General features: G+C 66.3%; 91 protein-coding genes and 1 tRNA gene. 44 read left to right on the top strand and 48 right to left on the bottom strand.

Annotated features, from left to right (window positions below):
- Positions 1–56 precede the first annotated feature (56 nt).
- From ACODTJ_RS22335 to ACODTJ_RS22320, 4 genes are all read right to left on the bottom strand, one after another.
- Positions 57–143 (bottom strand) — tRNA-Leu (locus ACODTJ_RS22335).
- Positions 144–381: 238 nt separating this feature from the next.
- On the bottom strand, positions 382–1,038 hold the full coding sequence (locus ACODTJ_RS22330) for a DUF1190 domain-containing protein (RefSeq protein WP_488850089.1): 657 nt from the start codon (positions 1,036–1,038) through the stop codon (positions 382–384).
- A 47-nt stretch (positions 1,039–1,085) separates the two neighbouring features.
- Positions 1,086–2,651, bottom strand: a complete 1,566-nt coding sequence (locus tag ACODTJ_RS22325; RefSeq protein ID WP_454656446.1) for an AMP-binding protein — start codon at positions 2,649–2,651, stop codon at positions 1,086–1,088.
- An 85-nt stretch (positions 2,652–2,736) separates the two neighbouring features.
- The gene (locus tag ACODTJ_RS22320) at positions 2,737–5,556 is read right to left on the bottom strand and encodes a phosphoenolpyruvate carboxylase (RefSeq protein WP_454656445.1); all 2,820 of its coding nucleotides are present in this window, start codon (positions 5,554–5,556) and stop codon (positions 2,737–2,739) included.
- Positions 5,557–5,741: 185 nt separating this feature from the next.
- On the opposite strand from ACODTJ_RS22320, the gene ACODTJ_RS22315 reads away from it, so the two are divergent.
- Positions 5,742–6,341 carry a DUF2239 family protein gene (locus ACODTJ_RS22315; RefSeq protein ID WP_454656444.1) on the top strand — a complete coding sequence of 200 codons (600 nt, stop codon included), beginning with the start codon at positions 5,742–5,744 and terminating at the stop codon, positions 6,339–6,341.
- Between the two features lie 142 nt (positions 6,342–6,483).
- Positions 6,484–7,377: a DMT family transporter gene (locus tag ACODTJ_RS22310; RefSeq protein WP_454656443.1), complete on the top strand. Its 894-nt coding sequence runs from the start codon at positions 6,484–6,486 to the stop codon at positions 7,375–7,377.
- 12 nt (positions 7,378–7,389) lie between these two features.
- Here ACODTJ_RS22310 and gpt read toward each other — a convergent pair whose 3' ends face one another.
- From gpt to ACODTJ_RS22285, 5 genes are all read right to left on the bottom strand, one after another.
- The gene (gene gpt / locus ACODTJ_RS22305) at positions 7,390–7,899 is read right to left on the bottom strand and encodes a xanthine phosphoribosyltransferase (RefSeq protein ID WP_454656442.1); all 510 of its coding nucleotides are present in this window, start codon (positions 7,897–7,899) and stop codon (positions 7,390–7,392) included.
- Between the two features lie 119 nt (positions 7,900–8,018).
- Positions 8,019–9,815, bottom strand: coding sequence for a methyl-accepting chemotaxis protein (locus ACODTJ_RS22300; RefSeq protein ID WP_454656441.1), 1,797 nt, complete (start codon positions 9,813–9,815; stop codon positions 8,019–8,021).
- A 329-nt stretch (positions 9,816–10,144) separates the two neighbouring features.
- Positions 10,145–10,906: a competence/damage-inducible protein A gene (locus ACODTJ_RS22295; RefSeq protein ID WP_454656440.1), complete on the bottom strand. Its 762-nt coding sequence runs from the start codon at positions 10,904–10,906 to the stop codon at positions 10,145–10,147.
- A gap of 94 nt (positions 10,907–11,000) precedes the next feature.
- Positions 11,001–11,852, bottom strand: coding sequence for an FkbM family methyltransferase (locus ACODTJ_RS22290; protein WP_454656439.1), 852 nt, complete (start codon positions 11,850–11,852; stop codon positions 11,001–11,003).
- 53 nt (positions 11,853–11,905) lie between these two features.
- The gene (locus ACODTJ_RS22285; RefSeq protein WP_454656438.1) at positions 11,906–13,069 is read right to left on the bottom strand and encodes an HD-GYP domain-containing protein; all 1,164 of its coding nucleotides are present in this window, start codon (positions 13,067–13,069) and stop codon (positions 11,906–11,908) included.
- A gap of 229 nt (positions 13,070–13,298) precedes the next feature.
- Here ACODTJ_RS22285 and map point away from each other — a divergent pair, with 229 nt between their 5' ends.
- The 8 genes from map (at position 13,299) to ACODTJ_RS22245 (ending at position 21,954) form a co-directional block, all read left to right on the top strand.
- Entirely contained in the window at positions 13,299–14,120 is an 822-nt protein-coding gene (gene map / locus ACODTJ_RS22280) for a type I methionyl aminopeptidase (RefSeq protein ID WP_454656437.1), read from the top strand.
- The gene (gene radC / locus ACODTJ_RS22275) at positions 14,117–14,860 is read left to right on the top strand and encodes a RadC family protein (RefSeq protein WP_454656436.1); all 744 of its coding nucleotides are present in this window, start codon (positions 14,117–14,119) and stop codon (positions 14,858–14,860) included. Before map ends, radC begins: the two co-directional genes overlap by 4 nt.
- On the top strand, positions 14,860–15,228 hold the full coding sequence (locus ACODTJ_RS22270) for a DUF488 domain-containing protein (RefSeq protein WP_454656435.1): 369 nt from the start codon (positions 14,860–14,862) through the stop codon (positions 15,226–15,228). The genes radC and ACODTJ_RS22270 overlap by 1 nt, the downstream gene beginning before the upstream one ends.
- A gap of 207 nt (positions 15,229–15,435) precedes the next feature.
- Positions 15,436–16,851: a circularly permuted type 2 ATP-grasp protein gene (locus ACODTJ_RS22265; protein ID WP_454656434.1), complete on the top strand. Its 1,416-nt coding sequence runs from the start codon at positions 15,436–15,438 to the stop codon at positions 16,849–16,851.
- A 70-nt stretch (positions 16,852–16,921) separates the two neighbouring features.
- On the top strand, positions 16,922–17,863 hold the full coding sequence (locus tag ACODTJ_RS22260; protein WP_454656433.1) for an alpha-E domain-containing protein: 942 nt from the start codon (positions 16,922–16,924) through the stop codon (positions 17,861–17,863).
- 54 nt (positions 17,864–17,917) lie between these two features.
- Positions 17,918–18,745, top strand: a complete 828-nt coding sequence (locus ACODTJ_RS22255) for a transglutaminase family protein (RefSeq protein ID WP_454656432.1) — start codon at positions 17,918–17,920, stop codon at positions 18,743–18,745.
- A gap of 147 nt (positions 18,746–18,892) precedes the next feature.
- Positions 18,893–19,642 (top strand): proteasome-type protease, encoded by a 750-nt coding sequence (locus tag ACODTJ_RS22250; protein WP_454656431.1) that lies wholly within the window; start codon positions 18,893–18,895, stop codon positions 19,640–19,642.
- A gap of 83 nt (positions 19,643–19,725) precedes the next feature.
- On the top strand, positions 19,726–21,954 hold the full coding sequence (locus ACODTJ_RS22245; protein WP_488850081.1) for a putative bifunctional diguanylate cyclase/phosphodiesterase: 2,229 nt from the start codon (positions 19,726–19,728) through the stop codon (positions 21,952–21,954).
- Positions 21,955–21,984: 30 nt separating this feature from the next.
- Here ACODTJ_RS22245 and ACODTJ_RS22240 read toward each other — a convergent pair whose 3' ends face one another.
- Positions 21,985–22,572, bottom strand: coding sequence for an exopolysaccharide biosynthesis protein (locus ACODTJ_RS22240; RefSeq protein ID WP_454656429.1), 588 nt, complete (start codon positions 22,570–22,572; stop codon positions 21,985–21,987).
- A 131-nt stretch (positions 22,573–22,703) separates the two neighbouring features.
- Positions 22,704–22,973, bottom strand: a complete 270-nt coding sequence (locus ACODTJ_RS22235) for an usg protein (RefSeq protein ID WP_454656428.1) — start codon at positions 22,971–22,973, stop codon at positions 22,704–22,706.
- A 159-nt stretch (positions 22,974–23,132) separates the two neighbouring features.
- On the opposite strand from ACODTJ_RS22235, the gene bcsS reads away from it, so the two are divergent.
- Positions 23,133–23,864, top strand: coding sequence for a cellulose biosynthesis protein BcsS (gene bcsS, locus ACODTJ_RS22230; RefSeq protein ID WP_454656427.1), 732 nt, complete (start codon positions 23,133–23,135; stop codon positions 23,862–23,864).
- Positions 23,865–24,103: 239 nt separating this feature from the next.
- Here the strand turns inward: bcsS and ACODTJ_RS22225 are convergent, their stop codons facing one another.
- From ACODTJ_RS22225 to ACODTJ_RS22180, 10 genes are all read right to left on the bottom strand, one after another.
- Entirely contained in the window at positions 24,104–25,705 is a 1,602-nt protein-coding gene (locus ACODTJ_RS22225; protein WP_488850078.1) for an NTP transferase domain-containing protein, read from the bottom strand.
- A 9-nt stretch (positions 25,706–25,714) separates the two neighbouring features.
- Positions 25,715–26,407, bottom strand: coding sequence for an XdhC family protein (locus tag ACODTJ_RS22220; protein ID WP_454656425.1), 693 nt, complete (start codon positions 26,405–26,407; stop codon positions 25,715–25,717).
- A 3-nt stretch (positions 26,408–26,410) separates the two neighbouring features.
- Positions 26,411–27,040, bottom strand: coding sequence for a LysE family translocator (locus ACODTJ_RS22215; protein WP_454656424.1), 630 nt, complete (start codon positions 27,038–27,040; stop codon positions 26,411–26,413).
- Between the two features lies 1 nt (position 27,041).
- Complete coding sequence (locus tag ACODTJ_RS22210) at positions 27,042–27,365, bottom strand: XdhC family protein (protein ID WP_454656423.1); 324 nt, start codon at positions 27,363–27,365, stop codon at positions 27,042–27,044.
- 143 nt (positions 27,366–27,508) lie between these two features.
- Positions 27,509–28,708 (bottom strand): vWA domain-containing protein, encoded by a 1,200-nt coding sequence (locus ACODTJ_RS22205; RefSeq protein ID WP_454656422.1) that lies wholly within the window; start codon positions 28,706–28,708, stop codon positions 27,509–27,511.
- Positions 28,705–29,085, bottom strand: a complete 381-nt coding sequence (locus ACODTJ_RS22200; protein WP_454656421.1) for a nuclear transport factor 2 family protein — start codon at positions 29,083–29,085, stop codon at positions 28,705–28,707. The genes ACODTJ_RS22205 and ACODTJ_RS22200 overlap by 4 nt, the downstream gene beginning before the upstream one ends.
- A gap of 33 nt (positions 29,086–29,118) precedes the next feature.
- Positions 29,119–30,033, bottom strand: a complete 915-nt coding sequence (locus ACODTJ_RS22195; protein ID WP_454656420.1) for an AAA family ATPase — start codon at positions 30,031–30,033, stop codon at positions 29,119–29,121.
- Positions 30,034–30,269: 236 nt separating this feature from the next.
- Complete coding sequence (locus ACODTJ_RS22190; protein ID WP_454656419.1) at positions 30,270–31,073, bottom strand: FAD binding domain-containing protein; 804 nt, start codon at positions 31,071–31,073, stop codon at positions 30,270–30,272.
- Between the two features lie 137 nt (positions 31,074–31,210).
- Positions 31,211–33,574 carry a xanthine dehydrogenase family protein molybdopterin-binding subunit gene (locus ACODTJ_RS22185; RefSeq protein WP_454656418.1) on the bottom strand — a complete coding sequence of 788 codons (2,364 nt, stop codon included), beginning with the start codon at positions 33,572–33,574 and terminating at the stop codon, positions 31,211–31,213.
- Positions 33,575–33,670: 96 nt separating this feature from the next.
- On the bottom strand, positions 33,671–34,171 hold the full coding sequence (locus ACODTJ_RS22180; RefSeq protein ID WP_454656417.1) for a (2Fe-2S)-binding protein: 501 nt from the start codon (positions 34,169–34,171) through the stop codon (positions 33,671–33,673).
- 287 nt (positions 34,172–34,458) lie between these two features.
- Here ACODTJ_RS22180 and ACODTJ_RS22175 point away from each other — a divergent pair, with 287 nt between their 5' ends.
- Complete coding sequence (locus tag ACODTJ_RS22175; protein ID WP_454656416.1) at positions 34,459–35,814, top strand: methyl-accepting chemotaxis protein; 1,356 nt, start codon at positions 34,459–34,461, stop codon at positions 35,812–35,814.
- A gap of 9 nt (positions 35,815–35,823) precedes the next feature.
- Here ACODTJ_RS22175 and ACODTJ_RS22170 read toward each other — a convergent pair whose 3' ends face one another.
- Complete coding sequence (locus tag ACODTJ_RS22170; protein WP_199085851.1) at positions 35,824–36,276, bottom strand: SRPBCC family protein; 453 nt, start codon at positions 36,274–36,276, stop codon at positions 35,824–35,826.
- A 148-nt stretch (positions 36,277–36,424) separates the two neighbouring features.
- Here ACODTJ_RS22170 and ACODTJ_RS22165 point away from each other — a divergent pair, with 148 nt between their 5' ends.
- On the top strand, positions 36,425–37,684 hold the full coding sequence (locus ACODTJ_RS22165; RefSeq protein ID WP_454656415.1) for an aconitase X: 1,260 nt from the start codon (positions 36,425–36,427) through the stop codon (positions 37,682–37,684).
- Positions 37,675–38,085: an aconitase X swivel domain-containing protein gene (locus ACODTJ_RS22160; protein WP_454656414.1), complete on the top strand. Its 411-nt coding sequence runs from the start codon at positions 37,675–37,677 to the stop codon at positions 38,083–38,085. The genes ACODTJ_RS22165 and ACODTJ_RS22160 overlap by 10 nt, the downstream gene beginning before the upstream one ends.
- 181 nt (positions 38,086–38,266) lie before the next feature.
- On the opposite strand, the gene ACODTJ_RS22155 is transcribed toward ACODTJ_RS22160, so the two are convergent.
- Entirely contained in the window at positions 38,267–38,782 is a 516-nt protein-coding gene (locus ACODTJ_RS22155) for a flavin reductase family protein (RefSeq protein WP_454656413.1), read from the bottom strand.
- A 274-nt stretch (positions 38,783–39,056) separates the two neighbouring features.
- On the opposite strand from ACODTJ_RS22155, the gene ACODTJ_RS22150 reads away from it, so the two are divergent.
- The 8 genes from ACODTJ_RS22150 (at position 39,057) to ACODTJ_RS22115 (ending at position 47,288) form a co-directional block, all read left to right on the top strand.
- Entirely contained in the window at positions 39,057–39,383 is a 327-nt protein-coding gene (locus ACODTJ_RS22150) for a cupin domain-containing protein (RefSeq protein ID WP_454656412.1), read from the top strand.
- Positions 39,384–39,792: 409 nt separating this feature from the next.
- Complete coding sequence (locus ACODTJ_RS22145) at positions 39,793–40,716, top strand: branched-chain amino acid ABC transporter permease (protein ID WP_454656411.1); 924 nt, start codon at positions 39,793–39,795, stop codon at positions 40,714–40,716.
- Between the two features lie 4 nt (positions 40,717–40,720).
- Positions 40,721–42,106 carry a high-affinity branched-chain amino acid ABC transporter permease LivM gene (livM, locus tag ACODTJ_RS22140; protein WP_454656410.1) on the top strand — a complete coding sequence of 462 codons (1,386 nt, stop codon included), beginning with the start codon at positions 40,721–40,723 and terminating at the stop codon, positions 42,104–42,106.
- Positions 42,106–42,972 carry an ABC transporter ATP-binding protein gene (locus ACODTJ_RS22135; RefSeq protein ID WP_454656409.1) on the top strand — a complete coding sequence of 289 codons (867 nt, stop codon included), beginning with the start codon at positions 42,106–42,108 and terminating at the stop codon, positions 42,970–42,972. Before livM ends, ACODTJ_RS22135 begins: the two co-directional genes overlap by 1 nt.
- Positions 42,969–43,700 (top strand): ABC transporter ATP-binding protein, encoded by a 732-nt coding sequence (locus ACODTJ_RS22130; RefSeq protein WP_454656408.1) that lies wholly within the window; start codon positions 42,969–42,971, stop codon positions 43,698–43,700. The genes ACODTJ_RS22135 and ACODTJ_RS22130 overlap by 4 nt, the downstream gene beginning before the upstream one ends.
- Positions 43,701–43,827: 127 nt before the next feature.
- On the top strand, positions 43,828–44,202 hold the full coding sequence (locus tag ACODTJ_RS22125; protein WP_454656407.1) for a DUF6867 family protein: 375 nt from the start codon (positions 43,828–43,830) through the stop codon (positions 44,200–44,202).
- Between the two features lie 130 nt (positions 44,203–44,332).
- Positions 44,333–45,448: a branched-chain amino acid ABC transporter substrate-binding protein gene (locus ACODTJ_RS22120; RefSeq protein ID WP_454656406.1), complete on the top strand. Its 1,116-nt coding sequence runs from the start codon at positions 44,333–44,335 to the stop codon at positions 45,446–45,448.
- Positions 45,449–45,770: 322 nt separating this feature from the next.
- The gene (locus ACODTJ_RS22115) at positions 45,771–47,288 is read left to right on the top strand and encodes a hypothetical protein (protein WP_454656405.1); all 1,518 of its coding nucleotides are present in this window, start codon (positions 45,771–45,773) and stop codon (positions 47,286–47,288) included.
- A 314-nt stretch (positions 47,289–47,602) separates the two neighbouring features.
- On the opposite strand, the gene ACODTJ_RS22110 is transcribed toward ACODTJ_RS22115, so the two are convergent.
- From ACODTJ_RS22110 to ACODTJ_RS22090, 5 genes are all read right to left on the bottom strand, one after another.
- A complete protein-coding gene (locus ACODTJ_RS22110; protein ID WP_454656404.1) occupies positions 47,603–48,181 on the bottom strand; it encodes an RBBP9/YdeN family alpha/beta hydrolase in 579 nt (192 codons plus the stop codon).
- Positions 48,182–48,366: 185 nt separating this feature from the next.
- Positions 48,367–49,674, bottom strand: a complete 1,308-nt coding sequence (gene purB / locus ACODTJ_RS22105) for an adenylosuccinate lyase (protein ID WP_454658975.1) — start codon at positions 49,672–49,674, stop codon at positions 48,367–48,369.
- A 141-nt stretch (positions 49,675–49,815) separates the two neighbouring features.
- A complete protein-coding gene (gene rpe, locus ACODTJ_RS22100; protein ID WP_488850067.1) occupies positions 49,816–50,499 on the bottom strand; it encodes a ribulose-phosphate 3-epimerase in 684 nt (227 codons plus the stop codon).
- Between the two features lie 36 nt (positions 50,500–50,535).
- Positions 50,536–51,219: a glutathione S-transferase family protein gene (locus tag ACODTJ_RS22095; RefSeq protein ID WP_454656402.1), complete on the bottom strand. Its 684-nt coding sequence runs from the start codon at positions 51,217–51,219 to the stop codon at positions 50,536–50,538.
- 43 nt (positions 51,220–51,262) lie between these two features.
- The gene (locus tag ACODTJ_RS22090; RefSeq protein ID WP_454656401.1) at positions 51,263–52,234 is read right to left on the bottom strand and encodes a hypothetical protein; all 972 of its coding nucleotides are present in this window, start codon (positions 52,232–52,234) and stop codon (positions 51,263–51,265) included.
- Between the two features lie 263 nt (positions 52,235–52,497).
- Here ACODTJ_RS22090 and ACODTJ_RS22085 point away from each other — a divergent pair, with 263 nt between their 5' ends.
- Positions 52,498–53,748, top strand: a complete 1,251-nt coding sequence (locus ACODTJ_RS22085; RefSeq protein ID WP_454656400.1) for an NAD(P)/FAD-dependent oxidoreductase — start codon at positions 52,498–52,500, stop codon at positions 53,746–53,748.
- A 277-nt stretch (positions 53,749–54,025) separates the two neighbouring features.
- Positions 54,026–55,165 carry a dipeptidase gene (locus ACODTJ_RS22080; RefSeq protein WP_454656399.1) on the top strand — a complete coding sequence of 380 codons (1,140 nt, stop codon included), beginning with the start codon at positions 54,026–54,028 and terminating at the stop codon, positions 55,163–55,165.
- 146 nt (positions 55,166–55,311) lie between these two features.
- On the opposite strand, the gene ACODTJ_RS22075 is transcribed toward ACODTJ_RS22080, so the two are convergent.
- Both ACODTJ_RS22075 and ACODTJ_RS22070 read right to left on the bottom strand, forming a co-directional pair.
- Entirely contained in the window at positions 55,312–55,812 is a 501-nt protein-coding gene (locus tag ACODTJ_RS22075; protein WP_454656398.1) for a Clp protease N-terminal domain-containing protein, read from the bottom strand.
- Between the two features lie 10 nt (positions 55,813–55,822).
- Positions 55,823–56,044 carry a hypothetical protein gene (locus ACODTJ_RS22070; protein WP_454656397.1) on the bottom strand — a complete coding sequence of 74 codons (222 nt, stop codon included), beginning with the start codon at positions 56,042–56,044 and terminating at the stop codon, positions 55,823–55,825.
- 188 nt (positions 56,045–56,232) lie between these two features.
- On the opposite strand from ACODTJ_RS22070, the gene ACODTJ_RS22065 reads away from it, so the two are divergent.
- Entirely contained in the window at positions 56,233–57,060 is an 828-nt protein-coding gene (locus ACODTJ_RS22065; protein ID WP_454656396.1) for an RNA methyltransferase, read from the top strand.
- 56 nt (positions 57,061–57,116) lie between these two features.
- Here the strand turns inward: ACODTJ_RS22065 and ACODTJ_RS22060 are convergent, their stop codons facing one another.
- Complete coding sequence (locus tag ACODTJ_RS22060; protein ID WP_454656395.1) at positions 57,117–59,387, bottom strand: TonB-dependent hemoglobin/transferrin/lactoferrin family receptor; 2,271 nt, start codon at positions 59,385–59,387, stop codon at positions 57,117–57,119.
- A gap of 389 nt (positions 59,388–59,776) precedes the next feature.
- Between ACODTJ_RS22060 and ACODTJ_RS22055 the strand changes: the two genes are divergently transcribed.
- Positions 59,777–61,054, top strand: coding sequence for a flavin monoamine oxidase family protein (locus ACODTJ_RS22055; RefSeq protein WP_454656394.1), 1,278 nt, complete (start codon positions 59,777–59,779; stop codon positions 61,052–61,054).
- Positions 61,055–61,058: 4 nt separating this feature from the next.
- Here the strand turns inward: ACODTJ_RS22055 and ACODTJ_RS22050 are convergent, their stop codons facing one another.
- Positions 61,059–61,997, bottom strand: a complete 939-nt coding sequence (locus ACODTJ_RS22050; protein WP_454656393.1) for a bifunctional helix-turn-helix transcriptional regulator/GNAT family N-acetyltransferase — start codon at positions 61,995–61,997, stop codon at positions 61,059–61,061.
- 135 nt (positions 61,998–62,132) lie between these two features.
- Here ACODTJ_RS22050 and murI point away from each other — a divergent pair, with 135 nt between their 5' ends.
- From murI to rpsD, 3 genes are all read left to right on the top strand, one after another.
- Positions 62,133–62,999, top strand: coding sequence for a glutamate racemase (gene murI / locus ACODTJ_RS22045; protein WP_454656392.1), 867 nt, complete (start codon positions 62,133–62,135; stop codon positions 62,997–62,999).
- A 64-nt stretch (positions 63,000–63,063) separates the two neighbouring features.
- Entirely contained in the window at positions 63,064–63,300 is a 237-nt protein-coding gene (locus ACODTJ_RS22040; RefSeq protein ID WP_454656391.1) for a hypothetical protein, read from the top strand.
- 205 nt (positions 63,301–63,505) lie between these two features.
- Complete coding sequence (gene rpsD / locus ACODTJ_RS22035; protein WP_454656390.1) at positions 63,506–64,123, top strand: 30S ribosomal protein S4; 618 nt, start codon at positions 63,506–63,508, stop codon at positions 64,121–64,123.
- A gap of 142 nt (positions 64,124–64,265) precedes the next feature.
- On the opposite strand, the gene ACODTJ_RS22030 is transcribed toward rpsD, so the two are convergent.
- The 3 genes from ACODTJ_RS22030 to ACODTJ_RS22020 form a co-directional block, all read right to left on the bottom strand.
- Positions 64,266–64,481 carry a DUF1059 domain-containing protein gene (locus ACODTJ_RS22030; RefSeq protein ID WP_488850061.1) on the bottom strand — a complete coding sequence of 72 codons (216 nt, stop codon included), beginning with the start codon at positions 64,479–64,481 and terminating at the stop codon, positions 64,266–64,268.
- Between the two features lie 272 nt (positions 64,482–64,753).
- Positions 64,754–65,191 carry an EamA family transporter gene (locus ACODTJ_RS22025; RefSeq protein WP_454656388.1) on the bottom strand — a complete coding sequence of 146 codons (438 nt, stop codon included), beginning with the start codon at positions 65,189–65,191 and terminating at the stop codon, positions 64,754–64,756.
- A 102-nt stretch (positions 65,192–65,293) separates the two neighbouring features.
- The gene (locus ACODTJ_RS22020; protein WP_454656387.1) at positions 65,294–65,446 is read right to left on the bottom strand and encodes a hypothetical protein; all 153 of its coding nucleotides are present in this window, start codon (positions 65,444–65,446) and stop codon (positions 65,294–65,296) included.
- A 201-nt stretch (positions 65,447–65,647) separates the two neighbouring features.
- On the opposite strand from ACODTJ_RS22020, the gene ACODTJ_RS22015 reads away from it, so the two are divergent.
- The gene (locus ACODTJ_RS22015; RefSeq protein WP_454656386.1) at positions 65,648–65,890 is read left to right on the top strand and encodes a hypothetical protein; all 243 of its coding nucleotides are present in this window, start codon (positions 65,648–65,650) and stop codon (positions 65,888–65,890) included.
- Between the two features lie 95 nt (positions 65,891–65,985).
- Here ACODTJ_RS22015 and ACODTJ_RS22010 read toward each other — a convergent pair whose 3' ends face one another.
- On the bottom strand, positions 65,986–66,606 hold the full coding sequence (locus tag ACODTJ_RS22010; RefSeq protein WP_454656385.1) for a Spy/CpxP family protein refolding chaperone: 621 nt from the start codon (positions 66,604–66,606) through the stop codon (positions 65,986–65,988).
- Positions 66,607–66,781: 175 nt separating this feature from the next.
- On the opposite strand from ACODTJ_RS22010, the gene ACODTJ_RS22005 reads away from it, so the two are divergent.
- The 6 genes from ACODTJ_RS22005 to ACODTJ_RS21980 all read left to right on the top strand — a co-directional run bounded on the left by ACODTJ_RS22005 (position 66,782) and on the right by ACODTJ_RS21980 (position 72,521).
- The gene (locus tag ACODTJ_RS22005; RefSeq protein WP_454656384.1) at positions 66,782–67,780 is read left to right on the top strand and encodes a P1 family peptidase; all 999 of its coding nucleotides are present in this window, start codon (positions 66,782–66,784) and stop codon (positions 67,778–67,780) included.
- Between the two features lie 118 nt (positions 67,781–67,898).
- The gene (locus ACODTJ_RS22000; RefSeq protein WP_454656383.1) at positions 67,899–68,213 is read left to right on the top strand and encodes a hypothetical protein; all 315 of its coding nucleotides are present in this window, start codon (positions 67,899–67,901) and stop codon (positions 68,211–68,213) included.
- Positions 68,210–69,670, top strand: a complete 1,461-nt coding sequence (locus tag ACODTJ_RS21995; protein ID WP_454656382.1) for a methyl-accepting chemotaxis protein — start codon at positions 68,210–68,212, stop codon at positions 69,668–69,670. Before ACODTJ_RS22000 ends, ACODTJ_RS21995 begins: the two co-directional genes overlap by 4 nt.
- A 43-nt stretch (positions 69,671–69,713) precedes the next feature.
- Complete coding sequence (locus ACODTJ_RS21990) at positions 69,714–70,502, top strand: ATP12 family chaperone protein (RefSeq protein ID WP_454656381.1); 789 nt, start codon at positions 69,714–69,716, stop codon at positions 70,500–70,502.
- Between the two features lie 5 nt (positions 70,503–70,507).
- On the top strand, positions 70,508–70,894 hold the full coding sequence (locus ACODTJ_RS21985; RefSeq protein WP_454656380.1) for a DUF1801 domain-containing protein: 387 nt from the start codon (positions 70,508–70,510) through the stop codon (positions 70,892–70,894).
- 97 nt (positions 70,895–70,991) lie between these two features.
- Complete coding sequence (locus ACODTJ_RS21980) at positions 70,992–72,521, top strand: acyl-CoA carboxylase subunit beta (protein WP_336814338.1); 1,530 nt, start codon at positions 70,992–70,994, stop codon at positions 72,519–72,521.
- Positions 72,522–72,530: 9 nt separating this feature from the next.
- Here ACODTJ_RS21980 and fabF read toward each other — a convergent pair whose 3' ends face one another.
- The 6 genes from fabF to ACODTJ_RS21950 all read right to left on the bottom strand — a co-directional run bounded on the left by fabF (position 72,531) and on the right by ACODTJ_RS21950 (position 78,074).
- Complete coding sequence (gene fabF, locus ACODTJ_RS21975; protein ID WP_454656379.1) at positions 72,531–73,796, bottom strand: beta-ketoacyl-ACP synthase II; 1,266 nt, start codon at positions 73,794–73,796, stop codon at positions 72,531–72,533.
- Between the two features lie 9 nt (positions 73,797–73,805).
- The gene (locus ACODTJ_RS21970; RefSeq protein WP_454656378.1) at positions 73,806–74,321 is read right to left on the bottom strand and encodes a winged helix-turn-helix transcriptional regulator; all 516 of its coding nucleotides are present in this window, start codon (positions 74,319–74,321) and stop codon (positions 73,806–73,808) included.
- Between the two features lie 72 nt (positions 74,322–74,393).
- Positions 74,394–75,536, bottom strand: a complete 1,143-nt coding sequence (locus tag ACODTJ_RS21965) for an ABC transporter permease (RefSeq protein ID WP_454656377.1) — start codon at positions 75,534–75,536, stop codon at positions 74,394–74,396.
- Positions 75,533–76,426, bottom strand: a complete 894-nt coding sequence (locus ACODTJ_RS21960; RefSeq protein ID WP_454658974.1) for an ABC transporter ATP-binding protein — start codon at positions 76,424–76,426, stop codon at positions 75,533–75,535. The genes ACODTJ_RS21965 and ACODTJ_RS21960 overlap by 4 nt, the downstream gene beginning before the upstream one ends.
- Before the next feature lie 29 nt (positions 76,427–76,455).
- Positions 76,456–77,415 (bottom strand): HlyD family secretion protein, encoded by a 960-nt coding sequence (locus tag ACODTJ_RS21955; protein ID WP_454656376.1) that lies wholly within the window; start codon positions 77,413–77,415, stop codon positions 76,456–76,458.
- The gene (locus ACODTJ_RS21950) at positions 77,412–78,074 is read right to left on the bottom strand and encodes a CerR family C-terminal domain-containing protein (RefSeq protein WP_454656375.1); all 663 of its coding nucleotides are present in this window, start codon (positions 78,072–78,074) and stop codon (positions 77,412–77,414) included. The genes ACODTJ_RS21955 and ACODTJ_RS21950 overlap by 4 nt, the downstream gene beginning before the upstream one ends.
- A gap of 388 nt (positions 78,075–78,462) precedes the next feature.
- Between ACODTJ_RS21950 and ACODTJ_RS21945 the strand changes: the two genes are divergently transcribed.
- The 4 genes from ACODTJ_RS21945 (at position 78,463) to ACODTJ_RS21930 (ending at position 81,959) form a co-directional block, all read left to right on the top strand.
- Positions 78,463–79,836, top strand: coding sequence for an MBOAT family O-acyltransferase (locus ACODTJ_RS21945; protein ID WP_488850054.1), 1,374 nt, complete (start codon positions 78,463–78,465; stop codon positions 79,834–79,836).
- Complete coding sequence (locus tag ACODTJ_RS21940; RefSeq protein ID WP_454656374.1) at positions 79,811–80,833, top strand: hypothetical protein; 1,023 nt, start codon at positions 79,811–79,813, stop codon at positions 80,831–80,833. Before ACODTJ_RS21945 ends, ACODTJ_RS21940 begins: the two co-directional genes overlap by 26 nt.
- Before the next feature lie 180 nt (positions 80,834–81,013).
- Complete coding sequence (dksA, locus tag ACODTJ_RS21935; RefSeq protein ID WP_454656373.1) at positions 81,014–81,436, top strand: RNA polymerase-binding protein DksA; 423 nt, start codon at positions 81,014–81,016, stop codon at positions 81,434–81,436.
- Positions 81,437–81,566: 130 nt separating this feature from the next.
- On the top strand, positions 81,567–81,959 hold the full coding sequence (locus ACODTJ_RS21930) for a GFA family protein (protein ID WP_454656372.1): 393 nt from the start codon (positions 81,567–81,569) through the stop codon (positions 81,957–81,959).
- A 46-nt stretch (positions 81,960–82,005) separates the two neighbouring features.
- On the opposite strand, the gene ACODTJ_RS21925 is transcribed toward ACODTJ_RS21930, so the two are convergent.
- From ACODTJ_RS21925 to flgF, 6 genes are all read right to left on the bottom strand, one after another.
- On the bottom strand, positions 82,006–83,238 hold the full coding sequence (locus ACODTJ_RS21925) for an HlyD family secretion protein (protein ID WP_454656371.1): 1,233 nt from the start codon (positions 83,236–83,238) through the stop codon (positions 82,006–82,008).
- A complete protein-coding gene (locus tag ACODTJ_RS21920; protein WP_454656370.1) occupies positions 83,231–83,686 on the bottom strand; it encodes a hypothetical protein in 456 nt (151 codons plus the stop codon). The genes ACODTJ_RS21925 and ACODTJ_RS21920 overlap by 8 nt, the downstream gene beginning before the upstream one ends.
- A 504-nt stretch (positions 83,687–84,190) precedes the next feature.
- A complete protein-coding gene (gene flgH, locus ACODTJ_RS21915; protein WP_454656369.1) occupies positions 84,191–84,943 on the bottom strand; it encodes a flagellar basal body L-ring protein FlgH in 753 nt (250 codons plus the stop codon).
- Between the two features lie 18 nt (positions 84,944–84,961).
- Entirely contained in the window at positions 84,962–86,008 is a 1,047-nt protein-coding gene (gene flgA / locus ACODTJ_RS21910) for a flagellar basal body P-ring formation chaperone FlgA (RefSeq protein ID WP_454656368.1), read from the bottom strand.
- Between the two features lie 11 nt (positions 86,009–86,019).
- Positions 86,020–86,811 (bottom strand): flagellar basal-body rod protein FlgG, encoded by a 792-nt coding sequence (gene flgG / locus ACODTJ_RS21905; protein WP_454656367.1) that lies wholly within the window; start codon positions 86,809–86,811, stop codon positions 86,020–86,022.
- 21 nt (positions 86,812–86,832) lie between these two features.
- Entirely contained in the window at positions 86,833–87,576 is a 744-nt protein-coding gene (flgF, locus tag ACODTJ_RS21900) for a flagellar basal-body rod protein FlgF (RefSeq protein WP_454656366.1), read from the bottom strand.
- Positions 87,577–87,861: 285 nt separating this feature from the next.
- Here flgF and fliL point away from each other — a divergent pair, with 285 nt between their 5' ends.
- Genes fliL through ACODTJ_RS21880 form a run of 4 tightly spaced genes read left to right on the top strand, consistent with a single transcriptional unit; the run spans position 87,862 to position 90,805 of the window.
- Positions 87,862–88,368: a flagellar basal body-associated protein FliL gene (fliL, locus tag ACODTJ_RS21895; protein WP_454656365.1), complete on the top strand. Its 507-nt coding sequence runs from the start codon at positions 87,862–87,864 to the stop codon at positions 88,366–88,368.
- A gap of 46 nt (positions 88,369–88,414) precedes the next feature.
- Positions 88,415–89,542: a flagellar motor switch protein FliM gene (gene fliM / locus ACODTJ_RS21890; protein WP_454656364.1), complete on the top strand. Its 1,128-nt coding sequence runs from the start codon at positions 88,415–88,417 to the stop codon at positions 89,540–89,542.
- Positions 89,543–89,552: 10 nt separating this feature from the next.
- Entirely contained in the window at positions 89,553–90,008 is a 456-nt protein-coding gene (locus ACODTJ_RS21885) for a DUF6468 domain-containing protein (RefSeq protein ID WP_454656363.1), read from the top strand.
- Positions 90,005–90,805 carry a MotE family protein gene (locus ACODTJ_RS21880; protein ID WP_454656362.1) on the top strand — a complete coding sequence of 267 codons (801 nt, stop codon included), beginning with the start codon at positions 90,005–90,007 and terminating at the stop codon, positions 90,803–90,805. The genes ACODTJ_RS21885 and ACODTJ_RS21880 overlap by 4 nt, the downstream gene beginning before the upstream one ends.
- Positions 90,806–90,838 lie beyond the last annotated feature (33 nt).

The following is a 90,838-nucleotide window of genomic DNA, read 5'->3' as shown; positions in this document are numbered from 1 at the left end:
ACGTAGAGCGCTGCCGCCCCTGGATTGCTTCGCTACGCTCGCAATGACGGCGGCGATGGTGCGGACGGCGGGACTCGAACCCGCAAGCCTTTGAAGGCGCAAGATTTTAAGTCTCGTGCGTCTACCAGTTTCGCCACGTCCGCAGGCGGCACAGCGATAGCGGGCGGGCGCAGCCGGCGCAAGCCTCGGCCGATCAAAACCGGCCGGTCACAGCACCCCGTTTCCGCTTCAAGCGCGCCGTCATTCCGGGCGTAGCGAAGCGGAGACCCGGAATCCATCACGGAGCCCATCGCCCTACGATGGCTTCCGGATCGGCGCCGCTCACGCGGCTTGTCCGGAATGACGCGTTGTTTCCGGAAGGAACCGGACGACGCGAAACGCTCAAGGCCGGCGGGCGGGCTTGTACCACTCAACCCCGTCGGGATCGACATAGAGGCCCGGCTTGACGTCCGAGCCGATGCTCTTCTCTTCCATCGGCACGCGCACCGTATCGTCGCGATCGCCGCGCTTGACATAGGGGGCCGAGCCCTGCCCGGCCTGGCCATGCGCGCCACGTCCGGCGCTGCTGGCTTGTCCGATGATGCCGCGCCGCCCGGCGACCTTGTCCTGCAATTCCGTCACTGGGCGCCCGGCGAAGGCGACCTTGGCCGTACCCTCCACCACCGGCAACGCCCGGCGCGCTGCGCCCTCGCCGGTCACCCGCACACCGATGAAGCGCGGCACATAGCTCGCCCCGCCCTTGCCGAAGGATTCCCAGCCGCCGGCCGAGATCATCTGCGCACCGCAGCGCTTGTGGCTGCGCTCGCAGGCCGCGCGCGAGCCATAGCGCGGTGCCGCCTGTTCGAACTCGGCGCGCGCGTTGCGATAGGCGAACTCGCATTGCTCGGCCGTCAGCCGGCCGGCCTCGATGCATTCGTCGCGGCGCACATAGAGCGCGGTCTGGGCCTGAGCCGCGAGATCGGACGGCCCCGTCAGCGACAGGGCGGGAGCAAGGGTGGCGACGCGCAGCAGCGCCAGGGCGGAACCTGGAATCATCATGCGGCGTAATAGAATTACAATTGTGGCCACAAGGCAGCGAGCCAGGCTCACAGCAGCGACCGCCGCGAGGCCGCAAGCTCCCGCGTCGAGCCATAGTCGATCTTGCCGTTGCCGAGCACGGGGATGGCCTGCGTCACCAGGATCGCGCGCGGCACCCACAGTTCCGGGAAGCCCTGCTGCTTCGCCGCCTCCTGCAACGCGGCACGATCGGCATCCGGCGTCTCGGTGACGAGCACGAGCTGCTCGCCCTTGCGCGCATCCGGCAGTGCGACGACGACATGGTTCTGGTCCGGCCAGACCTTGGCGACCATGGTCTCGACAGCCGCGAGCGAGACCATCTCGCCGCCGAGTTTGGCGAAGCGCTTGGCCCGGCCGCGGATCGCGACGAAGCCGTCCTCGATCACGACGATGTCGCCGGTATCATGCCAGCCGCCCTCCGGCGGGATGATCCGGCCAGGGGTCTCGGGATCGAGATAGCCGGCCATGACGTTCGGCCCGCGTACGGTGAGCCGCCCGCCTTCGTGTATCCCCTCGACCGGCTCCAGCTTCGCCTCGATGCCGGGCAGGAGCTTGCCGACCGTGCCCTCACGGATCGCGGCCGGCGTGTTGACGGCGAGCACCGGCGAGCACTCGGTGCAGCCATAGCCTTCGAGGATGGTGGTGCCATAGGGCTCCCACATCCGCTTGGTCTCGGCCTTCACGCGCTCGGCGCCGGCCACGACATAGCGCACGCTGCTGAGGTCGTCCTTTTCCGCCGCGCGGGCGTAACCTTGCAGGAAGGTGTCGGTGGCGAGCAGGAAGGTCGCCTTCATGTCGCCAATCAGCTTCGGCACCTGCTTGTAGTGCAGCGGGCTCGGATAGAGCACGACCTTCATGCCGTGCAGCAGCGGCACCATCAGCCCGGCCGTCAGCCCGAAGGAGTGGAAGGCCGGCAGCGGATTCATGAACACGTCCCGCTCGGAGATCGCCCCGGTTGCATGGGCGAAGACCTGCCTTGCGTTCGAGACGATATTGGCATGGCTCAGCGCCACGCCCTTCGGCTTGCCCTCGGTGCCCGAGGTGAACAGGATCACCGCCGTATCGTCCGGTTGCGCTTCGAACGAGCGGTGGACGAGCCCCGGCACGAGGCTCTGCAAGGCGCCGAGCGCCTTGTCGAAGCTGGTGATCTGCTTGCGGACATCTTCGAGATAGACGACACGCCGCCCCTCGCCCAAGGCCGCGATCTCGTCGTCGAGCTTGCCCTGGTCGACGAAGCGCCGCGAGGTGACGATGGTTTTGAGCTGCGCCAGCTCCGCCGCCGCACGCAGGTTGCGGACGCCGGCCGTGAAGTTCAGCAGCGCCGGCACCCGGCCATACGCGAAGAGCGAGAACAGCGTCACCGCCATGCCCTGCATGTTGGGCAGGAGCACGCCGACCTGCTCCTTAGGCGCCGTCAGCGCGGCGAGCTTGCGCCCCAGGACCAGCGCGCCGAGCACGAGCCGGCCATAGGTGATCGGCTGGCGCTCGGGGTCTTCCAGCGCGATGCGGCCCTTGCCGTGGCGGGCAATGGTCTGAAGCAGGGCGCGGAAGAGCGTGATCCGCGCGCCCGCGGCGTCGAAGCTGGTGGCGGCCATGTCCGGCGCGTCTCCCGTCGGCGTTTCCTCTGCCGGTCAAACTAGTGAGATCGGCGTGGGTTTCAACGCCGATCCCGACCGGCCATCAGCCGAACGCGCCGATCTCGTGTTGGATCGCCCCGGAAATCTCGCGGATCAGCGCGAATAGCCCCAGCATCGGCGCGAAGACGTCGCGGTGCAGCGCCTCATAGGTGCCGCCCTCGCGCGGCCCCGGCGGCTCGCCGAAATCGAGGCCGATGGTGGGATCGGGATCGCGCGGGAATATCTCCGCCAGCAGCGCGAGCGAAGCCGGCACGTCGAGGCACAGCAAGCGCTCGATCAGCGCATCGCGTGTCAGGCCCGCATGCGGCCGGAAATCCGGGATATGGGCGAAGGACAGCCAGATGCGATGCATCGCCGCTAGCCTCAGCGCATGCAGCGCCACAAGCCGCGCCGACATCTGCGGCACATCGTCGGCCGCGACCTTGAGCTTCAGCGCATCGGCCGAGAGCCGCCAGAACAGGCGTCGCAGCGCCGGCGCCAGCTCCAGCCGCGACAGCGCTTCCGCGACGACCAGCAACTCCTCACGCCGCCCTTCCTTCACCGTGCGGCGCGCCCGATCGAACCAGCTGCCGGGGTCGAGCGTGTCGAGATAGGCGCGCAGCACGTCGAGATCGCTATGCGCCATCGCATAGGCCGCGAGTCGATAGGCCCGGTCGAAGCGCTGCGAGCGCTCGCGCATGGTGCGAAAAAGGTCCGGCGCGCGCGAGGCAGCATGGCCGACGCCATGCATGCTGTTCGCCATCCAGCCGAGCTGCTGGAGGATGGCGTTATTGGGGATGGCGCGCAGTTCGCGGGGATGGCGGATGCGCGTCGGTCCCGCCCCTTCCGACTGGCGCGCGGCGGGACGCGAGCCGGTCTTATCGAGCAGCGAAGGGCCGAAGGTGCCGATGAGCGCGGCATAGCCGGGATCGTCGACGAGTTCATTCATCTCCTCGCGCACCGTCTGGAAGAACTCGCTGGCGAAATCCGGCTCATCATAGATCGGGTCCTCGACCACTTCCGGTGATGCGAAAACCGCCTCGGCGATCCGCCCAACCGTGGCACCGGCAAGCTGCGGCGTGCCGAATAGCAGATAGCCATCACTGCCCTGGAAGCTGGTCTCGCGCACCGTCCGGATGCCGGCGCGCGCAAAGGCCTGCCGCGCATAGGCCGGGTCGAGATAGGCCAGCCGGTCCGACAGGCTATCGGGATGGGCGCCGCGCCCGACCGACTCGCCATGGGTGTCGAAGATCACGAGTTCGACATCCGCAAGCTCGTAGCGTGCCAGCAGTTCAGCAATGCGGATGCGCAGGCGCTCGACCCAGAAGGTCGAGGCGACCTGCCCGATATAGCGCCCGGAATCCGAATAGCCGAACTGGATGCATAGCCGGCCATGGCGCTTGAGATAGTCACGGAAATGCGGGCTGCGCAGCGCCTCGTCGATGATGCGCGGCCCCTGCTCCAGCGCGTCAGAGGTCTCGAACAGCGGCGAGATCTCGACCCGATCGGCAATGCCGAAGCGGCTCGCAAGCCAGAGCGCGCAGAGCAGCGTATAGCCGGTCTCGGTTTCCGCGATCAGGAAGCGCACAGGCTTCGATCCGTCGACATGCTTCACGATCTGCGCGATCGTCATCATCATCCGCGCGGCCGATGCCCGCTCGGCCGCCAGCGCCCCGAAATCGACCGTGATCGCCTTGACCTTGTCGAGCGCCGTATTGGCGGCAGCGAGGAAGGCGCGCCGCTGCGCCGGCTGGCCCGGCTCCTCGTCCAGCGTGACCGTCGCGCGCAGGGCGTTGTGGAGCTGCGAGGCGTTGAGCCGGAAATGCGGCAACGCGATCGAGACGCCATGCGCGAGGCAACCGGCCCGGATCAGGGCGAGCGCGAGCCGCGTCTCTTCATCGCCGGCATCCGCCAAGGCTTGGTCGAGCGCCTCGACCAGACGGGAGGCTTCGGGCAGTGCCGTCTGGCGCTCCTGAACCAGCGACAGCGCGAAAGCCTGAAGAGCCTGCAGCGAGGGCTGCGTACCGATGGGCGGCGCCAGAGCAAGCTGTCTCTCCACCGCGGCCAGCGCCTCGCTCACCAGCTGGCGTACCGCTTCCGTGGTCGGGACCTGCGGCAGCTTTTCGAGGATGCGCGCGAACTGCCCGCTCTTCGATTCCAGCCGGTAGCGCAGCGTGTCCCACCAGCCGATATCGGTGCGCCCATCCGTGTCGCAGCCGACCCAGGAGGCGAGCGTGACCGGCTTCGGCGCAAGCTGCGTCCACTGCGCCGGCCAGCGCTCGCGCGCGACCGCGAAGAGGGCGGCGTTCAAACGGTCGATGGCATCGCGGGCATGGCGCACGGCATAGCGCGCCTGCTCGAACTCGTCCTGCAAGGTGATCCGCCCGTCCGGGCGAAAGCTGAGAGCGCCATCGGCGACCACCGCCTCCCCCGCCTTACCGCCGGAGGCAAGGTCAGCGAGCGCATGGCAAAGCTGCCGCGCCATGCCGAAGGTCGGATGGGCTGTGAACACGGCTGCGAAGCGCACCCGCTCCACCGCCTGCCGGAACATATCGAAGGACCCGGCTTCCCTGGCCGCCTCCTGAGCTAGACCAGCGAAAACAGCGGCTTCGTCGTTCTGGAGCCCGACATAGCGCGCGACTCTGCCGGCGCGCTGATGCAGGGCTTCCCGCCCGAGCCGGCGCACCAGCTCCGAGGCAGCGTCCATGCCCAGCTCGCCGCGATCCATCAACCGCGTCAGCCAGAGCGTGACGCTCAGCACCGGGTTGCCGAAGGGGTCGTCGCGGGAATCGCTGCGCGCCGCCTCGACGCGGGCGAGCAGCTCCTTCGCGAGGCCGGCGACATTGGGGAGCGAATGACCTTCCGCAGCGATCGTCCCGGCCATGGCCCCTCTCCCTTTTCAGATCGGCCGAACGAACACGCGGTCACGATCGATATTGCGCTGCATTGCAGCATCGGATTCTCGCAGCTGCAAGCGGGAAGCTTAAGCGGCTGTCGGATAAATTTTATCCGGGTCATATTGCGTCATTCAAATCATCCGGATAATAAGTACGCCAACAGAGAGTAAACATGCTCGACATCGCATTCAGGCCCAGCACCGCCTTTCACGACACCGCCCGCATCGCCAGCGGCTCGCTTGCGACCGTCGCGCTCGCTGTGAAGACTGCGCTCGCGACGGACCCCGAGGCCGCGATCCTCGTCTTCGACGATGGAACGGGAAAGGTCATCGATCTCGATCTGCGCGGCAGCGACACCGATATCGCCGCGCGCTACGCGCCTCCGGCAGGCGCGACCGAAGAAGCCACCGACGAAGCCCCGCGCGGACGCGGCCGGCCCAAGCTCGGCGTCGTTGCCCGCGAAGTGACCTTGCTGCCGCGTCACTGGGACTGGCTCGCCTTGCAGACCGGCGGCGCCTCGCAGGCTCTGCGGCGTCTCGTCGACGAAGCCCGCAAGGCGGATGGCGGCCGCAGCCGGGCCCGCGCGGCACAGGAACGCGCCTACGCCTTCATCGCGACGATGGCGGGCGATCGCGAGGGCTTCGAGGAAGCCTCGCGCGCCCTCTTCGCCGGAGACGATGCGCGCTTCGCCGCGCACAGCCGGACTTGGCCGCAGGATATCCGTGACTACGCGGAAAAGCTGCTGGCCGGCGACGATCCGGAGAACCGCTAAGGGCGGCCGGCGGAAGGCCTTCAGCCCGCCCTGGAAGCATTCCGGCAGCGCGGTCGCCGCGGGTTGCTGGCCGGGCGCGGCAAGGGCATAGCAGCGCCACGCCTCCCGCCGCCCGCATCGCCCCGCCGAAAGCCCTCCGTTCATGACCTCCCGCGCTCAATGGCTCGGCATTCTCTGCGGCCTGCTGACCGCGATCATCTGGGGTGTTCAGTCGGTCGTCTCGCGCCACGCGATGCTGATCGACCTGACCCCGGCCGACGTCACGATCCTGCGCTTCACCTCGGCTGCGGCCGTCCTGCTGCCCTGGGCACTCAGGCACATGCGCCCCTTCCCGGTCGGCTCGCTCGGCTGGCCGCGCGCCTGGGTGATGGCGCTGCTGATCGGCCCGCTCTACAGCCTGATCCTGGTCGGCGGCGCCTCCTTTGCGCCTGCACTGCATTCGTCGATCATCTCGCCCGGTCTGATCCCGGTCTTCACCGCGCTGCTGATCTTCCTCGTTACCGGCGAGCGCGCCGGGCGGATGCGACTGATCGGCCTCGGCATCATCGTGCTCGGCATCGGCATCTTCTCGCGCGATGCGCTCGCGATGACGCCGTCTCGGCCCGACGCCTGGATCGGCGACCTGCTCTTCGTGCTGATCGCCTTCCTCTGGGCGATCTTCGGCCTGCTCGCCCGGCGCTGGGGCGTGAGCTCGCTGGAGGTCACCGCCGCCTCGTGCCTGCTTTCGGTGCCACTGCTCGCGATCGTAGCACTGGCCTTGCCGATCCACATGTCACGGGCGCCCTTCGCGGAACTCCTGCTGCAGGCGCTCTACCAGGGCGTCCTGGTCGGCGTCGTCGCGCTCTATCTCTATGCGCGCTCGGTCGCGACACTGGGCGCGGCCAGGGCGACGCTGTTCCTGCCGCTGGTGCCGGTGGCGACGGCCGCCGCCAGCGCCTTGCTGCTGGCGGAAGTGCCCTCTCCGACCGAGATCGTCGGCATGGCGATCGTCGTCAGCGGGATGCTGATCGCCTTCCGCTCGCCATCGGTGGGCTGAAGCGCGGCCTGCTCAGCCCTTGTGCCCCTTGGCGATCGGCTCGACATAGGAGAGACCCAGGTCCCAGGGAAAATAGATCCAGGTGTCCTGGCTGACCTCGGTGATGAAGGTATCGACCGTCGGCACGCCGGCCGGCTTGGCATAGACGGTGGCGAAATGCGCGTTCGGCAGCATCTCGCGGACGACGCGCGCGGTCTTGCCGGTATCGGTGAGGTCATCGACCACCAGCACGCCCCTGCCCTTGCCGTCGCCGATCGCCTTGATGTTCGGGGCGATGTCCTTGAGCACCTGAAGCTCGGTCTGGTTCTTGTAGTCGTGATAGCTCGCGACGCAGACGGTCTCGATCATCCGCAAGCCAAGCTCGCGGCAGATGATCGCCGCCGGCACCAGGCCGCCGCGGGTGATGCAGACCATCGCCTCGAAAGGCCCCTTCTCGGCGAGGCGCCAGGCGAGCGCGCGGGCATCGCGATGGAACTGATCCCAGGAAACCGGGAAAGCCTTATTCGAAGACGGTTCGGCCATGGACAGCGCTCCAGACTTGCGCGACGCGACAGGCGCCGTTTCCGACCGAAAAGCCTATCGGCGCGCGCCTGACAAGAGGCACGCGCCGAACATCCCCAATTCAGCGCCGATAAACCGCGTCAGAACTCCGCCCAGCCATCCGCCGTGCCGCCGCCGGCCACCCGCCGGCCGCGCATCACCGGCGCCGCCCGTGGTGCTGCGGGAGCCGAATGGACAAGTTGCGGTGAAGGCCGGTGCCGGTCGCCGCCAAGCTGGAAGGCAGAGACCATCGTGCTCAGCGCCTCGGTTTCCTGCTGGAGATCGCGCGCGACCTTGGCGCTCTGCTCGGCGAGCAGCGAATTCTGCTGCGTGATCTCGTCCATATGGGCGACGGTGCGGGCCATCTCGTCGATGCCGTTGGCCTGCTCGGTCGTCGCCTGCGAGATCTCGCTGACGGTCGATGCGACCTTGGAAGCGGCGCCGACGATCTCGCCCAGCGTCGTCCCGGCATCCTTGACCAGGCCGACGCCAGCTTGAATCTGTTGCGTAGAATTCGCGATCAATGTCTTGACGCCATTGGCGGATTCACTGCATCGTGCAGCCAATGCTCGCACCTCTGTCGCGACCACCGCGAAGCCGCGCCCGGCATCACCGGCCCGCGCCGCCTCGACCGCGGCGTTCAGCGCCAGCAGATTGGTCTGGAAGGCGATCTCGTCGATCATCGAGATGATCTCGGAGATGCCGGACGAAGCCTGCTCAATCCGCCCCATCGCCGCGACCGCCTCGGTCACGATGGCGCCGCCGCGCGCGGCGACTTCGCTCGCCTCGTTGCCGAGCTGGACGGCCATCTTCGAATTGCCGGCGCTATGCTTGACTGATGCGGCGAGTTCCTCGGTCGTCGCCGCGGTCTGCTGCAGGCTCGCCGCATTGGCCTCGGTCCGCTCGGCGAGTTGCTGGCTGTCGGAGGTGATCTTGAGCGAGGCGCTGTCGATTCGCGCCGAGATGTCGCGCACCGAGCCGACGACCTCCGCCAGCGTGTCGAGAAGGTCGTTGACGCCGGTGCAGAGCGCGGCCACCTCCCCGTTCTTGCCGTCCAGCGACACGCGCCCGGTCAGGTCCTTGCCCTTGGCCTGGTCGATCACCGCGCTCGTCTCCTGCACGGCCGCTTCGAGCTGTTTGCCCTTGAAGGTGGCGGTGATGTCGGAGGCGAATTTGACGACCTTGTAGGGGCGCCCCTGCGCGTCGAGGATCGGATTGTAGCTCGCCTGGATCCAGATCTCCTTGCCGCCCTTGCCGATGCGCCGGTACTGGCCGGCATCGTACTCCCCATGGCCGAGACGCTCCCAGAAGGCGCGATAGCCTTGCGTCTCGCGCTCGGCCGGATCGACGAACATGCGGTGGTGCTGGCCGACGATCTCGGCCAGCGAATAGCCGAGGACGCTCAGGAAATTCTGGTTGGCCGTCAGGATCTTGCCGGTGAGGTCGAACTCGATCACGGCCTGCGCCTTGTCGATCGCGGCGCGCTGCCCTTCGAGATCGGCGAGGCGGTTCTTCTGCTCGGTGACGTCGAAGGCATATTTGATCACGCCTACCGGCTTGCCGCCCGCCCCCAGAATCGGGGTGTAGCTGGCCTGGATCCAGATCTCCTTGCCGCCCTTGCCGAGCCGCAGATACTGCCCCCGCGAGAATTCGCCCCGGCCGAGATCGGCCCAGAATTGCTTGTAGGCCGGGCTCGCCTTCTCCTCGGTCGTCACGAACAGGCTGTGATGCTGCCCCTTCACCTCCGCCAGCGCATAGCCCATCGCCGACAGGAAATTCTCGTTGGCGTCCAGTATCTTGCCGTCAAGGTCGAATTCGACGCGGGCCTGCGAGCGATTGATCGCATCCAGCTGCCCCGCAACGTGCCGATTCGAGAAAAGGCCGGAAAAGAGCGACATCTGATATCCCCCCTCGGCGCGGCCTACGGATCATGCATCCTTGAGGCCAGCGTCGTCATGAAAGGCCTTGTCGGATACCCGCGGCGCCCGGAGCGCGGCGGGAAAGGCCGAATGCTTTCCGGCCACGCCCGAATGTCTCCCAAAACTTGTTTATGATTAGTTTATGCCTACAATATACTCAATTGATAGCAGAAAATTACAACGAAAACGATATGCCATATTTATAAGACATACCAAAAAGGCACATGAAGATTAGATCGAGACTTTTAAAAACACAAACGCTCCGTAAAATTGTACAAAAACCGCAAAAGTTGTAGAATAAACTTTCTTCAGAGCCGTTTCTGCTTTTCCGCAGCAACCATGGCTTTCACAGCAGCCATTGCAGCGAGTAGTTTCCCCGCGTCGCGTGACCTGACGACGATATTGGTATCGGGACCGGTTTCCGACCAGAACGGATACGAGCCGATCGAAACCGCCGGGTGGGCATTGGCGATCTCTGCCAGCGGACCACCGATATCGCCCTCCCGCAGCCCGGTTTGCACCGTATCGGACAGCATTTTCGCTCCCGTCCGCAGCGTCGGGCCGATGACGTCGAGCATCGCCTGCATGATCGCGGGCACGCCCGCCATCACGTAAACGTTACCGATATTGAAGCCCGGTGCCTTGGAGATCGCGTTGGCGACCAGCTCGGCTCCCGCCGGGATTCGCGCCATGCGCATCCGGGCTTCGTTGAGCTCGTCCGGCGAGAAGCGCTCGGACAGCATCGCGACGGCGCGCGGATCGTGGTCGATCGTCACGCCGAAGGCGGCCGCGACCGCATCAGCCGTGATGTCGTCATGCGTCGGGCCGATCCCGCCGGTCGTGAAGACATAGGTATAGCGGGCGCGCAGCGCATTGAGCGCGGCGACGATCTCTTCGGAGACATCAGGCACGACCCGCACCTCTCGCAGATCGACACCGATATTGGTGAGATACTCGGCGATGTAGCCGATATTCTTGTCCTTGGTCCGCCCGGACAGGATCTCGTCGCCAATCACCAGGATCGCGGCCGTGACGATGGTGACGGAGGAACAGACTTCGGTGACGGACATGACGGCGCTCCTGGCTCTCCGCCAAGAGCTAGGCTTTCCCTGCGAAGCGCTCAAGCGCCGCGACGGGCGCGCCGGCCATGCCGCAGGCGCGCGCTCAGCCCGGCCTGCGCTCGAAGACCAAATTGAGTCGCGTCTGTGCGACGAGCTTGTAGCCGCTGCGCTCGAGCAGGCCCACAAGGTCGGTCTGCCAGCGCTGGCGCGAATCCTCGATGACGATGAAGCCCGGCCAGAGCGCCTGTGGGGCATCGCGCAGGAACGGCTCCAGAATCAGGTCCTCGGCCCCCTCGACATCGAGCTTCATCGCATCGATGCGCTCATAGCCCTCGCCTTCGACCAGCGCGAGCAGGGTCATGGCAGGGACCTTGACCGAGGTTCCGGCGCTCGAATTGAGGATGCGGACGCTGGATTCCCCGCGATTGGTCGGGTCGATGAACAATGTCAGCTCGCCGGGCTTGTCGGCGAGCGCGCAGGCCACCGCCTTGACGGTTCCGAACGGATTCTGCGCGATGTTGAAGGCGAGGCGCGCGAAGATCTCGGGCTGCGGCTCGACCGCGAGGATACGTGCGCCCCGTCCGGCCCGGGCCGCGACAAAGAGCGAATAGGCGCCGATATTCGCGCCGATATCGATGAAGGTGAAGCCGTCGCGCAGCCGTGAGACCAACAGCTCCCGCTCGACCGCATCGAAATATTGCGGTGTGAACAGCACGCGCTTCTCGCAGACATTGCCGCTCGGATAGAGGCGCATCTTCGCCCCCAGCGACTCGATGTCGACCGGCGCGCCGTCGAGCGAGCGCAGGCCGAGGCGCCGCAGCGCATAGGCGACCTTGCGCCCGAGGAAACTGTCCGAGGCGGCGCGCGTCCGGGCGATGATGCGGGCGAGATAGGCTTTCGGAGCGAAGGCGCCGAAAGGCCGCTCTTCCGCCGGGTTCTGTTCGATGATGGCCATTGCGCCAGCCTGATACACCTCGACGGGCTCGCGCGCCAGTCGTGGTTGCGACCTCACTGCCCGTCGGCGAAGCGGGCGTGGATCTCGCCGAAACGGGGAGCGATCTCCAGGAAGACATCGACGAGCCGGGGGTCGAACTGCCGGCCGCGCTCGCTCATCACCACGGCGACGGCCTCGTCATGCGTCATCGCTTCCTTGTAGACCCGCTTCGTGACGAGCGCGTCGTAGACATCGGCGATCGCCATCAGCCGCCCTGAGAGCGGGATGTTCTCGCCTGCGAGCCCTTGCGGATAGCCTGCCCCATCCCAGCGCTCGTGATGGGTATGGGCGATCTCCTTGGCGAGCCTCAGGAAGGAGCTGGAACCACCGAGATGGCGCTCGGCATCGGCGATGGCAATGCGCCCGAGCTCGGCATGGGTCTGCATCGTCGCCCGCTCATCGTCGTCGAGCCGGCCGGGCTTCAGCAGGATGCTGTCGGGGATGCCCACCTTGCCGATATCGTGCAGCGGCGCCGATTTGAACAGCAGATCGAGCGTGGCGTCGTCGAGCTCCCCGGCGAAGAGCCCGCGCTCGCGGGCGCCCTCGGCCAGTACCCGCAGATAGTGCTGGGTACGCCGGACATGGTTGGCCGTCTCGTTGTCGCGCGTCTCCGCCAGAGAAGCCATGGCCAGGATGATGGCCTGTTTCGCTCGCTCCGCCTCTTCCAGCGCCGCCGAAAGCGAGTTCACCAATGCGATGTTGGTCATCGCAACCGCCGCGCTGTTGGCGATCCGCCTCAACGCCCGGACCACCTCGGGCGATGGCCGATGGCGATGTGCCCAATAGGCACCGATCGCGGCAACGGGATCATCCTGACGAACCGGCACCATAACGAGGCTGCGCACGAAGGTCGGGCGATAGGCCTCTTGGGGAATCCGCTCGTCCTGGTCGATATCCTCGATGACGACGACCTCGCCATGCTGCATCGCCCAGCCGGAAATGCAGGTATCCATCGGGAAACGCTGGCCCTTCCAGAGCGGCGCAATGGCATCCTCATCGGCATAGTAGCAGCGGCCGTTGTCGCGCAGGATGAAGCTGATGCCATCCGCACCAATGAGCCCGCGCGCGTTGCGGCGCACGACCTCCATGACCTCGTCGATGCCGCGCGCCATCGCAAGATCGAGCGACAACTGGTCGAGCGCGCTGAGCGTTGGGTCGGAAACGTCGGCGGGAAGCAAAGAGACAGACGCTTTCATGTGTCCAAGGGGAAGCTGTCCGGGCAGACGAAAGGTTCGGGCGGCAAGTTGCCTCAAAAAAGCGACAAGTCCCCTAACGTCAGCACAACAATCGCCCGCGCATCACCGACCCTGCGGCAGCGCAGGCATCGCCCCTGCCCGGGACGCGGCAACCGGCTTGCGTGCGCCGCCAAACGCAATAGATAAGAGGGCGAGGAGTTTTCCGCGCGCAATGACATTCGAAGACACCATCGGCCGCTCGCGTTCGCGCGAGCCCGCCATCAAGATTCATGGCCCCGAGGCCTTCGCGGCCATGCACAAGGCCGGCCGGCTGACGGCCACGGGGCTCGACATGCTCGGCTCCTACGTCAAGCCCGGCGTTACGACGCAGCGCCTCGACGATCTCGCCTTCCAGTTCGCCATGGATAACGGCGCCTATCCGGCGACGCTGTTCTATCGCGGCTACACCAAGTCGATCTGCACCTCGATCAACCATGTCGTCTGTCACGGCATTCCCGACGACAAGCCGCTGCGCGAGGGCGATATCCTCAATATCGACTACACGCTGATCGTCGACGGCTGGCATGGCGATTCCAGCCGCATGTACGGCGTCGGCGAAATCTCGCGAAAGGCCGAGCGCCTGATCGAGATCACCTATGAGAGCCTCCAGCGCGGCATCAAGGCCGTGCGGGCCGGCGCCACCACCGGCGATATCGGCTTCGCCATCCAGCGCTATGCGGAAGGCGAGCGCTGCTCGGTCGTCCGCGATTTCTGCGGCCACGGCATCGGCCAGCTCTTCCACGATGCGCCGAACATCCTGCATTACGGCAGCCCCGGCGAGGGCGTGCTGCTCAAGCCCGGCATGGTCTTCACCATCGAGCCGATGATCAACCTCGGCAAGCCGGGCGTGAAGGTGCTCTCCGACGGCTGGACCGCGGTGACTCGCGACCGCTTGCTCTCGGCGCAGTTCGAGCACCAGATCGGCGTCACCGAGACGGGCTGCGAGATCTTCACGCTGTCGCCCGCCGGCCTCGGCAATCCGCTCGCGAAATGAGCGTCGGCATCGGCAAGGGAGCAGGTAAGGGACCGCGCAAAGCGCCCTCGCCCGCTGCCCCTGCCGATACGCCGCATTACCACGGCCACCGCGAACGCCTGCGCGCCCGCTTCCAGGAAGCCGGTGCCGAGACGCTACCGGACTACGAATTCCTGGAGCTGCTGCTTTTCCGCTCGATTCCACGGCGGGACGTCAAGCCGCTGGCCAAGGAGCTGATCCAGCGCTTCGGCTCCTTCGCCGAAGTGCTCGGCGCGCCGGTTGCGCGCCTGGCAGAGGTCGATGGCGTCAGCGAAACCGTCGCGCTCGACCTCAAGATCGTCGAGGCGGCGCTGAAGCGCATGGCCAAGGGCGCCGTCGGCAAGCGGCCCGTCCTCTCCTCCTGGTCCTCCGTGCTCGACTATTGCCGTATGGCGATGGCCTTCGCCGAACGCGAGCAGTTCCGCATCCTCTTCCTCGACAAGAAGAACATCCTCATCGTAGACGAGGTCCAGCAGACCGGCACGGTCGATCACACCCCGGTCTATCCGCGCGAGGTGATGCGGCGAGCGCTCGAACTCTCGGCCTCCGCGATCATCCTGGTGCACAACCACCCCTCCGGCGACCCGACGCCCTCGGGCGCCGACATGCGGATGACGCGCGAGCTGGTCGATATCGCCAAGCCCCTGGGGATCGCCATCCACGACCACATCATCGTCGGCCGCGACGGCCATGCCAGTTTCCGCAGCCTCGGACTGATCTGATGACGCAACTCACGGTGAAGCGCGTCTACGATCCACCTGCCCCCGGCGACGGCACCCGCATCCTCGTCGACCGGCTCTGGCCGCGCGGCGTCTCGAAGGACCGGATCGATCTCTGGCTCAGGGATCTCGCGCCCAGCGATGCGCTCCGCCACGAGTTCCATGGCAATCCCGACCGCTGGGACGAGTTCTGCGCCGCCTATGCGACCGAGCTCGGCAGCCCGCCGGCGCAGGCGGCGCTTGCGACGCTCGACGCCGAGCGCAGGAAGGGCCCGGTCGTCCTGCTCTACGCAGCGAAGGACGAGCATCGGAACAACGCGGAAGCCCTGCGCCTCTGGCTGGACGGCCGCGCGAATTCGGTCCAAGAATAGCCTAGGCATGGCCGCCCGGCGCGGCACGACGAAGGAACAGCCGCTTCATGCGGGCTGGCTCAGCTTTGCCAAGATCAACTCAAGTAAACTGTACCTGATCAATACTGCCCATGAAAAAGGCAGACCTGATCAATTGCGCGGCTATTCTCCCTCTTCCCGAACGCCAGCGAATGCGCATAGGCTGGCTTCAACGGGGAAGAGGGCTGCATGGTTGCATTCGATGAGATGACCGGTTCGGGAGCCGAGCTGAGGCCGGCCTATGAGGCTCTCGATCGCTGGCTGAAGGAAGCCCCGCCCGAGATGCTGGCGCTCAGGCGCAGCCAGGCGGAACTGTTCTTCCGCCGCATCGGCATCACCTTCGCGGTCTATGGCGACGAGGAATCGACCGAGCGCCTGATCCCCTTCGACATCATCCCGCGTGTGCTGACCAAGCCGGAATGGACGAAGCTGGAAGCCGGCCTGCGCCAGCGCGTCACCGCCCTCAACATGTTCCTGGCCGATGTCTACGGCCCCAAGGAATGCCTGAAGGCCGGCATCATTCCGCCCGATCTGGTCTATCGCAACGCCTGCTACCAGCTCGAAATGGTCGACTTCAAGGTCCCGCACGACATCTATTGCCACATCGCCGGCATCGATGTGGTGCGCGTCGACGCCGATACGTTCTACGTCTTGGAGGACAACGCCCGCACCCCGTCCGGCGTCTCCTACATGATGGAGAACCGCGAGGTGATGCTCAGGCTCTTCCCGGAGCTCTTCGCCACACATCGCGTCGCGCCGGTCGATAATTATCCCGACCAGTTGCTGGCGACCTTGCGCTCGGTCGCGCCGCGCAGCGCCTCCTCCGATCCGACGATCTGCCTGCTGACACCCGGCCAGTACAATTCAGCCTTCTACGAGCACTCCTTCCTCGCCGACAAGCTCGGCGTCGAGCTGGTCGAGGGCTCGGACCTGCTGGTCAAGGACGACGTCGTCTATATGCGCACGACCCAGGGGCCGAAGCGCGTCGACGTGATCTACCGGCGCATCGACGACGACTTCATCGACCCCCTCGCCTTCCGCAGCGATTCCGTGCTCGGCGTCCCCGGCATCATCGGCGCCTACAAGGCAGGCAACGTCACGCTGGCCAACGCCGTCGGCACCGGCGTCGCCGACGACAAGGCGGTCTACAGCTACATGCCGGAGATCGTGAAGTTCTTCACCGGCGAGGAGCCGATCCTGAAGAATGTCCCGACCTATCGCTGCCGCGAGCCCGAGGCCAATGCCTATGTGCTCGACAACCTGGAGAAGCTCGTCGTCAAGGAGGTGAACGGCTCGGGCGGCTACGGCATGCTCGTCGGCCCGCACGCCAACAAGGCCCAGATCGAGACCTTCCGGCGCAAGCTCAAGGCGCAACCCGAGGGCTTCATCGCCCAGCCGACGCTGGCGCTCTCGACCTGCCCGACCTTCGTCGCCTCCGGCGTCGCGCCGCGCCATGTCGACCTGCGGCCCTATGTGCTTTCGGGCGCCAACGGCATCTCCTGCGTGCCGGGCGGCCTGACGCGTGTCGCGCTCAAGGAAGGCTCGCTCGTCGTCAATTCCAGCCAGGGCGGCGGCACGAAGGACACCTGGGTGCTCGACGCATGACAGTCTCGGCCGCCTCCTTGCCAGCCCTCCCGAAACAGCCTGCCATCCCGCGGAAAGGCGCACGCTGACCATGCTTTCGCGTACCGCAGACAGCCTCTACTGGGTTTCCCGCTATGTCGAGCGGGCCGAATATCTCGCCCGCATCCTCGACGCGACGACGCGCCTCACCAATCTGCCGACGACCTATGGCGGCGCAGGCACGGAATGGCAGAGCGCGGTCCTCACCGCCGGCTGCGAGGAGGCCTTCGCCAAGGCCTATGGCGAGGCGAACGAACGCAATGTCTGCGATTTCCTGACCTTCAGCCCGGACAATCCCTCCTCCATCCGCAACTGCCTCGCCCAGGCTCGCTCGAATGCGCGCGCGGTGCGTACCGCGCTGACCTCGGAGATGTGGGACGCGCTGAACGGCGCCTGGCTGGAGCTGCAGCGCTTCGAGAAGAAGCGCATGGACCGCGAGGAGTTCGCCCGCTTCCTCGACTGGGTGAAGAACGTCTCGCTGGTCTTCGACGGCTCGGCCTACCGGACCATGCTGCGCGACGACAGCTACTGGTTCTCGCGGCTCGGCGTCTATCTCGAACGCGCCGACAACACCGCCCGCATCCTCGACGTGAAATACCATGTCCTGCTGCCAGCCGATGAGCAGGTCGGCGGCTCGCTGGACTATTTCCAGTGGACCACGGTGCTGCGCGAGGTTTCGGCGCTGACGGCTTATCACTGGGTCTATCGCGAGGCGGTGAAGCCGATCCTCGTCGCCGATCTCCTGGTGCTGAACCGGCGCATGCCGCGCTCGCTCGCCGCCTGCTATGAGAATATCTCGCGCTTCCTCGACTCGCTCGGCGACGCCTATGGCCGCCAGGGGCCAGCGCAGCGCCAGGCGCGCAAGACGCTGGCCAGTCTCAGCAATACGCAGATCGACGACGTCTTCGTGCACGGGCTGCACGAGTTCATCGAGGAGTTCATCACCGAGAACAACCGCCTCGGCAACACGATCTTCGAGCAGTATCTGCAATGAGCCGCTCGCCTATCTTCGCCGCGCGACTGCCGTAACCCTGCCCCGGACTGGATCATGCGGATCAGGATCTCCCACACGATCGGCTACGACTATGCCGAGCCGGCACGCCATATCACGCAGATCCTGCGGCTGACGCCGCGCGACCATGACGGCCAGCATGTCATGTCATGGCGCATCGAACCGAATGTCGACGGGCGGCTACGGGCCTCGCAGGATGCCCATGGCAATATCGTGCACTCATTCTACGCCGACGGGCCGATCTCCTCGCTCGCCATTCGCATCGACGGGCTGATCGAGACGATCGATCTCGCCGGCGCCGTCCGCGGCGGCCTGGAGCGCGTGCCCTGCGAGGTCTATTGCCGCGACACGCTCCTCACCGAGCAGGATGAAGCCCTGCGCAGCTTCGCCGACGAGGTCACCGCCGGCGCCGGCACGCCGCTCTCGCGGATGCACGCGCTGATGAACGCCGTCAGCGATCGCATCGATTGCGTCGAGGCCAGCGGCCGCGCGGGTGTCGGCGCTGTCGCAGCCTTTGCGGCACGCGAGGCGATCGCGCAGGACGTCGCCCATGTCTTCATGGCCTGCGTCCGGCATCTGGGCCTGCCGGCCCGCTATGTCTCGGGCTATGTCGCGCAGTCCGACAGCCTGCCGCATGGCAACGGCGCCCATGCCTGGGCCGAAGTCCATCTCGACGATTATGGCTGGATCGGTTTCGACTGCGCCAATGCGCTATGTCCGATCGACACGCATGTCCGCGTTGCCATAGGGCTCGACTACGCGGATGCAGCACCGGTCCGCGGCTCGCGCCAGGGTGGTGAGGGCGAGAACCTCAATGTCCTGGTCAGCGCCCGCGAAGCCGAAGCCCGCTTCGCCAATCAATAGCCGCCCCGCCCGGTGAACGTGGCCCGGAGCATTTTCGAGCGAGGTGGACATCGGTTCGCGGGGAAAAGATGCAATAGACAGGAAGATGAAGCTGTTGGGTGATTCGAAGAATTGCTGAATGGCTCTTGAAGACAGGGACTGAGACCCGTGACCTATTGCGCCGGAATCCTCGTGCAGGACGGGCTCGTCATGATCGCCGACACCCGCACCAATGCCGGGCTCGACGACATCTCGACCTTTCGCAAGCTCCATGTCTTCAACTGGCCGGGCGACCGCAATTTCGGCCTGATGACCGCCGGCAATCTCTCGATCACCCAGTCGGTGGTGAGCTTCCTGCACGAAGGGCTGCCGAATCCCGATACCGGCGAGATGGACACGCTGCAGAACGCCGGCTCGATGTTCAGGGCGGCCCAGCTCGTCGGCCGCTGCATCCGCCATGTTCGCGACATCGACGGCCCGGCGCTGGAGGATGCCGGCGTCAAATTCGAGATCGGCATGCTGTTCGGCGGCCAGATCAAGGGGCAGCCGATGCGCCTCTTCATGGTCTACAGCGCCGGCAACTTCATCGAATGCGGCATCGACTCCCCGTTCCTGCAGATCGGCGAGCATAAGTACGGCAAGCCGATCCTCGACCGCGCCGTCACCTACAAGACTCATCTCTACGATGCCTTGAAGGTCGGACTGATTTCGATGGATTCGACCATGCGCTCGAATCTCGGGGTCGGCCTACCGATCGATCTCCTCGTCATCCGGCGCGACGCCGACGATTTCGAACTCAATCGCCGGATCGAGGCCGGCGAGCCCTATTTCCACGATTTGCGCGAGCGCTGGTCAGCGGCGCTCAGGGCCGCACATATGGCTATTCCGCGCCCACCCTATGCGCCTTCAGGGACTTGACTGCCTGAAAACCCGTGGCAGGCAACGGGATGTCAATAATTCAGGCATTAAGTCGCAGCACGAAGACTACCCCTGGACGCATAATGCCCGCATTCAATGCCGCGAAGATGACGAATGCGGGCTCCTCCGCTCGCATGTTCGCGAGCACTGTGGTGACTCTGGGCTGCGCCTTCCTGCTGCTCATGGCCGCCGGGATCGGCGTTGTGGTTGCGATCACCCGCGAAGCCAACCGTCTCGAGGCGCAGCGCCAGGGCGAGCGCATCGAAGCCGCCGTCAGCGCCCAGATCAAGTTGAGCGAGTTGAGGCTGGAACGGCTCATCAGCGCCGGCGACCTGTCTGAAACCTTGCAGCAACCCGGATCGGCCGCCACCCTGCAGGCCGCGCTCCAGCGCCTGAGCAGGCAGCTGATGGATTTCGACGGCGCCTATATCAGCGGAACCGGCGAAACCGTGCTGGCATGGGTCGAAAACTCGACCACAACGGACCACCTGAAGCACGAGAGTCCGCATCGCATCGAGGCGCTGCAGCGTGGCGTTAAGAGTTCTTTCGCCCCCGTCATCGGCGATGACGCTGCGCCCCGGTTCGGCGCAGCCCGCTCGACCATCACCACGGATGGCGACGAAGCCCTGATGCTGACGGTGATCGACCTGTCGCGCATCGCCACGTTCAGCTCCGAAAACGGCTCGGCGCCGCTATCCTTCGTCGCCTACCGGCACCTGTCGAGCGCCCTGCTCTCCGATCTGGCCGAGCGCAACCGCGTCACCGATATCCGGCTGGTAACGACGCCGCCTGCCGAGCCGCTGTCGAAGCTGGGCCTGCGCGCCGCCGACGGCAAGATCGGCGCCTGGCTGACCTGGTCTCCCGCGCGCCCCGGCGACGTCATGCTGCGCCGTTTCCTCTGGGCTCTCATCGCGGTTGCCGTACTGTTTTCCGCGATCTTCGTCTTCGTCGTCCAGCGCCTGCGCGCCTCGGCCGAGCAGATCGAGCTGCGCGAGCGCCAGATCCAGCGCCTCGCAGGCCAGGACGAACTCTCGCTGCTGCCGAACCGCCGCAGCTTCGACCTGACGCTCGACCAGACGCTCGCCCATATCCAGGACGACGACGGCCCGAGCCTTGCCGTGCTGCTGATCGACCTCGACCGCTTCAAGGCCGTCAACGACACCTATGGCCACACCGCCGGCGACGAACTCATCCGCCAGGTCGCGGTCCGCCTCTCCGCTGCCGTGCATGTCGGCGACACCGTCGCCCGACTGGGCGGCGACGAGTTCGGCATCATCCAGACCCATTCCGCGACGCCAGCCGGCTGCGCTGCGCTCGGCGAGCGCATCCTCGCCAGCCTCACCGAGCCGTTCACCATCACCGGCGCCGAGGTCACGATCGGTTCCTCGATCGGCATCGCCATGGCGCCGCGCGATGGCACCAGCCGCGAAGCCCTGCTGAAGCTCGCGGATACCGCGCTCTACGAGGCCAAGAACAGCGGCCGCAACCGCTATGCCTTCTTCGAATCGCAGATGAACCGCTCGATGCAGCTGAAGCGCATGGTCGAGGACGACCTGCGCCACGCCATCGACAACGACCAGTTGATGCTGCACTACCAGCCTCAGGTCTCCGTCGACGGATCGACCATCGTCGGCGTCGAGGCGCTGGTGCGCTGGCAGCATCCGGCCCATGGCATGATCCCGCCCTCGGACTTCATCGCCATCGCCGAGGAACGCGGCCTGATCGTACCGCTGAGCGAATGGGTGCTTCGCCGCGCCTGCACCGAGGCCAGGCGCTGGAAGGGCATCCGCCTCGCGGTCAACGTCTCGCCAATCCAGTTCCGCCACAAGGATTTCGTCGCCAACGTCATCCGCACCATCGAGGAAACGGATTTCGATCCGGCCCAGCTCGAGCTCGAACTGACCGAAGGCGTTCTGATCGAGGATGCCGATGCGGCGGAAGCCGCCATGATGGACATCCGGGCCCATGGCGTCGGCCTCGCGCTCGACGATTTCGGAACCGGCTATTCGAGCCTGATCTATCTGCGACGCTTTGCCTTCGACAAGATCAAGATCGACCGCTCTTTCCTCGAATACATGGAATCAACAGGCGAATCCGCGATCCTCGTCCATTCGATGGCCCATCTCGGCCGCGCTCTTTGCCTGCGGGTCTGCGCCGAGGGCGTCGAGACCGCCGAGCAGCACCGCTTCCTGCAGGCGATCGGTTGCCACGAATTGCAGGGCTTCCTGTTCTCCAAGGCCGTGCCCGCGAGCGAGATCGACCGCCTGCTTCGCCTGGACAATCCCTTCGCCGAAATCCTCGCCGCCGCCTGACGACCCACGAGCCGGACGGGCGGCAGACCTTCAGAAGAACAGCTCGTGGATGCCGCTGAAGATCGCGTAGGCGAAGCCCGCGCTGAGCAGCAGGCCGACAGCGCCGACCGCGGCGCCGATGATGATCAGCACCCCGTCCCGCTCGACGAGGCCGAGCCCGACAAGGCAGACCGCAAGTCCGAGCGGGATCTGGCCGATGAAGGGCGCGGCGACGATCAGGCCGAGCGCCAGGACCAGGATCACGAGCCCCAGCACCGGGATCGCCCAGGCGCCGCCCAGCAAGGTCAGGCGCGGCTGCGAGAAACGTTCCAGCCAGGTGAGCGCCGGCAGCGCTCTCGCCACCGCCCGGTTGAGCTCGGGCTTGCCGATGCTGCGCTTGAGCAGCGCCTGCGGTAGCCATGGCATCCGCCGCCCGGTCAGCATCTGCACGGCGACGAAGGCGAGCACCAGGCCACAGACCAGCGGGATCGGAGGCGGCATCGGCAGGCAGTTCGGCAGGCCGAGCAGCACGACGAGCAGCGCATAGGCCCGGTCCTGCAGCGCGGCGACAATCGTGCTGACGGCGATACGCTCTCCGGGCAGACCCGCCAGCGCCGTCAGAAGTCCGGATGTACGCAAGGGAGATGACAAGGGAGAAGGCCGTGCCGAAGCGGAGACGCCCGCCTAGCACGCTCCGGCGTCCGCCAACAAGCGAGCCGGACGCAGGCTTTCAATGCCCGTGGCTCAGGACCGGCGCACTCTCGAAGCGCTCAATGCAGCGTCAGCACGCCGTTCACAGTGCGGATTTCCGCCGGCCTGATCAGGCGTGAATGGGCAACCGTGACGGAGTGGAGCGGCCCGTCCAGTTCCCGCTTCCAGAACGCCAGGAAGTCCTGGAGGATGGGAAAGCGAGGTGCCAGGTCGTACTGCTGCCAGATATAGGTCTGGAGGACGCTGAGATGATCCGGCATCCGATAGAGGATCGTCGCCGTGGTCAGCCCATAGCCTTCGAGTTGCCGTATGAAATCGGTCGAAACCATCGCCACCTCCCCTCCGTTACGGACTGAAAGCTTTGCCGGACAGATCGAGCCTGCTCCCGCCTGGTTAACAAAGGCTTGCCAGCCTACTGACAAACTGCTGCAATCCTGAGGCAGGTTGCCGGAGAGGCAGCGTGCGCAGCGGCGGGCGTGGGGGCGTGCGTGGCGTACCGGGTGGGCAAGGCCGGACTGGCCGGGCTGGCGATGAGCTTCGCCGCCGCCCCGATCTGCACCGCCGGCGCCGAGGAGAACGAGCCCGAACGCACCCCGCTCTCGATGGTCATCTTCGGCTCCATGGAAGCCGGGCCGACAAAGAGCTTCCTCTCGGTCGGCATGAAGCGCGCGCTGGGCGGAAGCCTGACCGGCAGCGGCTTCCGCCTCTTCGTGAAGGCCGGCGGCTCGCAGGAAGAGACCCGTCGCCGCAAACCGCACGGCGTCACCTACAAGAGCGAAACCCAGGCTCTGCTTGGCTATGAATGGCGTGTCGGGAGCAGCTTTCTCGCGCTTTACGCCGGCTCGGATGTCGAAAGCGAACAGCGGGTCGAGGCTTTCGGCCCTTCCTTCATCGCCACCCGCTACGGGGCCAGGGTACAGGCTGACCTCTGGATCGTTCCGACGCCGGGGATGATCGTCCAGGCCAACGCCTATCTATCGACAGTCAACGGGCGCCTCTGGGCGCGCGTCGCGCCGGGCTGGCAGGTGCCGGCCGGTTTCCATGTCGGACCGGAATTCGAGGCCTATCGCGAACGCGACTATCGCAAACTGCGCCTCGGCCTGCACCTCACCGGCCTGCGCTTCCTCGGGTTGGAATGGCGCCTGTCCGGCGGTCTCCAGTCGACGAGCAATCGACCCTCCGAATATTACGGCACGCTCGGACTGCACTGGCAGCGCTGAGAGCGGGGAGAACGACCTAGTCGTTTCCGACCTGCGCCACACTTGTCATTCCGGGGCTTCGCGGAGCGAAGAACCCGGAACCCACGACCGGACGAAACGCCTGCAAGAGGCTCGGAATGTCTCACCCAGTCGTGGGTTCCGGGTTCGCGCCTCCGGCGCACCCCGGAATGACAAGGGCGCGGTGCAGAACAGCTGAGACTGAACATCAGCAGCCCGGAACGAAGGTTTCGCCCCCGCCCTCAACCGCGCAAGGCCTTCAAAGCCTCCGGCGTGTCGACATCGATGGCGATGGCGGGATCCTCGAAGGGTACATCGACGACACGTTCCCCCGCTTCGTCGAGCAGCCGCCGCGCGCCCCGATCGCCGCTCAAGAGTGAAACGGCCGGGAAGATCGCGCGCGCGAGCAGCACCGGATTGCCGCGCTGGCCGAACAGGGTCGGCACGGCCGCCAGCGCCTCGGGCCGCGCGCGATGCGCATCCGTCAGGCGTTCGATCACCGAAGGCGTGACATTCGGCATGTCGCCGAGCGAGATCACGGCCGCTGCGGCCCCTGGCGGCAGCGCCGCCACGCCGGCCTTGAGCGACCCGGCCAGCCCGGATGCGTAGTCGGGATTATGCACGAGCTGTACCGGCAGCTCCGACAGCACCGCTTCGACCTCCGCGCGCTGGTGGCCGGTCACGACGATAACGGGATTGAGCCCCGCTTCGAGCTGCGCCTCCACCGCATGGCGCAGGATCGGCTTACCGCGCAGAGGCTGGAGCAGCTTGTTCTCCGCGCCCATCCGCGTCGATTGTCCCGCCGCCAGCACGATCCCCGCCAGCGGGCCACCCTCTGCGGAACCCGGAGCACGCGGCTGCGGGCGCGAGACGATCTCCATCAGCAACCCGCCGACACCCATCTTCTGGACATCGCTGCGTCCGACGGGGACACCTGCGAGATGGCGCTGCAGCACCCAGTCGAAGCTGTTTTCCTTGGGCGAGCGCGCGCAGCCCGGCGCGCCGATCACCGGCTTTCCGGCAATGCGGCCGAGCATCAGCAGGTTGCCGGGATCGACCGGCATGCCGAGATACTCGACCTCGCCGCCGGCCTCGACCAGCGCCTGCGGGATCACGTCGCGTCGGTCGGTGATGGCGGAGGCGCCGAAGACGACGATGATATCCGCCGCCCCGGCCGCCTGCTCGGCGATCGCCACGGCCAGGGGCTCGGCCGCATGAGGCACGCGCTTGTCCGCCGCCAGCACGGCCTCTGCCGGCTCCAGCCGATCGCGCATGATGCGCAGGGTCTTGTCGACGACGCTCGGCTTCAGCCCCGGCAGCAGCGTCGAAATCACCGCGACATTGGAGGGGCGGTAGGCCGCGACCGAGACGGGCGGCGTGTTGCCGAGCGCGTCGAGCGCCTGCTCCACCATCGCCTGCGGCACGGCATAGGGGATGATCTTCACGGTGGCGACGAGTTCGCCTGCGACGACGGCCTTCAGTGCCGGCAGGGTCGCGACCGTGATCGCCTCGTCCACTGCATTGAAGGCATCGATCGCCGCGACGTCGATGCGCAGCACGCCCGCCTGGGTCGCAAACATGTTGACCCGCCCGGTAAAGGGCAGCTCCGCCGCAATCGCATCGCCGACCATCCGCTCGGCCAGTCGCGCCGCCGCGGCGTTCTCATCGATATCCCCGGGCTCCAGCCGAACCGCGACGATCTCTGCGATCCCGGCCTCGGCTAGCTTTGCCGCCAGTTCCGCGGTGACGGTCGCGCCCTTCTTCACGATGGTCGCGTCGGCACGGATGGTATGTGCCGCGATGCTGCCAACGGCATCGGCGATGGCGATTGGTCCGAATTTCATCGCCTCGCCTCAGGCCGGCTTGCGGCGCGGGCCGCGCAGCGTCTGGACGATCTCGGCCAGGATCGCGAGCGCGATCTCAGCCGGCGAGACCGCGCCGATATCGAGCCCGATCGGTGCATGGATGCGCGCCGTCGCCGTCTCGTCGAAGCCGGCTTCCGCCAATCGCTCCAGTCTCCGGCCATGGGTCTTCCGGCTACCCAGAGCACCGACATAGAAGCAGTCCGAGCGCAGCGCCGCGACGAGGCCGGGATCGTCGATCTTCGGATCATGGGTCAGCGCGACGAAGGCGGTGTAGGCATCGAGCCCGATCCGGCCGATCGCTTCCTCCGGCCATTCGGCGAGCAACGTCACCCCTGGAAAACGCTCGGGCGTGGCGAAGGCGCTGCGCGGATCGATCACAATCAGATCGAGATCGAGCACCTTCGCCATCGGCGCCATCGCCTGCGAGATATGAACCGCACCGGTCACCACCACGCGCGGATGCGGCGCCTGCACGGTCAGGAAATAGGATGTGCCCTCCGCCTCGACCATGCCGCTCTTGCCGGAGCGCAATTGCCGCTCCAGCAGCTCCGCCAGCGGATCGCCGCCGATCGCCGCCTGCTTCACCAGGCGCTGCGTGCCCGTAGCGAGATCGCTCACCAGCACGGCAGCACGGCGCGCCTGCCGCTCTTCATTGAGCGCAGCGAGGGTCGAAAGCTCCACCGCTCAACCCCTGTCCGTCGCGAGCTTCAGGCCGAGCGCGATCATTAGCGAGCCACCGATCCAGCGCCCGAAGGCGAAGCTCGCCTTGGTCTTTTTCATCGCACCGACGACGAGCGAGGCACCGAAGACCGTCACGAGATCGGCCGAGGAGAAGGCGAAATTCACGATCGTACCGAGGATCAGGAACTGCACCCAGACCGGCAGCGCAGCGGCCGGATCGACGAACTGCGGCAGCAGAGCGATGAAGAACAGCGCGACCTTGGGGTTCAGGATCTCGACGATGAAGGAATCGAGCAGCGCGCGCTTCACCGTCTTGGGCGGCGCGACCGGCTGGTCGGGCGAGCCCATGCGCGAGCGGATCATGCCGATGCCGATCCAGATCAGGTAGAGCGCGCCCGCGATCTTCACGGCCATGTAGAGTTCAGGCACATGCTTGAACACGGCCGACAGCCCGAAGGCCGCGGCGAAGACATGCAGGTAGCAGCCGAGATGGATGCCGAGCATCGCCATCAGTCCGGCCTTGCGACCATGGCTGATCGTCTGGGCGGCGGTGTAGAGCAGCGCCGGCCCCGGAAAATAGGCGACGAGGATGGTCACCGTCGCGAAGGCGACAAGGGTTTCCCAGGAGGCCATCTCAGTTCACCTTCTCGACATAGACCTTGATGCGCCCGCCGCAGGAAAGCCCGACCTGCCAGGCCGTCTCGTCCGCGACGCCGAATTCCAGCATCCGCGCCTTGCCGTCGGAGATGACATCGGCGGCTTCCGCCACCACGGCGCCCTCGACGCAGCCGCCAGAGACAGAGCCGAGGAAATTCCCCTCGCCGTCGATGACGAGATGCGAGCCGACCGGGCGCGGCGCCGAGCCCCAGGTCTCGACCACGGTCGCGATGGCGACGCCGCGTCCGCTGCGCGCCCAATCCTCGGCAGCGCGCAGGATGTCGGTTTCGGTGCTGATCATGGTCGGCGTCCTATCTCAGCCCTCATCCTGAGGAGCCGCGCAGCGGCGTCTCGAAGGATGTTCTAGCGAACTCTGGAACATCCTTCGAGACGCGATCTACGATCGCTCCTCAGGATGAGGGCTCGCGAGCAAAACATCATGCCTCAACCCGCCCGTTTCAACCACAGGCGCGGATCGCTCTCCCGCCCTGCATCCAGCGACAACGCGGCGCAGAGATCGGCCATCGCCGCAAGGTTGTGAATCGGCCGGAACGAGTCGACATGGGGCAGCATCGCCCGGATGCCGCTCGCCCGCGCCGCGAAGGCGTCATAACGCAAGAGCGGGTTCAGCCAGACGAGCTGCCGGCAGGAGCGGTGCAGCCGGTCCATCTCGAAGCCGAGGCTGTCGTCGAGATGCCGCTCCAGCCCATCGGTGAAGAGCAGCACGATCGCTCCGCCCGCCAGCACGCGCCGCGACCAGACCCGGTTGAAATCATGCAGCGCCGTCGCGATGCGCGTGCCGCCCTCCCAGTCCGGTGCGGCCTTTCCGGCGAGCGCCAGCGCCTCGTCAGGGTCGCGCGCCCGCAGCATCCGCGTGACATTGGTCAGGCGCGTGCCGAAGACGAAAGAATGCACGCGCCGGCGCTTCTCGGTCAGCGCATGCAGGAAATGCAGGAAGATGCGCGAATACTCCGCCATCGAGCCGGAGATATCGACCAGTGCCACGACCGGCGGATGGACCTCGCGCCGCTCGCGGAAGGCGAGGTCGATCGAGCCGCCCCCGCCGCGCAGCGACTGCCGGAAGGTCCGGCGCGGATCGATGCGCGTGCCGCGATGCGCCGGCCGGAAGCGGCGCGTCACGATGCTGTCGTCGGGCAATCTCAGCTCAGCGATCAACTGCTTGGCGCGTGCGATCTCGGCTGCGCTCATCTGGGCGAAATCGCGCGATTTTAGCATCTCGCGGTCGGAGACGGTCAGCCGCGCCGTCAACTCGATCAGCTCCTTCGGCGGCTCGTCATCCCGCGGCGGCGGCGCGAAGGCCTCTGCGACGCGCAGCGCCCCGGCCTCAGCCTTCTCCCGCTGGCTGTCGGCGCGCGGCGAGACCGGCGACATCTGCGCCATGATCTTCTCGATCAGGTTGCGCCGACGCCAGAACAGTCGGAAGGCCTGATCGTAGAGAGGTGAGTCCTCATGCTTCTTCACGAAGATCGCGTGCAGCGCCCAATAGACATCGTCGCGCCCGCCGAGCGCTCCGCCTTCCAGCGCCGCGATCGCCTCGACCACGGCGCCCGGCCCGACCGGCAGCCCCGCCGCGCGCAGGGCACGGGCGAAATAGGCGACGTTCTCGGCGAGCTTCCCGCTCACGCGCCCTGCGTCTCCGTCATGAACACTTTCTGGACGATCTGCCAGCGGCTCTCGATCTTCAGGAGCGAGAGCAGGTCGGTGAAATAGCGCGGCGGCATCTGGCACTTCACCTTGACCAGCGCCAGCGTCGGCCCGACGAGATCGATGGTCAGGATGTGGTCGTCGCGCTGCATCCCGGCCGCCTGCGGTGCCGGCCGGTTGCGCACAGCATCGAGCCAGGCATCGCGCTGGACGATCTGGATCGCGCCGTCGTCGCGCGCCGTGGTCAGCGCGCTGGTCGGATGGAAGACATGCGCGAGCTTCTCGGCATCGCCCTCATAGAGCCCGTCGAGATAGGTCCGGACCGTCGCCTCGACGGCCTTGATGTCGGCGTTCATGGCATCGCCCTCTTACTTGGTAGCGCGGGGAGCCTAGCGCCCCGCTTCCGCCTTGGCCCGATCCAGAAGCTCCTTCACCTGCGAGCCCTGCATCGCCTGGATATCGTCCTGATACTTCAGCAGCGCCCCCAGCGTATCCGAAACGATGGCCGGATCGAGCGCGACGGCGTCGAGCTCGACCAGAGCGGTCGCCCAGTCCAGCGTCTCGGCGACGCCCGGCGCCTTGAACAATTCCTCCTTGCGGATCGCCTGCACGAAGGCGACGAGCTGCTTCGAGAGCTTGGCGGGGGCATCCGGCACCTTCGCCTTCAGGATCGCGAGCTCGCGCGCCGCATCGGGATAACCGACCCAGTGGTAGAGGCAGCGGCGCTTCAGCGCGTCGTGGATCTCGCGGGTGCGGTTCGAGGTCAGGATCACGATCGGCGGCTCGGCCGCCCGGATCGTGCCGAGCTCGGGGATCGTCACCTGCGCATCGGCCAGCACCTCGAGCAGGAAGGCCTCGAACGCCTCGTCGGTACGGTCGAGCTCGTCGATCAGCAGGATCGGCGCCCCGCCCTCCTGCGGCTCCAGCGCCTGCAGGAGAGGCCGCTTCACCAGATATTTCTCGGAGAAGATGTCGCCTTCCAGCCGCTCGCGATCGCCGGCCGCGCCACCGGCCTCGGCCAGCCGGATCGCCATCATCTGCCCGGCATAGTTCCATTCGTAGACGGCGGAGGCGAGATCGAGCCCCTCGTAGCACTGCAACCGGATCAGCCGGCGGCCCAGCCCTGCCGCCAGAACCTTGGCGATCTCGGTCTTGCCGGTGCCGGCCTCGCCTTCCAGCAAGAGCGGCCGCTTCATCCTTAGCGCCAGGAACAGCACCGTCGCGAGCGCGCGGTCGGCGACATAGCCTTGGCCCTGCAGGAGCGCGAGCGTGGCGTCGATGGAGGAAGGCAGAGGGCTGGACATCAAGACACACGTCATGCCCGGGCCTGACCCGGGCATCTCTCGGGAATGAGCGATGAGCTAGGCGCGGAAGAGGTCAAAGGGTCAAGTCGACGAAACGCCGGTCCGCTTTGCGCCCCTTTCCATGTCATGGTCGGGCTTGTCCCCACCATCCACGTCTTGATCGATGCCATGCGGTGTTCAAGACGTGGATGCTCGCCACAAGGGCGAGCATGACGGTCTGGGCGGCAGCGCTTCGCCTACTTCCCCGTCGCCTGCGCCACGGCCTGCTTGGCCATCACGCCGATGAGATGAGCGCGATACTCGGCATCGGCATGGATATCGCCGTTGATGCCCTTGGCGGTGTGCTTCAGCCCGTCCAGCGATTTCGGCGCAAAGCGCGCCTTCAGCGCGGCCTCGGCTTCCGGCCAGCGGAAGACGCCGCCCTCGCCCGCCCCGGTCACCGTGACGCGGATCTCGCTGCCGCGCTTAGCGACGAAGACACCGACCATGGCATAGCGCGAAGCCGGGTTGCGGAACTTGGCATAACCCGCCTTCGAGACCAGCGGGAACGAGACCTTGGTGATGATCTCGCCCTCGTCCAGCGCCGTCTCGTAGAGCCCGGTGAAGAACTCCTCCGCCGTCAGCTTGCGCTTGTTGGTGACAACGGTGGCGCCGAGCGCCAGCAGAGCCGCAGGATAATCCGCCGCCGGGTCGTTATTGGCGACCGAGCCGCCGATCGTGCCGCGATGGCGCACATGCGGATCGCCGATGCTGCCGGCCAGGAAGGCCAGCGCAGGGATCGCCTCCTGCACCTCGGCCGAGGATGCGACCTCGGCATGGGTCGTCATCGCGCCGATGACGAGGTTGCGACCCTTGCGGCTGATGCCTTTGAGATCGGGGCAGGCGCCGAGATCGACTAGCGCGGTCGGCGAGGCAAGCCGCTGCTTCATCGTCGGCAGCAGGGTGTGGCCGCCAGCCAGCAGCTTGGCATCTTCCTTCTTGGCGAGAAGCGTCGCCGCCTGCCGGGCGCTGGTGGGCTTGTGATAGGTGAAAGCGTACATGGATATGATCCCTTGCTGAAATCCGCCTCGTCATCCCGGCCGGAGCGAAGCGGAGAGCCGGGATCCATGCCGGAACGGTTCAGGCATGGATCCCGGATCGGCGCTGCTTCGCAGCTTGTCCGGGATGACCGCGAGAGTTACTCCGCAGCCATCCGGTTCACGCTCTTCTGCGCCGCGCGCCACACCGCCTGGGGCGTCGCCGGCATCGCGATGTCCTCGTGGCCGAGCGCGTCGGTGATGGCGTTGATCACGGCGGGGGGCGAGGCGATGGCCCCGGCCTCGCCGCAGCCCTTGATGCCGAGCGGGTTCGACGGGCACGGCGTCACGGTCATACCGACATCGAAGGATGGCAGGTCGTCGGCGCGCGGCATGGTGTAATCCATGAAGCTCGCCGTCACGAGCTGGCCGTCGGCATTGTAGCGCGCGCCTTCCAGCAGCGCCTGCCCCACGCCCTGCGCGATGCCGCCATGGACCTGCCCCTCGACGATCATCGGGTTGATGACATTGCCGAAATCGTCGACGGCGGCCCAGCGCTCGATCTTCGTGACGCCAGTCTGCGGATCGATCTCGACCTCGCAGATATGGACGCCGGCCGGGAAGGTGAAATTGGTCGGATCGTAGAACGCGCCCTCCTTCAGCCCCGGCTCCAGCTCCTGCCCGTTGAACTTGTGCGCGACATAGGCCTGCAGCGCGCAGGAGCCGAAATCGAGCTTGCGATCGGTGCCCTTCACCGAGAAATGCCCGTCCGCGAAATCGATATCGGCCTCGTCGGCCTCCAGCACATGGGCAGCGACCTTCTTGCCCTTGGCGATCACCTTGTCGATGGCCTTGAAGATCGCAGACATGCCGACCGCGCCGGAGCGCGAGCCATAGGTGCCCATGCCCATCTGCACCTTGTCGGTGTCACCATGGATGATCGAGACATTGTCGATGGGTATGCCGAGCCGGTCGCTGACGAGCTGCGCGAAGGTCGTCTCGTGGCCCTGGCCGTGGCTGTGCGAGCCGGTGAGAACCTCGACAGTCCCGACCGGATTGACCCGGACCTCGGCCGATTCCCACAAGCCGACGCCGGCGCCGAGCGAGCCGACTGCGGCGGACGGCGCGATGCCGCAGGCCTCGATATAGGAGGAGAAGCCGATGCCGCGCAGCTTGCCGGCGCGTGCCGAGTCGCGCTTGCGCTTGCCGAGCCCCTTGTAGTCGATCATCTCCAGCGCCTTCTTCATGGAGGCGCCGTAATTGCCGGCATCGTACATCATGATGACCGGCGTCTGGTGCGGGAACTTCTTGATGTAGTTCAGCATTCGGAACTTGGCCGGGTCCTTGCCGAGCTGGCGCGCCGTGACCTCGACCAGGCGCTCGACCACGAAGGTGGCCTCCGGCCGCCCGGCGCCGCGATAGGCATCGACCGGAGCGGTGTTGGTATAGACCGCGTCGACCTCGCAATAGATCGCCGGGATATCGTACTGGCCGGACAGCAGCGGCGCGTAGAGATAGGTCGGCACCGAGGACGAGAAGGTCGAGAGATAGGCCCCGAGATTGGCGGTCGTCTTCACCCGCATACCCAGGATCTTGCCCTCGGCATCGGTCGCAAGCTCGGCATGGGTGACGTGGTCGCGGCCATGTGCGTCGGAGAGGAAGGCCTCGGTCCGATCCGCCGTCCACTTCACCGGCCGTCCGACCTTCTTGGCCGCCCAGACGCAGACCGTCTCCTCGGCATAGATGAAGATCTTGGAGCCGAAGCCGCCGCCGACATCCGGCGCGATCACGCGCAGCTTGTTCTCGGGCGCGATGCCGATGAAGGCCGAGAGCACCAGCCGCGCCACATGCGGGTTCTGGCTGGTGGTGTAGAGCGTGAAGATGCCATCGCCGGCGTCGTAGTCGCCGACGGCAGCCCGGGGCTCCATCGCGTTCGGCACGAGCCGGTTGTTGACGAGGTCGAGCTTCGTGACGTGCTTGGCCGCCTTGAAAGCCTTCTCGGTCGCGTCCTTGTCGCCGAGATGCCAGTTGAACACGCTGTTGTCGGGCGCCTCGTCATGGACCACGGTCTTGGCGCCGATGGCCTTGGCGGTGTCGACCACCGCCGGCAGCTCCTGATAGTCAACCGCGATCGCCTCGGCCGCGTCGCGCGCCTGCGCCAGCGTCTCCGCCACCACGACCGCGACATGGTCGCCGACATAGCGCACCTTGCCTTGCGCCAGCGCCGGGTGCGGGCCGGCACGCATCGGCGAACCGTCCTTGTTGTGGATCATCCAGCCGCAGATCAGCCCGCCGATCTTGTCGGTGGCGAGATCAGCACCGGTGAAGATGCCGAGCACGCCCGGCATGCCGGCGGCGGCCTTGGTGTCGATCGCTTTGATCTTCGCATGCGCATGCGGCGAGCGCAGGAAATAGGCATGGGCCTGGCCCGGCCGGTTGACGTCGTCGGTATAGCGGCCCTGGCCGGTGATGAAACGGTGATCTTCCTTGCGGCGGACTGCGGCGCCGATTCCGGTGGCGGACATGGTGTTCCCTCCTCGCACGGCGCCTCTGCCGGGCGCCTCACTGCATGGAACGCGTGACGGATGGAGAGCCCGCACCGCAAGGCGCGGGCGAGTGCCTCATTCGGCAGCCTGGCGGGCAGGCGCGGCGCCCTTGCCCATGGCCTCGGCGCCTGCGGCGATCGCCTTGACGATATTGTGGTAGCCGGTGCAGCGGCAGATATTGCCGTCGAGATCCTCGCGGATCGTCTTCTCGTCGAGGGCGTGGCCGCGGCGGTTCACCATGTCGACGGCGGACATGATCATGCCCGGCGTGCAGAAGCCGCATTGCAGGCCATGATGCTCGCGGAAGGCCTCCTGCATCGGATGCAGCGTGTCGCCGGCGGCGAGCCCCTCGATCGTCGTGACGGAAGCGCCGTCCACGGAGACCGCGAGCGTCGTGCAGGACTTCACCGCCTTGCCGTCGAGATGCACGAGGCAGGCGCCGCATTGGCTGGTATCGCAGCCGACATGGGTTCCGGTCAGCCGCAGGTTCTCTCGCAGGAACTGCACCAGAAGGGTGCGCGGGTCGATAGTGGCGGTGACGGCTTTGCCGTTCACCGTCAGCGAAACAGTGGCCATGAGCATATCTCCTGTGACCCGTCTCTGACGCCGGCCCGCCCCCTCCCTGGGACTTGGCCGTGCTGAAGCCTCGGAACGGCCGGCCTCATCAGGCAGGCTTTCCTTGGAACAGCTCAAAAATGAATGTGGACCCGCGTTTTTCCGGGGTCAAGCGGAACGGCGCATTCCGAAAGCGGAGATTTTTACCGGAATCCGGGGGTTTTCGCCATTTCGATCTCCCGCAGGCGCACATTGGCGAAATTTTAATGAGCCCCTGTCAGACTGTTTGGCGTGGCAGGCTACCCCACATGAGCGATTTCTTGCCCTTGATCATGGACCAGATCCAGCGACGCCTGAAGGCGATCGGCTATGGAGAGGCGCAGCGCGAACGCTTGCAGCGCTATCGGCCGCTCGTCGACCGATTGATCGAGGGGCTGGTCAGCGCCGATTTCGAGCGGGCCTTCATCATCCATCCGCCGCTCCGCGAAACGGTCCTTCCGGTCGCCGAAGCACTTTACCCTGCCGAGGCGAACCATGTCCGCCTGCTGTTCGCCGGCGCCTTCGACGCGACCTATGTCGCTTCGATGGATCGCCTGTGCCAGCTCGAACGGCAGGCCAATGTCCGCAGCCGCGCCCGTGCCTCGATCGCCTTCTCGCTGGTGCGCGAAATCTGCCTGGCGAACCGGAAGCGCTCGCTTGTCTCGCCGCGGAAATTCGCCGAGGACATCTTCATCATCGAGCGAATCCTGACCTATGACGTCAATACGGCGATGACGATCAACCAGGAGATCGAGGCGAGCGACGCCCGCCGTCGCACCTCCACGCTCGACGAGGCTGCCGCCAAGCTCAAGACCCGGATCGCCCATCTCGACGAGACCATCAGCGATGCGGTCGAGCAATTCGTGGTGACGGCCGACGAAACCGGGCGGACCACCAGCTTCATCAAGGACACTGTCGGGAAGGTCGCCAGCGCCTCGGTCATCGTGCGCGAAAAGTCGCTGCAGACCGCAGCCGCGACCGAGGAGATGTCGGCCAACGTCGCCGATATCGGCCAGCGCGCCCGGCAGAGCCTGTCGATCACGCATCAGGCCGTGCTGGATGCCGGCGAAATGAACGAGGCGGTCGTCCGCCTGCGCGAAGCCACCGGCAGCATCGGCAAGGTCGTCGGTATGATCGCCGACATCGCCGCCCAGACCAATCTGCTCGCCCTCAATGCCACGATCGAGGCCGCCCGCGCCGGCGAGGCCGGCCGCGGCTTCGCCGTCGTCGCCGCCGAGGTGAAGTCGCTCGCGACCCAGACGGCGAGCGCGACGCAGGACATCGCCGGCCAGATCGCCGAGCTTGCGGCCAGCGCCGAGGCCTGCGGCACCCACGCCGCTGCCATCGCCGCAACGGTCGATGCCATCCGCCTCGATTCCGAGGCGATCTCGGAAGCCGTCACACAGCAGAGCAAGGTCACCGCCTCGATCGCGCACGATGCCGCCATGGTCGCAGACAGCTCGGACGCGGCGATCGAAAGCGCCAATGCCGTCAATGGCAGCCTGGACATGACCCAGACGGCGCTTGAGCGGGCGAATGTCGCCGCCGCCAACATCGCGCTTCAGGTCGGCGCGGCGGAGGCCGCTGTGAGCCAGGCGCTGGCTGCGCTGCGCGAAGCCTCCTGAGCAACGGCCTCAGCCTTCGCTCACCGCCTTGGCGAAATTGGCGAAGAACTCGTCGGCCAGCTTCTTCGAAACCGAGTCGATCAGGCGCGAGCCGAGCTGCATCAGCTTGCCGCCGACCTGCGCCTCGACCTCGTAGCGCAGCAGGGTCTGGCCTCCCTCGGCATCGCTCAGATGGACGCGAGCGCCCCCCTTTGCGAAGCCGGCAATACCACCCTCGCCCTCGCCGGAGATGCGATAGCCGTTCGGTGGATCGAGTTCGCTGAGCTCGACCTTGCCCTTGAAGGTCGCCTTCACCGGTCCCAGCTTGACCTTCACCACGGCCGAGAGATGCGTGTCGTCGTCCATGGTGAGCTGCTCGCAGCCGGGAATGCAGGCTTTCAGCACCTCCGGGTCGTTCAGCTTGGCCCAGACCACGTCCTTGGCGGCCGGCAATGTCGCCTCGCCGTTCATCGTCATCGCCATGGCGCGTCTCCCGCATGAGGTCACCGCGACACGGGCGATTGCGGCCGGCGCGGTTCGAAGGTTATCCAGTTCCCTATCCATGGTCGCAAAGCCCCCGCCTGCACAAGAGGCGCCCGGCATGGAGCCTGCGCTCTTTCCGGGAGGACCGATGCTGGAACTCACCCAAGACGAACGCGCGATCGCTGGTGGCGCCGCCGGCGAAGGCGCGGCCATGGCGATGCGGATCGTGGCCGAGGCGGCCCGCCTGATGGGCGCACCGCGCCTGATCCCGGTCGCCTCCGCCCATATCGACGGGGCGCTCTACCATGGCGATTCCGGCACGCTCTTCGCGGAGAAACTCGTCGCGGGCGGTGCCCGCGTCGGCGTGCGGGCCAGCCTGAATGTCGGCTCGCTGGCACCGGCCGGCTGCGCGGCGATCCGCCTGCCTCCGCATCAGCGCGACATGGCCCGGCGCATGATGCGCGCCTATGAGGCGATGGGCTGCGAGCCGAGCTGGACCTGCGCGCCCTATCAGGCCGGGCATCGGCCGGCACAGGGCAGCGACGTCGCCTGGGGTGAATCCAACGCAGTTGTCTTCTGCAATTCCGTGCTCGGCGCCCGCACCAATCGCTACGGCGATTTCCTCGACATTGCCTGCGCCATCGCCGGCCGCGCCCCCGATTACGGCCTGCATCGCCCCGAGAACCGGATTGCGACGCTGTTGATCGATGTCGGCAGCCTCTCCCGCGAACTCCGTTCCTCCGACGTGTTCTATCCCGTGCTCGGCACGATCCTCGGCCGCCGTGCCGGCAGCGACGTTGCCGTGATCGAGGGCCTCCAGGGCTGTACCAGCGAAGACCGGCTCAAGGCACTCGGCGCGGCTGCTGCTTCGGCCGGCGGCGTCGGGCTCTTCCATGTCGCAGGCGTGACCCCCGAGGCCCCGGACGCGGCGACCGCGCTGGGCGGCGCCGCGCCGCGCGAAACGATCGTCCTGACACCCGGCGACATCGCCACCGCCCTCGCCCGCCTCTCGACGGCCGGATCGACGGACCGCATCGATGCCGTCGCCATCGGCTCGCCGCATCTCTCGCTGGCCGAGATCGACGAACTCGAACGCCTCATGGCCGGGCGCCGACTGAACGTGCCGCTCTATGCCAATACCGGCCGCCATGTCGTCGGCCCGCTTGAAGCGCAGGGCCGGCGCTCAGCGCTGGAAGCGGCGGGCGTCGTCTTCGTCGTCGATACCTGCGTCGTCGTAACCCCGATCCTGCCGGAGCTGGAAGGCGCGGTGCTGATGACCAATTCCGGCAAGTTCGCCCATTACGCGCCGGGCAATACCGGCTACGCCGTGACCTATGGCTCGCTTTCGGAATGCGTCGAGAGCGCGGTCGCCGGCCGGCTCGTCAGGGAGGCCCGCGCATGGCGCTGAAGGCGGAAATCCTCCTGCCTGGCAACGCCGTCTCGGGCGCCTGCCTGGCCTTGACCGCCCCGATCAGCTTCTGGGGCGGGGTCGATCCAGCGAGCGGCGCGATCATCGATGCCCGCCATCCCGAACGCGGGCAGAACATCGCCGGCCGCATCCTCGCCTTGCCGGGCACGATCGGCTCGTCCTCGGCCTCGGCCGTGCTGCTGGAACTGGTCCATGCCGGCAAGGCGCCGACCGCCCTGCTGATGGACGCGCCGGACGCGATTCTTCTGCTCGGGCTCGTCGTCGCCCGCGAGATGGGCTGGCCGACGCCGCCGGCCTTCCGCCTGCCGGCCGCCGATCAGAGGGCACTTGCCGATCGCAGGATCGCGATCTCGGCAGAGGGGCTGATCACGGCGGCTTAGCGACTGTTCGATCCCGGTCACAATCACCTTGTCATTCCGGGGCTTCGCGTCAGCGAAGAACCCGGAACCCACGACTGGGCGAGCCGCCAGCAACTCGCGAAGTGATGCTTAACCCGGTCGTGGGTTCCGGGTTCGCACCTTCGGCGCGCCCCGGAATGACAAGGAGCAGCTTGAGCCGCCGCTAAACCGCGCTGAAACGGCGGTGGCGGTAGATCAGCCCCGCCACGCGCCCCGCGCCGCCAAGACCGACGACCTCGCCGATCACGATACGATGGCTGGCGACGTCATGCGTCGCGACCAGCCGGCAGTCGAAGGCCGAGATCGCATCGAGCAGGACCGGCGCCCCCGTGACGAGCTTGCCCCAACGGGCGGTCTCGAAGCGTGCCTCACCCTCGATGCCCCGCCGGCTGGCGAAGATTTCCGCGAGATCGACGAGCTGTTCCGGCAAGGTGTTGATGCAGAACGTCCCGCTGGCCTCGATCGCGGCCAGCGTGCGGCTGCCCCGCGCAATGCAGGCGAGCACGGTCGGCGGCGAATCGGAAACAGAAGCGACGGCTGTCGCGGTCAACCCGATGCGCCCGCCCGGCCCGCTGGTGGTCACGACATGGACGGCACTCGCGACCCGCGCCATGGCATCGCGGAAAGCATGGGCCTCCGGATGGTCCAGCGGCGGCAGGGGATGGACGGTCTTCGTCATCAGCTCGATCGGTGCACTGTCCCGCATCCGGCGGAACAGCAGTCCATGTAGAGATTCAAGGAAGCCGGCGCCAGCCATCGCGGCGCAGGCATGCCCGTGCACGGCAGTTGGGGCTTTCCCGTCCGCCAGCGGCCCGGCGCAACCATGGTCTGCGCCCGGCAGCTTGATCTCGCGATCGCGATCCCTCAGGCTCGACCGATGTCGGCTGCCAGCGGCCGGGCCGGGGCCTGATCGGGAGAACCGGCGAACCGGCGTTCCGACCCAGGAGACCCAGATGGCCTTCACCTGCACGATCCCCGCCACGCCCACCATCCAGCAGGACGACGAGACGATCCGGATCACCCGCTGGGATTTCGAGCCCGGCGCCGTCACGGGCTGGCACGAGCATGGCTGGCCCTATTTCGTCATCATGCTCGTGGCGGGTACGCTGCGCATCCACAACGGCACGGATGTCACCGACGTGCCGCTGGCGCAGGGGCAGGCCTATATGCGCCCGGCCGGCATCCGCCACGACGTCATGAACGGGTCCGACCACCCGATCGCCTTTGTCGAGATCGAGGTGAAGCAGCCCGGCGCCCTGAAGGAACTCACCTTGCCGTGACGGCAGCAGCCGCGCGACAGGCCTCGCGGGCACAGCCGGGGCCCGTCGCCACACGGCGCTGATCCATGCATTTTTCCGATCCAACGATCAGCTTTTCGTATTCGTCTTTCGGATGAGCCGCCTTCGGGTGCATGACAGCCCGCTGTAGCCGAGATGGCAGGAAATGCCGTTCACCCAAGTTTTCCCCGCTCACCACGCAATCATCATGCGCAGAACGCCCGCAATCCCGCAGAGTATTCTGCACATTTTCGCGCCGTTTGGTTCGTAATTGCTTTTGACAGAAATTTGGCGCGGAGCGATTGTCGCTGACGCGAGCCGTTGGTAGCTCTGCACAGCAATCGCATCCCGCATGCGCCGGTGTCATGCCGACGACAAGAACGGGAGCTGGTTCGAGGGGTCGGCGTTTTCAATGGAAGTCTTCCTGCAGCAGCTCATCAACGGGCTGACACTGGGATCGATCTACGGTCTCATCGCCATCGGCTACACGATGGTCTTCGGCATCATCGGCATGGTGAACTTCGCCCATGGCGACATTTTCATGCTCTCCGCCTTCATCGCGCTGATCTTCTTCATGCTGATCACGGCGGTGGTCGGCACCGGGGCCGGCATGGTCATGCTGGCGCTGATCGTGGTGCTGGCGCTGGCGATGTTCTTCACCTCGCTGTGGAACTGGACGATCGAGCGTGTCGCCTACCGGCCGCTGCGCGGCTCCTTCCGCCTGGCGCCGCTGATCTCGGCGATCGGCATGTCGATCTTCCTGATGAATTTCGTGCAGGTCGTGCAGGGCCCGCGCAACAAGTCGATCCCGCCGCTGCTCAACAAGTCGATCACGCTGATCGAGAGCACGACCTACTCGGTGCAGATCTCCTACAAGCAGATCGTCATCATCCTGACGACGGCGGTGCTGCTCGCGGCCTTCTGGTACATCGTGCAGAAGACGCCGCTCGGCCGGGCCCAGCGCGCCTGCGAGCAGGACCGCAAGATGGCGGCCCTCCTCGGCATCGACGTCGACCGCACCATCTCGATCACCTTCGTCATGGGCGCCGCGCTCGCGGCGGTGGCCGGCGTGATGTACCTCGTGCTCTATGGCGTCGTGAACTTCGCCGACGGCTTCACACCCGGCGTCAAGGCCTTCACGGCCGCGGTGCTCGGCGGCATCGGCTCGCTGCCCGGCGCGGTCATCGGCGGCCTGCTGATCGGCCTGATCGAGGTGATGTGGTCGGCCTATTTCACCATCGACTACAAGGACGTCGCCGCCTTCACGATCCTGGCGATCGTGCTGGTCTTCATGCCCTCCGGCCTGCTTGGGCGCCCGGAAGTCGAGAAGGTCTGACGCCATGGCGAGCAACCCGACCGCAAACCCGGCCGCTCCCGGCCGCGACCTGAAGGCGGCCTTCAAGGAGGCCGGCTTCGCCGCCCTCGTCACGCTGGGCCTCTGCATCCCGATCATCGCCTGGGGCACGCGCCAGAACATGGACAATGTCCTGGTGCTCGACCCGCGCTGGGATGCCGTCGCCTGGGCCGTCGCCATCGTCTTCGTCGGCCGCTTCCTGGTCGCGCTGCGCAAGCAGGGCCAGCAGGAGGGCAAGGCCACGATGCGCATCCTGCCGCACGGCACCATCGCCTTCTTCCAACGCTATTCCCGCATCTTCTCGGTGTTCGGGCTGGGCTTCCTCGTCACCTTCCCGGCGATCGCGATCGGCCTCGCCGGCTGGGGCGGCGCGCTGAAATGGATCGACAATTTCGGCGTCCAGATCCTGATCTACGTCATGCTCGGCTGGGGCCTGAACATCGTCGTCGGCCTCGCCGGCCTGCTCGACCTCGGCTATGTGGCCTTCTACGCCGTCGGCGCCTATTCCTACGCGCTGCTGGCCAAGAATTTCGGCCTGTCCTTCTGGCTGCTGCTGCCGCTCGCCGGCATCCTCGCCGCCTTCTGGGGCATGCTGCTCGGCTTCCCGGTGCTGCGCCTGCGCGGCGACTATCTCGCCATCGTGACGCTGGCCTTCGGCGAGATCATCCGCCTGGTGCTGATCAACTGGACCGAGTTCTCGAACGGCTATGCCGGCATTTCCGGCATTCCGCGCCCCACCTTCTTCGGCATACCCTTCACGGCGGCGGATAATGGTTTCGCCGCCGTTTTCGGGCTGGAGTTCACGCCGCTCTACCGAACGATCTTCCTCTACTACCTGATCCTCTGCCTCGCGCTGCTGACCGCCTTCGTCACGCTGCGGCTGCGCCGCCTGCCGGTCGGGCGCGCCTGGGAGGCGCTGCGCGAGGACGAGATCGCCTGCCGCTCGCTCGGCATCAACACCACCAACACCAAACTCACCGCCTTCTCGATCGGCGCCATGTTCGGCGGCTTCGCCGGCGCCTTCTTCTCGGCGCGGCAGGGTTTCATCTCGCCTGAATCCTTCGTCTTCATGGAATCGGCCGTGATCCTCGCCATCGTCGTGCTCGGCGGCATGGGCTCGCTCTGGGGCTGCGCCATCGCGGCGATCGCGATGATCGGCGGCACCGAGCTCCTGCGCGAGCTCGAATGGATGAAGCAGATCTTCGGCAACGACTTCGACCCGACGAAGTACCGCATGCTGATCTTCGGCTTCGCCATGGTGGTGATCATGATCTGGAAGCCGCGCGGCCTGATCTCGACCCGCGAGCCCACCGCCTTCCTCAAGGAGAAGAAGAAGATCTCTGCCGACATGGTCCAGGAGGGGCACGGCTGATGGCCACGAACGCTCCCCAATTGACGCCGCAGGGCCGCGCCCTGCTGGAGGTCGAGCAGGTCACCATGCGCTTCGGCGGCCTGACCGCCGTCAACGCGCTGTCCTTCCAGGCCCGCAAGGGCGAGATCACCGCGCTGATCGGCCCCAACGGCGCCGGCAAGACCACGGTCTTCAACTGCATCACCGGCTTCTACAAGCCGACGCAGGGCATGATCTCGCTCAACCACGAAGACGGCACGAGCTATCTGCTCGAGCGCATGCTGGACTTCCGCATCTCCTGGAAGGCCAAGGTCGCCCGCACCTTCCAGAACATCCGCCTTTTCGGCGGCATGACGGTGCTGGAGAACCTGCTCGTCGCCCAGCACAACCCGCTGATGCTGGCCTCCGGCTTCACCTTCCTCGGCGTACTCGGCGTCGGCGGCTACAAGGCCCGCGAGAGGGAGGCGATCGAGAAGGCCAAGTTCTGGCTCGACAAGATCAACCTGACCCATCGCGCCGACGATCCCGCCGCCGACCTGCCCTATGGCGACCAGCGCCGGCTGGAGATCGCGCGGGCCATGTGCACCGACCCGGTCCTGCTCTGCCTCGACGAACCGGCCGCGGGCCTCAACCCGCGCGAGAGCCACGACCTCAACACGCTGCTGCTCTCGATCCGCAAGGACCTGGGCACGGCGCTGCTGCTGATCGAGCACGACATGTCCGTCGTCATGGAAATCTCGGACCACGTCGTGGTCCTCGACTACGGCACCAAGATCGCCGACGGCACGCCGGCCGAAGTACAGGCCGACCCGAAGGTCATCGCTGCCTATCTCGGCGTCGATGATGAGGAGGTCGAAGAGGTCGAAGCGGAGGTCGGCATCTCGTGACTCAAGCTCAGCCTCTTCTGGCCGTCCGCGGCGTCAAGACCTATTACGGCAAGATCATCGCGCTGAAGGGCGTCGACATCGACGTCAATCCCGGCGAGATCGTCACCATGATCGGCGCCAACGGCGCAGGCAAATCCACGCTGATGATGACGATCTTCGGCAATCCGCAGGCCCGCGAAGGCTCGGTCACCTATGAGGGCCGCGATATCACGCGGATGCCGAGCCACGAGATCGCGAGGCTGGGCATTGCCCAGTCACCCGAAGGCCGCCGCATCTTCCCGCGCATGACGGTGTTCGAGAACCTGCAGATGGGCGCCGCCGTCCGCAATTTCGAGAATTTCGACGAGGATCTCGAAAAGATCTGCGTGCTCTTCCCGCGTATCCGGGAGCGTCTGCAGCAGCGCGGCGGCACGCTCTCCGGCGGCGAGCAGCAGATGGTCGCGATCGCACGCGCCCTGATGGCCCGCCCGAAATTGCTTCTGCTCGACGAGCCATCGCTCGGCCTCGCACCCCTGATCGTGAAGCAGATCTTCGAGGCGATCCGCGAGCTCAACCGGACGCAGGGGCTCACCGTCTTCCTGGTCGAGCAGAACGCCTTCCATGCGCTGAAGCTCGCCCATCGCGGCTATGTGATGGTCAACGGCGTCATCACCATGAGCGGCACCGGCAAGGATCTGCTCGCCAATCCGCAGGTCCGCGCCGCCTATCTCGAAGGCGGCCGGCACTGACACGAGACGGCGGAGGGTCACCTCTCCTCCGCTGCAACTTTTTGATGAGAGACGGCCGCACGCCACCCATGCCATCGCTGTGGTGATGTCAGCCGCTTCCAAAGCCGCCTGAAGCGGGGAACACGAGATGCAGGGCATCCTCTACGAAGAACCGACGGTCTGGCTCTTCCTGCTGGTGACGGTCGTCATGGGCGGCTGGCTTGCCTGGATGGCCGGCCGCGCCATCGCGCTGACCTGGCGGTCGAACTGGCAGCTCGTCGTCTACATGCTGGTGCTCGGCCTGTTCGTGCGCTTCATCCATTTCGCGCTGTTCCAGGCGACGCTGCTGACGCTGCACTACTACATCGTCGATACCATCCTGCTCATCGCCTTCGGCTATGCCGGCTGGCGCTACACCCGGGCGAAGCAGATGACGCGGCAGTATCACTGGCTGTTCGAGCGCGCCGGCCCCTTCGGCTGGAAACCCCGCCCGGGCGCCGAAATACGACCTGAATTGCTCTAAAGAGCTCATGAGCTTGTCGCGTGACAGACCATCGGAAAAGCGCAAGACTGCGGCTCACGGTGGCCATAACGCGCCGAGACGGGCGGCCCGTCCAGCCCGTTGGTCAATCAATACAGGGGAGTTGCATCACATGAAGAAACTGCTGTTGGGCGGTATTGCGCTCGGCGCGGTCCTTGCCTTCTCCGGCATGGCCAATGCGCAGATCAAGCTCGGTGTCGGCGGCCCGATCACCGGCCCGAACGCCGCGTTCGGCGCACAGCTCAAGAACGGCGCCGAGCAGGCGGTCGAGGATATCAACGCCGCCGGCGGCGTCCTCGGCCAGAAGATCACGATCTCGGTCGGCGACGACGTCTCCGATCCGAAGCAGGGCGTCTCGGTCGCCAACAAGTTCGTCGGTGACGGCGTGAAATGGGTGCTCGGCCACTTCAACTCTGGCGTCACCATGCCGGCCTCCGAAGTCTATGCTGAAAACGGCATCCTGATGATCTCGCCTTCGGCCACGAACCCGAAGATCACCGAGCGCGGCCTGTGGAACACCTTCCGCACCTGCGGCCGTGACGACCAGCAGGGCAGCGTCGCCTCGGCCTATCTCCTGAAGAACTTCAAGGACAAGAAGATCGCCGTCGTCCACGACAAGACGACCTATGGCCAGGGCCTCGCCGACGAGACCAAGAAGGGTCTCAATGCCGGCGGCGTCAAGGAAGTGCTCTACGAAGGCATCAACGCCGGCGAGAAGGACTTCTCGGCGCTCGTCTCGAAGATCAAGGCCTCCGGTGCCGACTACCTCTACTGGGGCGGCCTGCACACCGAAGGCGGCCTGATCGTGCGCCAGATGCGCGACCAGGGCCTGAAGACGGTCCTCGTCTCGGGTGACGGCATCACCACCGACGAGTTCGCCACCATCGGCGGCCCCGGCGTCGAAGGCACCCTGATGACCTTCCCGCCGGATCCGCAGAAGCGCCCGGAAGCGGCCGCCGTCGTCCAGAAGTTCGCGGCCAAGAACTTCAAGCCGGAAGCCTATACGCTGTACAGCTACGCCGCCGTCCAGATCATGGCGGAAGGCGCCAAGCGCGCGAACTCGGTCGATCCCAAGAAGATCGCCGCCGCGCTGCATGGCGGCCAGCCGGTCAAGACCGTGATCGGCGATATCGGCTTCGACAAGAAGGGCGACATCACCCGTCCGGACTACACCGTCTACACCTGGAAGAAGGCCGCCGACGGCAAGATCACCTATGTCGAGAATTGATCTCGGCGGCTGATCCGGTCTCCTGAACGAAAGAGCCCGCCCCGGGATGTCCGGGGCGGGCTTTTCGCTATGTGCGGCAGCTCTTTCGCGTGGCGTCGACCCAAGTAGCGTCCTCCAGCCGACACCGGACAGCCGAGCGCGCAGCGCCGGCCGCTTCCAACCATTCAGCAAGTCTCGTGTGCAGCCACCAGGGCAAGTTCAAGCCGCAGGATCGATGCAATCCATAATCTTCCATCCAAAAATAACACAACCATAAGTTGCATAATGTCGATTTGATCATTACCTTGCGGCAGCCACCTGTGCGGTGGCCCGGGAGGAAAACATGTCTCGAACTGTCAGCTCAGCACTGCTTTCGCTCACGCTTCTTGCCCCGTTCGGCGCCCAGGCGCAGCAACCGCTGTTCGGGGACTGGGGAAATCCCGCATGGAGCCGGTACTTCAAGGCGATCGAAACCCGTTTGATCGGACCGACCCCCTCGAACAGCGACCTGGCCATCCTGCTTCCCACACCGACCAACGCCGACTGGGCCAGCAACAATCCGACCCGACGTCTGCTCGCCATGAATAATTGGGGCGAAACCATGCCGTCATTCCAATGGACCTATCTGCGCAACAGCTCGAAACGCATCAGCGACGGCTACAAGTACTTTCTCAATGCCGCGATGCTGCAGAGAATCGGCCAGGGAACCGCGAGCGACGACTTGAAGAATGCGACGCGGCGAGCTCTGGACGAGCTCGAATTCGCCCGTTCGGATTACAAGGCCTCCGTGGACCAGGCAGATGCCGCATATGAGAACTATGCCGGCGTGACCCCCAAACCCCAACGGCTCACCAAGGCGCAATTCTTCAAGCAGCAAGCTTATGACGTCCAGATCAAGGTCAAGGACAGGGCGCTCAAAGAGGCGGCGGGCACCTTTGACATCATATCCAGCGGTCTGAACGACCCCGACATCGCCCTTCTCAAGGACGCGCAGATAAGGCTCACCAACCCCAACCAGAAAATCAGGCTGCCCGCATCGGAACAATTGATAAACGATCCGGATCGCTGGCAAGAATACTACATAACAACAATAGATAAATCGCTTAACATATTCGCGAATGACTACAAACCACAAACACAAGAAATAAACGAAGCACAATCATCTTCACAATATTTCGAATCACGCTGGAAGGTCAATGTCAGCGTCAAATTCCTCGGATTATTTCGGACCGCTGGGGCCAGCGCAGAACAGACCACACGCGAAAATCATGTCAGGACCAACACGACGAACATACAGATCGGGTTCGAGAACCTGGACGTTTTCCCGATTACGCGTGGAGAGTGGTACAGCCAGAACGTCATTGACAAGTTTGGGCCTACACTCAAGACGAGCGAATTCAATGCCGTGTTCGGCCCGGGCGGACAGCTCGAGGTCATTCCGATGAACCTTCTCGTCGGGAAGGGCATGTCGTTCACCGTTTTCGCCGATAGCCAATCCCTGGACTACGTGTACGAGCACTTTCATGCCGCCGCAGATGCGGGGATTATGATCGGATGGTGGAGGCTGGGAGGAAGCGGGGAGTACTCGACGACCAAGGAGAATGTCGAAGTCAAACGCTTCTCGGACAGGATTACATTCACGGACCTGAGCGGCAGGCCGCAAGTCATCGCGATGGCCGTGAAACATATGGCCGGCAGCATGAAGCCTGCAGCGGCTGTACCGCAGCTCCTGACCGCGGAACAGACGATGAAGGGCCTCAAGAATGTCGAGGCCATCTGGGCGAACGAACAGGGCGCAAAAGCGCTCCAGAACTTTGCCAGCCCCATGCTGATGCAGAATCTGAGGCTGCAACTCCAATAGCGGGGTGAGATCAGCCAGACCAAAGCCGATCGGGCCAGACAGACCCGATCGGCTGAGCTGCCTTATGCTGATCCATAACGGATCGCACGGCTCGAGCGGCAAATGTCGTCGGCACGTCAGAAATGCTGCTGCGGCAAGGACAAATTCCCGCCATCGCTCATGGACCGGCAAGCGTACCTGTCGATTCCGGATTGTTGCCGCGCACCGGGGGGCGATCGCGCGCTGCGCCTCCCGTGCCGGCCCCCGCTGACAAGCGGGGCCGCATAGGACAGCGGGCATCAATGCGCTGGGGAAGCCGGCGACCCGCCGCCCGCCTATTGACTCAATCTGTGCGGAACCACGCTCAAGCTCTTGAGGAAGCCCGCGAAACGCAGGAGACCGTCCGGCCAGGGACCATGCCCGGACTCGCTGTTGAGATGGCCGCTATCGCCGGCATCGACGAATTCCGAGCCCCAGGCTTCGGCCAACGCCTTCGCCTCGTCCTGCGTGCAATAGGGATCGGTCGCGCTGCCGATCAGGACTGAGGGGAATGGCAGCTTCTCGCGGCGATGCGCGATGAAATCCGGCCCCATACCGGGCACCGCCCCTTTCGCCTTCTCGGAAGCCGGGGCGACCAGAAAGGCACCTGCGACCTCGCCGGGGTGGAGATGCTCGGCGGCGAAGGCGATCGCACTGCAGCCAGCCGAGTGCCCGACGAGCACGACGGGGCGCGTCGCGCTGCGCACGGCCTTCACGATCTCATCCGCCCAGACATGGCGAGAGGGTTTGTACCAGTCCGCCTGCTCGACGCGGCGCGCCGTCTTCAGGCGGGTCGCCCAGCGGCTCTGCCAATGGTCGGGCCCGGAGCCCGACCAGCCGGGAACGATGAGGATATCGACGTCGGAGGATTTCATGATGGATCAGTAGAGCTGTCTTCCCGTGCGCGCTGCAGCGTGAAACGCTGCTGCGCAGACACGGGACCGTCTTACGAAGAAGCGCCTTTCCGTCATGCGGCCCCGCATCTGCGCAGCAGCACTTGCGTGCTGCGGCGCGTGCGGGATGACGAACCGGCCCAAAGTAAGTTCGCCCATCAACCGCTTCAAGCGTCCCCGAACACCCGGCGGAAGATCGTGTCGACATGCTTGAAGTGATAACCCTCGTCGAACATCGCCTTGAGCTCGGAAGCGGAGAGCTTCCCGGCGACGTCCTTGTCAGCCATCAGGTTGGTCAGGAAGTCCTCGCCATGCTCCCAGGTGCGCATCGCGTTGCGCTGGACCATGGAATAGCTGTCCTCGCGGCTGGCGCCGGCCTGGGTCAGGGCCAGCAGCACGCGCTGCGAATTGTGCAGGCCGCCGAGACGGTCGAGGTTCTTGCGCATGTTCTGCGGATAGATCAACAGCTTGTCGACGACGCCGGTGAGCCGCGCCAGCGCAAAATCAAGGGTCACGGTGGCGTCGGGGCCGATCATGCGCTCGACGGACGAGTGCGAGATGTCGCGCTCATGCCAGAGAGCAACGTTCTCCAGCGCCGGCGTGACCATGCCGCGCACGAGACGGGACAGGCCCGTCAGGTTCTCGGTCAGCACCGGGTTGCGCTTGTGCGGCATCGCCGAAGAGCCCTTTTGGCCCGGCGAGAAATACTCCTCCGCCTCGTAGACCTCGGTGCGCTGCAGATGGCGGATCTCGGTCGAGAGCCGCTCGATGCAGGAGGCGACGACGCCGAGCGTCGCGAAATACATCGCGTGCCGGTCGCGCGGGATCACCTGGGTCGAGACCGGCTCGACGGTCAGCCCCATCTTCTCGGCGACATAGGCTTCGACCTGCGGGTCGATATTGGCGAAGGTGCCGACGGCGCCGGAGATCGCGCAGGTCGCGATCTCGGCGCGGGCCGCGACGAGGCGGGCGCGGCAGCGGTCGAACTCGGCATAGGCCTGTGCCAGCTTCAGCCCGAAGGTCACCGGCTCGGCATGGATGCCATGCGAGCGGCCGATGGTCGGGGTGAGCTTGTGCTCGAAGGCGCGGCGCTTGATCGCGGCGAGCAGCGCGTCGACATCGGCGATCAGGAGATCGGTGGCACGCGCGAGCTGGACCGACAGCGTGGTGTCGAGGATATCAGACGAGGTCATGCCCTGGTGGACGAAGCGGGCCTCGGGCCCAACGATCTCGGCCAGATGCGTCAGGAAGGCGATGACGTCATGCTTGGTGACGCGCTCGATCTCGTCGATGCGCGCGACGTCGAAGACGGCGTCCCTGGCCTTGGCCCAGATCGTCGCGGCCGCTTCTTTCGGCACAACGCCGAGCTCGGCGAGCTTGTCAGTCGCATGCGCCTCGATCTCGAACCAGATGCGGAAGCGGGTCTGCGGCTCCCAGATGGCAACCATCTCGGGGCGGGAATAGCGCGGGATCATGCTCGTTTCAGCCTCTGCACCGCCGTCATGCTCGCCCTTGTGGCGAGCATCCACGACTTGAACACCGCCCTCGATCCGCCGAGACGTGGATGGTCGGGACAAGCCCGACCATGACGGCAGGCGCCGAAAACGGCAATAATCTCAAACCCACGATCCGCGCGCGGCTTCGGCAGCCTTGCGGATCGCTTCGATATTGCCGGCATAGGCAGAAGGCCCGCCCTTGAACACGGCGGAGCCGGCGACCAGCGTATCCGCGCCGGCCTTCACGACCAGCGGCGCAGTCTCCGGCGTCACCCCGCCATCGATCTCGATGGAGATCGGCCGGTCGCCGACCAGCGCCTTCACCTGCGCGACCTTCTCGACCACCGAATGGATGAAGCTCTGCCCGCCAAAGCCGGGATTGACCGTCATCAGCAGGATGAGATCGACATCCTGGATCAGCGCCTCGGCGGCGCTCGCCGGCGTGCCGGGGTTGAGCACGATACCGGGCTGCTTGCCCTGCGCCTTGATCGCCTGCAGCGTGCGGTGCGGATGCGGGCCCGCCTCGACATGGAAGGAGATCAGGTCGGCGCCGGCCTTGGCGAAGGCTTCGACATAGGGGTCGACGGGCGCGATCATCAGATGCACGTCGAAGAACTTCTGGGTGTGCGGGCGGATCGCCTTCAGCACATCGGGGCCGAAGGTGATATTCGGCACGAAATGCCCATCCATCACGTCGCAATGGATCCAGTCGGCGCCGGCGGCATCGACAGCGCGCACGTCCTCGCCGAGCTGGGCGAAATCGGCCGAGAGGATCGAGGGGGCGATGCGGATGGGATGGGTCATGGCCGGGGGTTTAGCCCCGGCAGCCGTTTATCGCAATCAGGCCGAGCGCAGTTTCACCGGAAAGGACAGCCTGCGGTCCGCTTCCGCCGTCTCCGCCACCACCTGCGCGAAGGCCGGGCGCAGCTTCAGGCGCGCATACCACTCCGCCAGCCCCGGATAGCCGTCGAGCGACGGCCCGCCAAGGCGGCGGATGAAGAACATGCTCATGAAGAGCGCGATATCGGCCACCGAAAGCCGGCCGCCGAAGAACGGCCGCTCCGCCAGCTTCTGCTCCAGCACGTCGTAATGGCGCAGCAATCCCTCCTCGGCGATCAGCGCATCCGCCGCCTGCGCGATGCGGCGGTCGCGGTCCGGCGACGGCGGCTCCGTGCGATGCATCAACGGCTTCAGGGCCTGAAACAGGATCTCGTCGCCGTAGAGCTCGTCGAGCCGGCAGCGCGCCCGCTCGACAGGCGTGTCCGGCATCAGCTTCGGCTCGGGATAGGCTTCGTCGAGATATTCGTTGATCACGGTGGAATCGTAGAGGACGAGCCCGCAATCGGTCAGCACCGGCACCTGCCGCTTGGGATTGAGCGCCAGCACCTCCGGGTGCCGCGGATCGTAGCCGGTCGTCTGGTTGAACGGCACCACGACACGCTGGAAGGCGAGCCCCTTCTCGTTGAGCGCGATCTCGACCTTGCGTGAAAACAGGCTCAACGGCCCGGAATAGAGGGTGATCATGGCGCGGCTCTCCTGCGACGGGGAAGCCTCGCAAGCCCCTGCGTCAGCACCCGTCAGCAGCCTCCCGGCGCCGAATCCGGGCCGCGATGCCGCCAAGCAGCCAGGGCAGCAGGTAGATCGGGAACTGCGCCAGCGCGAAATAGAGGAAGGTGGTCGGCGAGACGCCCGCCCCCAGCGCCGCGACCAGCAGGCCCATGTTCCGCTGCCCGGTGCCGTAGCCGATCATGAAACGCTCGGAGGCCGGCAGCAGCCGCAACACCAGCCAGCTCGACACCAGCCCCGCCGCCGAAACGGCGAAGACGCAACCGAGCACGAACAGCACGAGCCTGGGATTGTCGAGCGCGGCTTTGGTCACTCCATCCATCGCCGCGATCGCGAAGATGAAATACATCAGCACGCCGAAGCCATCGAGATTGGCCTTCATGGCCTTGATCCGGGCAAGCCCAAGCCAGAACCGGATCGCGGTGGCGACCGCCATGCCGCCGCCGATGAAGATCAGAAGGCGCAGTGTCAGCGCCCAGCGGTCGAGCGGCACCGCCGCTCCCGCCAGTAATTCAACGAGGATCGGCGCGACGATCGGGCTCACGATCGTGGTCAGGATGACGCTGGCGATGATCAGCGACGGCTCGAAGCCGTAAAGGATCGCCACCGCCGGCGATGACATGATCGGCGGTGCCGCGCCCATGATGGCGAGCCCGAGCACGATGCCGGGATCGAGGTTTTCGCGGCCGACCAGCAGCAGCGCCCCCCCGATCAGCAGCACCGGCCCGGCGATGAGCCAGGCGCAGCTCGCAGCAAGCTTGGCCGGGCGCCGGAGCAGCCCGAGCGTCACGCCCATGTCGAGCCGCATGAACACGACCGTGGTGAAGCAGAAGATCGTGATCGGCAGCGCCGGACGCGCCATCGCCGAGAACTGCGGCAGCGCCAGGCCGAGGAAGATCGAGAGCGCGAAGCCTTGCGTGCCATGGCGGCCGAGCCACGCGAGCGCGGCAGCGAGAAAGGCGGCAGGATTCATCGGCTTGGGCTCTGGAATCGCTCTCGAAACGGACGCAGACTGGCCCAAGGCGCGCGCAGCGTCACCTGCCAGCGGAGCAAGCCGGTCCTGCGCCGGCATAAAATTGCGCACTCACTGCCAATCATAGCGTCTGATAGACCACTTCGGCAGGTTGGCGCAGAAATTGCGAAAGATTACCCCGTTCCACGCAAAATCCGGTCGCGCCGCTGACAAGCCCGCGCAAACCGGTATCCTTGCGGGAAAAGGGTTGGCAGGAGCAGGTCATGAAGGTGGATACGATCGTTCTCGGCGCCGGTGTCGTCGGCATTTCGGTCGCGCTTCATCTCCAGAAGGCCGGGCGCGCCACCTTGCTGGTCGACCGTCGCGCTCCGGGCGAGGAAACCAGCTACGGCAATGCCGGCCTGATCCAGCGCGAGGGTGTCTACCCCTACGGCTTCCCGCATGATTTCGGCGCGCTCTTCCGTTATGCGATGAACAACACGATCGACGCATCCTACCATTGGAGCGCGATCCCGAAGCTGGCGCCTTTCCTGTTCTCGTACTGGATGCATTCGCGCGCCTCCCAGCACGAGGCGATCGCGCATAAATACGCCAAACTGATCGAGCACTGCGTCACCGAGCATGATGCGCTCGCGCAGGAGGCCGGCGCCACCAACCTGCTGCGCCGCGACGGCTGGATGAAGGTGTTCCGCACCGAGAAGGAGCGCGATACCCGCCTCGCCGAGGCCGCCCGCTGGAACCGCGAATTCGGCCTGAACTACCGCGCGCTCGACATGGCCACCCTCAAGGCCGAGGAGCCGCATCTCGACCATGGCAGCCTGATCGGCGGCCTGCACTGGACCGATCCGACGACGGTCGTCGACCCGCTCGGCCTGTCCAAGGCCTATGTCGCGCTGTTCGAGAAGCTCGGCGGCAAGCTCGCCATCGGCGATGCCGGCACGCTCCAGCAGAACGGCGCCGGCTGGACCGTCACCCTCGCCGACGGCACCACGGCCGAGGCCAAGGATGTCATCGTCGCGCTCGGCCCCTGGGCGGACGTGCTCAGCAACAAGCTCGGCTATCGCCTGCCGCTGGCGGTCAAGCGCGGCTATCACATGCATTACAAGCCGCAGGGCAACGCCGTGCTCAACCACCCGGTACTCGACACCGAGCGCGGCTATTTCCTCGCGCCGATGCTGCAGGGCATCCGCCTGACCACCGGCGCCGAGTTCGCCGACCGTGATGCTCCGAAGACCCCGGTCCAGTTGGCCCGCGCCGAGCCGATCGCCAAGCAGCTCTTCCCGCTCGGCGAGCGCGTCGACGCCGAGCCCTGGCTCGGCCGCCGGCCCTGCACGCCGGACATGATGCCGATCATCGGCCCGGCGCCAAAGCACAAGGGCCTCTGGTTCTCCTTCGGCCACGCCCATCACGGCCTGACGCTCGCCGCCGTCACCGGCCGCATGATCGCGGAGATGGTGACGGGCCAGAAGGTCTTCGTCGATCCGGCGCCGTTCGCGCCGGCGCGTTTCACCTGAGACGCCGCCTGCTGAAAGGCGCTGTCATCCCGTGCGCGCAGCGGCATTGCATGCCGCTGCGCAGACACGGGACCGCCACCCGGAAAAGGCGCCTTCTCGTCGGCGATCCCGCATCTGCGCAGCAGCACTATCGTGCCGCATCGCGTGCGGGATGACACCTTTGCGCGCGGGATGACACGGTAGCGCCTGCGGGATGACCGACCTGCGTCCTGCCCCCTCGCCTCATGGCCCGCACCCTGCCACGATCCGCCTCCCGATTCCCGACCGAGACCTCGCCATGGCCCTCGCCAAACCGCCCGTCCAGGATAATGCCTACGCCGCCGCGCTCGCCCTGCTCGACCGGGTACCGCTGATCGACGGCCACAACGACCTGCCCTATGTCATGCGCAAGGACGCCAAGGCGAAGGGCGACGTCGCCGCTTATGGCCTCGACAAGGTCCATGCCGAGGGTGACACCGACATCCCGCGCATGCAGGCCGGCAAGATGGCGGCGCAGTTCTTCGCGGCCTATGTCCCGCCGAAGCAGCCCAATCCCGCCGGCTTCGCGCTCGCCCAGATCGCGCTGATGCGCGGCATCCTCAAGCGTCATGCCGACGCGTTCCGTCCGGGTCTTTCCGCGGCGGATGTCGAGGCCGCCAAGGCCGAGGGGCGCATCGCCCTGTTCATGACCATCGAAAACGGCTCTGCCGTTGACGGCGAACTCGACTCGCTGGACGCCTATTACGATCTCGGCGTGCGCCTGATGACGCTCTGCCACAACGACACCACCGACTGGTGCGATTCCGCCACCGACGCCCCGCGCCATAATGGCCTCACCGGCTTCGGCAAGGACGTGCTGCGCCGGATGAACAAGCTCGGCATGGTGATCGACCTCGCCCATGTCTCGCCCAAGGTGATGCATGACGCGCTCGACGTCTCCAGCGCCCCGCTGGTCTGGTCGCATTCGAACGCCTTCACGCTCTGCGACCACCCGCGCAACGTCCCCGACGACGTGCTCGACCGCGTCGCCGGCAATGGCGGCGTCGTGATGGCGACCTTTGTGCCGGACTTCATCAGCCAGGCCTCGCGCGACTGGCACCGTCCGGCCAAGGACCAGTACGGCAAGACGCCTGAAGGCATGGATTACGCGAAGGTCGAGGCCGAGATCGAGCGCAAGTCCGGCCCGCGCCCGAAGGCGACGCTGCCCGAGTACTGCGACCATGTCGAATACCTCGCCAAACGCATCGGCCACGACCATGTCGGCATCGGCTCGGACTTCTTCGGCTGGGTCAATCCGGACGGGCTCGAGGACACCACGACCTTCCCGTCGGTGATCGCGGAGTTGATCCGCCGCGGCTGGTCCGAGGAGAACCTCACCAAGCTCGCCGGCGGCAACACGCTGCGCGTACTCCGCGCCGTCGAGCAGGCAGCGGGGTAGTTCGAGCGGGATTCTCCGCCGGCACATCCGGCCGGCCTGGCTGCTGCCCGCGCGGGAACGCACGGGCAGCCGCAAATTTCCTTTTTCCGGGGCGCAGATGAGTCTTGCCCCGGCCCTGATGCGCTACGGCCCGAAAGCGCTGGCGGTCAGCGAACGCTTGTCCCGACGATCGCGTCGGCGCTTGACTTCAGGATGGCGGGATCGACACCGAGCGCACGCAGCGCCCGAGGCGCCACGCCCTGCGGCAGGCCAGCCACGATGCTGACAACATGAGCGCCGAGCAAGGGCGCATGATCTCTCCGGGTTTGCGCCAGTTCCTGCATGATGGCCTGGCCGGACGGTGCGGCCTGGTAGGCGCCGGGATTTGCTGACAGGGGCGTGTCATCTGGCGCATTCGCCATCAGGCCGATCGACTGAAGCGCATCGCCATATTGTCGTTCGATCGCGCCCTTCAGCGCGTCGGGTTCCGCCCCTGCCCGCTCGAAGGCAAGACGGGCCGTGCCGTCCGGCAGATCGAGCGCGGCCAGCAGAAAATGCTCAGCCCCTGGCTCTCGCTGCTGATCGTGCAAGGCATGGGCTTCCGCCCGCTCGCAGAGGCGCTTGATCGTGCTCATGTCGTCGAGCTTCGCTCTGATGCGTTTGAACATCGCATTCTCCCTAGGCGGAGCCGTCATCCGCGGCCACATCCGAAAGCCGTTTATGGGCGGCCTGCTTGGTGACCCCGAGGGCCAGGGCAATCCGCGACCACGACCAGCCTTGCCGCAGGGCCGAGCGCACCGCCGCGCGCTCGATCCTGTCCGCCAGGCGGCGCAAGGCCACAACGGCCGCCAGGGCTTCCTCGGGATCGGTCGGGATGGCGATGTTGCGCAGGTCATCCATCCGTCAACCTTAGTTGACATATGCCTGATCGTCAACAAAAGCTGACGGCGAGGCTCTCGCCCGCCCTGACAGAGCGCAGCGCCCGAGCCTCTCGTCACCCGCGGGCTCGCCATGAGAACCGACTTGCCGTATGGCGTCCCCGGCGGCCCGTTCGGAGGCTGCACCAAGATCATACGAAGCGAATTTCCATGACCGGTTCCGGCACTGACCGCACCCGCCCGGCCGTCCAGGCCCCCGCCCCGATCGTCATCCTGGTCGAGCCTCAGCTCGCCGAGAATATCGGCATGTGCGCCCGCGCCATGGCGAATTTCGGCCTCTCCGAGATGCGCCTTGTCGCCCCGCGCGACGGCTGGCCGAGCGGCGGCGGCCTCAAGAAGGGCGCGACCGCGGCAGCCTCCGGCGCGACGCATATCCTCGAGAACGCGCGGCTCTTCGACAGCGCGGCGGAGGCCATCGCCGATCTCAACCATGTCCTGGCGACCACGGCCCGCGAACGTGGCCAGATGAAGCGCGTGCTCACCCCGGCCGAGGCCATGCCCGAGGTCGCCGGCCGGATCGGTTCCGGCGAGCGCGTCGGCATCCTGTTCGGGCGCGAACGTATCGGCCTGACCAACGAGGAGATCAGCCTCGCCGACGCGATCCTGACCTTCCCGGTCAATCCCGCCTTCGCCTCGCTGAACCTCGCCCAGGCCGTGCTGCTCAACGGCTACGAATGGTTCAAGACGACGGGTGGCGAGCCGCCCTTCCGAGAGAACAACCCCTCGCCGCCGGCCAAGCGCGAGATGATCCTGTCGATGTTCGACTATCTCGAGGCCGAACTCGACACCTGCGGCTTCTTCCCGGCCGGCAAGAAGCCGGTGATGACCGCGAACCTGCGCGACATCCTGCACCGGCTCGACATGACCGAGCAGGAAGCCCGGACGCTGCGTGGCGTCTTCAAGTCGCTGGTCGAGGGGCCGAAGAAGGCGCGGTTGCTTGCGCGGCAAGCGAATGAGGCGGACGGCGCCGAAGGATAAAAAAAGCCGGCCCCGAAGGGCCGGCTCGTCTGGTCGGGGGGTCTCGAAACGCCCGGTCAGAACTGGTATTTCAGGGTCGCCTTCACGGTGCGGCCCGGCTCGCTGTAATAGTCGCGGGCCTGGGCCAGAACGCCCGTCGGCACCGTCACGGCATCCCAGTATTTCCGATCGAAGATATTGTAGACGCCGACCTGCAATTCAAGGTCCGCGATCTGCGGCATCGGCCGCCACCAGGCCATGGCGTTGAAGATCGCGTAGCCCGGCGCCTGGAAGCCCTGTGTCGTGCCGGTCGTGGCGACGCTCTTGCGGGCACCGGCCAGCTTCGTCGACAGCTCGCCGCCCCAGTTCTCGTTGCCATAGGCAATGGCGAGGATGCCCTGCACCGGCGGGATCGAGTTGAGACCGATGCCGGTGACCTTGTTCTTGCCGTCCGTATAGGCGAAGGAGCCGCGCACCAGCCAGTTCGGCGCGAACGCGTACTGCATGTTGGCCTCGACGCCGGAAATCTCGACGCGCGCCACGTTCTGATAGCTGGTGATACCACCCTGCGGATAGAGAACGCTGTCTCTGGCAGCGACGACCTGCACCGTCTCGATGAAGTTGCGGTAGTTCGTGTGGAAGACGGTCACCGAGCCGCCGAACGCCTTGTCGCCGAAGCGGAAGCCGACATCGATGCCATTGCTGGTTTCCGGTCGCAGTTCGGGATTGCCGCTACGCAGATAGGTGCCGACAGCGCCGAAATTCGCATAGAGTTCGCTGGCGGTCGGTGCCCGGAAGCCCTTCGACCATTGCGCGAACAGCGTCACGTCCTTGATGTAAGGCGCGTTCTTGACGATGTCGTATTCCAGCCGGACGCGCGGCGACCAGGCGTCGTCGCTGGACGCGGCAGGCGTCCCCGCGAAGGATGAGCTCGCGACATAGGCCGCCGTCGCCTTCGGCTTTTCCTCATACCGGTCGAAGCGGACACCCGGCGTCAGGCGCAGCGTATCGTTGAGGAAGCCGAGCTGATGATGGGCGTAGAACCCCATCATGTTGCCCTCGACGCGCGGCGTGTCGGACTGGTTCGTGTGCAGGTTGTTGCAGGCGGTGAACGCGCCCGTATAGGGGCGGCGGCAGCTGTCCAGTCCCGCCGAATACTGGTCGAGCGTCGATGCACGCAGCTCCGTGCCGAGCGTCAGCCTGTGCGAGACGGGGCCGGTGATGAAGCTCTTGATCAGGTGGCCGTTGAAGCCGAAGGACTTCTCCTCGACCTCGTTGTTGCGGGCATAGGGACCAACCACGCTCGTATGGCGGTAGGCGTTGAGGATCGAGTTCCGCGTGACGCCCTGCCAGTAGAGATTGGCATGGGCCTCGTCGATGAACCCGCCCGGCTGCTTGTAGTCATAGGTCAGCGAAACGCGCTTGCGCTCCACATCCTCCTGGGTCTGGTGCGCGCCGGGGCGGTAGTTTCCGGTGAGCGAGACCGCGCTCGTCCGCGTTTGGATCTTCTCGTCACGCTTGAAGATCTCGCCGGTCAGCCCGAAGCGATGCGCCTCGTTCACGTATTGATGGACCTTGGCGAGGAAGCTGTACTGATTGAAATCGGCCGGGTTCGGCTCGGTACGGGTCGCGCCGATCGTCGGATTCGAGCCGCGGTTATCGGTCTCGTGCCCCTTCCGGAAGCCACCCTGCAACAGCACCCAGGTATTGTGGAACCGACCGGCGACCGCGCCGCTGCCGAAGACGGCCTTGTCGGTCGTGTCGAACCCGGTCTTTGCGAGACCGCCGATCGTCTTGCCGGGACGGATCAGGTCTTCCGGATCGAGGGTGCGCACGGCCAGCGCGCCGCCGAGCGAGCCTGAACCCAGCGTGCTGCTGCCGCTGCCGCCGCGCAGGAGGTCAAGTGTCGACAGCGCGTCGAAATCGAAGGCCGTGCCGATGCTGCGGTCGATCCGGTTATCCTGGATGAAGGGCTGGCGGATGCCGTCGACAGTGGTCAGCACGCGCGCACCGTCCAGGCCACGGATGTTCACCGAGCCGTTCACCCGATTAAAGCTGATGCCGGCCTCGAGTCGCTGCGACAGCTCCGAAATGCTCTGGATCTGCTGACGGTCGAGCTGCTCGCGCGTCGTGCGCGTCGTCGTCGGTCCGCCGAGCAGCGCGCCGCCAGGCTGCCCCTCGCCCTGAACATTGATCTGGTCGAGAACGACCGGAGCCTCCGCAGCCTGCACCACTGGCGCGGTGCGCGTGCGGCCTTGCTGCTGCGCGATGGCGGGCGAAGCCAGCAGAACCACGATCAAAGCGCCGAGCGCGACACCTTCGCGCAATGTGCCGGAATACGTCCCCATGGCCCTGGCCCGTCCTTCTGAGCGCCGCGATCCGAAGCAGCGCGCCTCAACAGTTTTAAATTAGTACAAACAAGTTCTTATCTAACTTGATAAGATAATACTCGGATATTGACCGACTCAACAACTGTCAATTGCCTGTGCATCGAAGGAAATATTTCGGTGCAGGAAGATCACAATGGTAGAATTCATCTAAACAACAATAATTGATCGCTTCATTCCAAATTGGATCTCTGCGACCTATGGCCCGCCGGCTCCCGATCTCGTGATCGCCTCCTGCCTCTCGCCCGCCAGCTTCCGGTTGCAATGCAACTGCAGGGCTCCAACATGCGGGGCATCAAGGGACTTCAGAGATGCTCGACCGCCGGACGATCTTGACGGGAACAGGCTCCATGGCCGCGAGCTTTGCTGTCGCCGGCCATGCGCGTGCCGCCACGGATACCGACGTCGTCGTGATCGGCGCCGGTGCCGCCGGCATCGCCGCCGCGCAGGCCCTGCGTGCTGCCGGACGGCAGGCCGTCGTGCTCGAAGCGCGTCGCCGCATCGGCGGGCGCGCCTTCACCGACGCCTCGCTTGGCCCCGCCTATGATGCGGGCGCCATGTTCATCCATTGGGCCGAGCGCAATCCCTGGGTCCAGATCGCTCGCGACCTCGACATCGCCACGCCCGCCGAATCCTGGGGAACCGGCTTCAAGGTCTTCGCCGATGGCCGGCCGATGGCCGAGCCGGAACGCAACCGCCGCCGGAGCGCCTTCCGCCAGATCGACCGCCGGCTGGAAACGGTCGATCTTAGCCAACGAGACATGTCGATCGCCGAATTGCTGGGGGATCTCGGCCCGGAGCTGGCGCCCGTCGCGGCTTCCGGCCTGCTGCTCTCGATCGGCGAGGAATCAAGCCGCATTTCCGCCCGCGATTACCAGCGCCTGTGGTCGGGGGATGATCTCATCGTTCCCTCCGGCTACGGCAAGCTCGTCGAGCGCTCGGCCGCGGGGCTCGATATCCGCCTTGGCGAGCCGGTCGAGACGGTCCGCTGGGATGGGCCGGGCGTCACCGTCACCACCCGCTCCGGAACATTACGCGCCAATGCCTGCATCGTCACGGTGCCGGTCGGCGTACTGAAGGCCGGCACGATCCGCTTCATCCCGGAGCTGCCGGCAGCGACGCGCGACGCCCTCGGCGGCCTGCATATGGGCGCGCTCACCAAGATCGCGCTCAAGGTCGAGGGCGATCGCTTCGGCATCGCGCCGGGCACGAGCTTCTTCGAAGCGGCAGCGCCGGAACGCCTGATGAATCTCGACATGTTCCCGGGCGGCCAGGACATCGTCATCGGCTATTGCGGCGGCGACTATGCCCGCAAGCTCTCCGAGGCCGGCACCGACGAGGCCCGCGCCCATCTCGTCGACCTGCTGGTGAAGATGGTCGGCGCCGATTTCCGCAAGACGGTGAAGGACATCTCCTTCCCGGCCTGGTGGACCGACCCTTACGCCCGCGGCTCCTACTCGATCTGCGACCCCGGCCACGAGGCGGCGCGCGAGGCCCTTGCCCGGCCGATCGGCAACCGCCTCTTCATCGCCGGCGAGGCGACGGCGGGGGGCGGCGCCATGACGGTCGGCGGCGCGACGCTTGCCGGCCGCGCTGCGGCAGCGGCGATTACTCGCCTGAAGGCCTGACGCGTCAGCCGGCGCTCGGCCGGAGCATCAGCTCCCAGTTCTGGCCGACAAGGTCCTGGCCGAAGGAATGGTGCTTTTCCTCCGCCACCAGCTTGAACCCCTCACCGACATAGATGCCGCGCGCCGCATGCAGGATGTCGTTGGTCCAGAGCACCATGCGCTGATAGCCGGTGTCGCGTGCGAAGCCGACCGCCTCGCGGACAAGGCGCTTGCCGAGCCCCAGCCCATGCGCCCGCTTCTCGACCAGTACGAGCCTGAGCTTCGCGGTCGCCTCGTCCTCCTGCACGACGAAGGCCGAGCCCGCGGGCAGGCCATCCAGCTCGGCGATGAAGCAGCGCTCGCGGCCCGGCTTGAACTCGCGCAGGAACTTTGCGGCGATCTCCGCGACGAGCGCCTCGAAGGAGATGTCCCAACCGTAATCCTCGGCATAGAGCCGGCCATGGGCGCCGATGACCCAGCCCATGTCGCCGGCGCGATGCTCGCGAATGACGGGGGCCGGACGCTCGCGCGCATCTCCGGCGAGAAGGCGCTCCGTATCGGCGAGCGCCTCGACGAGGCGAACCTGTTCGAACGGCGCCAGGCGCTGCAGAATCGCCCCGGCCTGCGCGCTGGAAGCCCGATCCAAAGGTTGGAAAGCTGCCCTGCCCTTTTCCGTCAAACGCAGGCGCAAGGCACGCCCATCGGCTGCCGAACGAGTCCGTTCGAGCCAGCCCTGCCCGGTAAAGCGCTTGAGGATGCGCGAAAGATAAGCCGGATCGAGATCGAGCACCCTGGCCATCTCGCCCGCCTGCCAGTCGTCGCGCTGCGCCAGTTCGTAGAGCACGCGCGCCTCGGCGAGCGCGAGGCCCGAGCCGTGCAGGCTGCCGCCAAGCGCTCCCACCCAGCGGGTATGGAAGCGGTTGAAGCGACGGATCGCGGCGACGGCGGTCTCATTGGTTTCCATGGCGCACCTCCACCTGGAAGCCAAACGATTTAGTGGACGGAGTCAACTAAATTCGAGACAAGCGTTGAACGGGCCGTTGACCCTCCCTTAACCGGTCTCTGGCGGAGTCGCGCTTTGACGTCCTGCGGCACTCTCATGCAAGTCGACCTCCTCGCCGGCACGGGCCACCGTCCCTTCGCGATCCCCCGGCCCCGGCCCACCATCCTCGTCTTCGATTCCGGCCTCGGCGGCCTCACGGTGCTCGGGCGCACGACGCAGGCCTGCCCCGGCTCCCATATTGTCTATGCCGCCGACGATGCCGGCTTTCCCTATGGCCGGCTGAGCGAGGACGAGCTCGTCATCCGAGTCCTCGTCGTGATGGAACGCCTCATTGCGCGCTTCCATCCCGATCTCGTCGTCATCGCCTGCAATACCGCCTCGACGCTCGTTCTGCCGGCCCTGCGAGCGCGTTTCGCCATCCCCTTCGTCGGCACGGTGCCCGCGATCAAGCCGGCCGCGGCAGCGACCCGCAGCGGCATGATCTCGGTTCTCGCCACGCCCGGCACCGTGGCGCGCGACTACACCCGCGAACTGATCGAGACCTACGCGGCCAGCCACCGCGTCACACTGGTCGGCGCGACGCGTCTTGCCGGCCTCGCCGAGCAGGCGTTGAAAGGCGAAGCTGTCGACGACGCGGTCCTCGCCGCCGAGATCGCGCCCTGCTTCGTCGAGGCGGATGGCCGCCGCACCGATGTCGTCACCCTCTCCTGCACGCATTATCCCTTGCTGCTGGAGCGGATGAAGCGAATCGCGCCCTGGCCGGTCGAATGGATCGATCCGGCCCCCGCGATCGCCCGCCGCGTCGCCGATCTGTTGTCCGGCGCCCGCGAACCTGATCTTGCCTGCCCGGAGGCCACGGCCGTCTTCACCAACGGCTCCGGCCTCACCGGCCCCTTGCGGATCGCGCTCGCCGGCTACGGCCTGGCGCAGATCGTCGTCGAGCCGATGCCGTTGGCGAACTGAGGGAACCGGGCTCCGCTCCGAGACGTTCCACATGGCGGCGACCACCGCAGAAGGAGCCAGGTCCATGAGAAAGCTGCTGTTGCTGCTGGCGCTTGCCGTCGGATTCGCCTTCGCCGGCACCGGTACGAGTACGGAAGCGCAGGCCAAGCCCCATGGCTGGCACAAGGGCCATGGACATCACGGCGCCTATCGCCATGGTCCGCGCCGGCATTACGGCTGGAATCGCGGCCATCATTACGGGTGGTACAAGCATCACCCGCGCCGCTACTATGATTATCGGCCCTATGGCTATTGGCGCTGAATTCCGCTTTTCGTCGTCCCGGAATTGACTCGAAGCCGGCTTTCCGTCATACGCCCTCTCGTCACGCGGCTCCTCACGGGGCCGCGTGACTTTTTCCGCACCCGTGATCCGCTCTTCTTCGGAAGCTGGATCTGTCGCCCCGGCCAATATGCAGGGGAGCAGGAGGGCGCGGTCCTCAACTCGCGAACCTGAGAGGACACGCGATATGTCGAAGCGCCATGAGGCGAAGTACAAGATTGACCGCCGCCTCGGTCAGAACATCTGGGGCCGCCCGAAGTCCCCGGTCAACCGCCGTGAGTACGGCCCCGGCCAGCACGGCCAGCGCCGCAAGGGCAAGCCGTCCGACTTCGGCACGCAGCTCCGCGCCAAGCAGAAGCTGAAGGGCTATTACGGCTCGATCTCCGAGAAGCAGTTCCGCCGCTATTACGCCGAGGCGATCCGCCTGAAGGGCGACTCGGGCGAGAACCTGATCGGCCTGCTCGAGCGTCGTCTCGACGCGGTGATCTACCGCGCCAAGTTCGTGCCGACCGTGTTCGCCGCCCGCCAGTTCGTCAACCACGGTCACATCACCGTGAACGGCAAGCGCGTCAACATCGCTTCCTATCAGGTGAAGCCGGGCGACGTGATCGCGGTCAAGGACTCGTCGAAGCAGCTCGCCATCGTCATCGAGTCGGCCGCCCTGGCCGAGCGTGACGTGCCCGACTACATCGACGCCGACCACACCAAGTTCTCGGCCACCTACACCCGCACCCCGACCCTCTCGGACGTGCCCTACGCGGTGCAGATGGAACCGAACCTGGTCATCGAGTTCTACTCGCGCTAAGCCTTTCGGCACGGGTAGCAATACCCATTGCTTTCGATTTTGGGGGAGGGCGAGATTTCGCCCTCCCCCTTCGCATTTTCCGCCCTTGCTTCGGGCACACACCCGCCCCGAGATGCTGCGTGCCTCGCAGGCAATCGCTCGATCATGCAGCGCGTTCGGGCGCCCTCTCGGACGGCATGCCGTCCTTGATGATGGTCCTGAGTTGGCCGCGTAGCTCGGGCGTATCCTGATGCTTGTGCACGGCGACGGCATGCTGCACCGCCACCTCCAGAAGCTCGTCTTCAGTATCGGCGCTGATCGCGATTGAGCACTTCATCTCACTCGGAAATGCCCGGCAATCGATGAACTTGCGTCCCATGGCATCCTCCCTTGGGAAACGGCAAACTCTCCACGATATCAGCTCAAGGCTGCGCAATTCACCATACGCTTCTGCCGCGCCCATCGCAAAAAGATACAGCTGCAAGCGAGCCGCTCTGATCAGGAAACAGCCGCCGGTCCTCGAGCAACCTGCCTGGCTTTCCTAAGCTTCACGAATGACGATGAAGGCGACGATCGCGCTCTGGCCGGGAATCCCGATACTGAAGCCCGAGGATGCCCGGACATCTGCAATCAGGAGCCAAGAGAACCACCCTACCCCCTGTAGGCCACCAACACGGCACCGGCAGCGATGAGCGCCACGCCGAGCCAGTTGGGGAGAGCCAGGCGTTCACCCAGGAAGATCACGCCGAACAGGGCAACCAGCACGACGCTCATCTTGTCGATGGGCGCCACCCGTGCCGCATCGCCCAGCTTCAACGCCCGAAAGTAGCAAATCCACGAAGCGCCCGTGGCGAGGCCTGACAGCACGAGGAAGACGGCCGAACGCCTCGACACGGAGCCGAGGCTCTGCCAACCACCCGTCGCCGACAGAATGGCCGCAAGCGCCAGAAGGATGACGATCGTTCGGATGAAGGTGGCGAAGTCGGAGCCGACATTCTCGATCCCGATCTTGGCGAAGATCGCGGTGAGGGCCGCGAAGAAGGCCGACAGCAAGGCCCATAGCTGCCAAGACGTGGCCAGTTGCTTCATGCCCGCGGTCCTTGTCCGACGTCCCGCTACGGGTCTCCGGCCATAGAAAGGGATCGGCCGCAAACCACCCTTCTGCTTGCTCCTCGACGAGCTGCAATCCACTCAGAGATGCGAGCCGACCTCATGCCGGAAGAAGTAGCAGCCGACGCCAATGCAGCCGATCAGGATCGACAGCGCGTAGGGCCCGAACAGGCAGACGATGAACACGGAACCGATGAAGGCCCGCATCGCCCAGCATGACCATGTCTGCTTCATGGCTCACCTTTCGCATCGCAATCACTGACAAAGCGTAAATAGCGAGCCGTGAATCCAAGCTGAACAGATATGGTAAACACCTGAATTCGCAATGAAATCCGTACGTTAGGAATTTTGTCGAAAGCAGGGCGGCACTGCTCCTCTCCCGTATCTCCCGGCCGCGCGGTAGCGTAGCGTCACCGTCCCGGAGAGGAGATTCGCATGAAAAGACTTCTGCTGACCGCACTCGCAGTCTGCTGCATGGCGGGCGCCGCCCAAGCGCAAAGCTGCAACCTTCAGGCCTCGGACAAGAAACTGGCAGGCGCGGCGAAGACGAGCTTCCTGACCAAATGCGAGAAGGACGCCGGCGCCGCCTGCGACAAGCAGGCCGCCGACAGGAAGCTGGCCGGCGCCGCCAAGAACAGCTTCACCAAGAAATGCGTCTCGGACGCGGTCGGCACCTGAAGCCAGGCGCCCGCAAGCCAGATGCGAGGAGCCGCGCCCGGATCCGGACGCGGCTCTCTTCAGTCATAATTCTGAAAACGGATTGAGGCCGGGCCTCACTCGTCGTTCTGGTCGTCGCGGTCGCGCCATTGCCTGCGCCCGCCGCGGTCTCCGCGCTCGCCTCGGTCGTCATCATGCCAGCCGCCGCGCCCGCCACGCATCTCGCGGAAGCGCTCGCGCCCTTCCGCCATCGCCTCGCGCACCGAACGGCGCAGTACCGTCTTCTGCTCGTCGCTGAGTGTCGCCCAGAGCGGGCGCACCGCGTCGGCGAGTTCCTTGGAACGGGCCGCGCGCTCGCCCTGCTGGTTGGCGGTGGCGTCGAGCCGCTCCATCAGGTCGGCATGGCGCAGCGTCTCGCGCCGCTCGCGCATCGCGTTCCAGCGCTCACCGCGGTTGGCGCTGCGCTGCTTGATCAGCCCCTCTACCTTGTCGAACAGGGCCGTCTGCTCGGGCCTAAGCTTGAGATCGGCGCGCACCTTCGACAAGCGCTCGTCGAGCCGCGCCTTGGCGCGCTCTGCCCGGCGTTCGCGCCACTCGTCGCGGCGCTGCTCGCGGCTTTCCGTCCTTTCCTGCTTCTGGTCTCCACCGGCGGGCGGAACCGGCTGCGGCTGCGCCAGGGCGAAGCTGCCGGCGAGCATCGCGATCGACGATGCGGCGATGAGGGTAATAGGTTTCACGGGCAATCTCCCTTGGAGCAGTCCAGTCGAAGCGTCGCGCAGCGGGTCTCGAAGCCGATTGGCGATGGCATCAGCCTGATCTCGTCGGTCTGACCCGGCAATGGCCAGCGCATGAAAAGATCGTAATGTAGCCACAACGCCTTCGACGCGTTTCGGTTCGCCATCGGGTTCCTCCATGAAAAATCTCATCACCGATGTGCGCGGCCTGCTCGTCGGCCAGGCCCATGACGCTGCAGCAGCGACCGGCGTCACCGCCGCGATCTTCGAGCGCCCGACCATCGCCTCGGCCGCTGTGCTCGGCGGTGCGCCCGGCACCCGCGACACGTCCCTGCTCGACCCCGAGATGACCGTCGAGCATGTCGACGCCATCGTGCTCTCCGGCGGCTCGGCCTGGGGGCTCGGCGCCGCCGACGGCGTGATGCGCTGGCTGGCACAGGAAGGGCGCGGCTTCCCGGTCGGCGCATTCCGCGTGCCGATCGTCCCGCAGGCGATCCTGTTCGACCTGATGAATGGCGGCGAGAAGCCCTGGGCCCGCGGCGAAGGCGAGACGCCCTATGCGCGCTTGGGCGCCGAGGCTGCCGCTGCGGCTTCCGCCCATTTCGCGCTCGGCACCGCCGGCGCAGGTTTCGGCGCGACCACGGCGACCTTGAAAGGCGGTCTCGGCTCGGCCAGCGCGCGTGCCGCGACGGGACAGATCGTCGGCGCGCTCGTCGCGGTCAATGCCGTCGGCAGCGCCACGATCGGCGATGGCCCGCATTTCTGGTCGGCGCCCTATGAGCGCGACGGAGAGTTCGGCGCCCTCGGCTGGCCCGCGACGATCACCCCCCACGACACCGCTCTGCGCTTCAAGGGCGGCACCGGTCAGAACACCACGATCGCCCTCGTCGCGACCGATGCCGTGCTGACCAAGCCGCAGGCCCGGCGCCTCGCGCTCGCCGCGCATGATGGCCTCGCCCGCGCCTTGCGCCCCGCCCATGCCCCGCTCGACGGCGACATCGTTTTCGCGGCAGCGACCGGCTATAGCGGCGCCCCCTCGGATGCCTTCGCGCTGACCGAGCTTTGCTCCGCCGCCGCAGACGTGCTGGCCCGCGCCGTGGCGCGCGGCGTCCATGCCGCCACGGCCCTGCCCTTCCCCGGCTCAAAGCCCGCCTGGCAGGATCGCTTCAAATCCTGAACCGGGGTCAGTGCATTCCCCACAGTAAGTGAAACAATTTACCAAGCATAAAGCCGGCCTCCGTAACCTGCCCGTCTAGGTTTCCGTCTGACGACCGGACAACCGGTGGGGGGGGTCCATGCGCGAGATCGGCTTCGGCCTGATCTGCGGTATCGCGATGGCGATTGCCGCGCTCCTGATTGCAGCCTGGCCCGTGCCAGGCCGGCCGATCGCAGCCCTTTTTCCGGCGGGAACCGCATCAGCCGATATCGCGCAAGCCGTTTCCAGCGCGAACGGCAGTCTCATCCAGATCGATTCCGCCTCCTCCATCGCCTTCACCATGGGCGAGCGCGATGGCTTCGTCTCATCCCTCTACGGCGCAGGAGCCTGGCTCGTCATCGACGCGGCCTTCGCCAGGCTTTGCACCGGGAGTCCCGCAGGGAGTGGCCGATGAACGCCGTCACACGTTTTCGTGAGCGCTTCTCCCGTTTCCTGATCGCGATCCTCTGGGCCAATGCCGGCGTGCTGGCGGTCGGGACACCAGCCGCCGCTCCGCTGCACAGCCCCGCGCTCGGGCTGGCAGGCATCGCGCTGGCAGCGCTCGGAACAATGATCTGGCGCATCGACCGCACCGGCTGGGTGACCCGCGAGGTTTCCAGCATCGTGACCATGGGCCAGGTCATGCTGCTGGTCTATGCCTTCGCCGGGCATCCCTATCAGTCCGACATGCACATGTATTTTTTCGCCATGCTGGCGGTGCTCACCGGCTGGCTGGACTGGCGCATCTTCGTTCCGGCGACCACCGCCATCGTTCTGCATCACCTCGCCTTCAGCCTGATCATGCCGGGCGCCGTCTTTCTCAACGGCAACCAGATCGACCGGGTGCTGCTGCACGGCCTGATCGCGGCCGTTCAGTCGATCGCGCTGAGCTGGCTGGTCTGGTCGCTGCGCCAATCGCTCGAAGTCTCGGAGCGCGAACGCCACGAGGCCGATGCCGCTCGCGCGGCCGCCGACGAGGCGCGGCGCGACCTCGCCGAAACCATGGAAAGAGGAGCCCTCGTCCGTCGCCAGGTCCTGCATGCCGTCGCCGATGACTTCGAGCGCGAGATCGCCGGTATCGCCCGCGACGTCATCGCCTCCGTGCAATCCCTGCGCGTCGCCTCGCAGCAGATGAAGACGGGCGCGGTCGAGGTGTCCGAGCGTTCCACCGCAGCCTCGCAATCCTCGCGCCAGACGTCGTCCAATGTCGTCGCCGCCACGCAAGGCACTGCGGAGCTGGCGCAGTCCTTCGCCGAGGTCGACCGCCAGGTCGCGGAAACCACGCGGGTCGTCGGCGAGACGACGCGGCAAGCCCGCGCCGTGCTCGACACCGTCGGCGAATTGTCGCGCAAGGCCGGCCAGATCGGAGACATCACCGACGCGATCTCGACCATCGCCAAGCACACCAACCTGCTGGCGCTGAACGCCTCGATCGAGGCCGCCCGTCTCGGCCAGTCCGGCGGCGGCTTCACCATCGTCGCCCAGGAGATCAAGTCGCTCGCCAACCAGACCTGGCGCGCGACCGAGGAGATCCAGAGCCAGATCGGCGCCATCCGCGACTCCAGCTCCGAGGCGATCGGCGCGATCGACGCCATGAACACGACGGTCGGCTCGCTCAACCAGATCTCCGGCAATGTCGCGACCGTGGTCGAGCAGCAGAACGCCGCCGCCGCCAACATCGCCCAGATCATCCGGCGCGCCGCCGATGAGACCGTCTTCGCAGCCGGGCATATCGACATCGTCTGCCGCATCGCCGCGGAAACCGACGAGGCCGCCAGCCATGTCGCCGAATCCGCCGACAAGCTCTCGCGCCAATCGGTGCATCTCGATACGGAGGTCGCCCAGTTCCTCGGCCGGATCCGCGCCGCCTGAGCCTCCCGTTTCGCGCCGAGCGCGAATGCGCTATGGCGGGGCCATGTCCACCGATGATTTCCTCGCCCGCTTCGGCTCCCCCGGCTCACGCCAGCCCGACCCTGTCGCCGCCGCCCAGCAGGCGATGCGCAACCCGCTTCCCGCCCGCTTCTACAAGGAAGCCAGCGTTCTGGAGCGGGACGGCCTCTTTCATGTCGCCCTCGACGGCAAGACGGCGCGGACCCCGGCCCGCAAGCCGCTCGCGGTCAGCTCGCACCCTGTTGCGGAAGCCCTCGCGGCTGAATGGCAGGCGCAGGGCGAACGCATCGATCCCGCCCGGATGCCACTGACCCGGCTCGTCAACTCGGCGCTCGACGGCGTCGAGGACCAGCAGGAGGCCGTGCGCGCCGAGATCGTCCGCTATGCCGGCTCCGATGCGCTCTGCTACCGCGCCGGCGAGCCCGAGCCGCTTGTCGAGCGGCAGAATCAGGTCTGGCAGCCGATCCTCGGCGATATCGAGGCGTTGATCGGCGCCCGCTTCCTGCTGGCGGAAGGCATCGTCTTCGCCGAGCAGCCAAAAGAGACGCTCGCCGCCGTCGCCCGCCACGTCGCGAAAATCCCCGCCCCGCTCGCTCTCGCCGGCGCCCATAACGTCATGACGCTGACCGGCTCGGCCATCCTGACGCTGGCGCTGGCGAACGGACGCGTCGATCCTGACGCCACCTGGGACGCCGCCCATCTCGACGAGGACTACCAGATCGGCATCTGGGGACAGGATGAGGAAGCGGCGGAGCGCCGCGTCATCCGCCGCCGCGAGTTCGATGCGGCCGTGCTCTTGCTGCTGAAAGGCTAGGCGCGATGAAAATGGGGCCGGCGGCGACATCTCCCGATGCTTACGTCGAAGCCCTCTCCGGCTGGCAGCGCGCCCTCGTCGAGCAATTGCGGCGGGATGTCCGCGCCGCCGCCCCGCTCGACGAGCGGATCAAATGGACCCATCTCGTCTATTTTTCGAACGGCCCGCTCCTGCTGATCCGCGCCGAGGACAAGCGCGTCCTGTTCGGTTTCTGGCGCGGCAAGCGCCTGCGCGAGATCGCGCCGCGCTTGAAGGCCGGCGGCAAATACGAACTGGCGACCTGGGAATTGCGCGAGGGCGACAGCGTCGACCCCGCGCTGGTGACGAAGCTGGTTCAGGAAGCCGTCCGCCTGAACGCCCAGCTCGGGGATCCCGCCGCGCGTTCCGCATGATTGCGGTTCCCGCTTCAGCAAACGTCGTAATGGACTCATGCGCGATGGGCGCTTAAGCCGGCTTTGAGACGCGATTTCCGGCCGGGAGCCTGCCGCCATGAAGGACATCCTCGAACAGCTCGAAACCCGCCGGGAGGGCGCCCGCAAGGGCGGCGGCGAGCGCCGCATCGAGGCGCAGCACAAGCGCGGCAAGCTGACGGCGCGCGAGCGCATCGAGCTCCTGCTCGACAAGGACTCCTTCGAGGAGTTCGACATGTTCGTGCAGCACCGCGCTGTCGATTTCGGCATGGACAAGGCCGAGAAGATCCCCGGCGACGGCGTCGTCACCGGCTGGGGCACGGTCAATGGCCGCACCGTCTTCGTCTTCTCCAAGGACTTCACCGTCTTCGGCGGCTCGCTCTCCGAGACCCACGCCCAAAAGATCATCAAGATCCAGGACATGGCGCTGAAGATGCGCGCGCCCATCGTCGGCCTGTTCGATGCCGGCGGCGCCCGCATCCAGGAGGGCGTCGCGGCGCTCGGCGGCTATGGCGAGGTCTTCAAGCGGAATGTGCAGGCTTCGGGCGTGATCCCGCAGATCTCGGTGATCATGGGCCCCTGCGCCGGCGGCGACGTCTACTCGCCGGCGATGACCGATTTCATCTTCATGGTCCGCGACACCTCCTACATGTTCGTGACCGGTCCGGAGGTGGTGAAGACCGTCACCAACGAGACCGTGACCTCCGAAGAGCTCGGCGGCGCCAAGGTCCACACCTCCAAGTCTTCCGTCGCCGATGGCTCCTTCGAGAACGATGTCGAGGCGCTCTTGCAGGTGCGCCGCCTGCTCGACTTCCTGCCCGCCAACAACACGGCCGGCGTGCCGGAATGGCCGTCCTTCGACGTGCCTGACCGCGTCGACATGAGCCTCGATACGCTCGTGCCGGACAATCCGAACAAGCCTTACGACATCAAAGAGCTGATCCTGAAGACGGTCGACGAGGGCGACTTCTTCGAGATCCAGGCGGCCTACGCCGGCAACATCGTCACCGGCTTCGGCCGGATCGAGGGCCGCACCGTCGGCATCGTCGCGAACCAGCCGATGGTGCTGGCCGGCGTGCTCGACTCCGACGCCTCGCGCAAGGCCGCCCGCTTCGTGCGCTATTGCGACGCCTTCGAGATCCCGATCGTCTCGCTGGTCGACGTCCCCGGCTTCCTGCCCGGCACGGCGCAGGAATATGGCGGCCTGATCAAGCACGGCGCCAAGCTGCTCTTCGCCTATTCGGAATGCACCGTGCCGCTGGTCACGATCATCACGCGCAAGGCCTTCGGCGGCGCCTATGACGTGATGGCGTCCAAGCATATCGGCGCCGACGTCAACTATGCCTGGCCGACCGCGCAGATCGCGGTGATGGGCGCGAAGGGCGCGGTCGAGATCATCTTCCGTGGCGGCGACGCCGAGACCATCGCGCGCCAGACCAAGGAATACGAGGACCGCTTCATGTCCCCCTTCGTCGCGGCCGAGCGCGGCTATATCGACGAGGTGATCATGCCGCACTCGACGCGTCGCCGCATCGCCCGCGCGCTCGCCATGCTCAGGACCAAGAGCGTCGAGCGGCCGTGGCGCAAGCACGACAACATCCCGCTCTGAGCGGGTAACTTACGGCCAGCGCCTGAACACGGCGCTGGCATTCACTCCGCCGAAGCCGAAGCCGTTCGAGATGGCGTGCTCCATCGCGAGCGGCCGCGCGGTCTTCGCCACAAGATCGAGCCCGGCCGCGGCCTCGTCCGGGTTTTCGAGATTGAGCGTCGGCGGCGCGATCTGGTCGCGCAGCGCCAGGATCGTGAAGATCGCCTCCAGCCCGCCAGCCGCGCCGAGCAGATGGCCGGTCGCCGATTTCGTCGCGCTGATCGCGATGCCGCCCTCATCGCCGAACACCGTCTTGATCGCAGCGAGCTCACCGCGATCGCCGACCGGGGTCGAGGTCGAATGAGCGTTGAGATGGGCGACATCGGCCGGACGGAGACCCGCCTGTCTCAGCGCGGTCTCCATGGCGCGCCGCGCGCCTGAACCATCCTCGGGGCCGGAGGTGATGTGATAGGCATCGGCGCTGGTGCCGTAGCCGGTGAGTTCCGCCAGGATCGTAGCGCCGCGCGCCTGCGCGTGCTCCAGCGCCTCGATTACCAGCAGGCCGGCGCCCTCGCCCATGACGAATCCGTCGCGGTCCCGATCGAAGGGGCGTGAGGCCTTCTCAGGCTCGTCGTTGAAGCCGGTCGAGAGCGCACGCGCCGCCGCGAAGCCGCCAAGCGCGACGAGATCGACGCAGGCCTCGGTGCCGCCGCAGAGCGCGATATCGACCTCGCCCGTCCGGATCATGCGCGCCGCATCGCCGATCGCCTGCACGCCGGCCGCACAGGCCGTCACGGGCGCACCGATCGGCCCCTTGAAGCCGTGTTCGATCGAGACATGGCCGGCGGCGAGGTTGACGAGGAAGGACGGGATCGTGAAAGGCGAAAGCCGCCGCGCCCCGCGCTGGTCGGTGATCCGCACGGCCTCGGCAATCGCCGGGAAGCCGCCGATGCCGGAGGCGATCACCGTCGCGGTGCGCTCACGCTCGGCCTCGCTCTGCGGCTGCCAACCGGCCTGCTCCAGCGCCTCCTTGGCGGCGACCAGCGCGAACTGGATGAAGCGGTCCATCTTGCGCTGGTCCTTCGGCGCGATCACCGCATCGGGATCGAAGCCGCCCTCCGCATCCTCGGCCTTGGACGGCACGATGCCCGCGACCTTGGCCGGCAGCGTCTCGACAATCGCATCCGGCAGGCGGCGCAGGCCGGACCACCCTGCGAGCAGACGCTGCCAGGCGATCTCGGTTCCGCAGCCGAGCGGCGAGACCGCGCCCATTCCGGTGACGACGATACGGCGCATGGAAAGCTCCTATGTGCGAGTGTCCGGCGCAGCCGCATCCCGCGCCGCCACGATGGCGAGGCGTTGCAGCATGCCGGGACTGGCCTGTGGGCCGGCGATGACGGTGACGTTGTCAGGATTCACGGGCTGCAAGCTCTGCGCATCGGCATAGGCCGGGACGACCGCCCGCCCGCTCTCGCGATCGGCGAGCAGCAGGGCCTGCCCTTCCGGCGCGAGATGCCGGTTGCCGAAGGCGACCAGCGCCGCGACCACCGGGAAGAAGTCCCGGCCCTTCTGCGTCAGCACATATTCGTAGCGCTTCGGCCGCTCGCTATAGAGCCGCCGCTCGAACAGCCCGGCCTCGGTGAGGTGCTTGAGCCGCCGCGCCAGCATATTCGGCGCGATGCCGAGGCTGCGCTGGAACTCGTCGAAACGGGTGAAGCCCTGCAGCGCATCGCGCAGGATCAGGATGCTCCACCACTCGCCCACCGCCTCGACGGCGCGGGCGCAGGGACATTCGGCGAGCGGGATGAGCCGGGGCTGCATGCGCCCCAGCTAATGCAATGACTATCATTTTGCAAGTCACAGTCGCGGACTGCATACCCGCGGCAGCTCGCTTCAGTCCAGCGTGCTTCTGAACCGCATCAGCGCGAGCCCCGCATAAACCGGCACGAACAGGCTGAGATAGATCACCTCGTCGCCGATATCGCTTAAGTCCGCGCCCTTCAGCATGATCGCCCGGATGATCCGCAGGAAATGCGTCAGCGGGAACAGCTCGCCCAGCGTCTGCGCCCAGCCCGGCATGCCGGCGAAGGGGAACATGAAGCCCGACAGCATCAGCGAGGGCAGGAAGAAGAAGAAGGTGAGCTGCATCGCCTGGAGCTGCGTGCGCGCCACCGTCGAGATCGTGTAGCCGAGCAGCACCAGCGCCAGCACGAAGATCAGCACGCAGGTGAGCAGCAACCCGAGCCCGCCGAGGAAGGGCACGGCGAAGAGCAGCTTCGCCGCCCCCAGCACGATCACGACCTGCACGGCACCGACGGCAAGATAGGGCAGCACCTTGCCGAGCATGATCTCGCCCGCCGTCGCCGGCATGGCGAGCAGGTTCTCCATGGTGCCGCGCTCGATCTCGCGGGTCAGCGCCATCGCTGTCATCATCACCATGGTCATCTGCAGGATGACACCGAGCAGGCCGGGCACGATGTTGTACTGGGTGATGTTCTCCGGGTTGTAGCGCCGGTGCACGATGAAGGAGAGGGTATCGCCCCCGCCACCGGCCGGATCGGTCACCGGCTCGCGCCCCTGCGCCCGCAGCAACGCCCGGCTCGCGATGGTGCCGAGCGCCGAGACAGCACCGCTCGCCGCCGCCGGATCGGTTGCATCGGCCTCGACCAGGATGCGCGGCCTGTCCGCCCGCTCGACGCGGGCGCCGAAATCGCTGGGAATGGTGACGAGGAAGGAGATTTCCCCCTTCGCCATCAGGCTTTCGGCCTCGGCCGCGCTCTGCGGGCGCTCGCCGAAGCGGTAATAGTTCGACACTTCCAACGCCGAGACCACCGCGCGGGTATAGCGATCCTGCCCGAGCGCGAGGATCGCCGCCGGCAGGCCGCGCGGATCGTTGTTGATAGCGTAGCCGAAGAGCAGGAGCTGGACGATCGGCACCGCCAGCATCATCGCGAAAGTGATGCGGTCGCGCCGCATCTGCACGAACTCCTTGGCCAGCATCGCGCCGAGCCGGCGGGGCGAGAACAGGCCGATCATGCCGCCCTCTCCTGTGCGCCGGTCATGAACTTGATGAAGACGTCCTCGAGGCTGGTCTCGCCGGGCTCGACCTTGATGCCGGCCTCGCGCCGGACTGGCTCCAGCGCCGCCTCCAGCTTGCCTCGGTCGGTGCCCACGACATGCAGCGTCGCACCGAAGGGCGCGACCTGCTCGACGCCATCCGCCGCCTCCAGCGCCCGGATTTGGGCGGGCTTCAGCGCGCCATGCACGACATAGGTCACGAGACCGGAGCCTTTCACGACCTCCTCGACCGTCCCCGTCGCCAGCATGCGGCCATAAGCGATGTAGCCGATGCGATGGCAGCGCTCGGCCTCGTCCATGTAATGGGTCGAGACCAGCACGGTCAGCCCGTCCCCGGCGAGGCGATGGATCTCGTCCCAGAACTCGCGCCGCGCCTTGGGATCGACGCCAGCTGTCGGCTCGTCGAGCAACAGCAGCTTCGGCTGATGCATGATGCAGGCGGCGAGCGCCAGCCGCTGCTTCCAGCCGCCCGAGAGCGTGCCGGCAAGCTGGTCCTTGCGCGAGGTCAGGCCGAGCCCATCCAGCGTCTTCGTCACCGCCTCGTCTACGGGATCGAGCTCGTAGAGCCGCGCCACGAAGGTCAGGTTCTCGGCGATGGTCAGATCCTCGTAGAAGGAGAAGCGCTGCGTCATGTAGCCGACCTGGCGCTTGATCGCGGCGCTCTGCGTGCGGACATCGAGCCCGAGCACCGTACCCTCTCCGGCATCGGGCCTGAGCAAGCCGCAGATCATCCGGATCGTCGTGGTCTTGCCCGAGCCATTGGGACCGAGGAAGCCGACGATCTCGCCGGTCGCCACCGCGAGATCGACATCGTCGACCACCGTGCGCTTGCCGAAGCGCTTGGTCATCCCGCGGACATCGATGGCGAGCGAGGCGCTCACCGCTGCCCCCTGAGCGTGACGTCGACGATCTGGCCGGGCTGCAAGGCCGATTGCGGGCCGCCATCCGGCCGCGCCTCGACCAGATAGACCAGCTTCTGGCGCGTCTGCGCCGAATAGATCACCGGCGGCGTGAATTCCGGCTCCGGCGAGACATAGGTCACGGTCGCGGTCAGCCCGGGCGCGCAGCCGTCGCAACGGACATCGAGCTTCATGCCGGTGGTCACGCCCGAGATTCGCACCTCCGGCACATAGAGCATCAGCTTGGCGGCGCCGTCCGGCAGCATCAGCAGCACCGGCGCGCTCGGTCCGGCGAGTTCGCCGACCCGGCGCAGCACGTCGCTAACCCGCCCGGCCGAAGGCGCCACGAGCTGGCGCTGCGACAGACGCCAGCGCGCCTGCGCCAGCGCAGCCTTGGCCTGCTCGACCGCGTTCTCGCTCGCCTTGATCTCGTCCGGTCGCGCCGGCAAGCGCGCGACATCGAGATTGGCGGCGTTCTGGCGCACGCTCGCGGCAGCGACATCGCGCGCCGTTTCCGCCTGGTCGAAATCGGCCTGGGTCGAGACGCCGCGCCGGAGCAGGTCCTGCCGGCGCTCCAGAGCCCGCTCGGCCTCGCGCTGTTGCGCCTTGGCCGAGGCGAGATTGGCCTCGATCACCGCGATCTCTTCGGGTCGCCGGCCGAGCTTCAGGTTGTTCAATTGCGCCTGCGCCTGCACCAGCCGCGCCTCGCTTTCCCGAACAGCATTCTCAGCATCCGTCGTTTCGAGCCCGGCGACGACCTTGCCGGCTTCGACACGGTCGCCCCTGCGGATGTCGATATGCTCGATCCGGGCTGTATCGATCGGGCCCAGCCGAACGTATTCGCCCTCGACATAGCCGGCGATCCGGACCGTATCGCCGCCGCAGGCGGAGAAGCTGCCGGCGATCAGCGCGAAGGAACAGAGAAAGCCGAGGATCATGACCTGTTCTCCCGCATGCCGGCGATGCTGGCGCGGACATTGGCGCGGATGACGCCGGCGATCGCTTCGCTCTGTTCTTGGTCGATCGTGGTCCAGCCCATCCGCCGCATCACGGCCGGCCGGGCGAGCCGGAAATAGAGCACCTGCCCGATCGTTGCGAAGACGGCGAGCCTGGTGTCCTGCGCCTCGGCCTCCATGCCGGTCGCCGCCGCCCAGAGCCGGCAGACCTGGCCATGGACCGGGCCGACGAGCCCCTCATAGAGCGTCTCGAAGGCCGAGGTCGGCTCCATCATCTCGCGCAGGACGAAGCGGGCGATCGTCTCGCTCTCCTGCGCCTGCGTCGCGAAGGCCGTGACGCGTCCAACGATGCCGAGTAGCAGCTCGACCGCCGCCTCCGGCGCCAGCCCGTCGAGCGGCGGCATCGCCGCAGCGGCGCCGAAGACCCGCTGCTTCATCGTCGCGACCACGGCCTCGGCGCAGGCCTGGCGGAGCCCGTCCTTGCCGCCGAAATGATAGGCGATGCCGGCGCTGTTGACGCCCGCCACCTGGGCGATCTGGCGGATCGAGCTCGCCTCGAACCCGTGCCGCCCGAACAGGTCGAGCCCGGCCCGGATCAGCGCCTCGCGCGTTCCCGCATCGTTGTCTGAAATGGCTTTCATGCCATCCCGATAGCATCGCCAACTCTTTCAATCAATCGATTGATTTAATCCAAATCGAAAGGCTTGCAATAGCTCCGCCCTCCTTCCGACAAACGCGCGGTCATCCCGGGCGACCGCAGGGAGACCCGGGATCCATGCCTGAACCTCTCCCGAAAGCGCTCCGGAATGGATCCCGGATCTCCGCTTCGCTGCGTCCGGGATGACCAGCACCGGAGGTCCAGACTAACCCCCAGGCACCCACGCACCTTCGACCGCCAGACCCTCAGCTCTCAGGATGAGCGCTGAAGGGCAGATGCCCACCTTCTCCATCACGCCGCCCCCCCCCGACATGACTCGCAACCCATAATGGTCTAAGGCGGCAGCCATCCTTTGATCCGCTCCCCGCCCGATGCTCTTCAACTCCTTCGTCTTCCTGCTTGCCTTCCTGCCGCTGGCGCTCGCCCTTCACTGGGCGGCGGAGCGCTTTGCGCCGGGCTGGCGACTGCCGGTTCTGGTGGTGCTGTCCTTCGCCTTCTACGGCTACTGGGACTGGCGCTTCCTGCCGCTGCTGGCGCTCTCGATCGCGCTGAACTGGCTGATCGCCGAAGCCTTCCAGAAGACGAAGTCGGGAGCGCTGATCACGCTCGCGATCGTCCTGAACCTCGCCGTCCTTGCGGTCTTCAAGTACTTTAACTTCTTCGCCGATCTCGCTGGAATGATTCCCGGATTGCCGGCGCCGAAATTCGACATCGCGCTGCCGCTCGGCGTCTCCTTCTTCACCTTCCATCACATCATGTACCTGACCGATCTGCGGCGTGGTCAGGCCCCGCGCTACGATCTCCTTCGCTACGCGCTCTACATCGCCTTCTTCCCGCAGGTGCTCGCCGGCCCGCTGGTGCGCTGGCGCGAGATCATGCACCAGCTCGACGAGCGGCCCTATCAGCGCCCGGATGCGGCCGAGCGGATCGCGCGCGGCCTGATGCTGCTGACCTTCGGCCTCGCCAAGAAGGTGCTGATCGGCGATCCCCTCGCCGAATATGCCAATCCGGTCTTCGCGGCGGCCGCCGCCGGCAAGGTCGTCAGCATGGCGGAAGCCTGGCAGGCGACGCTCGCCTTCACCTTCCAGATCTATTTCGACTTCTCCGGCTATACCGACATGGCGCTGGGTCTGGCTTTGCTCTTCGGCGTCGTGCTGCCGCAGAATTTCGAGGCGCCCTATCGCTCACTCTCGATCCAGGACTTCTGGCGCCGCTGGCACATGACGCTATCGCGCTTCCTGCGCGACTATCTCTACATCCCGCTCGGCGGCTCGCGCAGCGGCCTGCCGACGCAGATCTGGGCTCTGTTCGCGACCATGGCGCTGGGCGGCCTCTGGCACGGCGCTGGCCTCACCTTCGTCGCCTGGGGCGTGGCGCACGGGCTGGCGCTGATCCTCGCCCTGTTCTGGCGCCGCGCCGGCCTGCCGATGCCGGCGGCGCTCGGCTGGCTCCTGACCTTCCTGTTCGTGGCTTTGTGCTGGGTGCTCTTCCGGGCGACGAATTTCCAGGCCGCGCTCGCGATCTACAAGGGCCTGTTCGGCTTCGGACCGATCGGCACCGGCTTCAAATGGCGCGCCCTGCTGCCGGCCGCCGCCTTCGCCATCATCGGCCCCACCGCCTGGAACCTCGTGCACAAGCTGCCGCCGGCCCGCTGGCTCGCGATCCTGTGCGGGCTCCTGTTCGTCATCATCCTGCTGAAGATCGGCGAAGACGCCAATTATGAGTTCATCTACTTCCAGTTCTGAGCAGGCCGCTCGGGCGGCGAAGTGGACGGGCTTCACCGGCGCCTTCCTGGGGGCGGCGGCGCTGATCGCGGTCGCCTTTCTGACAGCCGCCTTCCTGATCGACCCCTATGATTCCGGCCGCTCGCCGCTGAAGCTCAAGCAGGGCGTGCGTCCGCAAGGGCCGCGCACGGCGCTGGCCAGCCGCGGCCGCGATCCGAATTTCACCGGCGCCATCTTCGGCAATTCGCATATCCAGTTGATCTCGCCGGAGGAGCTGCGCGCCAGGACCGGCATCCCCTTCGTCTCGCTGATCGCGCCCGCGACGCAGCCGCGGGAGGTCTTCGCGACGATCGACTGGTTCCTGCGCCATCACCGAAAGACGCCGCCGAAGGCGATCGTGGTCGGCATCGACAATTACTGGTGCACGGCGAACCCGGCCCTGCCGAACGAAAAGCCCTTCCCCTTCTGGCTGCTGAGCCGCAACTTCTCCGATTATGTCGGCGGGCTGATGCGCTTCGACCTGCTGGAGGAATTGCCCCGCCGCGTCAGCTACCTGACCTCGCGCAAGGCCGAGCGCGCCCGTCCGGACGGCTATTGGGACTACGAATCGGGCTATGGCGTGCAGGGTTACGGCACCAATCCCGAGATCATCGCCCGGCTGGAAAAGCCAATCGAGGCCGGCGGCGGCAATGTCGACGGCCCCTTCCCGGCGGCGACGGGGCTTGAAGAGCTGATGAGAACGGCACCGGCCGAGACCGCGCTGATCCTCCTGCGCCCGCCGGTCTATGTCACCGCCTTGTCGAAGCCCGGCACGCGCGACGCTGCAGCCGACGCGGCCTGCCGCAAGGCCTTCGCCGATCTGGCGGCCCGGCGCCCGCGCACCGCACTGGTCGACTGGAGGGTCGACAGGCCTGAATTGCGCGATTCCAGCCTCTTCTTCGACCATAGTCACTATCGCCAGCCGATTTCCCGATTGGTTGAAGCTGATATTGCCGAAGCCATCCGCAAGTTGAATTGACGCAAAACGAGCCAATTTCGCCGAGAATCGGCACGAAATCGCGCATTTTCACGAAGCCGTTGAAGCCCTGTCGGAAGCGATTGTTCCGATTGAAACGGATCGCTATAAGGGCGCCAAATCGGCTCCCCTCCCGCGGCACAGCCGATGGGTGCGTGAGTCGACAAACGAGAGAGCGCGCCCATGTCGAAGCAGATCATCCTCGAGGCGGATTACAAACCGAGCGATGACGAGCCGTTCATGAACGACCGTCAACGCGAGTATTTCCGCGGCAAGCTCCTCGCCTGGAAGGACGAGATCCTGCGGGAGGCCAAGGAGACCCTGGTCACCTTGCAGAAGGAGAGCGAGAATCACCCGGACATCGCCGACCGGGCCTCCTCCGAAACCGATCGCGCCATCGAGCTTCGCGCCCGCGACCGGCAGCGCAAGCTGATCGCCAAGATCGACGCGGCGGTCGCCCGCATCGATGACGGCTCCTACGGCTATTGCGAGGAGACCGGCGAGCCGATCTCGCTGAAGCGGCTGGAAGCCCGCCCGATCGCGACCCTCTCGCTGGAGGCGCAGGAGCGCCACGAACGCAACGAGCGCGTCTTCCGCGACGATTAAGCGGACATACTCGCCTCGTCTTTTGGAAGGGCCCCGCGCTGGGAGGCGCGGGGCCTTTTTGCATGAACGCGCCGCCATTTTGGCGATACGCTTTCGCCGGTGATGGCGTCCGAACGGGAGGAGGCACAGCATGGACCGTTTCACGGGCGGATGCCGGTGCGGCAATCTTCGTATCGCGGCGTCGGGACGTCCCTATCGCATCGGCATCTGCCATTGCCTGGATTGTCGTAAGCACCACGGCGCCCTCTTCCACGCCTCGGCGATCTTCCCGCAGGACGCGGTGACAATCGAGGGCGATGCCCGCGACTATGACGGGCGCTTCTTCTGCCCCCGCTGCGGCTCGACGGTCTTCGGACGCAGCGGCGACGAGGTCGAGATCAATCTTGGCTCGCTGGATGCGACGGACCAGCTGGTACCGACCTACGAGCTCTGGACGATCCGCCGCGAATCCTGGTTGCCGCCGTTCCCACTGAGGAAGCGATACGAGCGCAACCGCGACTCCACCAGCCGCTCCGAGGAATAACGCCTCGAAGCGATGCTGAACTGCGCGCGCCGGCCCCCTCCCGCCCTCAGTGCCCGCCGAAGACGAGAGACTGGACCGGCAGCACCAGCGCCTGGATGCGCAGCAGGATGGCATGGACCACCCCGGTCGCATCGACGGCGTGGAGCGCGATGCGGCGCATCGTGCCGGTTTCCTTCGCCGCGATGATGTCGTGGTTGCTGGTATAGGCGTTGGCGATGCAGCTGCTGCCGGGCGTCACGCCGTCGAGCCCGCCCTGATGGAGCGGTTCCAGCGTGGTGAGGATGGAGCCGGGCCGGACCACCTGCTGCGCATCGATGAGTTGCTCGCCGCTCCGGACCTGACCAGCGGCGATGAAGTCCTGCACGCCCGTCACCACCATCGGGATGACCACCCAGGGCTTGGAGATGCAGGTGACCTCGGCGACCATGCCGACCTTCATCACCTGCGCCTCGATCTGGTTGAACCCGGCCACGAGCCGCCCCCGTCCCGCCTCTTCCGGGATGACGATTCCTGCGGGGCGCATGAACGGGTTGACGATATCGCCGACCCGCAGCGTGAATTGCTCCACCCGCCCGGCAAACCCCGCCCGCACCACCGTCTTCTGCAATTCGGCCTCGGCCTGTGCAAGCGCGGCCTCGGCGCTGGAACGCTGGGCGGGAAGCAGCGTCGCGATCCTGGTCTGCTCGGCATCCCTCGCGGCCGTCACCGACAGCAGCGCGGCCTCGCGTCCCGCCACGAGGTTCTCGAGCCGTTCGATTTCGCGAGCGGCGACCACGGCATCATTGCGCCGCTGCAATTCTGTCTTGGTCCGCAACTCGTCGAGGGCCTGTTGCAGGGAGCTCTTCGCCTCCTGAATCTTGCCTTCATCGGCGAGGATATCCGCTTTCGCGACCACGAGAGCGGCGTCCGCCTCGGCGATCTTGCGGCGCGCCGCCTCGACGGCCGAGGCCTGTGTCTTGTTGTCCAGCGAGAAGAGCAGATCGCCCTTGGCGACCGCCTGGCTGACCCCGACATGCACCTCGGCGACGCGGCCATTGACCTCCGGGACGATCGGCACCGTCCGGAAGAAGACCGTCGCGCTCGTCGTCGACGGATGATAGTAGAAGATCACGGTGATCAGGGCGACCGTCAGCATGACGCAGGTCACGATGCCCCAGCGCAATTCGAACCAGACCGAAAAGAGCGTGATCTCTCGGCCGAAGCGTTTGCCCTGACCGTACCGGCGAAAGAGATAGTCGGGAAAGATCGTGAAGAGCGCGCAGATGAGAAGCTCAAGCATGACCCTTCTCCTGGCTCTCGACGACAGCGGCCTGCGGGCTCTCCGGTGGCCCCGCGACAGCCGCCTCCGCTGCTAGCGCGCCCGTTTCCTCGCTTTCGACCGGGGGCTTGCCGGCGATGGTCTCCAGGGCCCTCGCCATCCGGCCGAACGTCCCGGAAAAATCAGGAAAATCGATCAGGGCGAGCAGGAGTCCGGCCACCCAGAACAGGTGGATATGCGTGAACAGCGCAAGCAGTCCGAGCACCGCCACGATCTCGAACTGAAGCTTGTGCGTCTTGTGCGCCATGCGCTCGGGCAAGGTATGCAGCCGCAGGAAGAGCAGGCCGACGCCCAGCACCGCTCCGACAAGAAGGATGCCCGCCAGCACCAACAGGACGTCGGTTTCGCCGGGGGCGGTGATGAAGGGTGGGAGCGCATGCGGAGCGGCGGGGTGAACGGCTGCCGTCATGACGGAACTCCTCTCGCGCGAGGCATAACCGAAACAGCTACTGGACTCGGCCAAAGACTTGTTGCGGCAGCAGATCCGTCGTCATCACAGCCTAACGATACCCAAAGGTCAACTCGCCTGGCGATGTCGTTGCCGGCCTCAGGAAGAGCGGCGCGCTGGAACGCGGATATCCACGCGAGCGGCGCCTTTTTGGGAACAATGGAAAGCCCCGCGTCGGGAGAACGCGGGGCTTCTGGCCGCCAGCTTTAAAAGCTTGGGGAGCGTGGCGGGCGACCGGGATGGTGGCGGCTCGGGAGAGACCGCCATCCGTCCGGCGCGGAGACAAGGGGGAGCGTTCCGCGCCGTCCGGGATTCGGTGGAGGCCGTCCGTTCGTCCCTTCGCTCTGGTGAGTCGGCTGGAGCGGCTTTCCAGAACCGGAGCGCAGCGGACTGATGTCCGTGAGCGCCGGAAGCGCAGAAAGCTGCTTCAGGCGTCCGCCAGAGTAGAGGGGGCGGACGAGCGGATCAGAAGGGCAGCAGGATGTCCATCACCTGCTGGCCGTAGCGCGGCTGCTGAACATCGGTGATCTGGCCGCGGCCGCCGTAGGCGATGCGGGCCTGGGCGATCTTGGTCGACTCGATGGTGTTGTCGGATTCGATGTCCTCGGGCCGGATTACGCCGGCGACGATCAATTCACGCACCTCGAAATTGACGCGGATCTCCTGCTTGCCCTCGATCACCAGATTGCCGTTGGGCAGGTTCTGGGTGACGACCGCCGCGACATTGGTCGCCAGCGTCTCGGAGCGGTTGACCGAGCCCGCACCTTCGCTCGAAGCATCGGAATCGAGCTTCAATAGCGAGGAGGCCTTGGCGCCGTCGGGCAGGAACTTGTCGAGCTTGTTCTCGAAGCCAAAGGCGTTCTCGGCGCCGAAATCCTCGCCGTTCTTGCGGCTACGCTTGGTCGTGTTGTTGAGCTGGGCCCGGTCCGTGACCTTGACCTTGACGGTGACGAGGTCGCCGACATTGCGGGCGCGCTGGTCCTTGAAGAAGGCGCGCGACCCGGTGCGCCAGAGCGAGTTCGGCGCGTAGGAGGCATGCGCCACCTCCGGCATCGGCATCTGCACGGGCTTGTAGCCCTTGGCGGCGGTCGGGTCTTCGATCGGCGAGAGCGTCGGCGCCTGGCCGACATTGGCGAGGCGGTCGCCCATGCCGCAGGCGCCGAGCGAGGCGGTCAGCAGCAGGAGCCCGGAAAGCTTGGCGAGGCGGGTGGCGTACATGGCGGTTTCCACGGAGCTTTACTGGGCGCTGGCGACACGGCCGGCGGCGGAAGGCTGGACGGAGACCCGTCCCGCCCCGCTGACCTTGCCTTGCAGCACGCGCTTGGACTGGGGATTGGTGACGGAGACGACATCGCCCATCGCACCGGCCTCGTTGGCCCGGCCGCGCAGCGTGATCAAAAGGCCCGGCGCCTCGTAGACGATGGTGACGAGATCGCCCTTGGCGACGATCTCCTCCCGCTGGACGTCGCTGCCGCGCAGCGGCACGCCGGCGAGCAGCGCCCGGCGCGCGACCTTGTCAATGGCGGCGCGGACATCGCCGATGATCTCGTTACCCTGCCCGTCGCGCGGGCGGCGCTCGACGGTGACGTCGTCCTTGCCGAGCGTCTCGCCGCGGGCGATCAGGCGCTTCGGTACCACGACTTCCATGGTCTCGACGAGCTGGCCGGAGATACGCAGCGGCTTCAGGCGCAGCGCGGTGCTGCCGGGCACTGCGAGCCGGGCCTGCAGACGCCGCGAGCGTGCGTCGAAGGAGAGGTCGACCACGGCAACGTCGCCGGTCAATTCAGGCTCGACCGCGACACTCGGCGCCCCGCCATCGATCGCCAGCGCGAAGATGCGGGCATCGACACCGAAGCGCTCCTGCAAGCCGGTCTTCACGGCGGCTTCGAGGTCCATGGCGGTGATGCGGCGCGCGCTACGCGTGACAACGACCTGGGCAAAGCCCTGGCTCTGAAGCTCGCTCGCCTCACGGACGATGCCGGCAGCGCGGGCTGCCTCGACGATGCGCGCGACCTGGATCGTGCCGGTCTCGCCGAGCGCCGGCGCCCGGAAGGCCGCCGTCGCGGCAGCCTCGCCGGCGAGGCCCGGAATGAGATCGCCGAAGGTGACGAGATCGCGCGCCAGGCTGACCTCGGGACGCAGGTGCAGTTTGGAGGGCAGCGCGGCGGCAGCCGGCGCCGCAACGGCCGAGGCCATCGCGACCGGCGCGGTCTGGGTCTGCTGCGGCGCGGCGAGCGCGGCGGTGCCGGAGAGCAGCAGGGCGATCAGGGAGAGACGGATCATGATGAGCCCCCTCAGCCGCGGAACATCTGGGTCGTCGCCGACATCATCTGGTCGGCGGCGGTGATGACCTTGGAGTTCATCTCATAGGCGCGCTGCGCGGCGATCAGCGAGGAAAGCTCGGTGACGGCCTGAACGTTGCCCTCTTCGAGATAGTTCTGCTGCAGCGTGCCGAAGCCTTCGCCGCCGCCGAAGCCGTCGATCGGCTGGCCCGAGGCGGCCGTCTCGACATAGAGGTTATCGCCGATCGACTCGAGGCCGACCTTGTTGACGAAGCGCACGAGCTGAATCTGGCCGAGCTGCTGCGGCGCGGTCTGCCCCGGAACCATCGCCTCGACGATGCCCTGCGCATTGACGCTGACGCTGGAGGCGTTGTTCGGCACGGTAATGCCGGGCTCGACCTGATAGCCGTCGCGGGTGACGAGCTGGCCCTGCGCATCGAGGTCGAAGGAGCCGTCGCGGCTATAGGTGGTGCGGCCGTCCGGCATGCGGATGCGGAAGAAGCCCTCGCCGCGGATGGCGAGGTCGTAGGGCTTCTCGGTCGGGGTAATGTTGCCCTGGGTCATGACGCGGCCGGTCGAGACCGTCTTGACGCCGGAGCCGATGAAGGTGCCGGCCGGAGCCTGGGTGTTCTGGTCGGAGGTAGCCGAGCCGGCGCGCCGGAAATGTTCGTAGAGCAGGTCCTGGAAATGAATCTGCTGGCGCTTGTAGCCAGTGGTCCGGACGTTGGCGATGTTGTTGGAGATGACCTGGACGTTCATCTCCTGGGCCATCATGCCGGTCGCGGCTGTCTGCATGGCGCGCATGGTGCGTGCTCCCTTCCGCTATCAGGCTTGCTGGTCGGCCAGGCGCGAGATCGCCCGGCTGCGCAGTTCATCGGATTTGCTGATCATGTTGGCGACGCTCTGGTAGTTGCGCTGCACCTCCATCAGGCGGGTCAGCTCGACCACGGCCTTGACGTTGGAGCGCTCGATCGCGCCCGGCTCCATTCGCGCCTCGAGGCCGGCGGCCTGCGGGGGCGTGGTCGAGGAGAACAGGTTGGTGCCTTCGTTCGCCAGCGTCTTCGGATCGGCGAAGCGGACCTGGCGCAGCTTGCCGCGCGTGCCCTGGTCGCTGCTCACGGTGCCGTCGGCGGCGATGCGCATGGAGTGTTCGCTGGAGCCGAAGGCGATCGGCCCGCCATCGCCCATCACCGGCAGGCCGGTCTGGGTCACGAGCCGGCCCTGCCGGTCGATATTGAGGGAGCCGGCGCGGGTATAGCGCTCGCCGTTCGGCGTCTGCACGACGAGGTAGTTGTCGCCCTTCAGCGCGACGTCGAGCGGATTGCCCGTCATCTCGATCGTGCCCTGCGACAGATCGAGCGGCGTGCCCTTGTCGATGACATAGGACAGCGGCCGGTCAGCCGGCTTGAAGGCGTCGGCCTTCGCGACAGGCATGAGGAATTCGTTGAAGCGCGCGCTGCGTGCCTTGAATCCGTTGGTGCCGACATTCGCCATGTTGTTGGCGATGACGTCCAGCTCGCGCGCCAGGGCCACCTGACGCGACAGGCCGATGAGAAGCGCGTTCTCCACGGCTTATCTCCCGATCATGTCCCGCGGCGACCTCGACGCTCCCCAGCGCAGTCGCCACGGCCCATGCTTCGCAAGCGGCATGCCAGCATGTTTAACCCATACAAGTTATTGATATCATTAAATAAAGGTCGATTTTTCTCAGGTGCCGCACCCCGGCACAGGCTGCAGGAGCGGCAAGAAACGCCCGGCAAATTCTGCCGCCCTTAACGACGCGTTAACCGTAATTGGGGAAGGTGCCTCTATGGGCTGCAGAAGGCGGCCCGGCGGCCCGGGACGCGTGACGAGATGGCGAAGAAGCCCAAGAAGGAAAAGGAAGAAGGCGCTGCCGGCGAAGAGGCGCCGAAGAGCAAGAAGAAGCTCTTCATGATCATCGGCGGCGTCATGCTGCTGGCGGCCGCCGGCGGTGGTGGCTGGTTCTTCCTGAAAAAGCCTTCGCCCGAGCAGACCGCGGCTGCCGAGGCCGCGGCCAAGGCCAAGGCCCCCGTCGCCTTCCTCGACATGAAGGACATGATGATCGGCATGTCCAATAGCGGCCAGCAGGACCGCCAGTCGATCATGAAGATCAAGGTCGTGCTGGAGATCGCCGATGCGAAGGCGGCCGACCAGATCAAGCCGCTGCTGCCGCGCGTCGAGGATGCCTTCCAGGTCTTCATGCGCGAACTGCGCCCCTCCGATCTCGAAGGCTCGGCCGGCATGTTCCGGCTCAAGGAAGAACTGCTGCGCCGCGTCAATCTGACCGTCTATCCGGCCAAGGTCGACGCCGTGTTGTTCAAGGAACTGCTGGTGCAATGAGCGAGCCGATGGCTCCCGCACACCGGACAGAGATGGCGGCGCAAAGATGAGCACCGAACACGACAAGAACACGCCGAGCGACGAGCCGCTGACCCCGGAAGGGATGGCGGCCGGCTGGGCGGCGATGCCCGACATCATGGAGGATGATGGCGAACAGGAAGGCGGTACCGACCGCCTGATGTCGCAGGACGAAATCGACACGATGCTCGGTTTCTCCAGCGGCGACGACAAGGACGGCCGCAACGGCATCCAGGCGATCGTCGATTCCGGCTCGGTCGCCTATGAACGCCTGCCGATGCTCGAGATCATCTTCGAGCGTCTGGTGCGCCTGCTCTCGACCAGCCTGCGCAACTTCTTCACGGACAATGTCGAGGTCACGCTGGAGAGCATCCGCTCGGTCCGCTTCGGCGACTACATCAACTCGATCTCGCAGCCGGCGCTGCTCTCGGTGTTCAGGGCCGAGGAATGGGACAATTTCGGCCTCATCACCATCGAGCCGTCCCTGATCTACTCCGTCCTCGACGCGATGTTCGGCGGCAAGCGCGGCCAGCCGGCACCGCGCATCGACGGCCGCCCCTTCACCTCCATCGAAATCCGCATGGTCCGCCGCGTCATCGAGCTGGTGCTGGGCGATGCCGAGGCCGCCTTCAAGCCGCTCTCGCCGGTGAGGTTCATCGTCGACCGCGTCGAATCCAATCCGCGCTTCGTCTCGATCTCCCGCCCTGCCAATGCCGCGATCCGCGTCGAGCTGAAATTCGATATGGAAGGCCGTGGCGGCGCTCTGCACATACTCCTGCCCTACGCCACCATCGAGCCGATCCGCGAATTGCTGCTCGAAAGCTTCATGGGCGAGAAGCTCGGGCGCGATCCGATCTGGGAGAACCATCTCGCGACCGAGGTCTGGCAGGCCGATGTCGACGTCACCTGCGTGCTCCACGAGACCCAGATGCCGTTGAAGCGCGTCATGAAGCTCGAGATCGGCGACACGCTGATGTTCGACGCCCGGCCGGATTCAATCGTCTCGCTGCGCTGCGGCGACTTCGTCGTCACCGAGGGCCGGATCGGACGGGTAGACGACAAGATCGCCGTGCGGGTGGTGAACCCGCTCCGGCGCTCCAAGACGACCCTTGCCGCTTTCGACAGCCTCGCCAGCCATCTCGGCGCGACGACCTGATAGGGATGCCATGACGCTCAATCTCATCGCCGACGTGCTTGTCGCCTGCCTTCTCGTCGCCACCATCGTCACCTGCTTCATCCTGACCAAGCGCATCGAGCGGCTGAAGGCGGACGAAGCCGGCATGCGCCAGACCGTCGGCGCGCTGATCACCGCGACCGACAATGCCGAGCGCGCCATCGCCGGCCTCAAGTCCACGCTGGGCGATTGCGACCGCACCCTGGAGGAGCGCCTGCGCACCGCCGAGCGCTACGCTGCCGATCTCGCCGCGCAGGTCGAGGCCGGCCAGGCGGTGATGGAGCGCATCGGCCAGATCGTCAGCGCCGCGACCCTGGTCGGCGCCAAGGAAGCTCCGGTCGAGGCGCCCGCGGCGCCGGCTCCGGTCTCCCGCCTTGAGAGCGCGGTCCAGTCGGCCGCCGCCATCCGCGCCCGCGCCGCGCGCCGCCTCGAGGAACAGGCTGCGTGATCGAACGGCCCCGCCTCCTGCCGGCAGTGATTCTCGGCGCCATGGGTCTCCTGGCGCTGAAGCTGCTCGCCTGGACGGCGGAGCCCTCGCCCGGCCACATCCCGGCCGCCGCGCCGCTTTTCGCGCAGACCGCGGCCAAGCCTACGAACACGACCGCGCCCAAAATCTTCGATCCCGAGACAACCGGCTCCGTACCCGCCCCCGATCCGAAAAAGGACCAGGAAAAGAACGAGGCCGAGGCCAAGGGCGGAGCGGTCCGTATGGCCGCCAATGCCAACAACAAGGCCGACATCATGAACGGCTCGGTCCAGCCGGTTTCGCCGGCCGAGAAGGCGATCCTGGAACGCCTCGGCGAGCGGCGCGAGGAGCTGGAGGGCCGGATGCGCGAGCTCGAAATGCGCGAGCGCCTGCTGAACTCCGCCGAGAAGAAACTCGACGGGCGCGTCGGCGATCTGAAGGCGCTCGAAGAGAAGGCCGGCGGCCAGGGCGCCAGCAAGCCTGCCGTCGAGGAAGCCAAGGCGATCAAGAACCTCGTCATCATGTACGAATCGATGAAGCCGAAGGATGCCGCGCGCGTCTTCGACCGCCTCGGCCTCGACGTGCTCGTGCCGGTGGTGCAGCAGATGAATCCGCGCAAGATGTCCGAGGTGCTGGCGGCGATGGCGCCCGACCGCGCCGAGAAGCTCACCGTCGCGTTGGCGACCAGCGGACGCACCGCCAGCGTCGAGCGCGTGGCGAACGAAGCTCCCCTGCCCGGCAACGAACTCCCGGCGATCGCACCCGCGTCACGGCGCTGATCCGGTTATCCCGTTCAGCCCTCTTGGCGAGCG

Source organism: Allobosea sp. FG18, assembly GCF_057809495.1.
This window is presented reverse-complemented; position numbering and strand designations above follow the sequence as displayed.

What these genes read in the sequence shown, in the direction of transcription:
- dksA (WP_454656373.1), top strand. Translation starts at nt 81,014, where the DNA reads ATGTCGAAGCAGATCATCCTCGAGGCGGATTACAAACCGAGCGATGAC.
- ACODTJ_RS22095 (WP_454656402.1), bottom strand. Translation starts at nt 51,219, where the DNA reads ATGATCACCCTCTATTCCGGGCCGTTGAGCCTGTTTTCACGCAAGGTC.
- ACODTJ_RS22110 (WP_454656404.1), bottom strand. Translation starts at nt 48,181, where the DNA reads ATGAAATCCTCCGACGTCGATATCCTCATCGTTCCCGGCTGGTCGGGC.
- gpt (WP_454656442.1), bottom strand. Translation starts at nt 7,899, where the DNA reads ATGGCCGAACCGTCTTCGAATAAGGCTTTCCCGGTTTCCTGGGATCAG.
- ACODTJ_RS22320 (WP_454656445.1), bottom strand. Translation starts at nt 5,556, where the DNA reads ATGGCCGGGACGATCGCTGCGGAAGGTCATTCGCTCCCCAATGTCGCC.
- ACODTJ_RS22050 (WP_454656393.1), bottom strand. Translation starts at nt 61,997, where the DNA reads ATGGAAACCAATGAGACCGCCGTCGCCGCGATCCGTCGCTTCAACCGC.
- ACODTJ_RS22265 (WP_454656434.1), top strand. Translation starts at nt 15,436, where the DNA reads ATGGTTGCATTCGATGAGATGACCGGTTCGGGAGCCGAGCTGAGGCCG.
- rpsD (WP_454656390.1), top strand. Translation starts at nt 63,506, where the DNA reads ATGTCGAAGCGCCATGAGGCGAAGTACAAGATTGACCGCCGCCTCGGT.
- ACODTJ_RS21960 (WP_454658974.1), bottom strand. Translation starts at nt 76,426, where the DNA reads ATGACCAAGCGCTTCGGCAAGCGCACGGTGGTCGACGATGTCGATCTC.
- ACODTJ_RS22115 (WP_454656405.1), top strand. Translation starts at nt 45,771, where the DNA reads ATGTCTCGAACTGTCAGCTCAGCACTGCTTTCGCTCACGCTTCTTGCC.
- ACODTJ_RS22245 (WP_488850081.1), top strand. Translation starts at nt 19,726, where the DNA reads ATGCCCGCATTCAATGCCGCGAAGATGACGAATGCGGGCTCCTCCGCT.
- ACODTJ_RS22215 (WP_454656424.1), bottom strand. Translation starts at nt 27,040, where the DNA reads ATGGCCTCCTGGGAAACCCTTGTCGCCTTCGCGACGGTGACCATCCTC.
- ACODTJ_RS22190 (WP_454656419.1), bottom strand. Translation starts at nt 31,073, where the DNA reads ATGTACGCTTTCACCTATCACAAGCCCACCAGCGCCCGGCAGGCGGCG.
- ACODTJ_RS21925 (WP_454656371.1), bottom strand. Translation starts at nt 83,238, where the DNA reads ATGCTTGAGCTTCTCATCTGCGCGCTCTTCACGATCTTTCCCGACTAT.
- ACODTJ_RS22295 (WP_454656440.1), bottom strand. Translation starts at nt 10,906, where the DNA reads ATGTCCGTCACCGAAGTCTGTTCCTCCGTCACCATCGTCACGGCCGCG.
- ACODTJ_RS22060 (WP_454656395.1), bottom strand. Translation starts at nt 59,387, where the DNA reads ATGGGGACGTATTCCGGCACATTGCGCGAAGGTGTCGCGCTCGGCGCT.
- map (WP_454656437.1), top strand. Translation starts at nt 13,299, where the DNA reads ATGACATTCGAAGACACCATCGGCCGCTCGCGTTCGCGCGAGCCCGCC.
- ACODTJ_RS22065 (WP_454656396.1), top strand. Translation starts at nt 56,233, where the DNA reads ATGACCGGTTCCGGCACTGACCGCACCCGCCCGGCCGTCCAGGCCCCC.
- ACODTJ_RS21980 (WP_336814338.1), top strand. Translation starts at nt 70,992, where the DNA reads ATGAAGGACATCCTCGAACAGCTCGAAACCCGCCGGGAGGGCGCCCGC.
- ACODTJ_RS21955 (WP_454656376.1), bottom strand. Translation starts at nt 77,415, where the DNA reads ATGATCCTCGGCTTTCTCTGTTCCTTCGCGCTGATCGCCGGCAGCTTC.
- ACODTJ_RS22325 (WP_454656446.1), bottom strand. Translation starts at nt 2,651, where the DNA reads ATGGCCGCCACCAGCTTCGACGCCGCGGGCGCGCGGATCACGCTCTTC.
- livM (WP_454656410.1), top strand. Translation starts at nt 40,721, where the DNA reads ATGGCGAGCAACCCGACCGCAAACCCGGCCGCTCCCGGCCGCGACCTG.
- ACODTJ_RS22015 (WP_454656386.1), top strand. Translation starts at nt 65,648, where the DNA reads ATGAAAAGACTTCTGCTGACCGCACTCGCAGTCTGCTGCATGGCGGGC.
- ACODTJ_RS22150 (WP_454656412.1), top strand. Translation starts at nt 39,057, where the DNA reads ATGGCCTTCACCTGCACGATCCCCGCCACGCCCACCATCCAGCAGGAC.
- ACODTJ_RS22000 (WP_454656383.1), top strand. Translation starts at nt 67,899, where the DNA reads ATGCGCGAGATCGGCTTCGGCCTGATCTGCGGTATCGCGATGGCGATT.
- ACODTJ_RS22270 (WP_454656435.1), top strand. Translation starts at nt 14,860, where the DNA reads ATGACGCAACTCACGGTGAAGCGCGTCTACGATCCACCTGCCCCCGGC.
- ACODTJ_RS21970 (WP_454656378.1), bottom strand. Translation starts at nt 74,321, where the DNA reads ATGCAGCCCCGGCTCATCCCGCTCGCCGAATGTCCCTGCGCCCGCGCC.
- ACODTJ_RS21950 (WP_454656375.1), bottom strand. Translation starts at nt 78,074, where the DNA reads ATGAAAGCCATTTCAGACAACGATGCGGGAACGCGCGAGGCGCTGATC.
- rpe (WP_488850067.1), bottom strand. Translation starts at nt 50,499, where the DNA reads ATGACCCATCCCATCCGCATCGCCCCCTCGATCCTCTCGGCCGATTTC.
- ACODTJ_RS22330 (WP_488850089.1), bottom strand. Translation starts at nt 1,038, where the DNA reads ATGATGATTCCAGGTTCCGCCCTGGCGCTGCTGCGCGTCGCCACCCTT.
- ACODTJ_RS22145 (WP_454656411.1), top strand. Translation starts at nt 39,793, where the DNA reads ATGGAAGTCTTCCTGCAGCAGCTCATCAACGGGCTGACACTGGGATCG.
- murI (WP_454656392.1), top strand. Translation starts at nt 62,133, where the DNA reads ATGCAAGTCGACCTCCTCGCCGGCACGGGCCACCGTCCCTTCGCGATC.
- ACODTJ_RS21940 (WP_454656374.1), top strand. Translation starts at nt 79,811, where the DNA reads ATGAGTTCATCTACTTCCAGTTCTGAGCAGGCCGCTCGGGCGGCGAAG.
- ACODTJ_RS21995 (WP_454656382.1), top strand. Translation starts at nt 68,210, where the DNA reads ATGAACGCCGTCACACGTTTTCGTGAGCGCTTCTCCCGTTTCCTGATC.
- fliL (WP_454656365.1), top strand. Translation starts at nt 87,862, where the DNA reads ATGGCGAAGAAGCCCAAGAAGGAAAAGGAAGAAGGCGCTGCCGGCGAA.
- fabF (WP_454656379.1), bottom strand. Translation starts at nt 73,796, where the DNA reads ATGCGCCGTATCGTCGTCACCGGAATGGGCGCGGTCTCGCCGCTCGGC.
- ACODTJ_RS22025 (WP_454656388.1), bottom strand. Translation starts at nt 65,191, where the DNA reads ATGAAGCAACTGGCCACGTCTTGGCAGCTATGGGCCTTGCTGTCGGCC.
- ACODTJ_RS21985 (WP_454656380.1), top strand. Translation starts at nt 70,508, where the DNA reads ATGAAAATGGGGCCGGCGGCGACATCTCCCGATGCTTACGTCGAAGCC.
- ACODTJ_RS21885 (WP_454656363.1), top strand. Translation starts at nt 89,553, where the DNA reads ATGACGCTCAATCTCATCGCCGACGTGCTTGTCGCCTGCCTTCTCGTC.
- ACODTJ_RS21990 (WP_454656381.1), top strand. Translation starts at nt 69,714, where the DNA reads ATGTCCACCGATGATTTCCTCGCCCGCTTCGGCTCCCCCGGCTCACGC.
- ACODTJ_RS22135 (WP_454656409.1), top strand. Translation starts at nt 42,106, where the DNA reads ATGGCCACGAACGCTCCCCAATTGACGCCGCAGGGCCGCGCCCTGCTG.
- ACODTJ_RS22210 (WP_454656423.1), bottom strand. Translation starts at nt 27,365, where the DNA reads ATGATCAGCACCGAAACCGACATCCTGCGCGCTGCCGAGGATTGGGCG.
- ACODTJ_RS22310 (WP_454656443.1), top strand. Translation starts at nt 6,484, where the DNA reads ATGACCTCCCGCGCTCAATGGCTCGGCATTCTCTGCGGCCTGCTGACC.
- ACODTJ_RS22165 (WP_454656415.1), top strand. Translation starts at nt 36,425, where the DNA reads ATGCTGGAACTCACCCAAGACGAACGCGCGATCGCTGGTGGCGCCGCC.
- ACODTJ_RS22185 (WP_454656418.1), bottom strand. Translation starts at nt 33,574, where the DNA reads ATGTCCGCCACCGGAATCGGCGCCGCAGTCCGCCGCAAGGAAGATCAC.
- ACODTJ_RS22125 (WP_454656407.1), top strand. Translation starts at nt 43,828, where the DNA reads ATGCAGGGCATCCTCTACGAAGAACCGACGGTCTGGCTCTTCCTGCTG.
- ACODTJ_RS22290 (WP_454656439.1), bottom strand. Translation starts at nt 11,852, where the DNA reads ATGGCCATCATCGAACAGAACCCGGCGGAAGAGCGGCCTTTCGGCGCC.
- ACODTJ_RS21920 (WP_454656370.1), bottom strand. Translation starts at nt 83,686, where the DNA reads ATGACGGCAGCCGTTCACCCCGCCGCTCCGCATGCGCTCCCACCCTTC.
- flgG (WP_454656367.1), bottom strand. Translation starts at nt 86,811, where the DNA reads ATGCGCGCCATGCAGACAGCCGCGACCGGCATGATGGCCCAGGAGATG.
- ACODTJ_RS22160 (WP_454656414.1), top strand. Translation starts at nt 37,675, where the DNA reads ATGGCGCTGAAGGCGGAAATCCTCCTGCCTGGCAACGCCGTCTCGGGC.
- flgH (WP_454656369.1), bottom strand. Translation starts at nt 84,943, where the DNA reads ATGTACGCCACCCGCCTCGCCAAGCTTTCCGGGCTCCTGCTGCTGACC.
- ACODTJ_RS22085 (WP_454656400.1), top strand. Translation starts at nt 52,498, where the DNA reads ATGAAGGTGGATACGATCGTTCTCGGCGCCGGTGTCGTCGGCATTTCG.
- ACODTJ_RS22070 (WP_454656397.1), bottom strand. Translation starts at nt 56,044, where the DNA reads ATGGATGACCTGCGCAACATCGCCATCCCGACCGATCCCGAGGAAGCC.
- ACODTJ_RS22005 (WP_454656384.1), top strand. Translation starts at nt 66,782, where the DNA reads ATGAAAAATCTCATCACCGATGTGCGCGGCCTGCTCGTCGGCCAGGCC.
- ACODTJ_RS22155 (WP_454656413.1), bottom strand. Translation starts at nt 38,782, where the DNA reads ATGACGAAGACCGTCCATCCCCTGCCGCCGCTGGACCATCCGGAGGCC.
- ACODTJ_RS22195 (WP_454656420.1), bottom strand. Translation starts at nt 30,033, where the DNA reads ATGTCCAGCCCTCTGCCTTCCTCCATCGACGCCACGCTCGCGCTCCTG.
- ACODTJ_RS21945 (WP_488850054.1), top strand. Translation starts at nt 78,463, where the DNA reads ATGCTCTTCAACTCCTTCGTCTTCCTGCTTGCCTTCCTGCCGCTGGCG.
- purB (WP_454658975.1), bottom strand. Translation starts at nt 49,674, where the DNA reads ATGATCCCGCGCTATTCCCGCCCCGAGATGGTTGCCATCTGGGAGCCG.
- ACODTJ_RS22170 (WP_199085851.1), bottom strand. Translation starts at nt 36,276, where the DNA reads ATGGCGATGACGATGAACGGCGAGGCGACATTGCCGGCCGCCAAGGAC.
- fliM (WP_454656364.1), top strand. Translation starts at nt 88,415, where the DNA reads ATGAGCACCGAACACGACAAGAACACGCCGAGCGACGAGCCGCTGACC.
- ACODTJ_RS22175 (WP_454656416.1), top strand. Translation starts at nt 34,459, where the DNA reads ATGAGCGATTTCTTGCCCTTGATCATGGACCAGATCCAGCGACGCCTG.
- ACODTJ_RS22055 (WP_454656394.1), top strand. Translation starts at nt 59,777, where the DNA reads ATGGCCGCGAGCTTTGCTGTCGCCGGCCATGCGCGTGCCGCCACGGAT.
- ACODTJ_RS22300 (WP_454656441.1), bottom strand. Translation starts at nt 9,815, where the DNA reads ATGTCGCTCTTTTCCGGCCTTTTCTCGAATCGGCACGTTGCGGGGCAG.
- ACODTJ_RS21965 (WP_454656377.1), bottom strand. Translation starts at nt 75,536, where the DNA reads ATGATCGGCCTGTTCTCGCCCCGCCGGCTCGGCGCGATGCTGGCCAAG.
- ACODTJ_RS22120 (WP_454656406.1), top strand. Translation starts at nt 44,333, where the DNA reads ATGAAGAAACTGCTGTTGGGCGGTATTGCGCTCGGCGCGGTCCTTGCC.
- ACODTJ_RS22260 (WP_454656433.1), top strand. Translation starts at nt 16,922, where the DNA reads ATGCTTTCGCGTACCGCAGACAGCCTCTACTGGGTTTCCCGCTATGTC.
- ACODTJ_RS22235 (WP_454656428.1), bottom strand. Translation starts at nt 22,973, where the DNA reads ATGGTTTCGACCGATTTCATACGGCAACTCGAAGGCTATGGGCTGACC.
- ACODTJ_RS22315 (WP_454656444.1), top strand. Translation starts at nt 5,742, where the DNA reads ATGCTCGACATCGCATTCAGGCCCAGCACCGCCTTTCACGACACCGCC.
- ACODTJ_RS22255 (WP_454656432.1), top strand. Translation starts at nt 17,918, where the DNA reads ATGCGGATCAGGATCTCCCACACGATCGGCTACGACTATGCCGAGCCG.
- ACODTJ_RS22090 (WP_454656401.1), bottom strand. Translation starts at nt 52,234, where the DNA reads ATGAATCCTGCCGCCTTTCTCGCTGCCGCGCTCGCGTGGCTCGGCCGC.
- ACODTJ_RS22225 (WP_488850078.1), bottom strand. Translation starts at nt 25,705, where the DNA reads ATGAAATTCGGACCAATCGCCATCGCCGATGCCGTTGGCAGCATCGCG.
- ACODTJ_RS22040 (WP_454656391.1), top strand. Translation starts at nt 63,064, where the DNA reads ATGAGAAAGCTGCTGTTGCTGCTGGCGCTTGCCGTCGGATTCGCCTTC.
- ACODTJ_RS22030 (WP_488850061.1), bottom strand. Translation starts at nt 64,481, where the DNA reads ATGGGACGCAAGTTCATCGATTGCCGGGCATTTCCGAGTGAGATGAAG.
- radC (WP_454656436.1), top strand. Translation starts at nt 14,117, where the DNA reads ATGAGCGTCGGCATCGGCAAGGGAGCAGGTAAGGGACCGCGCAAAGCG.
- ACODTJ_RS22200 (WP_454656421.1), bottom strand. Translation starts at nt 29,085, where the DNA reads ATGAACGCCGACATCAAGGCCGTCGAGGCGACGGTCCGGACCTATCTC.
- ACODTJ_RS22080 (WP_454656399.1), top strand. Translation starts at nt 54,026, where the DNA reads ATGGCCCTCGCCAAACCGCCCGTCCAGGATAATGCCTACGCCGCCGCG.
- ACODTJ_RS22020 (WP_454656387.1), bottom strand. Translation starts at nt 65,446, where the DNA reads ATGAAGCAGACATGGTCATGCTGGGCGATGCGGGCCTTCATCGGTTCC.
- ACODTJ_RS21930 (WP_454656372.1), top strand. Translation starts at nt 81,567, where the DNA reads ATGGACCGTTTCACGGGCGGATGCCGGTGCGGCAATCTTCGTATCGCG.
- ACODTJ_RS22075 (WP_454656398.1), bottom strand. Translation starts at nt 55,812, where the DNA reads ATGTTCAAACGCATCAGAGCGAAGCTCGACGACATGAGCACGATCAAG.
- ACODTJ_RS22180 (WP_454656417.1), bottom strand. Translation starts at nt 34,171, where the DNA reads ATGGCCACTGTTTCGCTGACGGTGAACGGCAAAGCCGTCACCGCCACT.
- flgA (WP_454656368.1), bottom strand. Translation starts at nt 86,008, where the DNA reads ATGATCCGTCTCTCCCTGATCGCCCTGCTGCTCTCCGGCACCGCCGCG.